General features: G+C 53.2%; 131 protein-coding genes, 1 tRNA gene and 1 pseudogene (1 of these 133 running past the window's edge). 72 read left to right on the top strand and 61 right to left on the bottom strand.

Annotation, left to right across the window (positions count from 1 at the left end; translation table 11 throughout):
• Positions 1–183: 183 nt before the first annotated feature.
• The gene (locus Q3V30_RS22820) at positions 184–549 is read left to right on the top strand and encodes a DUF2441 domain-containing protein (protein ID WP_487320592.1); all 366 of its coding nucleotides are present in this window, start codon (positions 184–186) and stop codon (positions 547–549) included.
• Here Q3V30_RS22820 and Q3V30_RS12800 read toward each other — a convergent pair.
• From Q3V30_RS12800 to Q3V30_RS12900, 21 genes and pseudogenes are all read right to left on the bottom strand, one after another.
• Complete coding sequence (locus tag Q3V30_RS12800) at positions 546–725, bottom strand: hypothetical protein (protein WP_306206204.1); 180 nt, start codon at positions 723–725, stop codon at positions 546–548. The genes Q3V30_RS22820 and Q3V30_RS12800 overlap by 4 nt on opposite strands.
• 72 nt (positions 726–797) lie before the next feature.
• Positions 798–1013, bottom strand: coding sequence for a helix-turn-helix domain-containing protein (locus Q3V30_RS12805; RefSeq protein ID WP_306206206.1), 216 nt, complete (start codon positions 1011–1013; stop codon positions 798–800).
• 542 nt (positions 1014–1555) lie between these two features.
• Positions 1556–1903, bottom strand: coding sequence for an Rz1-like lysis system protein LysC (lysC, locus tag Q3V30_RS12810; RefSeq protein WP_306206208.1), 348 nt, complete (start codon positions 1901–1903; stop codon positions 1556–1558).
• A gap of 282 nt (positions 1904–2185) precedes the next feature.
• A complete protein-coding gene (locus tag Q3V30_RS12815) occupies positions 2186–2818 on the bottom strand; it encodes a glycoside hydrolase family 19 protein (RefSeq protein ID WP_306206211.1) in 633 nt (210 codons plus the stop codon).
• Positions 2805–3167, bottom strand: a complete 363-nt coding sequence (locus Q3V30_RS12820; protein WP_306206214.1) for a phage holin family protein — start codon at positions 3165–3167, stop codon at positions 2805–2807. The genes Q3V30_RS12815 and Q3V30_RS12820 overlap by 14 nt, the downstream gene beginning before the upstream one ends.
• A 276-nt stretch (positions 3168–3443) precedes the next feature.
• Positions 3444–4067, bottom strand: coding sequence for a hypothetical protein (locus Q3V30_RS12825; protein ID WP_306206216.1), 624 nt, complete (start codon positions 4065–4067; stop codon positions 3444–3446).
• Positions 4064–4645, bottom strand: coding sequence for a recombination protein NinG (locus Q3V30_RS12830; protein ID WP_306206218.1), 582 nt, complete (start codon positions 4643–4645; stop codon positions 4064–4066). Before Q3V30_RS12830 ends, Q3V30_RS12825 begins: the two co-directional genes overlap by 4 nt.
• 112 nt (positions 4646–4757) lie before the next feature.
• A pseudogene (locus Q3V30_RS12835) lies at positions 4758–5279 on the bottom strand (hypothetical protein).
• On the bottom strand, positions 5276–5482 hold the full coding sequence (locus tag Q3V30_RS12840) for a hypothetical protein (RefSeq protein WP_306206220.1): 207 nt from the start codon (positions 5480–5482) through the stop codon (positions 5276–5278). Before Q3V30_RS12840 ends, Q3V30_RS12835 begins: the two are co-directional and overlap by 4 nt.
• On the bottom strand, positions 5475–5681 hold the full coding sequence (locus tag Q3V30_RS12845; protein ID WP_306206222.1) for a protein ninH: 207 nt from the start codon (positions 5679–5681) through the stop codon (positions 5475–5477). The genes Q3V30_RS12840 and Q3V30_RS12845 overlap by 8 nt, the downstream gene beginning before the upstream one ends.
• Positions 5678–6055: a hypothetical protein gene (locus tag Q3V30_RS12850; RefSeq protein WP_306206223.1), complete on the bottom strand. Its 378-nt coding sequence runs from the start codon at positions 6053–6055 to the stop codon at positions 5678–5680. Before Q3V30_RS12850 ends, Q3V30_RS12845 begins: the two co-directional genes overlap by 4 nt.
• Positions 6056–6505 carry a YbcN family protein gene (locus tag Q3V30_RS12855; RefSeq protein ID WP_306206225.1) on the bottom strand — a complete coding sequence of 150 codons (450 nt, stop codon included), beginning with the start codon at positions 6503–6505 and terminating at the stop codon, positions 6056–6058.
• Positions 6502–6678, bottom strand: a complete 177-nt coding sequence (locus tag Q3V30_RS12860) for a hypothetical protein (RefSeq protein ID WP_306206227.1) — start codon at positions 6676–6678, stop codon at positions 6502–6504. Before Q3V30_RS12860 ends, Q3V30_RS12855 begins: the two co-directional genes overlap by 4 nt.
• A 9-nt stretch (positions 6679–6687) precedes the next feature.
• Positions 6688–7443 carry a hypothetical protein gene (locus Q3V30_RS12865; RefSeq protein ID WP_306206229.1) on the bottom strand — a complete coding sequence of 252 codons (756 nt, stop codon included), beginning with the start codon at positions 7441–7443 and terminating at the stop codon, positions 6688–6690.
• Positions 7440–7907, bottom strand: a complete 468-nt coding sequence (locus tag Q3V30_RS12870) for a VUT family protein (RefSeq protein WP_306206231.1) — start codon at positions 7905–7907, stop codon at positions 7440–7442. The genes Q3V30_RS12865 and Q3V30_RS12870 overlap by 4 nt, the downstream gene beginning before the upstream one ends.
• 160 nt (positions 7908–8067) lie before the next feature.
• Positions 8068–8283: a hypothetical protein gene (locus tag Q3V30_RS12875; protein WP_306206233.1), complete on the bottom strand. Its 216-nt coding sequence runs from the start codon at positions 8281–8283 to the stop codon at positions 8068–8070.
• The gene (locus Q3V30_RS12880; RefSeq protein ID WP_306206235.1) at positions 8280–8972 is read right to left on the bottom strand and encodes a replication protein P; all 693 of its coding nucleotides are present in this window, start codon (positions 8970–8972) and stop codon (positions 8280–8282) included. Before Q3V30_RS12880 ends, Q3V30_RS12875 begins: the two co-directional genes overlap by 4 nt.
• A complete protein-coding gene (locus Q3V30_RS12885; protein WP_306206237.1) occupies positions 8969–9913 on the bottom strand; it encodes a Replication protein O in 945 nt (314 codons plus the stop codon). Before Q3V30_RS12885 ends, Q3V30_RS12880 begins: the two co-directional genes overlap by 4 nt.
• Positions 9910–10743, bottom strand: a complete 834-nt coding sequence (locus Q3V30_RS12890) for a ParB/RepB/Spo0J family partition protein (RefSeq protein ID WP_306206238.1) — start codon at positions 10741–10743, stop codon at positions 9910–9912. Before Q3V30_RS12890 ends, Q3V30_RS12885 begins: the two co-directional genes overlap by 4 nt.
• Positions 10744–10776: 33 nt before the next feature.
• On the bottom strand, positions 10777–11115 hold the full coding sequence (locus tag Q3V30_RS12895; protein ID WP_306206240.1) for a hypothetical protein: 339 nt from the start codon (positions 11113–11115) through the stop codon (positions 10777–10779).
• Between the two features lie 110 nt (positions 11116–11225).
• The gene (locus Q3V30_RS12900) at positions 11226–11411 is read right to left on the bottom strand and encodes a Cro/CI family transcriptional regulator (RefSeq protein WP_306206242.1); all 186 of its coding nucleotides are present in this window, start codon (positions 11409–11411) and stop codon (positions 11226–11228) included.
• Between the two features lie 81 nt (positions 11412–11492).
• Between Q3V30_RS12900 and Q3V30_RS12905 the strand changes: the two genes are divergently transcribed.
• From Q3V30_RS12905 to Q3V30_RS12915, 3 genes are all read left to right on the top strand, one after another.
• On the top strand, positions 11493–12155 hold the full coding sequence (locus Q3V30_RS12905) for a LexA family protein (RefSeq protein WP_306206244.1): 663 nt from the start codon (positions 11493–11495) through the stop codon (positions 12153–12155).
• Positions 12156–12285: 130 nt separating this feature from the next.
• Positions 12286–12537: a hypothetical protein gene (locus Q3V30_RS12910; protein ID WP_306206246.1), complete on the top strand. Its 252-nt coding sequence runs from the start codon at positions 12286–12288 to the stop codon at positions 12535–12537.
• Complete coding sequence (locus Q3V30_RS12915; RefSeq protein WP_306206248.1) at positions 12534–13049, top strand: hypothetical protein; 516 nt, start codon at positions 12534–12536, stop codon at positions 13047–13049. The genes Q3V30_RS12910 and Q3V30_RS12915 overlap by 4 nt, the downstream gene beginning before the upstream one ends.
• 499 nt (positions 13050–13548) lie before the next feature.
• On the opposite strand, the gene Q3V30_RS12920 is transcribed toward Q3V30_RS12915, so the two are convergent.
• Complete coding sequence (locus Q3V30_RS12920; RefSeq protein WP_306206250.1) at positions 13549–13755, bottom strand: DUF2767 family protein; 207 nt, start codon at positions 13753–13755, stop codon at positions 13549–13551.
• Between the two features lie 385 nt (positions 13756–14140).
• Between Q3V30_RS12920 and Q3V30_RS22825 the strand changes: the two genes are divergently transcribed.
• The 15 genes from Q3V30_RS22825 to Q3V30_RS12990 all read left to right on the top strand — a co-directional run bounded on the left by Q3V30_RS22825 (position 14141) and on the right by Q3V30_RS12990 (position 23026).
• Complete coding sequence (locus tag Q3V30_RS22825) at positions 14141–14374, top strand: transcriptional antitermination N peptide (protein WP_487320590.1); 234 nt, start codon at positions 14141–14143, stop codon at positions 14372–14374.
• On the top strand, positions 14325–15005 hold the full coding sequence (locus Q3V30_RS12925; protein ID WP_306206252.1) for an Nmad5 family putative nucleotide modification protein: 681 nt from the start codon (positions 14325–14327) through the stop codon (positions 15003–15005). The genes Q3V30_RS22825 and Q3V30_RS12925 overlap by 50 nt, the downstream gene beginning before the upstream one ends.
• Positions 15006–15216: 211 nt before the next feature.
• Entirely contained in the window at positions 15217–15357 is a 141-nt protein-coding gene (locus Q3V30_RS12930; protein ID WP_306206254.1) for a hypothetical protein, read from the top strand.
• A gap of 20 nt (positions 15358–15377) precedes the next feature.
• Positions 15378–15677 (top strand): hypothetical protein, encoded by a 300-nt coding sequence (locus Q3V30_RS12935; RefSeq protein ID WP_306206255.1) that lies wholly within the window; start codon positions 15378–15380, stop codon positions 15675–15677.
• Positions 15678–15825: 148 nt separating this feature from the next.
• Entirely contained in the window at positions 15826–16827 is a 1002-nt protein-coding gene (locus Q3V30_RS12940) for a hypothetical protein (RefSeq protein ID WP_306206257.1), read from the top strand.
• Positions 16828–16846: 19 nt separating this feature from the next.
• A complete protein-coding gene (locus Q3V30_RS12945; protein WP_306206258.1) occupies positions 16847–17023 on the top strand; it encodes a hypothetical protein in 177 nt (58 codons plus the stop codon).
• On the top strand, positions 17020–17310 hold the full coding sequence (locus tag Q3V30_RS12950) for a hypothetical protein (RefSeq protein ID WP_306206259.1): 291 nt from the start codon (positions 17020–17022) through the stop codon (positions 17308–17310). The genes Q3V30_RS12945 and Q3V30_RS12950 overlap by 4 nt, the downstream gene beginning before the upstream one ends.
• Positions 17310–18128 carry a PD-(D/E)XK nuclease-like domain-containing protein gene (locus tag Q3V30_RS12955; RefSeq protein ID WP_306206260.1) on the top strand — a complete coding sequence of 273 codons (819 nt, stop codon included), beginning with the start codon at positions 17310–17312 and terminating at the stop codon, positions 18126–18128. The genes Q3V30_RS12950 and Q3V30_RS12955 overlap by 1 nt, the downstream gene beginning before the upstream one ends.
• A complete protein-coding gene (locus Q3V30_RS12960) occupies positions 18125–19006 on the top strand; it encodes a RecT family recombinase (protein WP_306206263.1) in 882 nt (293 codons plus the stop codon). Before Q3V30_RS12955 ends, Q3V30_RS12960 begins: the two co-directional genes overlap by 4 nt.
• A 414-nt stretch (positions 19007–19420) precedes the next feature.
• Entirely contained in the window at positions 19421–19840 is a 420-nt protein-coding gene (locus Q3V30_RS12965) for a hypothetical protein (RefSeq protein ID WP_306206265.1), read from the top strand.
• Positions 19841–20110: 270 nt separating this feature from the next.
• Positions 20111–20392, top strand: coding sequence for a hypothetical protein (locus Q3V30_RS12970; RefSeq protein ID WP_306206267.1), 282 nt, complete (start codon positions 20111–20113; stop codon positions 20390–20392).
• A gap of 67 nt (positions 20393–20459) precedes the next feature.
• The gene (locus Q3V30_RS12975) at positions 20460–20672 is read left to right on the top strand and encodes a hypothetical protein (RefSeq protein WP_306206269.1); all 213 of its coding nucleotides are present in this window, start codon (positions 20460–20462) and stop codon (positions 20670–20672) included.
• 227 nt (positions 20673–20899) lie between these two features.
• Entirely contained in the window at positions 20900–21370 is a 471-nt protein-coding gene (locus tag Q3V30_RS12980) for a class I SAM-dependent methyltransferase (protein WP_306206271.1), read from the top strand.
• A gap of 83 nt (positions 21371–21453) precedes the next feature.
• A complete protein-coding gene (xisR, locus tag Q3V30_RS12985; protein WP_306206273.1) occupies positions 21454–21711 on the top strand; it encodes an excisionase family protein in 258 nt (85 codons plus the stop codon).
• A 31-nt stretch (positions 21712–21742) separates the two neighbouring features.
• The gene (locus Q3V30_RS12990; protein ID WP_306206274.1) at positions 21743–23026 is read left to right on the top strand and encodes a tyrosine-type recombinase/integrase; all 1284 of its coding nucleotides are present in this window, start codon (positions 21743–21745) and stop codon (positions 23024–23026) included.
• Between the two features lie 35 nt (positions 23027–23061).
• Here the strand turns inward: Q3V30_RS12990 and fliE are convergent, their stop codons facing one another.
• On the bottom strand, positions 23062–23373 hold the full coding sequence (gene fliE / locus Q3V30_RS12995; protein WP_306206276.1) for a flagellar hook-basal body complex protein FliE: 312 nt from the start codon (positions 23371–23373) through the stop codon (positions 23062–23064).
• Between the two features lie 239 nt (positions 23374–23612).
• Here fliE and fliF point away from each other — a divergent pair, with 239 nt between their 5' ends.
• The 15 genes from fliF to Q3V30_RS13070 all read left to right on the top strand — a co-directional run bounded on the left by fliF (position 23613) and on the right by Q3V30_RS13070 (position 37540).
• Positions 23613–25331, top strand: a complete 1719-nt coding sequence (gene fliF / locus Q3V30_RS13000) for a flagellar basal-body MS-ring/collar protein FliF (RefSeq protein WP_306206278.1) — start codon at positions 23613–23615, stop codon at positions 25329–25331.
• The gene (gene fliG, locus Q3V30_RS13005) at positions 25328–26320 is read left to right on the top strand and encodes a flagellar motor switch protein FliG (protein ID WP_306206280.1); all 993 of its coding nucleotides are present in this window, start codon (positions 25328–25330) and stop codon (positions 26318–26320) included. The genes fliF and fliG overlap by 4 nt, the downstream gene beginning before the upstream one ends.
• The gene (fliH, locus tag Q3V30_RS13010; protein ID WP_306206282.1) at positions 26313–27002 is read left to right on the top strand and encodes a flagellar assembly protein FliH; all 690 of its coding nucleotides are present in this window, start codon (positions 26313–26315) and stop codon (positions 27000–27002) included. The genes fliG and fliH overlap by 8 nt, the downstream gene beginning before the upstream one ends.
• Complete coding sequence (gene fliI / locus Q3V30_RS13015; protein ID WP_306206284.1) at positions 27002–28357, top strand: flagellar protein export ATPase FliI; 1356 nt, start codon at positions 27002–27004, stop codon at positions 28355–28357. The genes fliH and fliI overlap by 1 nt, the downstream gene beginning before the upstream one ends.
• A gap of 41 nt (positions 28358–28398) precedes the next feature.
• Positions 28399–28845: a flagellar export protein FliJ gene (fliJ, locus tag Q3V30_RS13020; protein WP_306206286.1), complete on the top strand. Its 447-nt coding sequence runs from the start codon at positions 28399–28401 to the stop codon at positions 28843–28845.
• A complete protein-coding gene (locus tag Q3V30_RS13025; protein ID WP_306206288.1) occupies positions 28842–30125 on the top strand; it encodes a flagellar hook-length control protein FliK in 1284 nt (427 codons plus the stop codon). Before fliJ ends, Q3V30_RS13025 begins: the two co-directional genes overlap by 4 nt.
• Before the next feature lie 150 nt (positions 30126–30275).
• The gene (fliL, locus tag Q3V30_RS13030) at positions 30276–30755 is read left to right on the top strand and encodes a flagellar basal body-associated protein FliL (RefSeq protein ID WP_306206290.1); all 480 of its coding nucleotides are present in this window, start codon (positions 30276–30278) and stop codon (positions 30753–30755) included.
• Between the two features lie 7 nt (positions 30756–30762).
• The gene (fliM, locus tag Q3V30_RS13035; RefSeq protein ID WP_306206292.1) at positions 30763–31770 is read left to right on the top strand and encodes a flagellar motor switch protein FliM; all 1008 of its coding nucleotides are present in this window, start codon (positions 30763–30765) and stop codon (positions 31768–31770) included.
• The gene (gene fliN, locus Q3V30_RS13040) at positions 31763–32161 is read left to right on the top strand and encodes a flagellar motor switch protein FliN (protein ID WP_306206294.1); all 399 of its coding nucleotides are present in this window, start codon (positions 31763–31765) and stop codon (positions 32159–32161) included. The genes fliM and fliN overlap by 8 nt, the downstream gene beginning before the upstream one ends.
• Entirely contained in the window at positions 32162–32557 is a 396-nt protein-coding gene (fliO, locus tag Q3V30_RS13045) for a flagellar biosynthetic protein FliO (protein ID WP_306206297.1), read from the top strand.
• Complete coding sequence (gene fliP / locus Q3V30_RS13050; RefSeq protein ID WP_306206299.1) at positions 32554–33288, top strand: flagellar type III secretion system pore protein FliP; 735 nt, start codon at positions 32554–32556, stop codon at positions 33286–33288. Before fliO ends, fliP begins: the two co-directional genes overlap by 4 nt.
• Positions 33289–33353: 65 nt before the next feature.
• The gene (gene fliQ / locus Q3V30_RS13055) at positions 33354–33623 is read left to right on the top strand and encodes a flagellar biosynthesis protein FliQ (RefSeq protein ID WP_306206301.1); all 270 of its coding nucleotides are present in this window, start codon (positions 33354–33356) and stop codon (positions 33621–33623) included.
• On the top strand, positions 33623–34408 hold the full coding sequence (gene fliR, locus Q3V30_RS13060) for a flagellar biosynthetic protein FliR (protein ID WP_306206303.1): 786 nt from the start codon (positions 33623–33625) through the stop codon (positions 34406–34408). Before fliQ ends, fliR begins: the two co-directional genes overlap by 1 nt.
• A 649-nt stretch (positions 34409–35057) precedes the next feature.
• The gene (rcsA, locus tag Q3V30_RS13065) at positions 35058–35693 is read left to right on the top strand and encodes a transcriptional regulator RcsA (RefSeq protein ID WP_306206306.1); all 636 of its coding nucleotides are present in this window, start codon (positions 35058–35060) and stop codon (positions 35691–35693) included.
• A 158-nt stretch (positions 35694–35851) separates the two neighbouring features.
• The gene (locus tag Q3V30_RS13070; protein ID WP_306206308.1) at positions 35852–37540 is read left to right on the top strand and encodes a methyl-accepting chemotaxis protein; all 1689 of its coding nucleotides are present in this window, start codon (positions 35852–35854) and stop codon (positions 37538–37540) included.
• Positions 37541–37626: 86 nt separating this feature from the next.
• Here Q3V30_RS13070 and dsrB read toward each other — a convergent pair whose 3' ends face one another.
• Complete coding sequence (gene dsrB, locus Q3V30_RS13075) at positions 37627–37821, bottom strand: protein DsrB (RefSeq protein WP_306206309.1); 195 nt, start codon at positions 37819–37821, stop codon at positions 37627–37629.
• A 64-nt stretch (positions 37822–37885) separates the two neighbouring features.
• Positions 37886–38044: a YqaE/Pmp3 family membrane protein gene (locus Q3V30_RS13080; protein ID WP_038381456.1), complete on the bottom strand. Its 159-nt coding sequence runs from the start codon at positions 38042–38044 to the stop codon at positions 37886–37888.
• Between the two features lie 329 nt (positions 38045–38373).
• Between Q3V30_RS13080 and yodD the strand changes: the two genes are divergently transcribed.
• The 3 genes from yodD (at position 38374) to Q3V30_RS13095 (ending at position 41045) form a co-directional block, all read left to right on the top strand.
• Entirely contained in the window at positions 38374–38607 is a 234-nt protein-coding gene (gene yodD / locus Q3V30_RS13085) for a YodD family peroxide/acid resistance protein (protein ID WP_306206312.1), read from the top strand.
• Between the two features lie 363 nt (positions 38608–38970).
• On the top strand, positions 38971–39813 hold the full coding sequence (locus Q3V30_RS13090; RefSeq protein ID WP_306206314.1) for a mannosyl-3-phosphoglycerate phosphatase-related protein: 843 nt from the start codon (positions 38971–38973) through the stop codon (positions 39811–39813).
• Positions 39814–39824: 11 nt separating this feature from the next.
• Entirely contained in the window at positions 39825–41045 is a 1221-nt protein-coding gene (locus tag Q3V30_RS13095; RefSeq protein ID WP_306206316.1) for a glycosyltransferase family protein, read from the top strand.
• Here Q3V30_RS13095 and dgcQ read toward each other — a convergent pair.
• The 5 genes from dgcQ to Q3V30_RS13120 form a co-directional block, all read right to left on the bottom strand.
• Complete coding sequence (dgcQ, locus tag Q3V30_RS13100; protein ID WP_306213202.1) at positions 41042–42688, bottom strand: cellulose biosynthesis regulator diguanylate cyclase DgcQ; 1647 nt, start codon at positions 42686–42688, stop codon at positions 41042–41044. The two genes, Q3V30_RS13095 and dgcQ, sit on opposite strands and share 4 nt — an antisense overlap.
• A gap of 138 nt (positions 42689–42826) precedes the next feature.
• The gene (locus tag Q3V30_RS13105; RefSeq protein ID WP_306206318.1) at positions 42827–43006 is read right to left on the bottom strand and encodes a YodC family protein; all 180 of its coding nucleotides are present in this window, start codon (positions 43004–43006) and stop codon (positions 42827–42829) included.
• Positions 43007–43194: 188 nt separating this feature from the next.
• Positions 43195–43326, bottom strand: a complete 132-nt coding sequence (locus Q3V30_RS13110; protein ID WP_306206320.1) for a hypothetical protein — start codon at positions 43324–43326, stop codon at positions 43195–43197.
• Between the two features lie 42 nt (positions 43327–43368).
• Positions 43369–44274: a DUF808 domain-containing protein gene (locus tag Q3V30_RS13115; protein WP_306206322.1), complete on the bottom strand. Its 906-nt coding sequence runs from the start codon at positions 44272–44274 to the stop codon at positions 43369–43371.
• A gap of 20 nt (positions 44275–44294) precedes the next feature.
• Complete coding sequence (locus Q3V30_RS13120; RefSeq protein WP_306206324.1) at positions 44295–44561, bottom strand: hypothetical protein; 267 nt, start codon at positions 44559–44561, stop codon at positions 44295–44297.
• A gap of 172 nt (positions 44562–44733) precedes the next feature.
• On the opposite strand from Q3V30_RS13120, the gene yedA reads away from it, so the two are divergent.
• Positions 44734–45651 (top strand): drug/metabolite exporter YedA, encoded by a 918-nt coding sequence (gene yedA / locus Q3V30_RS13125; protein WP_306206326.1) that lies wholly within the window; start codon positions 44734–44736, stop codon positions 45649–45651.
• Between the two features lie 94 nt (positions 45652–45745).
• Here the strand turns inward: yedA and Q3V30_RS13130 are convergent, their stop codons facing one another.
• Positions 45746–46243, bottom strand: coding sequence for a very short patch repair endonuclease (locus tag Q3V30_RS13130; protein ID WP_306206328.1), 498 nt, complete (start codon positions 46241–46243; stop codon positions 45746–45748).
• 117 nt (positions 46244–46360) lie between these two features.
• The gene (locus tag Q3V30_RS13135) at positions 46361–47785 is read right to left on the bottom strand and encodes a DNA cytosine methyltransferase (protein WP_306206330.1); all 1425 of its coding nucleotides are present in this window, start codon (positions 47783–47785) and stop codon (positions 46361–46363) included.
• Between the two features lie 313 nt (positions 47786–48098).
• Here Q3V30_RS13135 and Q3V30_RS13140 point away from each other — a divergent pair, with 313 nt between their 5' ends.
• Positions 48099–49691: a methyl-accepting chemotaxis protein gene (locus Q3V30_RS13140; protein ID WP_306206332.1), complete on the top strand. Its 1593-nt coding sequence runs from the start codon at positions 48099–48101 to the stop codon at positions 49689–49691.
• 2 nt (positions 49692–49693) lie between these two features.
• Positions 49694–49840 (top strand): hypothetical protein, encoded by a 147-nt coding sequence (locus Q3V30_RS13145; protein WP_306206334.1) that lies wholly within the window; start codon positions 49694–49696, stop codon positions 49838–49840.
• 96 nt (positions 49841–49936) lie between these two features.
• Here Q3V30_RS13145 and Q3V30_RS13150 read toward each other — a convergent pair whose 3' ends face one another.
• Together Q3V30_RS13150 and Q3V30_RS13155 are read right to left on the bottom strand one after the other, a co-directional pair.
• On the bottom strand, positions 49937–50185 hold the full coding sequence (locus tag Q3V30_RS13150; protein WP_306206336.1) for a hypothetical protein: 249 nt from the start codon (positions 50183–50185) through the stop codon (positions 49937–49939).
• An 82-nt stretch (positions 50186–50267) separates the two neighbouring features.
• Positions 50268–50963, bottom strand: a complete 696-nt coding sequence (locus Q3V30_RS13155) for a phosphohydrolase (protein ID WP_306206338.1) — start codon at positions 50961–50963, stop codon at positions 50268–50270.
• Between the two features lie 605 nt (positions 50964–51568).
• On the opposite strand from Q3V30_RS13155, the gene Q3V30_RS13160 reads away from it, so the two are divergent.
• The 3 genes from Q3V30_RS13160 (at position 51569) to Q3V30_RS13170 (ending at position 53384) form a co-directional block, all read left to right on the top strand.
• Positions 51569–52228 carry a hypothetical protein gene (locus tag Q3V30_RS13160; RefSeq protein ID WP_306206340.1) on the top strand — a complete coding sequence of 220 codons (660 nt, stop codon included), beginning with the start codon at positions 51569–51571 and terminating at the stop codon, positions 52226–52228.
• Between the two features lie 187 nt (positions 52229–52415).
• Positions 52416–53207 carry a DgsA anti-repressor MtfA gene (gene mtfA / locus Q3V30_RS13165; RefSeq protein ID WP_306213203.1) on the top strand — a complete coding sequence of 264 codons (792 nt, stop codon included), beginning with the start codon at positions 52416–52418 and terminating at the stop codon, positions 53205–53207.
• Positions 53208–53308: 101 nt separating this feature from the next.
• Positions 53309–53384, top strand: a tRNA-Asn gene (locus tag Q3V30_RS13170).
• A gap of 208 nt (positions 53385–53592) precedes the next feature.
• Here Q3V30_RS13170 and cspE read toward each other — a convergent pair.
• Both cspE and Q3V30_RS13180 read right to left on the bottom strand, forming a co-directional pair.
• Complete coding sequence (gene cspE / locus Q3V30_RS13175) at positions 53593–53805, bottom strand: transcription antiterminator/RNA stability regulator CspE (protein ID WP_306206342.1); 213 nt, start codon at positions 53803–53805, stop codon at positions 53593–53595.
• 1191 nt (positions 53806–54996) lie between these two features.
• A complete protein-coding gene (locus Q3V30_RS13180; RefSeq protein WP_428979208.1) occupies positions 54997–55251 on the bottom strand; it encodes a LysM peptidoglycan-binding domain-containing protein in 255 nt (84 codons plus the stop codon).
• Positions 55252–55396: 145 nt separating this feature from the next.
• Between Q3V30_RS13180 and Q3V30_RS13185 the strand changes: the two genes are divergently transcribed.
• Positions 55397–55657: a GlsB/YeaQ/YmgE family stress response membrane protein gene (locus Q3V30_RS13185; protein WP_306206345.1), complete on the top strand. Its 261-nt coding sequence runs from the start codon at positions 55397–55399 to the stop codon at positions 55655–55657.
• Positions 55658–55680: 23 nt separating this feature from the next.
• The gene (locus tag Q3V30_RS13190; RefSeq protein ID WP_306206347.1) at positions 55681–56061 is read left to right on the top strand and encodes a YidB family protein; all 381 of its coding nucleotides are present in this window, start codon (positions 55681–55683) and stop codon (positions 56059–56061) included.
• 229 nt (positions 56062–56290) lie between these two features.
• On the opposite strand, the gene Q3V30_RS13195 is transcribed toward Q3V30_RS13190, so the two are convergent.
• From Q3V30_RS13195 to Q3V30_RS13210, 4 genes are all read right to left on the bottom strand, one after another.
• Complete coding sequence (locus Q3V30_RS13195) at positions 56291–57277, bottom strand: isopenicillin N synthase family dioxygenase (RefSeq protein ID WP_306206349.1); 987 nt, start codon at positions 57275–57277, stop codon at positions 56291–56293.
• A 28-nt stretch (positions 57278–57305) separates the two neighbouring features.
• Positions 57306–58733, bottom strand: coding sequence for an amidohydrolase family protein (locus Q3V30_RS13200; RefSeq protein WP_306206351.1), 1428 nt, complete (start codon positions 58731–58733; stop codon positions 57306–57308).
• Positions 58734–58744: 11 nt separating this feature from the next.
• Complete coding sequence (locus tag Q3V30_RS13205; protein ID WP_428979209.1) at positions 58745–59734, bottom strand: ABC transporter substrate-binding protein; 990 nt, start codon at positions 59732–59734, stop codon at positions 58745–58747.
• Between the two features lie 271 nt (positions 59735–60005).
• On the bottom strand, positions 60006–60920 hold the full coding sequence (locus Q3V30_RS13210; protein WP_306206353.1) for a LysR family transcriptional regulator: 915 nt from the start codon (positions 60918–60920) through the stop codon (positions 60006–60008).
• Between the two features lie 130 nt (positions 60921–61050).
• On the opposite strand from Q3V30_RS13210, the gene Q3V30_RS13215 reads away from it, so the two are divergent.
• From Q3V30_RS13215 to Q3V30_RS13250, 8 genes are read left to right on the top strand one after another with little or no spacing between them, the layout of a single operon-like run.
• On the top strand, positions 61051–62019 hold the full coding sequence (locus tag Q3V30_RS13215; RefSeq protein ID WP_306206355.1) for a PDR/VanB family oxidoreductase: 969 nt from the start codon (positions 61051–61053) through the stop codon (positions 62017–62019).
• A gap of 20 nt (positions 62020–62039) precedes the next feature.
• Positions 62040–63320: an amidohydrolase family protein gene (locus Q3V30_RS13220; RefSeq protein ID WP_306206357.1), complete on the top strand. Its 1281-nt coding sequence runs from the start codon at positions 62040–62042 to the stop codon at positions 63318–63320.
• Positions 63310–63780, top strand: coding sequence for a RidA family protein (locus tag Q3V30_RS13225; RefSeq protein ID WP_306206358.1), 471 nt, complete (start codon positions 63310–63312; stop codon positions 63778–63780). The genes Q3V30_RS13220 and Q3V30_RS13225 overlap by 11 nt, the downstream gene beginning before the upstream one ends.
• 21 nt (positions 63781–63801) lie before the next feature.
• Complete coding sequence (locus Q3V30_RS13230; RefSeq protein WP_306206360.1) at positions 63802–64683, top strand: creatininase family protein; 882 nt, start codon at positions 63802–63804, stop codon at positions 64681–64683.
• A gap of 22 nt (positions 64684–64705) precedes the next feature.
• Positions 64706–65680: an ABC transporter substrate-binding protein gene (locus tag Q3V30_RS13235; RefSeq protein ID WP_428979264.1), complete on the top strand. Its 975-nt coding sequence runs from the start codon at positions 64706–64708 to the stop codon at positions 65678–65680.
• Positions 65677–66504, top strand: coding sequence for an ABC transporter ATP-binding protein (locus tag Q3V30_RS13240; RefSeq protein ID WP_306206364.1), 828 nt, complete (start codon positions 65677–65679; stop codon positions 66502–66504). The genes Q3V30_RS13235 and Q3V30_RS13240 overlap by 4 nt, the downstream gene beginning before the upstream one ends.
• A 4-nt stretch (positions 66505–66508) precedes the next feature.
• On the top strand, positions 66509–67324 hold the full coding sequence (locus Q3V30_RS13245) for an ABC transporter permease (RefSeq protein ID WP_306206366.1): 816 nt from the start codon (positions 66509–66511) through the stop codon (positions 67322–67324).
• 28 nt (positions 67325–67352) lie between these two features.
• Positions 67353–68756: an FAD-binding oxidoreductase gene (locus Q3V30_RS13250; RefSeq protein ID WP_306206368.1), complete on the top strand. Its 1404-nt coding sequence runs from the start codon at positions 67353–67355 to the stop codon at positions 68754–68756.
• A gap of 295 nt (positions 68757–69051) precedes the next feature.
• On the opposite strand, the gene Q3V30_RS13255 is transcribed toward Q3V30_RS13250, so the two are convergent.
• The 4 genes from Q3V30_RS13255 to Q3V30_RS13270 all read right to left on the bottom strand — a co-directional run bounded on the left by Q3V30_RS13255 (position 69052) and on the right by Q3V30_RS13270 (position 71754).
• Positions 69052–69804 carry an alpha/beta fold hydrolase gene (locus Q3V30_RS13255; protein WP_306206370.1) on the bottom strand — a complete coding sequence of 251 codons (753 nt, stop codon included), beginning with the start codon at positions 69802–69804 and terminating at the stop codon, positions 69052–69054.
• 8 nt (positions 69805–69812) lie between these two features.
• Positions 69813–70472, bottom strand: coding sequence for a hypothetical protein (locus Q3V30_RS13260; protein WP_306206372.1), 660 nt, complete (start codon positions 70470–70472; stop codon positions 69813–69815).
• 72 nt (positions 70473–70544) lie between these two features.
• Positions 70545–70877 (bottom strand): hypothetical protein, encoded by a 333-nt coding sequence (locus Q3V30_RS13265; protein ID WP_306206374.1) that lies wholly within the window; start codon positions 70875–70877, stop codon positions 70545–70547.
• Between the two features lie 19 nt (positions 70878–70896).
• Positions 70897–71754 (bottom strand): SDR family oxidoreductase, encoded by an 858-nt coding sequence (locus Q3V30_RS13270; RefSeq protein ID WP_306206376.1) that lies wholly within the window; start codon positions 71752–71754, stop codon positions 70897–70899.
• A gap of 421 nt (positions 71755–72175) precedes the next feature.
• On the opposite strand from Q3V30_RS13270, the gene Q3V30_RS13275 reads away from it, so the two are divergent.
• The 4 genes from Q3V30_RS13275 (at position 72176) to Q3V30_RS13290 (ending at position 76071) form a co-directional block, all read left to right on the top strand.
• Positions 72176–72937: a hypothetical protein gene (locus Q3V30_RS13275; RefSeq protein WP_306206378.1), complete on the top strand. Its 762-nt coding sequence runs from the start codon at positions 72176–72178 to the stop codon at positions 72935–72937.
• A 118-nt stretch (positions 72938–73055) separates the two neighbouring features.
• The gene (locus tag Q3V30_RS13280) at positions 73056–73691 is read left to right on the top strand and encodes a TetR/AcrR family transcriptional regulator (protein ID WP_306206380.1); all 636 of its coding nucleotides are present in this window, start codon (positions 73056–73058) and stop codon (positions 73689–73691) included.
• Positions 73692–73854: 163 nt separating this feature from the next.
• Positions 73855–75234 (top strand): D-arabinono-1,4-lactone oxidase, encoded by a 1380-nt coding sequence (locus tag Q3V30_RS13285; RefSeq protein WP_306206382.1) that lies wholly within the window; start codon positions 73855–73857, stop codon positions 75232–75234.
• An 18-nt stretch (positions 75235–75252) separates the two neighbouring features.
• Positions 75253–76071, top strand: coding sequence for a glycosyltransferase family 8 protein (locus Q3V30_RS13290; RefSeq protein WP_306206384.1), 819 nt, complete (start codon positions 75253–75255; stop codon positions 76069–76071).
• 83 nt (positions 76072–76154) lie between these two features.
• Here the strand turns inward: Q3V30_RS13290 and rluC are convergent, their stop codons facing one another.
• Complete coding sequence (rluC, locus tag Q3V30_RS13295; protein WP_306206386.1) at positions 76155–77117, bottom strand: 23S rRNA pseudouridine(955/2504/2580) synthase RluC; 963 nt, start codon at positions 77115–77117, stop codon at positions 76155–76157.
• Positions 77118–77688: 571 nt separating this feature from the next.
• Here rluC and rne point away from each other — a divergent pair.
• Positions 77689–81579, top strand: coding sequence for a ribonuclease E (rne, locus tag Q3V30_RS13300; RefSeq protein ID WP_306206388.1), 3891 nt, complete (start codon positions 77689–77691; stop codon positions 81577–81579).
• Positions 81580–82016: 437 nt separating this feature from the next.
• Here the strand turns inward: rne and flgL are convergent, their stop codons facing one another.
• From flgL to flgB, 11 genes are all read right to left on the bottom strand, one after another.
• Positions 82017–82982, bottom strand: coding sequence for a flagellar hook-associated protein FlgL (gene flgL / locus Q3V30_RS13305; protein WP_306206390.1), 966 nt, complete (start codon positions 82980–82982; stop codon positions 82017–82019).
• Between the two features lie 21 nt (positions 82983–83003).
• Positions 83004–84644, bottom strand: coding sequence for a flagellar hook-associated protein FlgK (gene flgK, locus Q3V30_RS13310; protein ID WP_306206392.1), 1641 nt, complete (start codon positions 84642–84644; stop codon positions 83004–83006).
• Between the two features lie 119 nt (positions 84645–84763).
• Complete coding sequence (gene flgJ / locus Q3V30_RS13315; protein WP_306206394.1) at positions 84764–85702, bottom strand: flagellar assembly peptidoglycan hydrolase FlgJ; 939 nt, start codon at positions 85700–85702, stop codon at positions 84764–84766.
• Positions 85702–86808 carry a flagellar basal body P-ring protein FlgI gene (locus tag Q3V30_RS13320; RefSeq protein WP_306206396.1) on the bottom strand — a complete coding sequence of 369 codons (1107 nt, stop codon included), beginning with the start codon at positions 86806–86808 and terminating at the stop codon, positions 85702–85704. The genes flgJ and Q3V30_RS13320 overlap by 1 nt, the downstream gene beginning before the upstream one ends.
• 9 nt (positions 86809–86817) lie before the next feature.
• Entirely contained in the window at positions 86818–87516 is a 699-nt protein-coding gene (locus Q3V30_RS13325; RefSeq protein WP_306206398.1) for a flagellar basal body L-ring protein FlgH, read from the bottom strand.
• 66 nt (positions 87517–87582) lie between these two features.
• Positions 87583–88365 carry a flagellar basal-body rod protein FlgG gene (flgG, locus tag Q3V30_RS13330; protein ID WP_306206400.1) on the bottom strand — a complete coding sequence of 261 codons (783 nt, stop codon included), beginning with the start codon at positions 88363–88365 and terminating at the stop codon, positions 87583–87585.
• A gap of 17 nt (positions 88366–88382) precedes the next feature.
• Positions 88383–89138, bottom strand: coding sequence for a flagellar basal body rod protein FlgF (locus Q3V30_RS13335; RefSeq protein WP_306206402.1), 756 nt, complete (start codon positions 89136–89138; stop codon positions 88383–88385).
• 21 nt (positions 89139–89159) lie between these two features.
• Positions 89160–90368 (bottom strand): flagellar hook protein FlgE, encoded by a 1209-nt coding sequence (gene flgE, locus Q3V30_RS13340; RefSeq protein ID WP_306206404.1) that lies wholly within the window; start codon positions 90366–90368, stop codon positions 89160–89162.
• A gap of 27 nt (positions 90369–90395) precedes the next feature.
• The gene (flgD, locus tag Q3V30_RS13345) at positions 90396–91064 is read right to left on the bottom strand and encodes a flagellar hook assembly protein FlgD (protein WP_306206406.1); all 669 of its coding nucleotides are present in this window, start codon (positions 91062–91064) and stop codon (positions 90396–90398) included.
• An 11-nt stretch (positions 91065–91075) separates the two neighbouring features.
• Positions 91076–91480: a flagellar basal body rod protein FlgC gene (gene flgC / locus Q3V30_RS13350; protein WP_306206408.1), complete on the bottom strand. Its 405-nt coding sequence runs from the start codon at positions 91478–91480 to the stop codon at positions 91076–91078.
• A gap of 3 nt (positions 91481–91483) precedes the next feature.
• On the bottom strand, positions 91484–91897 hold the full coding sequence (gene flgB / locus Q3V30_RS13355; protein WP_306206410.1) for a flagellar basal body rod protein FlgB: 414 nt from the start codon (positions 91895–91897) through the stop codon (positions 91484–91486).
• A gap of 156 nt (positions 91898–92053) precedes the next feature.
• On the opposite strand from flgB, the gene flgA reads away from it, so the two are divergent.
• The 3 genes from flgA (at position 92054) to flgN (ending at position 93554) form a co-directional block, all read left to right on the top strand.
• Positions 92054–92719, top strand: coding sequence for a flagellar basal body P-ring formation chaperone FlgA (gene flgA, locus Q3V30_RS13360; protein WP_306206412.1), 666 nt, complete (start codon positions 92054–92056; stop codon positions 92717–92719).
• A gap of 102 nt (positions 92720–92821) precedes the next feature.
• Entirely contained in the window at positions 92822–93118 is a 297-nt protein-coding gene (flgM, locus tag Q3V30_RS13365; RefSeq protein WP_306206415.1) for a flagellar biosynthesis anti-sigma factor FlgM, read from the top strand.
• 4 nt (positions 93119–93122) lie between these two features.
• Entirely contained in the window at positions 93123–93554 is a 432-nt protein-coding gene (gene flgN, locus Q3V30_RS13370) for a flagellar export chaperone FlgN (protein ID WP_306206417.1), read from the top strand.
• 68 nt (positions 93555–93622) lie between these two features.
• Here the strand turns inward: flgN and murJ are convergent, their stop codons facing one another.
• The 3 genes from murJ to rimJ form a co-directional block, all read right to left on the bottom strand.
• A complete protein-coding gene (murJ, locus tag Q3V30_RS13375; RefSeq protein ID WP_306206419.1) occupies positions 93623–95161 on the bottom strand; it encodes a murein biosynthesis integral membrane protein MurJ in 1539 nt (512 codons plus the stop codon).
• Positions 95162–95271: 110 nt separating this feature from the next.
• Positions 95272–96192, bottom strand: a complete 921-nt coding sequence (locus Q3V30_RS13380) for a Gfo/Idh/MocA family protein (protein ID WP_306206421.1) — start codon at positions 96190–96192, stop codon at positions 95272–95274.
• A 147-nt stretch (positions 96193–96339) separates the two neighbouring features.
• The gene (gene rimJ, locus Q3V30_RS13385) at positions 96340–96930 is read right to left on the bottom strand and encodes a ribosomal protein S5-alanine N-acetyltransferase (RefSeq protein WP_306206423.1); all 591 of its coding nucleotides are present in this window, start codon (positions 96928–96930) and stop codon (positions 96340–96342) included.
• A gap of 273 nt (positions 96931–97203) precedes the next feature.
• On the opposite strand from rimJ, the gene grxB reads away from it, so the two are divergent.
• The 7 genes from grxB to solA all read left to right on the top strand — a co-directional run bounded on the left by grxB (position 97204) and on the right by solA (position 102181).
• Positions 97204–97851 carry a glutaredoxin 2 gene (gene grxB / locus Q3V30_RS13390; RefSeq protein WP_306206425.1) on the top strand — a complete coding sequence of 216 codons (648 nt, stop codon included), beginning with the start codon at positions 97204–97206 and terminating at the stop codon, positions 97849–97851.
• Between the two features lie 143 nt (positions 97852–97994).
• On the top strand, positions 97995–98561 hold the full coding sequence (locus Q3V30_RS13395; RefSeq protein WP_306206427.1) for a lipoprotein: 567 nt from the start codon (positions 97995–97997) through the stop codon (positions 98559–98561).
• 152 nt (positions 98562–98713) lie between these two features.
• Positions 98714–99760 carry a dihydroorotase gene (gene pyrC, locus Q3V30_RS13400; protein WP_306206429.1) on the top strand — a complete coding sequence of 349 codons (1047 nt, stop codon included), beginning with the start codon at positions 98714–98716 and terminating at the stop codon, positions 99758–99760.
• An 81-nt stretch (positions 99761–99841) separates the two neighbouring features.
• The gene (gene dinI, locus Q3V30_RS13405) at positions 99842–100087 is read left to right on the top strand and encodes a DNA damage-inducible protein I (protein WP_306206432.1); all 246 of its coding nucleotides are present in this window, start codon (positions 99842–99844) and stop codon (positions 100085–100087) included.
• Between the two features lie 135 nt (positions 100088–100222).
• Positions 100223–100498 carry a hypothetical protein gene (locus Q3V30_RS13410; protein ID WP_306206434.1) on the top strand — a complete coding sequence of 92 codons (276 nt, stop codon included), beginning with the start codon at positions 100223–100225 and terminating at the stop codon, positions 100496–100498.
• 216 nt (positions 100499–100714) lie between these two features.
• Entirely contained in the window at positions 100715–100969 is a 255-nt protein-coding gene (gene bssS, locus Q3V30_RS13415; RefSeq protein WP_306206436.1) for a biofilm formation regulator BssS, read from the top strand.
• Between the two features lie 99 nt (positions 100970–101068).
• The gene (gene solA, locus Q3V30_RS13420) at positions 101069–102181 is read left to right on the top strand and encodes an N-methyl-L-tryptophan oxidase (protein ID WP_306206438.1); all 1113 of its coding nucleotides are present in this window, start codon (positions 101069–101071) and stop codon (positions 102179–102181) included.
• 55 nt (positions 102182–102236) lie between these two features.
• Here the strand turns inward: solA and proP are convergent, their stop codons facing one another.
• The gene (gene proP / locus Q3V30_RS13425) at positions 102237–103715 is read right to left on the bottom strand and encodes a glycine betaine/L-proline transporter ProP (protein ID WP_306206440.1); all 1479 of its coding nucleotides are present in this window, start codon (positions 103713–103715) and stop codon (positions 102237–102239) included.
• Positions 103716–104331: 616 nt separating this feature from the next.
• Here proP and Q3V30_RS13430 point away from each other — a divergent pair.
• Positions 104332–104886 (top strand): cytochrome b, encoded by a 555-nt coding sequence (locus Q3V30_RS13430; RefSeq protein WP_306206442.1) that lies wholly within the window; start codon positions 104332–104334, stop codon positions 104884–104886.
• Positions 104887–104908: 22 nt separating this feature from the next.
• Complete coding sequence (locus tag Q3V30_RS13435; RefSeq protein WP_306213205.1) at positions 104909–105481, top strand: YceI family protein; 573 nt, start codon at positions 104909–104911, stop codon at positions 105479–105481.
• Between the two features lie 55 nt (positions 105482–105536).
• Here the strand turns inward: Q3V30_RS13435 and trhO are convergent, their stop codons facing one another.
• Complete coding sequence (gene trhO, locus Q3V30_RS13440) at positions 105537–106586, bottom strand: oxygen-dependent tRNA uridine(34) hydroxylase TrhO (RefSeq protein WP_306206444.1); 1050 nt, start codon at positions 106584–106586, stop codon at positions 105537–105539.
• A 216-nt stretch (positions 106587–106802) separates the two neighbouring features.
• Here trhO and Q3V30_RS13445 point away from each other — a divergent pair, with 216 nt between their 5' ends.
• Together Q3V30_RS13445 and Q3V30_RS13450 are read left to right on the top strand one after the other, a co-directional pair.
• On the top strand, positions 106803–107897 hold the full coding sequence (locus Q3V30_RS13445; RefSeq protein WP_306206446.1) for an NADH:flavin oxidoreductase/NADH oxidase: 1095 nt from the start codon (positions 106803–106805) through the stop codon (positions 107895–107897).
• Between the two features lie 157 nt (positions 107898–108054).
• A protein-coding gene (locus tag Q3V30_RS13450) for a Kdo(2)-lipid IV(A) acyltransferase (RefSeq protein WP_306206448.1) crosses the window boundary here: on the top strand, positions 108055–108793 show its 5' portion. It continues 182 nt past the right edge of the window; only the first 739 of its 921 coding nucleotides appear in the window; the start codon lies at positions 108055–108057; the stop codon falls past the right edge of the window.

The following is a 108793-nucleotide window of genomic DNA, read 5'->3' on the forward strand; positions in this document are numbered from 1 at the left end:
GGAATTATGATTACGTTATATACCGTTGATAGAAGGGGGTACTTTGAGAGGGGAAATACTCCACATCTCATTGCGCATAGCGCGACCGGGCTGCCAGAGCTTGATCAATATATTCAGAAGCTTTTCCCTGGTGGGATGTCACCACATGGTAATCAGTACTTTTCCAACAGTAATTCTTCAGTCATGAAAACTGACTGCTCGACGGAACTTCATTTGGAAATGCACAGAAGGGCTTTCCATGCGCACAAGCCATCGCGTTTCACATCTATTTTTGCATGTCAGACACTTGAAGAGTGCCTAACTTTTCGTCACAGACACGGCTCAACTAGAAATCTAATCTACTCGTTTGAAATCAAGGAAAAAGATGTTCACATCGGAGATATGGAGCTATTGAAAGCTGCATGCTCTACGCTTGTATTCTCTCACCACCTTGATCTTTATTGGTCAGGTGAGGACTTTTGTAAATACATGCTTTCGCATGAACCTTTTTATGAAGTACTTGTCAATTTATCTTTATCATCTATTACAAATTGGAAACGTTGCGGCTAACTTTCAGGCACGTACTCCATCTTAAGCACGTCGTCCGGAGCCAGGTAAACCCATGAGCCGTCTTCTTTGGCTACACCGATAAAACCGTTAACCATCTCAGGTTGTGATCGATTCATCAGGCCTTCGTGGGTTTCACCTGACTTTGTGGTTACGGTTATACGGTAGGTGTCAGGCATATTAGCTCCAATAAAAAACCGCCCGGAGGCGGCTTAGTTCAAATCATTGTTTTTTAAGTTATATTCATTAACTCATACGCCAAAGAGAAGCTCATTAAGCGGCATTCGTAGGGCTACAGAAATCTTTCTGAGACCGAGAATGGATATGTTGCGCTTGCCGTTTTCAACTCCACTAAGATAGGTCCTGTCAATTCCAGAGATTTCACCCAGTTCCATCTGGCTCAGGCGAATATGGTTACGCCTGTCTCTTATCCTCAGCCCCAGGTCGATAAGAAATTTATCGCTCATATCTCATACCTTTTCGTTTGAGCAATATCGGCAGATATCGGGTGCGTTAAACGGGTGCATTCCTTAGCACTACTTCCGTCTGCACTATCCAATATTGCTGTCTCTATAACTGTCATGCTTGCAGCTTTTCAACACCACTTACTGCTGAGGATCCAATACAACAACCTCTATCAGCCGGTATTTATGATGTCTGCTATGGTGAGTTTACCGCTAAGCACTGACAGGCCAGCGGCTTTGAAATTTGGCATGGTGATCGGTAGTAATGCAGTTGGCCTGTAAAAACCGTGACCAAGATGCCAGAACCACACATGAGGTATCGAGATACCATTCCCGACCCAGTAGAAACCAGTTTCCATAATGGTTATCCGGTTGAAAATGAACATCCAACCTAACACGATTAAAGCCAAATTACTCACTCACACTTGCAAATCTGCGCCACACCTGCCCCAGTAATCATCAAAGGCGCTTTGTTTAGACAGAAGATAAAGCTCAGCTGATTTTTTTACCGCTTACGCTTGCAGTTAAAACAAAAGGTATTATTTTTATATATTCAGTGGATTCAAAGTACCACTGGCTCCTTTACTCGGCGCACGGGACGCGCCGCCTTTTTTCTCTTCAATCTTACTGATGCCCGCCCGGTCAATGTTGCACTGCCCCAGCAGGCCATACAGCTCAGCATTCAGCGACACGCTGTCTCCGAACGTCAGATCATCCGGCACTGGCGGCACATCAATCTGGCTGGTCAGTTCTGCCGGCAGGCTTAGCTGAGGCTGCTTTACTGCCCGGTACTCCACCTGCGGATTTTGCTGCGTCGCGCAACCTGTCAGCAGCATCAGCGGGAACAGGAGCAACAGCGCATTTGTCTGACGCGAGATAACGTTTAATTTCACTCTGGAGCTTCCTGTTTTGCTGTGCTGTAACTGCCCGTTGCTCAGTAATCTGAGACATGACGGCATTTTGTTGCTTAACTGCTGTGACCAGGTCGCTTACACTTGCCGCCAGGCCATCATTTTTACTTCGCAGATCGTTAATCTGGTCGTCTTTACTGTTCGTCAGCTTTTCGAGGCGTTCGTTTGTCGCAAGCAGCTGACTGTTCCGGGTGTTAAGCCCCCAGAGCGCCAGGATGAAGAGGCCTACAATTATCAGGCCGGTATTGTTTCGGATAATACTGATTACTTTGAGCACAGAACCCCCTTAGCTTTAGTGAGCCGGGTTTTCCTGTCTTCTATTCCGTTAATGCCGCCGTTAATAACGCGGGTGATGCGACTAACATCATCTGCGTCAGCTTTTTCATTCAGTCCGTGAACCTTCCACCATGCAGCTGCTGACTCCGCAGCCAGTTTGTAATCAGCCAGCAAGTCAGGCTTTGCAAGCACATCAACGCCCAGTGGTTGAACCAAATCTCTGTAATTCGACTTCCCTGTAATCTGGATAAGCCCTCGCCCGCGGTAACGATAACCGTCACCTGATTCCACATCACCATTACCCATTCGGTTGGCGTAGATGATATTGGCAATCATGGGCTGATTTGCCTGCTGGGGTGGGCGACGGCCATACTTCAGCGCCTGTTCTTTCGTAATGCGATTCCCGAACATCGCGATGAGCGCGCCCCAGAGATAATTCAGGTTTTCCTGCACGAAGCGAAAGCCGCCTGATTCATGCCCTACCTGGGCGAGGAAATGCGCCTGACGCAGTGGCGTGTTAATTCCATGCTTCTGCATCGCTGCCATTACCGGCTCATACCATGCGTCCCGCAATTCATCGCCAATACCCGTCGCGCGCTGGAATTGATTAACTGTCAGCATTTGAACCTCCGTTAACCCCTTCGAGGCCTACCCGCCTGCGAACAGACGAAAAGAGCGCATCAACGCCGATATATCCGACGAATGCTGAGAACGGCCAGCATAATTCCGGCGGAAAAGTCCAACCGAATATCGCGCATATTGCCGTTAGTGTTGGCTGAGCAAAAAAACAAAGAATTCCACACATCGCCGCGCCGGTGAGACGGTCACGCCATATGGTTTTCCTGTTCCGCGAGGTTGTGAGGATTGACATTACGAATGCCAGTATTGAGTAGCCGACCTCATTGCGGTGATTTGCCAGCCAGGCGATCATTGCCGCCAGGTTATCAGGTCTGTCCGGCATACGTTTCATCTCCCACCTCTCTTTCAGGCGGCTGCATGTGTTTTTGAAAGGATAAAGATCGCCCGCTACCACACAGGAATATTTAAGGGTCGAGTTAATTGGTAGGGGCGAAAAACGAAAAAAGGCCGCTCTGATGGCGACCTTCTGGAATTAAGGCAATAAAAAAGGCCCGACTCTTTAGAATCAGGCCTTTCTCGTATATTCGCGCGCTCAGTTCGCTTTGCTTCCCGAGCATGCATGAATATTGCCAGGTTATATGCCCGCCGTCTTTAGCTATTCGTGCTATCAGGCTGCTAATGCAGAATATTCTTTCTCCAATTCGCGTTTAACTGCGTAATACAATTCTCCCTCAAGTATGTCCTGTGACCACTCCATTCTATTTCGAGCCTCTTTCGGCGTGATGCCAGTGAAGTAAATTAACGACTGAGCGAGGTTTTGCGCGCTCTTGCATTTGCAGTATCGTAATCTGGCTACAGAGCGGATCGGGTTATCCCGTCCAAACGTTTTCACAATTACCGATTCCATGAAGGCAGCATCATCTGATTCTTTGGCGAGAGCGATGATGTTGCCGGTTGATGATTGTGGTACCAGGATGTCACGGGCTTTGCGGAGTAGCTCTTCCCCTCTGTAGCCTTCACAGTGAAGCTCTGTGACAACCTTCTCTATCTGCTTGGCTTTCTGCTCACTCCACTCGCATCGCATCATGAGCCTACCCAGAACGTTGATTTCACCTCGCTCGTACTCATCGCCGGAAAGGTGGTCACCCCATACAGTCAGCAGGTTTCGTATCCACGCCTGTTGTGATCGGTTGATGGTCTTCCAGCCGGTGCCGAATATCCTGCGCATGTCAGCTGCAGTCCGTACATCCACAAGGCGAACGATCTGCTGATAGTCGTGCTCTATTCTCATGCTGCTTCCTCCTGCTGTTTGATTAGCTCTCTCAATTTCGATCTGTAATGCGCCCTGAGGGTGTCTAACTCTTCACGGGTGTATCGGTGAGGGTTGTTATCAGATTCGAGCGCCTCGACGCGCTGAAGGCCGATTTTGGCTATGAGGTTGATGCGGTACGGACCAATTGCGCCAGAGTGATGCGTATTGCACGCTGAACACTGGCTGTGAACGTTGTCCTCGTTGAACCTGAGCTGAGATGCCGCTGCAGTTGTCCGGTAGTGCCCAGCGTGATAGCTGATTGCCGATGTGCTGCCGCAGCTGATACAAACTTCCCCATCCCGCGCCCTGATGAAGTCGTTGAATGCCCGTTGGGTCATGTTCATCCAGTGGCTTAACGGTTTCACATCGGCCTTGCGCTTATTCCATGCAGCACGCTGCTCCTTCTCCTGGCGCTTTTGTTTGCGTTCAGTGAGCTGGTTAGCGAGTTGGATTGCACATTTGGGAGAGCAGACGGTTTGTAGGCTGTTGCGGGGTGTGAACTTGGTGGGACAGCATTTGCACTTTTTAAGCTTCGGCGGCTTGATGACTGTTGCCATCTTCATCCTCCATCTTAAAATTGGGGTCACTCATTTCATAGAACGCAGCGCATTCATCGCAAAGTGGCACTCATCAGGTGAGAGAGGCATTCCACAGTTGGCGCAAAGTGCTTCAGGCGGCTGTTTCATTCAATGCCTCGCCTATGGTTGGTAGACCATCGTAAATTTCATCAAAGTGTCCACGGACGACCATGCGACGGAGTGCGCTGTACATGAAATCGCATTCAGCCTGTTTGTTCCCGGTAAATGGTTTTTTGCAGTGCCACCAAGAGTTTGGCGGCCACCCGTGAACCTTCTGTACTCAATTTCCTTTTACGTGAAGCAACTCCCATCCATCCGGCAGATCTGAAGGCTCGATTACCCCAGGCTCACACATGAAAAATCTCCAGTCACCCATGCCGGTCTCTGGCTTTATTCGAAAGTGTTTTTTCTTGTCTGCGTGGAAGTCTGAACGTGAGCACTTGACTTCAATAAGGCATGAAACACCGTTACGAAAGCCGATAGCGTCGGGAAGTTCACCGGTGCCAGAATATGCCCGGAATTTATCGTTGAACGCCACGCCGAAACCGTTGGAGCGCAGATAGCGGTCAGCTTTCATGCACAACTCATCGTGAGTCATTTTTTCAGAAGTCATACCCTGCTCCATATCGACTGCTCCCAGCGGCGGGATGGCTGCGGGATGTGGCTGAGTTCGGGCAACAATGCGCTGACCGTCCACGACTTGTAGTCGGCGGAAAGTTGCTTTTCGGTTTTGATGTTGCGGGCTTGATACTGGAGGATGAGGGTGTTGGCTTCATCGGTGGTGCAGTTGGAGTGGTGGAACCAGGTTTTAGCCATGATTATTCCTCTTGTGCTCACCGAGTTGGCCGCGATACACCATCAGAACACCGTTCACTATCGCGTGTTGAGTAGCCTGAAAGTCGCGGGCATATTTCCGGATAGTGGCCCGATTAGAATTCAGCTTTTTAGCAGCCTCTGTCTGATTGCCGCGGGTGATAATGAGTAATTCGGGTATCGTGTTGAGCTGTGCGTTCATGTTCTTACTCCGCGCAGTGGCTGGTCAATTAACTGGTACATGCGGCTGTATTTCCGGCAAAGGTCGAATATGGCGTTTTCACTTTTCGGCACTGGCTTCGACGGTACGCGTCCCATTACTCCGGCGAGGTACGTATGGTTTGCAGTCTGTCGTACAGATGCTGCTGTCGGTTTATTTTCAAGGTTCAGCTTCACATAGGTGTGAATGTGATACCCGTTGGTGATAACTTCCCCTCTTGCAACCATCTTTGATAGCGCTCCACATGAGCTAACGCGCTTGTAGCCCAAAGACTGGATGTGGTCATGGACAATGCTTGTTGAGACATAGCCATGCTTGCTGGTCAGAAACTCTTTGATTCGTTCACGTGCTGTCATCTAAGCCACCTGCTTTTGTCTTAGTTGGTTGTATTCGCTATCAGCCGGTATCGTCAGCCTGCAACCGACATTAAGCGCCCACCCCTCTACCTGAGTGAGGTAGTAGTGCATGTCGCCTGTGTCGAGGCATGAGGTATGCCGTAGCGTCTGTATCTGGGTTCGCTCACCTGTTACCACATCGACCATCTCGCGTGCCTCATAGCCCAGATAGGTGTGTTTCATCGCATCCTTCACCCATTCAGGAGACGCAAAGGGCTTTCCACGCTTGATAAGATAAGCGCTTAGCTCTGCGTACCACATGTGTTGAAGAGAGTTCTGAGGGATGCTGCGTTGGTCACGCCATTCTGTGATTTTGATGCGCCAGCGTTTGCCGGAAGAGACGAGTTCGAAAAGTTGTTTAGTGAATTGACCCATGGTGGATACATGCAAACAAAAGTCCTGCACGGTCACCTCCGGTTCATCTGCTCCTGCAGCTTTGTCAGGCTGTCTTCACCCTTCAGGATGACATCGTTGATGGTCATAAGGCTGTGTCCGCCCATAACGAGTACCTTAAGTAGGGTAAAAACATCTTTCACGTCCTGTGCGTGGTCGGGGCGCTTTAGTGGGACTACGTTGTCAGTCATGGTTTCTCCTCAAACAGCCAGTTGTAACTGCATATTGAACCTGTCCCTATGCTCACAATAATTAAGTGAGCCAGGGCTGTTATGTGACTCGATGCGCTCGACCATCAAGGCCGCTCGCGTCTCTTTTGAAGCCGGAGCGTAAGCCCCTGACCATGCTTTATCGATGCCAATATTTCTGGCAACGTTTGTGCTGTCAGCGCTGGCAAGAGGAAGTTTGGTGAAAATAAGCGGGTTTAGCATTCGGAGGCCGTGAAGCTTTGCTATTGGTTGACCGTATTCATCGGTGACATGCCGGATCAAATCTTTCATGCGTGTAACTGCAAGGTTTGGGCGTTTAACGTCATATTCTCCGCAACTCCCGATTGCTACCCGCGGATACTCGTTACATAACCGAATAAACCGATCGTCGCTTTCGTTCATGTGCCAAACAGGAACTCCGTAGAAATCACCGTGTGGCCATTCATCAAGCAATGCCTCATTCTCTGCTTCACCACCGTCTATCACGTCCGGGATGATTGCGAAATCAAAGCCAGGGTGATTCTTCCAGCGAGCCACGAACTCGTAGTAATCGTTCCAGTCGATTTTGTTGCGCCCGGCCGCTTTCCACGCAGTAAACGCGCCGTTATCCAAAGCGAATGTCTGGCAATATTCAGAAGCGAGATTGATTTGGCTGGCGTGTGCGAAGGAGATAAAAGCATGCCTTCCCTTCCATGCCTTGATAGCGCAGGTATCTGGCGTTATGGGCCCGCCGTGATAATGGATCATCTCTTTACTCCTTTAAGCATCCAACTCCACAGCGCTCCGCCCAAAGTTTTACAGATGAATTGAGCAGCAATTATCACTGGCATGAATGCGCCAAAAGCTATCAGCGGAAACAGCATCGAATCCACTGCAGCCGCCGCCACATTCCCGGCATTGGACTTTTTCAGCCACGGCTTATCGATTAGCCACTGATATACCAGTGCGTTAACCAGTGCGGCCGCAATGAAAGCCACTACTGATGCAATCGCGATGACCCCAGATGCCGGGTTGATGAAGTAACTTATCAAGCCAGCTACAACTGACAACAGGAGTGAACAGGCTATCCCGTAACGCTCGTGAAGAAAATCTCTCAGAACCATGTCCAACCCTACCAGGAAGAACGCATTGATTGGCGTCACCCAGGGACCCAACTTAGCCACCAGGAGATTCGCTGCACAGATTGCAGCAATGTAAATTATCGTTATCACTCTCCCTCCATTGCTCTGGTATTCCAAGCAACTGAACACAGCTCTTCAGTGTTTTTCATAGCGAACCGTTCTGGATGAATGCTGAACGAAATACACATGCTCCGCCTCCCCGGTCTCACGGTTCAGTTTGTAAGAGGTAAGCTGTGAAAATGTACTCATATCACCCTCTCCCCTGCGTCTTGTCCTGCTGCTCAAATTCTGCATCAACAATGTAATCGTGTGCCTCTCGCGCCAGCATTCCCATTGCGTGGATAGTTTCCTGAGCCTGCGCAAGCGTCAGGTTCTGCTTGTTGCTGAGGTTGACGATTGCCAGCGTCTGGTTTCGGGCAACCTTCAGCAGTGGCGGTTCAATTATCAGCTGCGTTACGTTACTCATGTGCTGCTCCTGCGAATTCCAAGCTTCCTGCGAATTTCCGCGATTTTGTCCAGGCCCTTTTCGTTACTCACTGGTATGTGCAGTTTGGGTATCTGCACCACTGGCGCAGGAATGGACTCTCCGGATTCAATACGCCGCGACATCGATTTCAACTCTTTGAGGCAGTGCTTTCGCAGCTCAGGCGTAGTGAGATTTTGTGATCGCATTTCGGAGTACAGCTTGGTGACCATCCAGTAAGCCGCATTACTCGACCATGGAAACGCCTCCGGGCTGGCGAAGAAGCCGCGACGTGCACTGTAGTCCATCACCATATCGTGAAGCTCATCAGCATCCGGCAGACCGTGGCGGACAGCGTCACCCTGACGGCACCAGGCGACAAACTGGCCTGGGGATGGCAGAAACGGTGTTTCCTGCTGACGGGCAATTTTCATCCCGGCGTTAACCTGGTCGATACTGGTAATCCCGTTCTCGGCAAATGCCAGGACCCACTGCCTGCGCAGCTCGTTAAGCTCGTCCTGAGTTTTAATATTTGCCATCAGCGCCGGAAATGCCGCTTTCAGCTGGCGGAACAGCTCGTTGAATATCTGGATGGCCTGCTCTGGCACATGCTGCTTTGGCTTCTCAGCCTGGTACATCTGCTGCAATGATTTACCATCACGGTTCTGTATGGCGGTAACAAGGTTTCTCATAGCTGTAACCCCTCTGCCCAGTCTGTATTGCTGAAGTCCAGCGTCTGTTTGCCGCCGGTACCGGATTTAGCCTTGTCGCGCTTAATCGCCAGCTGCGACCACTTCTCACGAAGCTTTGCTGGGCACAGAACATTGCCACACCAGAAACTGTCCTGACTGGCCCAGCGGAACAGGCTGCACATGTCGCGATGGTCTCGCCCGTCTTTCTCACGCATCAGCCTGATGTCGTTTGCCCATCCTGCGAAGGCGGGCTTTCTTGCTGAAGGCTCGATTAATTTCACGACATCGAACATCCACTCAGCCGCTTTGAGATCGTCAGCAGTCCCCCACTTATCACCCTTCGGTGACTGAATGGCTGCTTCAGGTCGTTGAGTTTTATCTTGCTGGACAGCAGGAGGGAAAATTCTCTGACTAGAATCTAATACGTTAGTATTAGATGTTATATTGTTTGTGGCACTTTGATGGCAATCTGTTGGCACAACCTCCCCGCCAGCCCTTGCTGTATGCGGGTTTGCGTTGGCACTTTGATGGCAATCTGTTGGCACAACTTTTTGCTGATAATCATCGTATTTTGTGACCAGAATCTTCGAAAATTTCTTGTTCGATTCCTTGCTGATCATCCCCAGTTTTTCGAACTTCAGCAGCAGGTATTTTATCCGGTTAGGGTCAATACCTGTTTCCTGCGCCAGGGTGTGACGCCCGGTAATAAACTCCCCTCTCCTGCACAGCAATTCCCCGAACTCAGTCGATACCGGGCCGGGTGCATGGTTGGCAGAAAGGATGAAGTGAATCCACAGATGAACAGCATCAGAATCCGTCCTGTAGAAAGGCAGTTCCATTATTTTTCTGTGCAGCAAGGCAAACCCCTTACCGGTTGCCTCCGGTCTGTCAGCGGCCTTGTCAGGCCGTAATGGTGTTACGTTTGAATAGGCAAGGTTCATGATTTCTCCCGGCCTGTGTTGTCGCCAATACCAGAGCGGTATTCAGCGAGGATGCGTTTAATTTCATCAACGGTGCCGTGCGATAGGATCAACTGGTGAAAGCCGCCATCCACATCAAACTCAGCATCAACCAGCAGCTCAGCCAGTCGACGTGCCTTATGAGCGCTGAACTGAGGCATTGCTGCTGATTTGGTCAACTTGGATTTTCCTGATGCTTTGGCCTTCTCAAGCTGTATCTCAGCGACCGCGGCGGCGTGAGTACCATGCTGACGGGAAAGAGCAACCGCTGTTGTTGGTGCCACCTCGCCAGCCTTAACCATTTCAATCAGGCTGTCGCCGCATTCCAGCAGCTGTAGGTGGTGATCCACATCAGCAATACTGCGTTTTACCTTCTTCGCTATCTCAGCGACTTCCCAGCCCTGGTTGCTCAGGCGCTGATATGCTGCTGCACGCTCCAATGGTGCAAGCGCCTTGCCCTGAGAACTGGTGACCATGAACGCAATGCGATCGGCTTCGGTGCCAACAAAGTCTTTGCACTCCAGGCGAGGAATTTCGGTGCCCGATTCAGTGGCCAGCCTTGCGCCGTAATAGCGGTGATGCCCGTCGATAACCTTGACGCCCTGCTCTGTAACCTGCACAGCCAGAGGCGGGACAAACTCACCGGCAATGAAGGCATCTCGAAATTCTTCAACGTGCGCCTGGTCGATATCACGAACGTTGTAACCGGGCTCCACGTAAATTTCAGAGAGTGGAACCAGAAACGTTTTACGTACCGTGGTTTCGGTGCCGTTCTGGTCTTTGTATTTGTACAACTGCGAAAGTGATGACATAATTACTCCTGTGAATTGATCCAGTTATTCGCACTAAGCCGAGAAAGAGTTACCGCTCATCTCGGCTTTTTCTTTTGTCATTTCCAGCTGTAGCCGGGAATACTCCAGCTGTATCCAGATTAAGTGCCGGTAGTGTTCCAGCGGCATCTTCCGTTCTCCGCGCATCACAAAATCCTCTACACCGCAGGCGGCGAGAGTTTCCATAATTTCGGGATATTTTTCGGTACGGCGAAGGATGGTTGAATCAGCCACTACAAGCAGCTTTGCAACTACTGACTGGCGCGTACTGGCCAGAGCCTGATGTGCAGACGCCAAGAGGTGACGTCCGATAAACGCAATACTTGCTGATTTGCGTGGGTTTGCCTGTTCCATTTCTTATAATTTCCATGTTGGTTAGTTAATTACGTAAGCAACCCGTGGGGTTGCCACTGTTTTTGTGCACCTGCATCGGTGCGGTTAAGTTGTGTAAAGAGCGGTGGTGCTTATGCTGCTACTCGGTATGAAGCTTCCTGGTACTTCAGGGCGCCAGCTGTGACGATTTCCAATCGGTAGGCGTCTTTCTCAGGGATAATTTCCTTCCACTGAGATACTGCTGCGTCACTAATGCCTAATGCACGTGCCACTGCTCGCTGGGTTCCGAAGTGGTCGATTACATGTTTCTTTTTCATGGACTCGCTCCGAAATTAAAGAACTCTTAAATTATCTAACTAAAGGAAACTTAAGTCAACACGATTTAAGATAACTTAATTATGAAAATCACATCGGTTGGCGAGCGCATACGTGCGCGAAGGAAGGAGCTGCGTCTTACGCAGAAGGATCTATCTGCAAAGGTAGGGGTTTCTCACGTGTCTATCTCTCAATGGGAGAAAGATGAAACAGCGCCCAGAGGCGAAAACCTTCTAGCTCTGGCAAATGCGCTGGGGGTAAGCGCTAATTTCTTATCCACCGGGGAAGAATCAGCTTCTAACGTGTCTCCATCTGATATGGGTACAAAAAGGATTCCAGTGCTTAGTTATGTGCAGGCGGGGATGTGGACGGAAAGCCAGGAAATCACAGGCTATGACGGTAGCACCAGCTACTTGCTAATGGATGATGACTGCTCAAAATCGGCTTTTGCTCTGGTGATTGAAGGTGAGTCAATGCTGCCAAAATTCACCCCGGGCGACCGGATAATCGTTGATCCTGAAGTTTTCCCCGTGCCTGGTGATTTCGTTGTGGCCAGAGATGAGCTGAAGAACGAGACGGTATTCAAAAAGTACCGTCCAACGGGATCTGACCAGCATGGCAATGACATATATGAACTGGTGCCACTGAACGATGATTTCCCAACATTGCGATCAGAGTCCGGCCGGCTAAATGTCATCGGAACTATGATTGAGCATCGTATCAGCAGGAAAAACCACAGGCGTTAAGCCCAGCGGCCGGAAGAGACATTCGGGCAAAGTTTGCAAACTAAAGTTTTTCCATCTTTAGCCGATAAAATAATAATGCTTAAAAAATAATAATTTAAGGCACTCCAGCGGTTTGCGATAGGAATTGCAAATGAATTTCTCGTTGTTCAGTGGTGACATAGATCTGACCGGTATGCCTGAAGGCATTAAAGAGCTAAGGCTTTGGTGGGAATTCCTGTATGATAAGTGCCCTGTCGTAGCAATTGCCTTGATAATGATGATACCCATCATTATTTTGTATGCGATCTATACTCTTGGAACTATCTTTAAGAAAGAGAGGTCTATAGATCAGGCGGTTTACAGTAATCACCGAAAAGCCAAGAAAAGGGGGAAGAAAAAATGATTATTAATCTAATAATGGCCCTGGCCCTTGCTCTAGCCGTTGTATCTTACTGGGTTCTTTGCCGCAGAAGGGCTCTGAAGTATCAAGCTATCGCAGCAGATATTCTTGAAAAATATTTTGCCGATCGCTCAGTAACTGATGCCGACAAAGATTCGATGCTTCTCAACTATAAGATTTCAAGGCGCTGGTATAGCTTACCTTTCTTTGCGCTTATAACTCCTTTCCTTTTGGCTTATATGATTGTAACTAAAGGGAAAATTGACTCAAAGCCTAAAGTTAAGTCTAATCAGAAGCTTTACGATGCTGGATTTGATCAGTGCTTGAAAATGGCAATTAGCAAAAATCCAATTTTATCCATACTTTCTATGGCTTTCATTGGTGTATGTTTTGCCATTGCGATTCCTGTAGGGCTTATTTTTAACAGATTGTCATCACTGCCTACACCCGCAGGGATTGCTAATCTGTTTAGTATCATTAGTTCTCACAAATCCAAAAGAATACACCTGCATTAATGATAAACAACCCGGCCACCGCGCCGGGTTTTTTGTGCCATAACCTGCCAGTTCACCCTGTAGACACCAGTCTCATCTTCCACACAAACCCCAATCAACCAGAGATTAATGCGAAGCTGATCGCATTACTCTTTCCTTACAGTACTGGTCAAATCACCATGGTAAAATTCCTAAACTACACATGGGATGGTTACCGTATGTAGTACGAGATTAGAATAGTTTTTATTCAACCGGCTTTGCTAGCCGGTTTTTTTTCGTCAGGCATACACTTCGTGCTTAAACCAGCATTTGCTGCATAAATCTGCTTTCTAAATAGACAGTTGCCTGTATGCTGAGCGCTCAGCACAATGCTGAAATTGGATTCCCCAATTTCCTTGAACGAATTTATGCCTGTGTAACGCAGGCCTTTTTGCGCCGACACCAAATTTATGAACATGCTGGATACTCCTACTATCCAGCAGGTGGAGAGAAGCCTGCTTTCGAGCGGGCTTTTTTTCGCCTATCGGTCCAGCACGCATATCGACGCTTCCATCGCCTTAACCAGCAATTCACTCCTGCCCTCCCCCTTATGCGCCAGCGCGGTTCTCAACGCATCGGCTATCACCATCTGCTTAGACTCCACGCCGAAATCATGTAGCGTGAATACCATGACGCCTACCACCCGGCACATTTCATCGTAAAGCTCGTCTGATTCCTTCGAATACATACCCCACCCCGCTCAAATTATGACCAGATCAGCTTATCACTACGCTTATACAGAGCAACTTGCGCATAATAATTTAAGTTTTCTTTAATTCATGCTTGACGATTAATTTAAGTTGTCTTAAATTAGTTCTCACAGCAGGACGCTGAAGCAGTAACAGGCAGGGAGTTGAGCCTGGCTCTTTAACAACATGACCGACGCCGATACAGGCGTACCAAACCAGAGATGATTTTGGGAAGGACGAATGCGCAGGCTGATGCGCAGTGGGACGTGGCTGACTCACGAGGATGGCTCAAGCGAATAAGCAAGCTCGACGCCGCCTAAAACGCGCCTTATGCCGGAGATCAGCACCGGCCATCCTTCACCAAAATCATCACAGGAGACAGCCATGAATTCACGTGAACGCCGTGCAGCTGCTTACAGAGCAAAGTGTGCAGCAGAGAACAAGCTGGGCAGGAAGATTGAAGCAACGCTGTCTGGCTGCTCTGACCGCGTACTCAAGGCAGTAAGCGCACCGGGTGTGAGAAGTAAGTGTGAAAGCACATCAATGTGCCTGCCTGAGGTGGCTATCTATGCCGCAGGCTATCGGAAACCAACTAAGAGCATTTATCCAGCGAGGTAATCACATGTCATCAGTTCGATTAACAAACGCCATTCGCGAGCAAATAGCCAAAAACGCCTTAGCCAAATCAGGTGTAACAGCAGAAATTGCCACCCTGCAAAAGCGTCGTCATGAAGTTGCTCGTGCAGCGAGAGTATTTGCCTTTGGCGGAGAGCAGAAAACCAAAGCCATGGATGCTGGCTATGCAAAGCTTGAAAAGCTGATTGATGAGGTGAAGTCCAGCGGTGCTGACGTTTACATATCATCCGGGAAATCTTCAAGCATCTATCTGGCTATTGGTGGTCGCAGATTGGGTTGGTGCGACTATGGATTTGATGATAAAGGGTTCCAGATATTATTGGTAACACCGAAGAGAGATTGCTGCCTTTTCGCAGCGGATCATGTAATCACGAAAGATTTCGATGTAATTTTCGCTGAAGAGGCGAAAGTCGAAAAGCGAAAAGAAGAAATTGAGAAGACAGTGTGGGCGGCTTTGAACTCCGTTCAGACAATTAAGCGGCTGATTGAAGTTTGGCCTGAAAGCCAAGAGCTTATACCAGAAAACGTTGAAAGTGTACGCGCTGCGCTTCCTGCCTTAAAGGTCGAAGACCTAAATAAAATGATTGGTTTGCCAACCTCTGAGGCTGCCTAGAGCAGCCTTTTTTATGCCCGGAGCACAACATGATTCAGGTAAATGGCGAGAGCCGTGTAGTTATCAGAATGGCCTGTGGCACACGATATCGCCATACGCCTGTAATCAAAGCCCTCCCCTGCGGTTATCAGCCGTACTCATGGGAAGGGGTGACATTGACGCGTGACCAGCTTATGAGGGTGGTCAGGAAGCATTATCTGGAGGGGAAATAATGAACGAGCGTTTTTCAAAATCAGTTAGTCGCGGAAAAGACGACCGTTACTGGCAAAGGAAAAGAATGGCGAAGGCATTTATGGCCGCAGGTCACAGCCGCCAAATGGCTCTGAAGAAAGCTAAGTCATTGGTTAAATAGCCACTGTAAGGAGGTAGAGGATGCAGCAACCTATCGAAGTAAATCAGCTTGATATTGCCTTTGGCGGCAAAGCAATGAAGATACTTCCTGCTTATTCAGCAATACCGGATGAGTTTAAGAAAGACTCCAACAAATGGAGTCAGCTAGTTAGCAAATGGTTCTTTGGAGGACTCAATAAGGATGAGTGGCCGAAGGCTAAGGATGGTGTGGATTGGAACCTGGCGATGCGTAACATCCAAGCATGCTTGATATGTTTCGAGCCAAAGCACGAACACAAAATAGCTGGCGCGGCCTACCTCGCATCGCAGTGGTTTGAGTGACACCGCAGAAGCGATTCAAGAGTCGCTTCGACGATGCACTCGCATCACAACGCGCTTTAGAGATGAAGTGGGTTGGATAAAGTGAAGTAACCGTTAATGTTCCGGTTGGCCTCTTCGGAGGCCTTTTTTATGCCCACAGGAGAGGAATATGAGCGAAACAACGGATATCGCAGTACTCGAAATTAAGCCAGACCAGGCGCCGGTGGTTTATGTGCCGAACGGTCTCGATCAATACATTGAGCAGATTAAGCAGGCTGTGAATGAAGTCCCTGACCTGACCACGGCAAAGGGACGCTCTCGCGTAGCTTCACTGGCAGCCCAGGTATCACGCAGCAAGACGGCAATTGAAAAGCCGGGCCGTGAGTATCTGAAGCGCCTTAAGGAAGCGGTAAAGCCTGCTGAAGCAGAAATTAAGCGGTTCGTTGATGCATGTGACGCACTGCGGGATGCCACTCGCCAGCCACTGACTGAGTGGGAAGCTGAGCAGGATAGGATTGCTGCTGAAAAGGCCGCTGAGGAAGAAAAGCAGCGCATCGCAGCTGAAGAGCTGGCCGCCGAAGAAGCGCTGAAGAAGCAGATCGAATCAGATCATGAAATTGCTCTGCTCCTAAACGACAAATTCGACCGGGACGCGGCTGAAGCGAAAGCAGAAGCCGAGCGCCAGCGCATTGCTCACGAAGAAGAGCTGAAGCGTCAGGCGGTGGAACTGGCCCGCATTGAGGCAGAAGCCACAGCGCAGCGTGAGCGTGATGCCGCAGCCAAGCGAGAAGCTGACCTTAAAGCAGCCAAAGAGAAAGCTGAGGCTGACGCCAGGGCAGCACAGGAACGTGCCGAGCGCGAGGCCAGAGAGACGCGTGAGAAAGCTGGAAGGGAAAAGCAGCAGGCCATCGAAGCTGAGCAATTGAAAGCCCGTCAAGAAGCCGATCGCATAAAGCGTGAAGCTGAGCAGAAAGAAGCTGCCCGCCTGGCTGAAGAGAAGCGTATTGCTGATGAAGCCGCCGCTCGAGCTGCTGATATTGAACACCGCAAGGCCGTAAACAACAACGCCCTGCTTTGCCTTGTTGCTGCCGGCTTAACCGAAGAAGCTGCAAAAATCGCGATAACCGCTATCGCTAAAGGCGAAGTCAACGCCATCCGCATCACCTATTAATCAATCAAAGGAATCACCCATGCAACAGTTAGCTATTGCAGGGGCTACCCGCGTGGGTGGCTCCAGTTTCGACGCATTTAAATCAATCCAGTTTCACCATTCAAACATCCTCACCAGCGCTTCATTCACCCCGCCGCCGCGTAAAAGCTGGCTGCAGAAGCTTTGGGAAACTCTCTGTGCCGAGGGTAGACCATGAATGCATATGTTTCTCAAGATCGCCTCAAAGACCAACATGATGCTGCTGAACAGCAGGAAGCGCAGCGCGTTTCCCGTGTTGACGTCATCGCGCTGGACTTAGCCAATAAATACCCAGAAGACATTACCGATTTTGCAGCAATGCTGAACCTTCCGGTTGAATTGCGTATGTTCCTGCGCGGGTCTCAGGCTCAAGACGAATATGCGGATTTCGTAGATCGACTGTCTCGCCTGCAAGCCGAAGAACACGATCAGCTCATTGAGATTGGCTTTATGGAGGAGCACTGATGGAGCCGGGCCTCTACCTCGATATCAGCAACGAGGACTACCACGCCGGGGCTGGTGTCAGTAAATCGCAACTGGATGATATTGCGACCAACCCGGCAATCTACAAATGGCGCAAAGAAGCACCTGTGGATACCGAAAAGCTTAAGGCACTTGATATGGGTACCGCCCTGCATTGCCTTTTGCTGGAGCCGCTGGAGTTCGACAGGCGGTTCATCGTAGCACCGGAATTCAACCGCCGCACAACGGCAGGAAAGGAAGAGGAGGCTCGCTTTCTCAAGGACTGTAAAAACTCAGGGATGACCGTCATGGATGCAGAACAAGGCAGGAAGTTGAAGTTGATGCGGGAAAGTGCGCTGGCGCACCCGGCGGCCAGATGGTTGCTTGAAGCAGAAGGACATTGCGAAGGTTCGATTTACTGGACGGATGACGAAACCAGCGAATTATGCCGCATCAGGCCGGATAAGTTCCTGACAGGCCAGCCGGTAATCGTTGACGTCAAAAAGGTCGCGGATATGGACCGCTTCCCGCGCCACCTGGCTGAGTTCCGGTATCACTTGCAGGATGCCATGTACCGCGAAGGATTTCTGCGCCACTTCGGTGAATACCCGATGTTCATTTTCCTGTGTGTAAGCGAAACCATCGACTGCGGCCGTTACCCGGTCCGCACCTTCCAGATTCAGCCTGATGACACCGCAGATGGCTACGAGCTTTTCCGCAGCAGCCTGAACACATATCACGAATGCCGTACCACGGATAACTGGGGCGGTATCGAAGAAATCACCCGCCCGGCTTGGGCGAAGAAAAAGGACAATGTATGAGCAACGAAATTATCCACGCCCCGGCTAATGAGGCAGACACCAAAGCGGCCATCTTCAGCCCTTCAGGCCTGCAGAAGCTTCAGGCGTTCGCTGAGGTCATGGCGCAGGGTAAAACCACCGTTCCGGCGCATCTGGCCGGAAAGCCTGCCGACTGCCTCGCTGTGGCACTTCAGGCTGCTCAGTGGGGAATGAACCCATTCGCCGTTGCTCAGAAAACGCATTTGGTTAACGGAACGCTGGGCTATGAAGCTCAACTGGTCAATGCGGTTATCACCAGTTCTACAGCCGTACAGGGTCGATTCAAATACGAATATGGCGGCAATTGGGACGCCTTCAGGCCCGGAGCGGCCAATGCAGCAAACGAGAAAGGGTTATGCATTAGGGTTGGTGCAGTGCTTCGCGGTGAAATTGATATCACCTGGGGCGAGTGGCTATACCTCGAGTTCATAACCACTCGCAATTCCCCCTTATGGAAAACAGCACCCAAGCAGCAGATGGCTTACCTGGCTGTTAAATATTGGGGGCGCATGTACTGCCCTGACGTCATTCTCGGAGTTTACACCCCGGATGAATTCGAGCAGAAAGAACGCGTCGAGCGCGATGTCACTCCGGCCCGCACCCGGCAGGATTTGAATAACCTGATCAACCAGAAGCCCGCCGAAAGCACGCAGGCAGAAACTCCGCAGACAATAACTCGCTCCGCTGATGACCTACTTAAAGACTTCACCGAAGCTGCTTCGAAAGCTTCTGGTGTTGATGAGTTGGATAAGTTTTATAAGTACGCCGCCAAGATGCTCGCCAATGATACAGAGAAGCTGGACATGGCCACTGACGTTTACCAGATTCGAAAATCCGAGCTGGACGAATCCGACGCCTGATACAGGGAGGCGATATGCCCGATGGTCACTACCAGCGGAGAGGCAATCAGTTAACCCTCGGGCGTCGCTGGACGCCTGAGGATAAAGCCACACTGAAAGAATTCGCAGCAACAATCCCGCCAAAGATCATAGCCCGAAAACTCGATCGCTCTTACGAATCAGTGCGTCAGATGGCGAGTCGCTGCCGGATTCTGTTCCTTGTCGAGCGAAGAGGTAAAGGCTGACGCTCAACTTAAGCTAAATTTATGACACAAAATCACTGTATATAAATCCAGTATTTAGCTGTTATTTTTCTTCATGAGAGCGTAATGTATCTCTGTGAGACAAGCACATAACCCACTGACCATTAATGATTTTAGTGGCCATGAGTTAATCAAAATCAATTAAGTAATTTCTTAAAAAAAGGAATCAAATATGGCTGACACAACTCAATTAGCACAACAGGCTATCGATAGCGTAAACCAGCTGAAGGAAATGGCTGATCAGGCGGTACAAAACCAGGCGGCGTTAGAGGAGCTGTATGAGGAGAATACTCGTCTCAATTCGCAGGTGGATTCGCTGCAAGAAAATCTCACTGCCCTGGACGAGGTTTTCCACCAGAGAGTCATCGAAGAAGACGATTACCTCAGTTACGCGCAGGATATGCTGAAAGATATCAGCAATATGATCGACAGCGGTGAGCTTGGTCCTTTTTCGATTGAAAAGGTGGAAACGCTACGTATTACTCTGCAGGTTGTTGCATCCATCCGAAGCAAAAATCACGGAGACCATCCACGTCGCCCTGGCGATGCTCCTAAGCAGACGCTGCGTCAGGTTGCAGGTTACGATGAGTAATCAAATTTAAAATTACAAGCCGCCCAATGAGGCGGCTTTTTTACGCAGCAAAAAGAGGGAGCAATCATGCTGACCGGCTTTGAACTGTTAATCACCTCCACCTTCCCTGTCGCTATACCAGTATCTGAGCGGATATTTGAAACCAGAGCAGCCTGTGAGCAGGTAAAGAGTCGCATCATTGAGCGCAGGCCATTTGTTCGGCTTGAGTGTGGCGAGGTAAGGAGGTAGAAAGTCTTAGGCTGGCAAACTAACTACTACATCGGAGGTCGCATGAAAGAAGATTACATTGTTATAGGCGCGGGGCATGATGGAGAGATATATCAGCTTGAGCCAGGCAAAAAGGAATTACCTATAATCCCATCTCCTGTAGTGAGGCAGCACAGGCATGGCCCTCGCTCTGAGATTGAAACGAAGAAAATGGAAATTCTTGCCGTTTCACTGGTAGAGCATGAAGGGCATTTTTATAATGTTGTTTCCGAATCAGATATTTCATCTGAGCAACTTGGTGAGGTTATAAAGAGAAAGTTTCTTTCCCCTCGCCCAGTCAAGTGAATTAACTGATGTTCACTCAACCTCGCCACGGCGGGGTTTTTTATTGCCAAAATTTCAGGAGTTACCCATGTGTGATATCGCAGATGAAGCCTTTGAACGTGAAGAGTGGGAGCGCACGTTAGCGCTGAAGAATCGCCAGCTGCCGGATCCGCCGTCGCCGGTTTGCCGCAACGGCGATTGCGGCGAGCCATCACAGCCCGGGGCCAGTTATTGCTGCCCGGAGTGCAGGAAAGATGATGAGCTTCACCAGTGGGCGGCTAAACAGCGCCGTGTAGCATAAGGATACGCTATGTTGCCAGCTCAGGAGAACGCGCTGCGGTCCGTAGCTCGAAAGTGTCGGACTGAAATACTCAGCGCAATAAAAGGCAAGCCCAAGTCAGAGCACGACCGCATTACCACTCTTATGTTAGAAAAATATTCCAACCAAATAGCCGCCCTACCTCCTGGTAAGTTCACCGCAAAAAGGTGGCTGACTTATTTCGTGCGCGTGGTGGATAAGGAGATGAGATGAGTGAAGCAACAATTTTAGATATGTGCTGTGGTTCGAGAATGTTCTGGCTGGATAAGCAGGACAGCAGAGCCATTTATTCAGACATTCGAAAAGAGGAGCATATTCTTTGTGATGGCCGATTACTGAATATCTCACCAGGTGTAATTGCCGACTTCCGATCACTACCATTTCCGGACAATACCTTTTCACAGGTAGTGTTCGACCCGCCACATCTGGAGCGTGCCGGTGAGAATGGCTGGATGCGTAAAAAGTATGGATCACTTAAAGAAGGTTGGCGCGATGACATTGGGGCGGGCTTCTCAGAAGCCTTCAGGGTGTTGCGGCCACAAGGCACTTTGATATTCAAATGGAATGAAACTCAGGTTCCTGTCAGCCAGGTTATCGCACTGACTGAACAGAAGCCTACGATTTGGCAGCGCACCGGAAAAGGCGATAAGACCCACTGGATACTCTTTCTCAAACCGTGATCACCCTTCCCCGCCTTCTCACCGCATTCGCATTCGTCATCGCCGTATGGGCGATATTTAAAACTCTCTGAACGAGGTCAACTATGGAAAACGTTATTCAGCTGATGCCAAGCAAATGGGTGTCTGAGTCTGTTCTGATGCAGATTACTGGCCTGCGTCCGGGAACCATTAAACGAGCCAGAGAGAAAGCGTGGCTCCAGGGGCGTGAGTATCTGCTGTTCTCCCCTGAAGGAGACCCAAAGCCTAACAGCGAAGCCATGTATAACAGGGAAGCTATAGACCAGTGGATTGCAGGTCAGGCAAAAAAACAGCCTGGTGCGGCCGAAAGGAAAAAGGCTTAACCTGATCGCCCTTTCACACAGGAGCAGTACTATGACAAAAGTAATATATCCGAAAGGCGTAGAGAACCATGGAGGGTTCCTTCGCATCCACTTTCAGTATCAGGGGGTCAGAATCAGGGAGGCGCTTGGGATACCTGATACTGCCAAAAACAGGAAAATCTCGGGTGAGATTCGGGCAAATGTTGTGTATGAAATCAAAACGGGATCGTTCGTTTACCAGCGCACTTTCCCAACCTCTGTTCACCTTTCTAAGTTTGGAGATGCCCGGGAAGAACTTTCGGTTAAGCAAATGGCAGAACGTTGGCTGACGGTAAAGGAAACGGAGATAAGCCGGAACACGTTAGCCAGCTACAGGACAAGGCTGACAACTTGTCTGGGAATTTTGGGGGAGAGTAAGCTCATAAGGGGCGTCAAAACTGAAGACATTCAGAAAATGCGCCTTATGCTTTTGAAGGGGGATTATGTTTACGGAAGAAATCGCAACATGACGGGCAGCGGCCGGTCAGTTGCATATGTTAATACCTGCATGTCTGACTTTTATTCTCTTTTTAAATTTGCTCACGAAAATGGATACGCAGACAGGAATGTCGTTTCCTCTCTGTCACCGCTGAAAAAAGATAAGCCGAAGCCCGACCCGCTCACACGTGAGGAGTTTCACCGTTTCTCAGAGGCATGCAAGTCCAGGCAGATTAGAAATCTCTGGTCGCTTGCTGTGTACACTGGCCTTCGACATGGTGAGCTTTGCGCTCTGGCGTGGGAGGATGTCGATTTGCAGGCTGGTTCAATTACTGTCAGGCGTAACCTGACTGTTCTCGGAGATTTTACCCCACCAAAAACCGACGCCGGTGAGCGGAAGGTTTATCTAATCAGAGCCGCAGTCGATATTCTTCGCGATCAGATGGAGCTGACCAGAATGCATCCTGCAAAGGAAGTCACCGTTCTCTCACGTGAATATGGGAAGTCGGAAAATGAAGAGCTGACTTTTATCTTCAACCCAAAGATTAATGCCATCAACTCTAAAAGCGACAGCTATTACACCGTGGCCTCTCTTCCTCAGACATGGAGAGCAGCGATTAAAAAAGCCGGCATCAAATACAGGAAACCATACCAGTCCAGGCACACCTATGCGTGCTGGTCACTTTCCGCAGGTGCAAACCCCAACTTTATAGCCAGTCAGATGGGCCATGCTAATGCGCAAATGGTGTATCAGGTTTACGGCTCCTGGATGAGCGAAAATGACGAAGCACAAATGAACCTGTTAAACGAAAAGCTCAACGATTTTGTCCCATCACTGTCCCACAGTAAAGCCGTCTAGTCACTATTTCTTTTCCTGCCAATAGGTTACCTAACCTAAACCTGCATATTCATGATGTCGGTGTAAGCGCTGACCAGCTTGTTACGCACCTGGATGCCCATCTGCATTGATACAGAAGATTTCTGCAGATCGACCATCACATCATTCAGGTTAATGCCTGGCTTACCCAGTTCAAAGTCCTGCGCCTGCGCACGCGCTTCGTTCTGCGTATCGCTGATCTTGTTCAGCGCGGCCTTCAGCTCACCGGCAAAATCGGCGTGGCTTGAAGCATCACTGCTTCTGCCGCTGGCCTGAATTGCTGCGGTTTGCAGCTGTTGCATCACACTCTCAATACCCTGAATTGCCATCTTTTGCCCCGGAAGTTTAACGGTAGAAATTTTGTTGTGAGAAAACTTACCACAATGTCAATGAGACAAAGCCGCTAAATAAGAGCAAAAATCATGGCTTATCCAGCCATCGAATTTCCTGTTTAAGAAAATAATGGCAGCCATTAGAAGTAAAAATTTATAGCTAGCCGCATCAGGGAGTCAGTTTTGTTACGACACTACACGAAACAGTCCGGTCAACTGTCAGGCAGGAAAGAGTCATGAATGCAACTGTCACGCAGGATCAACCAGAGAAGAAAGGTCTGAACGACCTCTTCGCTCGCTTACGCGCTAATCCTCGCATCCCCATTATTATTGCGGCGGCGGCGGCTATCGCCATCGTTATAGCTATGGTGCTCTGGGCTAAACAGCCAGAATATCGTGTGCTCTATAACAACCTGAGCGATGAAGATGGCGGCGCCATCGTTACGCAGCTTACCCAAATGAACATCCCTTATCAGTTTGATGATAAGGGTGGTGCATTAATGGTACCGGCGGCGAAAGTGCATGAGCTGCGTCTGCGTCTTGCTCAGCAGGGTCTGCCTAAAGGCGGCGCCGTGGGCTTTGAACTGCTGGACCAGGAGAAGTTCGGTATCAGTCAGTTCAGCGAACAGGTTAACTACCAGCGCGCGCTGGAGGGTGAACTCTCCCGGACCATCGAAACGCTGGGCCCGGTTAAAAATGTTCGCGTGCACCTGGCGATGCCAAAACCTTCGCTGTTTGTGCGTGAGCAGAAATCGCCAACGGCCTCCGTCACCTTAAATCTGCAGCCTGGCCGTGCGCTGGACCAGGGACAGATTAGCGCTATCGTGCATATGGTCTCCAGCAGCGTGGCTGGCCTGCCGCCGGGTAACGTGACCGTGGTTGACCAGGCGGGCCACCTGCTGACCCAGTCTGATAACGCTGGCCGCGATCTGAATGATGCTCAGCTCAAATACGCCACCGATGTCGAAAACCGTTTCCAGCAGCGTATCGAAGCGATCCTGAACCCGATTGTCGGTAACGGCAACGTGCATGCGCAGGTTACCGCGCAGATCGACTTTAATGCTCGTGAACAAACTGACGAGAAATATCAGCCGAACAGCAATCCGGCAAACCAGGCCATTCGCTCGCGCCAGACCAGCGACAGCGAACAGCTTGGCGGCCAGAATCAGGGCGGCGTACCGGGTGCGCTCTCTAATCAGCCTGCTCCGGCTAATACCGCACCGATTACCAATCCGCCAGCTAATCAGAATGGCCAGAACGGTAATGCGGCTAACAATGCGGCGGCCAATCAGGGTTCCACCACCAGCACGGCCAGCAAGTCAGGTCCTTCCAGCACGCGGAATGACAACACCACCAACTACGAAGTGGATCGCACCATCCTGCATACCAAAATGAATGTGGGTGAAGTACAGCGTCTCTCTGTGGCGGTCGTGGTCAACTATAAAGCAGACGCAGCCGGCAAACCGATTGCCCTGACGGATGCTCAACTGAAACAGATTGAAAACCTGACCCGTGAAGCGATGGGCTATTCGGACAAACGCGGTGACAGCCTGAACGTTGTTAACTCACCGTTTACCGAAGCAGCCGACAACAGTGGCGACCTGCCATTCTGGCAGCAGCAGTCCTTCATCGACCAGATGTTTGAACTGGGACGCTGGTTACTGGTGCTGATTGTGGCCTTCATCCTCTACCGCAAGCTGGTTCGTCCACAGCTTATGCGTAAAGCAGAGCAGGAGAAGGCTGCCGTTGAAGCCGCGGCAGTCGCTAAGCAGGCAGCAGAGTCAGAAGATGATGCGGTCTCGGTGAGCCTGTCGAAAGACGAACTGGATCAGGAACGTAAGTCGCAGCACCGCATGGGTGCAGAGGTTATGAGTCAGCGTATTCGCGAGATGTCAGAAAATGACCCGCGTGTGGTGGCTCTGGTTATTCGCCAGTGGATGAAGGACGAGCTATGAGTCTCACCGGTACAGAAAAAAGCGCCATCCTGATGATGACGATTGGCGAAGACCGTGCGGCCGAGGTGTTCAAACACCTCGACACCCGCGAGGTTCAGCACCTGAGTGCGGCAATTTCCAATATGCGTCAGGTTTCACATAAGCAACTCACCGAAGTGCTGCGTGAGTTTGAGGTGGATGCCGAGCAGTATGCAGCCCTGAGCCTGAACTCTAACGATTACCTGCGCTCCGTGCTGGTGAAAGCGTTGGGCGAAGAGCGCGCCTCTACCCTGCTGGAAGACATTCTGGAAACACGCGAAACCACCAGCGGAATGGATACCCTCAACTTTATGGAGCCGATGGCGGCTGCCGATCTGATCCGCGACGAACACCCGCAGATTATCGCCACCATCCTTGTACACCTCAAACGTGCGCAGGCTGCCGACATTGTTGCTCAGTTCGACGAGCGTCTGCGCCACGACGTTATGCTGCGTATCGCTACCTTTGGTGGCGTCCAGCCGGCCGCGCTGGCAGAGCTGACCGAAGTGCTGAATGGCCTGCTCGATGGTCAGAACCTCAAGCGTGCGAAGATGGGCGGCGTGAGAACCGCAGCGGAGATCATCAACCTGATGAAAACGCAGCAGGAAGAAGCCGTTATCGAAGCGGTTCGCGAGTTCGACGGCGAGCTGGCACAGAAAATCATCGACGAGATGTTCCTGTTCGAAAACCTGGTGGAAGTGGACGACCGCAGTATCCAGCGCCTGTTGCAGGAAGTGGAGTCCGAGTCCCTGCTGATCGCTCTGAAAGGTTCCGAGCAGCCGCTGCGCGAGAAGTTCCTCAAGAACATGTCCTCCCGTGCGGCCGATATTCTGCGCGACGATCTGGCAAACCGTGGCCCAATGCGCATGTCTGCAGTGGAGAGCGAGCAGAAAGCGATCCTGCTTATCGTCCGTCGCCTGGCAGAATCTGGCGAGATGGTGATTGGCGGCGGCGAGGAGCAGTATGTCTGATAAATCTTCTCTGCCCTGGCAGCGCTGGCAGCCCAACGATCTTGGTCAGCTGAATAAACCGCTGGTCGAAGAGTTGGTGCAGCCTGAGCAGCCGGAAGATCCGTTCAATCAGCAGCAGTTCGAACTTGAACAGTTGCAGCATCAGGTGCGCAATGAAGCCCAGGGTCTGGGCTATGCCGAAGGGCAGCAGAGAGGTTTTGCCGAAGGCCAGAAAGCGGGTTATGACGCCGGTTTTCAGCAAGGTCTGGCGGAAGCGCAGCAGCAGCAGGCGCCTTTACAGGCGCGCATGCAGCAGCTGGTTTCAGAATTTCACCACACGCTGGAAGCGCTGGACAGCGTGATTGCCGCCCGCCTGATGCAGCTGGCACTGGAAGCGGCCCGTCAGGTTATTGGCCAGGCGCCGCACGTGGACGGTACCGCCCTGCTGCGTCAGATTCAGGGCATGATCCAGCAGGAACCGATGTTCAGCGGCAAACCTACGCTGCGGGTTCACCCCGACGATCTGCAGCGTGTTGAGCAGACGTTAGGCGCAACCTTAAGCCTGCACGGCTGGCGCCTGATGGCTGACAGCACCATCCATCCAGGCGGCTGCAAAGTCAGCGCGGAAGATGGCGACCTGGATGCCAGCATCGCTACGCGCTGGCATGAACTCTGCCGTCTTGCCGCACCTGGAGAACTTTAATGACCACTCGTCTTTCACGCTGGTTAGGCTCGCTTGATGCCTTCGAGCAGCGTTTATCGCAGCTGCCGGAAGTGCGACGTTATGGCCGTTTAACGCGGGCGACGGGCCTGGTGCTTGAAGCCACCGGCCTGCAGTTACCGCTGGGTGCAACCTGCGTGATCGAACGTTCCGACGGCAAAACCGTTTCGGAAGTGGAAAGTGAAGTGGTCGGCTTTAACGGCCAGAAACTCTTTTTAATGCCGCTGGAAGAGGTCGAAGGCATTCTGCCTGGCGCGCGCGTTTATGCCCGCCGCAACGGCGAGCACAGCGGCAAACAGCTGATGCTGGGGCCGGAACTGCTGGGCCGCGTGCTGGACGGCAGCGGTCGTCCGCTGGATGGTCTGCCCTCACCAGAGACCGGCTATCGCGCCCCGCTGATCACGCCGCCGTTCAACCCCCTACAGCGCACGCCAATTACTGAAGTGCTGGATACCGGCGTACGCGCCATCAACGCCCTGCTTACCGTAGGACGCGGACAACGTATGGGCCTGTTTGCCGGTTCCGGCGTGGGTAAAAGCGTGCTGCTGGGGATGATGGCACGCTACACCAAAGCGGACGTGATTGTGGTCGGGCTGATTGGTGAGCGTGGCCGTGAAGTAAAAGACTTTATTGAAAACATTCTTGGTACCGAAGGGCGTGCACGTGCGGTAGTTATCGCCGCGCCGGCAGATGTCTCTCCTCTATTACGTATGCAGGGTGCCGCTTACGCCACGCGTATTGCTGAAGATTTCCGCGACCGTGGTCAGCACGTGCTGCTGATTATGGACTCCCTGACCCGCTACGCGATGGCGCAGCGTGAGATCGCGCTGGCGATCGGGGAACCACCGGCAACCAAAGGCTATCCACCTTCCGTGTTTGCCAAGCTCCCGGCGCTGGTTGAGCGTGCGGGTAACGGCATTGATGGCGGCGGCTCGATTACCGCCTTCTATACCGTACTGACCGAAGGCGACGATCAGCAGGATCCGATTGCCGACTCGGCGCGTGCGATCCTCGATGGTCACATCGTACTTTCGCGTCGTCTGGCGGAGTCTGGCCACTACCCGGCTATTGATGTTGAAGCCTCAATCAGCCGCGTGATGGCACATCTGATAGACGATACGCACTACGCCCGCGTTCGTCAGTTCAAGCAGTTGCTCTCCAGCTACCAGCGCAACCGCGATCTGGTCAGCGTTGGCGCTTACGCGGCGGGCAGCGATCCAATGCTGGATAAAGCGATCAAACTCTATCCGGAGCTGGAAGCCTTCCTGCAGCAGGGCATGTTTGAACGCAGCACCTTTGACGATGCCTGCCTGCATTTGCAGGCCATCTTTGGTTAACGGTTCTCAAAGCGACGTAGTCCGACCCTGGCGGAGGCAGTATGGCAAAACAAGCATCACCGATAGAAACCTTGTGCGGCCTGGCACAGAAAGATCTCGATAAGGCGGCCATTCAGTTAGGCGACGTCCGGCGCGCCCAGAAGCAGGCCGACGAGCAGTTAGCCATGCTGCTGAACTATCAGGACGACTACCGTAAAACGCTGAATGACACCATGGCCAGCGGCATAGCCAGCACCCGCTGGCATAACTATCACCAGTTTATTGAAACCCTGGAAAGAGCCATCGATCAGCATCGTCAGCAGCTCAACCACTGGAATGGCCGTCTGGATACCGCACTTAGACTCTGGCGGGAGAAACAGCAGCGGCTGCATGCTTACGAAACGCTACAGGCCCGCGCCGTGGCGAACGAATTATTACAGGAAAACCGTCTCGATCAGAAACGGATGGATGAATTTGCCCAACGGGCATCATTGAGGAAAGGCGAATGATCACTTTGCCACTTGCGACGAACGGGACCGGGGTTAGCGCCACCAGCGCCAAAGCGACATCAGCTTCTGCTGATGTGGGTATGGAAACCACCACAGCGGCGGGCGAACTGCCGGCCAAAGGCGAAGGCGGCAACCAGGGCTTCCTTACGCTGCTGGGAAACAAGCTTCTGTCGCTGGCGCAACAAAACGAAACGGGGCAGGCTTCTACGGCGGCCACGACTGCGGCGACCGACGATGCCGCTGCCGCTCAGTCGCCTAAAGCGAAACTGAGTGCGCTGATGGCGGCTTTAGACAAGCCGGAAACCCTCAGCGCCCTGCTGCAGCCGGTTAAAAACGATAAAGCAGTGAAGACGGAAGAGACCTCTGGTGAAGAGAACCAGACAGCCGCCCCTACACTGAATGCCAGCGATATGCAGACGCTGCAGGCGCTGTTTGCCATGCTGCCGCCCGCTGCCCAGCAGCCTGCTGCCACGGCAAAAAATGGTGAATTACTGACGGATGATCCAGCGATCAAGGGCGCGAAGCAGTCCACTCTCTCTTCCCTGCTCTCTGCGACTAATAGTGCCGAAGGTGACAGCGATAAAGCGAGCGCTAAACCAGAGAGCCTGACTGCCGCAGTAGGTAAAGAGTCGCCAAAAGCGACGGCGGAAGCGCCAACCTTAACCGCCGCGTTCCAGCAGGCGCTTAACCACAGCGGTAAGAGTTCCGACAAAGAAAATTCAAGTTCTGCCCCTGCAGCGACGATAACCAATAATGTTATCAGCGCCGCCTCTTCCCTTGTCACGCCGACCACCACTTCCCTGGTGACGGCACCGGCAAGCGCGCAGCTCAGCTCTCAGTTGGGCAGCCAGGAGTGGCAGCAGGCGTTAGGTCAACAGATCCTGATGTTCAGCAAAAATGGTCAGCAAACTGCGGAACTGCATTTGCACCCTCAGGATTTGGGCAGCATTCAGATCAGTCTGAAGCTGGACAATGACCAGGCGCAGCTGAGTATGGTGTCGAACCACAGTCAGGTTCGTGCGGCGTTAGAAGCCGCGCTGCCGCAGCTGCGTACTGCACTGGCGGAAAACGGCATCAGCCTTGGTCAGAGTAACGTCAGTAGCGATGCTTTCCAGCAGGGTCAGAGTTTCAGCGGTCAGCAGGAGCAGCAACGTAATAACCACAGTGGCAACACATTTAATCTTGCATCGGAAAATGACAGCGATGTAACCCCAATTGCCGTTCCTGCCGCGCTGCAGGCGCGTGCAGCCGGTTCCAGTGCTGTTGATATTTTCGCCTGACGGTGACAAACGCATAAGCTAGTGGCAAAACCCGCGTCTTTTCTCCCTATTGTTTAGCGCAAGACGCGGGATAATCTGCCCATATCACCGTGGGATAGCGGATTAAGTGGTACCGCACCTCGAAAATAATCACAGGAAGTTATAGCTCATATGACTGATAAGAAAGCCAAAAGCGGCAAACGTAAGCTCCTGATACCCTTGTTACTGCTGGTAACACTGGTTGCTTGCAGCGTGGCGGGCTATACAGTCTGGCGCATGATGAAGTCTCCCGCTGACACTGCCCATGCTGAAAAGCCTGCAGAGCCTGTCGCGCCAGTCTTTTTCGCGCTGGATACCTTTACCGTAAACCTGATTAATCCGGATAACGATCCCGATCGCGTGCTCTACGTTGGCTTTACGCTGCGTCTGCCTGATGAGGATACCCGTCGCCGGATGACCGATTACCTGCCGGAAGTGCGTAGCCGCTTACTGCTGCTGCTCTCCCGCCAGAACGCCTCTTCTCTGAATAATGAGCAGGGCAAGCAGGAACTGGTCAATCAAATTAAAACCGTACTGGCTCCACCGCTGGTACAAGGTCAACCTCAGCAGGTCGTGAGCGATGTTCTGTTCACTGCCTTTATCCTGAGGTAGAGCAGACATGGGCGACAGCATCCTCTCACAAGCAGAAATTGACGCGCTGCTCAACGGCGACAGCGACAGCGCGGCAGTAGAAACATCCAGCGTTGCAGGCGAAAGCGATATTCGTCCTTATGATCCCAATACCCAGCGGCGTATGGTTCGCGAACGTCTGCAGGCGCTGGAGATCATTAATGAACGTTTTGCCCGCTCTTACCGTATGGCGCTGTTTAACCTGCTGCGCCGCAGCCCGGATATCACGGTAGGGGCGATTAAAATTCAGCCTTACCATGAGTTTGCGCGCAACTTGCCGGTGCCGACGAACCTGAACCTGATTCATCTGAAACCGTTACGCGGCACCGCGCTGGTGGTCTTCTCGCCGAGCCTGGTATTTATCGCCGTCGATAACCTGTTTGGCGGTGATGGTCGTTTTCCGACCAAGGTTGAGGGGCGTGAGTTTACCGCGACCGAGCAGCGCGTGATCCGCCGCATGCTGAAACTGGCACTGGAAGGGTACAGCGAAGCGTGGAAGCCGATTTATCCGCTGGACGTAGAGTATGTTCGCTCTGAAATGCAGGTCAAATTTACCAACATCACGACTTCACCTAACGACATCGTGATCACCACGCCGTTCCAGGTAGAGATTGGCAACCTGGTAGGCGAGTTCAATATCTGCATCCCGTTCAGCATGATTGAGCCGCTGCGCGAAACGCTGGTGAACCCGCCGCTGGAGAACTCCCGTCAGGAGGACCAGAACTGGCGCGACACGCTGGTGAAACAGGTGCAGCACTCCGAACTGGAGCTGATCGCCAACTTCGGCGAAGTGTCGATGCGTATTTCGCGTCTGCTGGCCCTGAAGCCGGGTGACGTATTACCGATTGAAAAACCGGACCGCATTATCGCCCATGTCGATGGCGTGCCGGTATTAACCAGCCAGTACGGCACCCTGAACGGGCAGTATGCGCTGCGAGTGGAACATCTGATTAACCCGATTTTGAATTCGATGAACGAGGAACAGCCCGATGAGTGACACCAAGAAGCCGTCCGAAGACGACATCTCCGCGGACGACCTGTGGGCTGACGCGATGAACGAACAGACCACTGCCTCATCCGAAGGGGTGTTTAAGGCGCTGGAGAGCAATGATATCGCCGGGTCGCTGCAGGATATCGACCTGATTATGGATATCCCGGTTAAGCTGACCGTTGAGCTGGGCCGTACCAAGATGACCATCAAAGAGCTGCTGCGGCTGACGCAGGGTTCCGTGGTGGCGCTGGAAGGGCTGGCCGGCGAGCCGCTGGATATTCTGATCAACGGCTATCTGATTGCCCAGGGCGAAGTGGTGGTTGTGGCTGATAAATATGGCGTGCGTATCACCGATATCATCACTCCATCCGAACGTATGCGTCGTCTGAGTCGCTAAATGAAGACAGCCCAGGTACAGACACAGCCGGTGGGTCAGCCCGCTGTTTCAACGGGATCGATGCTGACCCAGGTCAGCAGCGTGTTAGCCGTTATCATTTTACTTATTCTGGCCTGTGCCTGGCTGGCAAAACGTCTTGGCTTTACGCCAAAGCGGGGCGTGCGTGGCAGCGATCTCACCGTCAGCGCCAGTTGCCAGGTTGGGCAACGCGAACGCGTGGTGATTGTTGATGTGGAGGATGCCCGCCTGGTGCTGGGTGTGACCGGACAGCAGATCACCCATTTGCATACCTTGCCGCCTAAACCGCAGCAGGATAATCCGGAACCTCCGGCTGCGGCGGCAGATTTCCGTCAGGTGCTGCAAACCTTACTCAAACGCCCCGGTAAGCCAAAATGAAACGCTCTCTTCCTTTACTGGCGCTGTTTCTGCTGATTGCGCCTGATGTCCATGCTCAGCTTCCCGGCCTGATGAGTCATCCGACCGCCAATGGCGGCCAGAGCTGGTCGCTGCCGGTACAGACTTTAGTCTTTCTGACTTCGCTCACCTTCCTGCCAGCAATCCTGCTGATGATGACCAGCTTCACCCGGATCATCATTGTGTTTGGATTGCTGCGAAATGCGCTGGGCACCCCTTCCGCGCCGCCGAACCAGGTCCTGTTAGGCCTGGCGCTGTTCCTGACCTTCTTTATTATGGGGCCGGTGTTCGACAAAATTTATCAGGATGCCTATCTGCCGTTCAGTCAGGACAAGATCAGCATGCAGGAGGCGATTGATAAAGGCGCCCAGCCGCTGCGCGAGTTTATGCTGCGCCAGACGCGTGAAGCTGACCTGGCGCTGTTCGCCCGGCTTTCCAACTCCCCGCCTTTGCAGGGACCAGAAGCGGTGCCGATGCGTATTTTATTACCGGCCTACGTCACCAGCGAGCTGAAAACGGCGTTCCAGATCGGCTTTACCGTGTTTATCCCGTTTTTGATTATTGACCTGGTGGTAGCCAGCGTACTGATGGCGCTGGGGATGATGATGGTGCCGCCGGCGACTATCTCCCTTCCCTTTAAGCTGATGCTGTTTGTGCTGGTTGATGGCTGGCAGCTGCTGGTGAGTTCTCTGGCGCAAAGTTTCTATACCTAGATCCGAGGGCGAACCCTATTCGCCCCGAAATAATAACGTCTCTTCTCTTTTTCTCCGGAGTCACTATGACACCTGAATCGGTTATGGTTATCGGGCACGACGCTATGCAGGTCGCCCTGGCAGTTGCTGCCCCACTGTTGCTTGCAGCGCTGGCCAGCGGACTAGTTATCAGCCTGCTGCAGGCGGCTACCCAGATCAACGAACAAACGCTCTCCTTTATACCCAAAATCCTCGCCGTGGTCGCCACTATGGTTATCGCCGGTCCGTGGATGCTGAATCTGGTACTCGACTATATGCGTACCCTGTTCACTAACCTGCCTTACATGATCGGTTAATGATTAACGTCGACAGCAGTCAACTGGTGTTCTGGATCAGCCAACTTTTCTGGCCGCTGGCGCGCGTGCTGGCGCTGATCATGACTGCGCCTTTGTTAAGCGAAAAGGCAATCAGTAAAAAAGTCAAAATCGGCCTGGGCGTGATGATCACCTATGCGCTGGTGCCCTCTTTGCCGCCAACAAATGTGACTTTGTTCTCGGTTGGCGGCTTCTGGCTGCTGATTCAGCAAATTCTGATAGGCATCGCTATAGGTTTTACGATGCAATTCGCTTTCGCTGCGGTAAGAACGGCGGGGGAAGTGATTGGCCTGCAGATGGGACTCTCTTTTGCTACCTTCTTTGATCCAGCGAGCCGACTGAACATGCCGGTACTGGCCAGATTTTTAGATATGCTGGCTATGTTACTGTTTCTCTCCTTTAACGGTCACCTCTGGTTAATTTCGATGGTGGCGGACAGTTTTCATACATTGCCTATTGGTGGCGATCCGGTAAACGGCAACGCCTTCCTGGCACTGACTAAAGCCGCCAGTCTGATTTTCCTTAATGGTCTGCGATTAGCGCTACCATTGATAACTCTGCTGCTCACCCTTAATTTGGCCCTGGGTTTGTTAAACCGTGTTTCACCTCAGCTCTCCGTTTTTGCCATCGGCTTCCCCGTCACCTTATCGATAGGGATCATCTTCATAAGCCTGATGATGCCCCTGCTAGCCCCTTTCTGTGAGCATTTGTTTAGCGAAGTATTTGATTTACTCGCCAGCGTGCTCAGTGAAATGCCCGCCAGATAATCTTAAGTATTGGCTGGGTATAAATCAGCCACTGTTAAGAAGACGAAATGTGTCTGTGCATTTTTCGAACCAAATTTATCAGAATTTCATTAAGGAAATTCTGATAAATGCGACGACACAATGAAAATTATTCTTATTAAATCCCACTTAGCGTATTTTGATTCCTGAAACAGCCGAATTGTTGCGAGAACGTTAATGTTCACAAAACAAACAAATGACTGTTTTTAATGGAATTTTTATTTTTTCTGGTTTATCTTGTGCTCCATCGCGTTTTACGGCATTGTCAACACGCCGCACAGAGTCACACATTCGTGAGATGAATGTTTTTTAGGAATCGTCCTATCAGACTTTTCTGTGTTTTGCGCGATAGTGGCGTAGCTCACAAAAAATACGCTGTAAGCTATGCTAAGACAATTTACCAGTGAGTTACGCTGACAGACCATTTTTGGCGTTTCTTTACCGGTCATTATATCGACCAAACTCAAATAACCCTTAGGGCATGGATAAGTTTGACCGGGCATCTCCCGTTCTTGCAGATTTAATGCTGGGTAATAATAAGACACTTATAAGACTACTTTACTCTCGTACTACACAAACGCGTAATTCGTCGTTGATTTAAACGGATAACAATTTGGTGAGGGTCGCTACAATGCCAACGATTATTATGGATTCATGCAGCTATACACGGCTTGGGCTTACAGATTATATGACAGTGAAGGGTGTTAAAAAGAAAAACATTACTTCCGTTACCGATATCGATCAATTACAAGCAAAATGCCAACAGTATCAGCCAGGCGTGGTTTTTATTAACGAAGACTGTTTTATTCATGAAGCAGATGCAAGTCAGCGCATAAGAACCATTATTATGCAGCACCCTGATACGCTCTTCTTCATCTTTATGGCCATCTCTAACATCCATTTTGAGGAATATCTCTACGTTCGTAAGAACCTGATTATTACATCAAAATCGATTAAACCGGCCACGCTTGATAACTTGCTCGTTTCTTATTTTCAAAAGAAACTCAATGTTGCTCCGCGGTATTCCGCAGGTTTCGACGTTCACCCATTGACGTTGAGCCAAACAGAATCAAACATGTTAAAGATGTGGATGTCTGGCCACGATACGATTCAGATATCGGATAAAATGCAAATTAAGGCCAAAACCGTTTCCTCTCATAAAGGAAACATTAAACGTAAAATTAAAACACACAACAAACAAGTTATTTATCATGTGGTTCGTCTGACGGACAATGTCACCAGTGGCATTTACGTTAACGTGAGATAAGCTCACTACCATACTAAAGAAGCCGGCCTTGCCGGCTTTTTTAGTTAAAAGCGTTAAGCAGATCTCACTTTCCCATTAAGCCTTTCCTTTTTGTTGCCGATGTTCTGTAGACAGACCGAAGCTCCCCGCTTCTTTTACCCTACAGAGAGCAAAAGGACATGAAATCATCACACCTCAATGCCGATCGGATTAGCTTTTGGCAGCATTTACGCCTGGTGCCCCTCTTCTCCGTTATCCTCGGTGGCATTCTGCTGCTGTTTGCCCTTTGTATTGGCATGGCCAGCTTCTTTTTAATTCAGAGTAACCAGTCGCTGAAGGATGTTACGGAAGAAATTCAGGTCCGTATGGCTATCTCCAACAGCTCAAACCATTTACGTACCGCCCGCCTGAACATCATTCATGCCGGGGCCTCTGCCCGTATTGGTGAGATGGATGCATTTAACGATAACCTGAAGCAGACTGAAAAACGTATTAAGCAGGCTACAGCCAGCTTTAACGACTACCTTAATCGTCGGATAAAAACGCCGGCGGATGTCGCTCTGGACACTGAACTCAAAAGCCGTTTTGATGCTTATGTGACTCAGGGAGTGCTGCCCATGGTGAAGAGCGCCAAAGATGGCAGCTTTGAAGGGGTGATTGCTCAGGAAACGGATTATACCCGTAAGCTTGATGATGCTTATAATGCCGTTCTGCTAAAAGCTATTGCGATACGTACTCAGCGCGCTGATGCCATTAATAAAGAGGCGGCAGCACAAACCCGCCTCGGCTTTATTATGATGGCCTGCGCCTTTGCTGCTGCCCTGCTGCTGACGCTCGCCACCTTTATCTTCCTGCGCCGGGTAGTTATCACGCCTCTGCGCCAGGCAGTAGAGAGAATTGAACATATTTCCCGTGGCGATCTTACCGCGCCGCTGCAAAGCTGGGGCCGCAGTGAGATCGGCACGCTGGGCAGTAATCTGCAAACTATGCAGCAGTCGCTGGTAAAAACGGTGGGAACCGTTCGTGAAGGCGCCGTGGCGATTTACCAGGGTTCCAGCGAAATCTCAGCGGGCAACACCGATCTTTCTTCCCGCACCGAGCAGCAGGCCGCCGCGCTGGAGGAGACCGCTGCCAGTATGGAACAGCTGACCGCAACCGTGAAACAGAACGCCGAAAACGCCCATCATGCCAGCCAGCTCGCTTCCGATGCTTCCGGTAAAGCCCGTCAGGGTGGCGATATCGTCAGTGGCGTAATCAACACCATGAATAATATTTCCACCAGCTCGAAAAAGATTGCGGAGATTACGACCGTGATCAACAGCATTGCTTTCCAGACCAACATCCTGGCACTGAACGCGGCGGTGGAAGCAGCCCGGGCGGGAGAACAGGGTCGTGGCTTTGCGGTGGTCGCCAGCGAAGTGCGCAATCTGGCGCAGCGCAGCGCCGGTGCGGCGAAAGAGATTGAAGGGTTGATCGCCGAATCTGTCAATCTGATAGGCCAGGGTTCATCTCAGGTCAGCCATGCAGGCGATACCATGACCGGTATTGTGGATGCCGTGCGGCGCGTAACGGATATTATGGCTGAAATTGCCGCCGCATCTGACGAGCAGAGCCGCGGTATTCAGCAGGTAAGCCTGGCGGTAACCGAGATGGATAACGTGACTCAGCAGAACGCCTCGTTGGTTGAGGAAGCCTCTGCGGCCGCCTCATCGCTTGAGGAGCAGGCTTCTCGCCTGACGCAGGCCGTTGCGGCCTTCCATTTGAGTGACAGCACGCCACGCCGTGTGGCGGCACCACCTGTTCAGGCTAAAGCGCCAGCATTACGCCCTGCCCTTGCTAACACCAGTGAAAACTGGGAAACCTTCTGATCGGCAAAAAGGGGCGAATTTCGCCCCTTTATTTTTTCTGCTACTCGCGCTGCATCTGCTTACGGATAAGGTAAAACGAGATCAATTCAGGAGGCGGGATGGGGCTCGACAAAAATGCCATCATCATGTCCCTGTTCATTAAAGAACCAGATCCCCATCGGGTAATCCTCTAAAGCAACCAGATACATGGTACCTTCGCTGAACTCCTCCACCGCCAGTACCGTGCCGGGACGGCGTGGTCCCCCATCGGTTTTGACCGTGACCCGTTCATTGACTTTCATGACGCTTCTCCCAGGCTGAATAGTGCGCTAAGTCTACCTTAAAATCCTGTAGAAGGCAGAACGCCTAGCGGCGGGCAATTACCCAGACAGCATGTACGATACCCGGAATATAACCGCAAAGGGTCAGCAAGATATTCAGCCAGAATGCGCCGCCGAAGCCTACCTGCATAAACACGCCTACTGGCGGTAAAATAATAGCAATAATGATGCGTAATAAGTCCATGTCGCCTCCATAGCGTGGAATAGTGCTTTTAATGTAATCAGTTGATAATTATAGCACTAAAGCACAGTGACCTCGCTTTACTCAGTGTAAAACATCGTAATCTTCCGCCTGAGCGTGGATTTTCGTTTTCTTAACGTTTCGCGGCGAGACTTCTGACATCAGGCCCGCTTACACTCTCCTCACTGCACCAACCCCAAAGGCGCAGTTAACCTAAAAAGTAACAAGGATTTTTGCCCGCGCAGCGCGGGCTTTTTTTTGCCCTTCTCCCGCCTGCCAACCTGTTCTCCGCCATCTATACTTAGTTCATTTAGCGAGCTGGGGAATAAGTTATGGCGACGGCAAAAGAGTACAGCGACACCGTTCAGCGTGAGGTCAGCATCGATATCGAAGCCTTACTGGAAGCTATTCACGATCGGTCAGGGGGCGAAGTAAAAACTTTTATAGATGAGAAACAGGCGCCTAAGGTCCGGGTAGATGGGCGTGAATACCACTCCTATAGCGAACTGGCGGATGCTTTTGAACTGGATATCCGGGATTTTACGGTAATGGAAGTGAATCGCTAAAAAAAATCCCGGCGGTTAGGCCGGGAATCAAATTTGATTAATGAAATTCGTTACACAGGAAATTCTCTGACCTGCTAATAGTACCCTAAGTTACTGCCAGGAAAAATCCGAACCTTGTCCCAAAGCTGTACATCGTTTATGAAACTGTACAGGTCGAATTGCCGGAAGCCGCGCCGGCTCTGATATGAGACGGTCATCTTCTTTTGTACGCTCCCCCTGCCTCTTCTGTTCTTTTTAAGACTATTCCTGGTCATCCGGGGCCGGTTCCGTCCTGTTTAAGCATACTGATCCCGTCAGAGTCGCAGGGCTTCGTTATACTCTATGATTATACTGATCTTTCAGGCAGTACGAGGAGAAAGAGTAATGCCTACACTACAAGATCCGCTGATGATAGTGACGGATTTAGACGGTTCTCTGCTCGATCATCATACCTACAGTTGGGAGCCGGCTCAGCCCTGGCTCGACCGTCTGAATGAACAGGGCATTCCGGTTGTGATCTGCTCCAGCAAAACGGCGGCGGAGATCCTGCCGCTGCAGCGCCTGTTAAAGATTACCGGCTCGCCCTATATTGCTGAAAATGGCGCTATCGTGCACTGGGAAGGGTTTAACGGGTCAGTCGATCAGGCCGCTAACAAGGGCTATACGGAGATCTGTCAGACATTGCAAAAGCTGCGCGACGGCATGGGCTTTAAGTTTACCGGCTTTGCGGATGTCTCGGAGAAAGAGGTGGCTGAATGGACCGGGCTGACGCCGCACAATGCCGCTTTAGCCAAAATGCGGGAGGGTTCTGAAAGTCTTATCTGGCGCGATTCCGCGGCCCGGTTCGACGACTTCAGCGAGGCGCTGGCTGCAGAACAGCTGACGTTGGTTCAGGGCGGCCGTTTCTGGAGCGTGATGAATCAGGGGGCTGGAAAAGGAGCCGCGCTGGATCTTCTTCTCCACCATTTTCTCCATCCTTTAGGCGATAAATGGCTGACAATTGGTCTGGGAGATGGTCCCAATGATGGCCCGATGCTGGATAAAGTAGAGTATGCAGTCATTATTAAAGGCTACAGCAAAACGCCCGTTACCCTGCAACGCGAGGAACGGGACGCTGAACAAACGGTGTTTCGCACCACGCATTTTGGCCCTGCAGGCTGGAGTGAAGGGTTGTCGCATTTCATCACCCAGGATCAGGTTGGAGCGTGCCCAGAAGGCACCAGTTAAAGGGGAAGGTAATGAGTGATTTTTTCCAGAACGGCGTGATTACCACTTTTCATAACCTCACGGCTCGTCCGGTAGAGGATCTCGAGAAGGATCTGGTGAGATTCTCCGAGAAACGTAAGATGGCATTAATTCTGCCGTCGCTTTTTTCCGAACTGGAAGGACCCGCTCTCAGCAACATTGTCGATGAGCTGGCAAAAGTGCCCTATCTTGAGGAAATTGTGATTGGCCTCGACAAGGCTGACCGCGACCAGTTCCTCTATGCCCGCGAGTTTTTTTCACGTCTGCCGCAGCGCCACCGGATCTTGTGGAACGATGGCCCCCGTCTGAAAGCGTTGGACGCTGAGCTGGATAAAGAGGGCCTTTCCCCTGCTCAGCCGGGCAAAGGGCGTAACGTCTGGTTCTGCACCGGCTATACGCTCGCGTCGGATAAATCTTCCTGCGTGGCGCTGCATGACTGCGATATCGTGACCTACGAACGCGGCATGCTGGCCCGGCTGCTCTACCCGCTGGCCAATCCCTCATTCCAGTATGAGTTCTGCAAAGGTTTCTATGCACGCGTAGCGGATAACAAGCTCAACGGTCGCGTTGGCCGACTGCTGGTTGGGCCTCTGCTTCGCTCGCTGCAGAAAGTCTACGGTCATTCGGAGTATCTCGATTACCTTACCGGCTTCCGCTATCCGTTATCGGGAGAGTTCGCTATGCGCACGCACGTTCTGAACGGGATAAAAATCCCGGGGGACTGGGGGCTGGAAATTGGTGTGCTTTCAGAGATCTACCGTAATTATACTACGCGGCAGAGCTGCCAGGTGGAAATAGCCCACAACTACGACCACAAGCATCAGCCCCTTTCGGAAGAGGATGGAACTGGCGGACTGCGCAGGATGAGTAATGATATCGTGCAGTCGCTGCTGCGTAAGATGGCGACAATGGGAGTGAACCTGACCAGCGACTCTTTCCGCGTATTGAAGGCCACCTACTACCGTAACGCGCTCGATATGATGGAAGTTTACAGCCATGAGGCAGCGCTGAATGGACTGAAGTTTGACCAGCATGCGGAGGAGGCAGCGGTAGAGATGTTTACCCAGGCCATTCTGGAGGCGGGTGCATCGTTTATTGAGCGACCAAATGAGAAGCCGTTTATTCCCAGCTGGAGTCGTGTTCAGTCCGCTTTCCCTGATATTCTGCACCGTATTCATGAAGCGGTAGAGGAAGATAACAAAGGAAACGTTTAATCTTCTCCGCATACCTGATTACGTCCGGCTGTTTTTGCCTGATAAAGCCTGCTGTCGGCCACCGATTGCAGGCTTTCAAACTGACAGAGCTGCTGCTCCTCGCTGGAAGCCACGCCCAGTGAAGCGGTGATGGTCAGCGTCAGCGTACTCTCAATCAGTACCTCTTTACTGGCCAGCTTTTGCCTGACCCGTCCGGCAACTTCCATCGCCTCTTTCAGTCCCGTTTCAGGCAGCACGAGGCAAAACTCCTCTCCCCCGACCCGACCCGCCACATCTTTAGTGCGAATAACCGACTGGATAGTTGCCACCGCATGACTGAGCACCCGATCGCCAGCCTGATGGCCCCAGGTGTCGTTGACAGATTTAAAGCGGTCCAGATCCATCTGGATCACCGAGAAGGGACGCTGCGCTTGCCTGCATTGCTGAGCAAGCTGTTCAGCCTTTTCAAAAAAAGCTCCGCGGTTCAGTAACCGGGTCAGGCTGTCATAATTGGCGCGCCAGCTTAACCTCTCCTGTAACAGCATCATGCGGTCAAACAGGCGGATAATCAGCCGGTGGGATAAAATCAGCGCTGCACCAAACAGCAGCCACATTACGATCAGCACCATCGCCGCCCGCCCGGACTCCTCAGCGATGCCCTCCTTCAGGGTCTGGATATTTACCAGAACCCAGTGGAAATGGTGACTTCGGGTCCAGGTAACAAAACGCGAGCCAAAGCGTAGCGTGCCCTGCTCCCGGTCAGCCACCGCGGAGATCATTCTCCTGTGCTCATCCGGCGATAATGAGTGGCCAGCGAGCGGCTGTGGGTCACTCTCTACCACCAGCTCCATTTTTCTGTTAAAAATTATCACATTGCCGCTTATTCCCGGCGGCAGAGCCTGCTGCAAACAGGCTTTCAGCCGCGTCAGCGAAAAATCCATGGCCAGCACACCATACCAGTAGCCATTCTGATCGAGAGGAATGCTGGTGGTGATAACTTTTCCCTGATTATTGAGCCCGTCATACACCCCGGTCCAGAGCATCTTTCGCGTAGGATTCGCCTCCGGCGTCATGCGGGTGAAATAGGGGCGCGACACCATGCGGGCGTAGCTCTCAAGCGTACCGACTCCCGTAGGTGATGAACTCAGAAAAAAGCCTGCACGTGAGATGTACCACATGCGTGAGTGGAAATTCCTGCTGGGATCCTGTATCTGCAGCAGCATACTGATACCCAGCGTTGCGGTCAGCTCATTATGGAGCCGTGACGCATCGTCGCGGTTCAGTAAATCATGCTGTTTCACCCATCCATCGGCCACCCCCTCCACTGAAATTGCCTGTGGATGGCCAGGGCTAAGATGCCAGACCCCATGATGACGCTGCTGCTCAAACTGAGCCAGTAGCTGAGTTATCCCGCTGTTCTTTACCGGGTTATAAAGCGCCTGCACCATCAGATTTCGGTAAAAAATCATCTCATCCGTGCTGTGCTGACCTAAGCGTTCGAGGGTGTTCGAGGTCGTTTTGAGCTGGTCCCGCTGCGTGATCTCATAATCTTCTTTTAAGATCACCGCTTCCCGCCACGTCAACAGAGTTAAGAGGAGAAAGGCCAGCAGGAAACAGCCATGTACCACCCTTCTGGGGGTTGCAGACAAGGCGTGCGATAGCATCAAGCAGAGCTCTCCGGAGGAAAATCACTAATTCAGAGAGTGTAGAGAGGAGAAAAAACTCCTGCCATAAACAGGATCAAGAGTTGTGAAAGCAGCTAAAGAGCAGGACAGCTTTTTATTCTGTCCTGCTCCTGCTCATTAACCGGCAAGTTGCGTCTCCCCGGTGAGCAGAGGCGCAAGCTCTTCTTCTCTGAACGCTTCACGCCGGACGCTGTAGCCGTCATACCAGCGGCATTCAACCATGCCACTTGCATAACCCGTCACCACCATCGCCGGCCCCCCGTTTTTAAGCTGAACTTCATCACTGACCATGATCATGACACACCTCACCATTTAGGTTAACGGACCCTCTACAGGGAACTTCAGGTATAGCAGGCCAGGCCGCGCAATTCTGTTAACAGGTGGTAAAAGTTATGTTAAATAATGATAAGTGATTAAAATTCAGGAAAAAAAAAGCGAGTGAAGTTTTTCACTCGCTTTTAATCAGGAAAACTGGCGCTCTGGCGTCAGATTTTACAACCTTCACAATCCGCTTCGTCGCCTAAATCGGCAGGCACTTCATTGGCCTTTTTTTCCGCATTGGCTTCTGCCTGTTCCAGTTGAGCATCAATATCAAATTCAAAAATGTCGTCTTTCATTATCACTCCAGAGTGCATAGCGTTAACAAGCTGCCTTTATACTTATTTACCGCGCATTTTGGCAATCAAATTTACCCCCAACAGCACAATTGCCCCCACGATCAGTCCCAGCACCAGGTTAGCCAGATTGCTCATCAGCGAGGCCATCAGGCCAGAAAAGTCCGCAGTGTAATGGGAAATAAAGTGATGAATAGCGGGTACACCATGCACAATAATGCCGCCGCCCACCAGGAACATCGCAATGGTGCCAACTACGGTCAGGATCTTCATCATCCAGGGCGCCATTGCCAGCAGCGCGCCGCCAATACCTTTCGCCACCGATGAAGATTTTTCCTGTAGCCACATCCCGAGGTCATCAATTTTAACGATACAGGCGACGATGCCGTAAACGCCAACGGTGACCAGAATGGCGATGCCAGCGAGGATCAATACCTGATTCATCAGCGGCGCTTCAGAGACGATCCCTAGCGTAATCGCCACAATTTCTGCAGAAAGAATAAAGTCGGTGCGTATCGCCCCTTTGATCTTTTTCTTCTCAAATTCAGCGGCATTTTGCTGTGCCAGGCTTTTTATGCGCTTCTCTCTGGCCTCAGGGCTTTGCTCCGCTTTGTCTTTATGCAGACTGTGCAGCACTTTCTCGAAGCCCTCATAGCAGAGGTAGGCGCCGCCGACCATCAACAACGGGGTGATCGCCCAGGGCGCCCAGGTGCTAATCACCAGCGCCAGCGGGACCAGGATCAGCTTATTAAGAAATGATCCTTTCGCCACGCCCCAGACTACCGGCAGCTCCCGATTCGCTTTTACGCCGCTCACCTGCTGAGCATTTAACGACAGGTCATCGCCTAATACACCTGCGGTCTTTTTTGCCGCAACTTTGCCCATGACGGAAATATCGTCCAGCAATGTGGCAATGTCATCTAACAGTGTCAGTAAACTCGTTCCCGCCAAAATTCCGTTCCTTATAGTTGTTAATCGTGCTGGCAACAGGGACAAATCTGCACGTCGGTCACGGCCATATCGGCAATGCCGTCGCAATCCCACTCCACGCGAACCGTCTGCCCTTCTGCCTCGTGATGATGCAGATATTTACTTACCGGACTTTCGGTCAGGCCAGCTATCTCTTCAGTGGCAATCAGCGTTTCCCCAACATAAATACGTGCGGTAGCCTGGGTGTTTACCATGCGCTCGCCGCTGATCTTGTAGAGCCGTTTAACTGTGAGTTTGATACTGGCCATGATTTGCCCTGCGCAAAGATGTTAAAGAGTGTGATCTCACCAATTATGAACGAGGAGAGCAAATTGTGTGACCACAATCGTCCTTTTGTGAAAAAAAAAGCGTACTTTCATCTGGTTGAAACTTTTTTTTAGCGTTAACTTAACCCAACTTTTACAGGCTGCGAGAATAAACATGTTACGCCGTGCCCCTGCCCTGCTACCCCTGCTGTCAGCGCTTTTTGCCCTCTATTTTATCTGGGGTTCGACCTACTTCGTTATCAAGCTTGGCGTAGAAAGCTGGCCGCCAATGATGCTGGCCGGCCTGCGTTTTCTGCTTGCCGGCACGGTGCTGATGGTCTTTCTGTTACTGCGCGGCGAGCGGCTTCCCGGCTGGCGACCCGCGCTTAATGCGGCTCTGGTGGGCGTTATGCTGCTGGCCGTAGGCAACGGCGCCGTCACCGTAGCTGAACATCAGAACGTGCCTTCGGGCATTGCCGCTGTGATGGTCGCTACCGTACCGCTTTTTGCTATGTGCTTCAGCAGGCTGTTTGGCATTCAGACGCGCTGGATTGAGTGGCTCGGTATCGCGGTCGGGCTGGTGGGAATTATTATGCTCAACAGCGGCGGGCATCTGGGCGGCAACCCCTGGGGAGCAGTGATGATCCTGGTAGGGTCAATCAGCTGGGCATTTGGCTCGGTGTGGGGTTCAAGGATCACTCTGCCGCACGGCATGATGGCGGGCGCCATTGAGATGCTGACAGCGGGTGTGGTGCTGTTGATCGCCAGCACGCTGAGCGGCGAACACCTCACCTCCCGACCTGGCTTACAGGGTTTGCTGGCGCTGGCTTATCTGAGCCTGTTTGGCTCAGTAATCGCTATCAATGCTTACATGTATCTGATCCGCAACGTGACGCCAGCCATTGCCACCAGCTACGCCTATATTAATCCGGTAGTGGCGGTGTTGCTGGGCATCAGTTTTGGCGGGGAAAGCCTGACTTCCAGAGAGTGGCTGGCGCTGGCGGTGATTATTCTGGCGGTGGTGCTGGTAACGTTAGGGAAATATTTGTTCCCGGCAAAGCCTTCGGTAAAACCCTGCACGTTGGATGAGTAACAGATCTGCAGAGCATATGAGTTGCCTGACGCGCTTATCGCCATGGTAAGCCGGTAAAGGCAGGCTGGAGAGGAGCCGGGCGGAAGCGAGTACCTTAAGGATCCTCTTCAGTTGAGTCCGGCGCGCCAGCTTGCCTGATCCCCTGATAATCAATCTCTGCATTCCCCGTGGAGGCACAAATCCACTCTTCCAGCCGGCTGGTCAGGGCTTCCTCTTCCAGCCGTGTTTTACCCCGCAGCGCGCATTCCCATACCAGCAGAACTTTCCAGCCCGCCGCGGTAAGTTCGGCGATATAGCGCTTATCACGGGCGACATTACTCTCAATTTTCCCCAGCCAGAAGGCGGTGCGGGTGGCCGGTACTTTAAACAGGTGGCAATGGTGCTTATGCCAGAAACAACCGTGGACGAAAATAATCGCCTTATACTGTTCCAGAATAAAGTCAGGTCGGCCAGGCAGCGTTTTATCCTGCACGCGATAGCCAAGCCCCAGCTCCGTCAGCAGTTCAGCCAGCCGGGTTTCAATAGCAGTATCACGCGTGCGGATAGCGCGCATGTTTTTACTGCGGATTTCAGAAGAGTGGACGTCAGCCATCGTTATCATCCTTTATGCTTTGGCTAAGTATAGACAACGCTGCTGTGGGCTGGCTCTGTTTTCGTCAATAAGAGCGCTCTGCGGGCGGGTTCTTCTCCCTGAGAACTCGCCCGGCTATCAGGCGTCCGGTTCGCTGCGCGCTTTAACCGCTTGTGCAATCCACGGCTGAAGAAGTTTAGCCACTGCAGCAAAAGCGGGTACCACCACCGAGTTGCCAAACTGTCTGTAAGACTGGGTGTCCGAGACGGGAATGCGGAAGCTATACTCGCCGGGGGCTTCGAACCCCATCAGTCTGGCGCACTCTCTTGGCGTCAGGCGGCGTGGCCGTCGCTGCTGATTTTCCGCATGATCAAAATCAGCCTCGCCCAGCTGGCGATCCCATCCACGGTCGATCAGGATCTCCGATCCATCTTTGTAATAGCGCGCCGAAAGGGTGCGCACTACCCCCTTTTCCACCTCGGGATCGACCAGCCCGTAACCAAAACCATTGCCTTTCGCCTGGTGCTTCTTGGCATAGTTATAGAGGTACTTCCAGAGCGTGGGGGTAAGAATATATTTGGCGTCAACCTGCGGTTCCAGCAGCGCTTTCAGAGGGATACGCTGCGGCGGGTAGAGGCTTGCCAGAGATTTAAGGCTGAAAGCTGGCAGCTGCAGATCCCGGCGAAAACCGACCAGAACAATCCGCTCTCTGTGCTGCGGCAGGAAATATTTACCATCAATAATCTTTGGATCCGTCGCACCGCTGGCGTCAGCATCCGCCACGTCATACCCCAGTTCATCCAGCGTATCCATGATGATGCGGAACGTTTTCCCCTTGTCATGGCTTTTAAGGTTTTTGACGTTTTCCAGCACAAAGATCGCCGGTTTTTTGGCGGTGATAATGCGCGCGACGTCAAAAAACAGCGTCCCCTGCGCTTCGCACTCAAAGCCGTGCGCCCGGCCCAGCGCATTCTTTTTCGACACGCCCGCCAGCGAGAAGGGCTGACAGGGGAAGCCTGCCAGCAGCACATCATGATCCGGGACCTGGCGATCGATATGCTGATAGGCCTGCTCTTCACTAACTGCCGGATTACCGCTCAGCGTGACATCTCGGATATCCTGATTGAAAGTATGCCTGTCGGGGTCGCAGTACCAGTTGGCTTTATAGGTTCGTACCGAATACTTATTCCATTCGCTGGTGAAAACGCACTCTCCGCCTGTCGCCTCAAAACCGCTACGAATGCCGCCAATACCGGCAAACAGATCGATAAAACGAAAAGCATAATGGGGATGATGAGCGGGCGGCTCTGGCAGCATCTTACGCAATGCCTGCTGTTCCGCTTCGGTCAGGGGCGTTGCGCGACCAACGCCTTTCAGCCAGCGGTTAAGGGCTTCCCGCGTCCAGGAGGAGTCACCCACCTCCTGTAGCCTGGCCAGGACGCTTTTATGGTCATAGACTTCCAGTATCTTGTTCAGCAGTTGGCGCTCATCGCCGTGCTTCTGCGCTGCCTGCTCGCCCGCCCGGACCGCCGTCGACAAAGCCATGCTCTCTAACTCGCTCATAATCACCCGACATCAAAAAGGAAACGCGGGCAGTTTATCACTTCGCGCTCACCATGCCAGGCCGGATCCAGCGGTAAAGCATGTAATAACCCGGTTTTCATCCACCTTCTGCTCTCTTAATAACTTAAAGCCCGGCCCCTTCCCGAATGCACCAGCCGCTGTGTGACCTCCTCAGTAAGAGGGGAAAATTACCTGTTTTGCCTCGCTATTTGTCTTAATAACGGATCTAAAACCATTTACTGCTTTGCGGACGGTTTTGTAACACCACTGAAATAATCCAGGCGAATACTCTCCTTTTTTTTAAGGGTCGTTTATGTCGCTGCTCACTATTTTGCCTCTGCGTTGGTTTCATCGTCGTCCCCGCTTTTTTGCCTTGCCAGCGTGGCTGCACAGCCTGCGTGGCGCCTTTTCACTCTTCCTGGTGCTGTTCTGTTTACTGCAATGCGCCAGCGCGCTGCTGTTAACCCGTCTGGTTGATAAGACGCAGCAGAATGTGACCCTCTCCCATCAGCTTGCGGAACGGCAGTCGCTGTTAGATAAAGCCCGGATGGAGCTGCTCACTGCCAGCGATAACAGCCAGGGAGGCGGTATTTATCTGATGCAGGATATCCAGACAGGCTCCGTAGATAGCTGGAAAAGTCTGGCGGAGAGCGCCCAGGCGTCGCTTAACAACGCGCAAAAACTTTTCGCCCGCTATCAGGCAGAAGCCAACAGTCCACTCGCACAAAATTTCGCTATGCTGGCAGAGGGGCTGAAAGAGCAGCTGAAGGGATTAAACGCACGGGATATTGACGCTTTCTTTATGGTGCCCATGCAGGCTTTTCAGCAGCAGTTTAATGACGCTTATTACCAGACGCTTAATCAGGCCAACGCCAATTCTGCTCAGGCAAATCAGTCCACGCTGGGTTCACTGACCACCAGCCGCAACGTATCGCTCGGCATCTCTGCGCTGCTGCTTTTACTGCTGCTGGCCGGAGGATGGATGCTGCTGCGGGGCGTGATCCTGCCGCTGAGCAGCGTCTCCCGCCAGCTGTCGCGCATTGCTACTGGCGATCTCACACAGCAACCTTCCGCCGGAAACTGGCATGCCAGTGAAATCCGCCAGCTAAACGGTAGCATTAGCGGCATGCAGCATGGGCTTCAGCATATGGTTGGCGAAATCAATGCTATTTCCCATGCGGTGATGCAGAGCGCCGATCGGATGGCTGAGCAGAACCAGGAGTACAGCGCCTATAATCAGCAGCAGACCGACACCTTCGCCCACCTCAGCCAGCGGCTGACCCGGGTAGCGGAGGAGGTGGAACACAGCGTGGAGTTTGCCAGCCATGCCACGCACCAGGTACAGGCAGCAGACAGGCTGACCCAGCGCTGTGGCGTGATGGTGGCGGATGTGGAAGCGCAAATGCGCGATATTGTCGGGGCGTCGGGTGAAATCGCCGGCATCGTCACGCTGCTGGAGAGCCTCTCTTTGCAAACCAAACTGCTGGCGCTTAACGCCGCCATTGAGTCCGCGCATGCTGGCGTCTATGGCCGCAGTTTCTCTATCGTCGCCAGGGAGATCGGCCTGCTCTCTGAAAAAAGTGGCGCCTCTACCCGCAATATCGACACCCTTATCACCACTACGCATCAGCATATTGATCATGGCTTCAGTAAGGTACAGGCGCTGGATACCCTTTATGCGGAGATCGCCAGCGCGGTTACGGGTGTGGTGACTGTCCTGCATGAGTTACAGCAAAATGCGAGCACACAGAGCAAAAGGGTGAATACCATTGCCGGAGAAATTGCTCGCATGCATGAACAGGTCAGAAACAGTGAAGCATTAACGCAGCGCGGCGCCAGCGCTTCGGAGAATCTGGTCTCTCATGCACAGCGGTTGTCCCAGAGCGTAAGCCAGTTTGTACTGTAGCTATGTTGGCTGCGGTTGCGGTTGCGGTTGCGGTTGCGGTTGCGGTTGCGGTTGCGGTTGCGGTTGCGGTTGCGGTTGCGGTTGCGGTTGCGGTTGCGGTTGCGGTTGCGGTTGCGGTTGTAGAGAGTGTTGCGGTCGCAACAGTGTGAAACCAGATACGAAGTAGCGGTTTAAGCTGAATTTGCACAGTTGATTTTTTTGGGTGGTCAGCCCCTCACCCTGGATGAAGGGCTGACCACGGCCGTTTATTTCTTCTTTTTAGACTTTTTCAACAAAGCCCGGATCTGTTTCAGCTCGCTGGCATTCAACTGCCCTTCCACTTCCTCCTCCGTACTCTGATTATCCAAAGCAGAGGGCTGAGGCGCGGTCAGACTCTCCTGCAAACGCTGGCAAACTTCCTGGCTTAAAGAAATTTGATTTTCAAGGGCCAGCGATTTCAGCGTTTCCTTTAAGGTGGGATCGATCTTGATCGTAAGGCTTACGTTGTCGGTCATACCTGATTCTCCTGAGAAATGTCCCTGACAAGCTAGCCTGTTTAGTACGATTTAACTATCCATTCATAAAAATTTAATATTTCTATGAAACGGGGCTGAACTCTCGCAGCACCTCTTCATCAAGCGCGCAGAAATCCCCTTTTAATTCAGCGCAGAGCTTGGCCATATAGGTCACCAGGAAGCGGGCATTATGTTCCGCCAGACGCTTGCCCTCCGCGGTTTGCATGGTGGCAGGCAGCGTAAGCAGTTTTTTCTGAAAATGGTCCAGCGCCCATTCGGTGTCATTAAGCTGACGTTCGCGCGCCAGCGGATCGGCACTGTCAAACAGCGACCGGCCCAGCGCACCGGAAACATAAAACACGCGCGCCAGCCCAATGGCGCCCAGCGATTCAAGCCGATCGGCATCCTGCACGATTTTTGCTTCAGGCGTTTCCGCCGTCACACCTGCACTAAAACTGTGGGCATGGACGGCATGAGCGACGGCTGCCCGCTTTTCGCCAGGGAAATCGGGGAAGACCTCCTGCAGGATGCGCTGCGTCTCCACAGCCGCTTTTGCGGAAGCGAGATGACGTTCCGGATGGTTTTTTGGCAGATTAACAATATCGTGGAAATAGCAGCCAGTCAGCACAACCAGCTCATCAGCCTCACTTCCTTTCATTATCCTTTGAGCTGTCTGCCAGACGCGCCGCAAATGGGCAACATCATGCGCTTTATCATCCTGCGGCCAGGTTTCATGCAGCCAGCTTTCAAAACGCATTTGCCAGTTAATAAGCGACATAGACTTCTCCTTATTGTTTGGACTTATCGGGATGTCAGTGGGTTCGGGAGGGTCCACTGGGGTGCAATCCGGGTAGACCCTTTGGTCAAAATGCGATCCCCATCATGTTTATAACTTTAATTTTAACGAAATCACAACATTTTTCCCTTTTTCAGCCTTTTGCTATAGAAAAATTTGTGATTAATTTTCAGCCAAATGGTTAAACAGACATAATGAACGCTGTGAAATTAACTTTCAGCTTTTTTGGCCGGAGTAAGATAGAATTACCGATACCCGGTAATCGCTTACTTTGGCGCTTTTTAGCCTGCTTAACAGAGCTGGCTTCAGCCCTGCCAGCGTAAGAGATTGTAAAGGCAACATATGTCAAATTTGTTAACCCGCTACGATTCAGGGTATATTTATCGGGCAGGACCGGAAAGGTCCCCCCACTATTCTGGCCGTAAAAACGGGCCTTGTCGGGCAGCAAGATCTACAAGCACAGCTTATGATTAACTAAAATTTTGACGCACAACTTTTTTTTCAGATTAATGTTCAGATTAATCTGTATTGTCTTTTTAGTGTTGCTGTGATTAGCAGTTCCACATGTAAGTAACAGAGGTCAAACCATGAAAGAACGCCCGATTTTGTTTAGCGATCAACGGGTGCGAGCGCTGCTCTCAGGCCAACAGAGCCAAACTCGGCGCATTATGAAGTCACAACTCTTTGGTCCCGGACAGGACAACCATGAGGGGTGCTATGGTATTGATGTGTTGAATAATCACCTGCAGGGTAACCGCGTGGTGGGGATGGAAAACTTAAGTTACCATTGCCCTTACGGTCAGCCTGGCGACAAACTGTGGGTGAGAGAGACCTGGCGCGGTCCCGTTATCGCTCAGGATCAGATGGCTGAGTACCAGCGCTCACCCGCACAATTTAAAACGGCTCAGTTCTGCCAGTATCGTGCTGATACCAGCCAGTTTTCTACCGTAGAGGATGAAAACGAGCAGTTTGGCTGGCAGGCCGGTATCCATATGCCGCGTTGGGCAAGCCGCATCGATCTGCTGGTGAAGGGGATCAGGGTGGAGAAAATTCAGGATATCAGCGACGACGATGTGATTGCAGAAGGCGTGCAGACTGACTCCCACTTTCTGAATAACTTCTTTACCATGCACAGTGAAGCCGTCTCCTCCAAGGATGCTTACCGTAAGCAGTGGGCGCTTCAGTATGGCGGCACCAGCTGGGAAGTGAATCCCTGGGTCTGGGTCATCGAATTTGAACGCATCTGAAGTTTGCCGGGCACTTTATGTGCCCGGTCACAGACAGAGGCAGCATTAACTGATTGAATACGCGTCTTAAAGCTGGCGCGCCTACCCCTTCATCTCTTCCGCTTGCGCACTGTTGCCAAAAGCAGCAGTTGCGCAATGCTGCGCGCTACGGCATGGTAAAGTTCTCTTCAGCGAACAGGGTTGCATGATGATCAAATGGCCATGGAAAACCGAAGAAGATGCCCGGGAAAGCTTTCCGTGGCAGCAGGCAATGACCATTCCTCTGCTTGGCGCGCTTTCAGAAGCGGAGCAGCACTCCCTGATCCACCTTGCAACCCGTTTTCTGCAGCAGAAACGGCTGGTCCCGCTACAGGATTTTGAGCTGGATGAGCTGAAGCGCTGTCGGCTGGCGTTGATTTTCTGCCTGCCGGTCCTGAATCTTGGCTATGAGTGGCTTGATGGTTTTCATGAAGTGCTGATCTACCCAGGTCCCTTTATGGTAGACGATGAGTGGCAGGATGAGTTTGGTCTGGTACACCATGAACGGATGGTGCATTCCGGACAGAGCTGGCTGCAGGGCCCTGTGGTACTGAACTGGCTGGACGTCCAGGACTCCTTTGATCTCTCGGGCTATAACCTGATCGTGCATGAAGTGGCGCACAAACTCGACAGCCGGGGCAGCGGCCACGCTAACGGCATTCCTGCTGTTCCGTTGCGGGATGTGGCGGGCTGGGAACAGGATCTGCTGATGGCGATGCAGGATATCCAGGATGAGATAGATACCGTGGGTGAGAATGCCGCGAGCATTGATGCCTATGCCGCCAGCGATGCCGCCGAATGTTTTGCGGTACTTTCAGAATATTTTTTCACGGCCCCGCAGCTCCTTCTGGAACGCTTCCCTGCCCTGTACGCCCGGTTTGTGCAGTTTTATCGTCAGGATCCTGCCCGGCGGGAGGCCAGTGCGCAAAACCGGCTCTCAGGCGGCGGGATCGTTCACTAAAACAACGGGTTGATTCAAACGTAGCCAGTTGAAAGCTAGCGTGTTTTTTGCTGTTGACAGCACCCGGCAGCATCGCTATTATGCGCCCCATCGAAACCGATTCCTCTGTAGTTCAGTCGGTAGAACGGCGGACTGTTAATCCGTATGTCACTGGTTCGAGTCCAGTCAGAGGAGCCATATTAAAGAAGCCCGCTTAAGGAAACTTAAGCGGGCTTTTTGCTTTTATCATATTGCGTGCTTCGGTAAAGAGTCCCGGCCTGGCTCAGGGACTTATCATGCCGGAAACGTAAAAAACCCGCTCAAGGCGGGTTTTTTATCACGTTCACTTATCTGCTCAGGCTGATGCCATCATCGCTATCGTAAGTGTTCATGTCATTATCAGCTATTACTGCGTGATAACGTTAGCAGCTGCCGGACCTTTGGCACCATTCTCAATTGAGAACTCAACCTTCTGCCCTTCGTCCAGCGTTTTGTAATCGTTGCTCTGGATAGCAGAAAAATGTACGAATACATCCTTGCTACCATCTGCTGGCGTAATAAAGCCGAAGCCTTTTTCAGGGTTAAACCATTTTACTAAACCAGTCATTTTATCAGACATAGATATTTCCTTAAATTTTCTTGAGCCACACGTGGTGGCAAACATGGCCTGCTTGCAGATGGGGACTTATTGGGCACTTAGGAGGAGGCTCATGCAGAAGAGTATCTAAGGATAACGCTTGAAATGAGGACTGCTTTACTAAAACTGCTTTCATAAGGTCTGTATGCCAAACCGATGAGGCATGGTGAACTCTTATGGAACAATAATCAAGGTTAGTTTTGTCAATGATTTGTTGGGGAAACTTACAATTCAAAGCGGGCAGTAATCTTAAAAGCCCTGACCATTGCAGCCAGGGCTTTTAAGGTACTACAGACTTCAGATTTAACATTAATTGACTTAATAAAGTGATACTGCTATTTATACTGCTTTAAAATGTACCCGTTAATTCCAGATAATCCAGGGAATTAATACTAAAAGCCCTCCCTCCGTTTATCTCGTTATACACTTGTCTGCGCTTTTAAAATCTAAGCGTGACAACTTCAACAAGCACATCCCCCATCGCGACATATACTCTTTGATGCATTGCCTTTTGCTGGCATGGTGACAATAAATAAACAAAATCGCCAGCATCAACTCAAAAAACAAGACTTTACATCGTCGCGCTAACACTACCATTTTGCGAACCAGCACAAAACTACGAGGCCTGAAAACAAACTACATCCCAAACAACAAACTTCGTGGCCTGTAAAGCAAAATGGCTTTCCCAGTACTTCTTACTATTCACTAACTTACTAACCACTTTCATTGTGCTGCTAAGTGCTAATTTACTCATTTAAGAGTAGAGGTCAATACTGTTTTTTAAAACATGTTTTTATTTACAGCGATAATGACTGTGCTGCATCCCGCTACTCATTGTACCGACCCACTGACAACGTCCGCTATTGGCACTGAGCAGACTGTTATAGCTCTTTGGAGACAATCTCGCTTAGAGGCGACTTTTTGTTGCTCGTTCTGGCTACCCTTCTTCTACAGAGAACATCGTAGAACGATCGCCACTAACTTTCCTGAAACGCCCTGCTTACCCCATTTCACTATGGTTAAAGCTGCTGCAATCGGTTCTGTTTTTTATCCGGCGTAATGGGACCCTCTCCGCTACGACAGCTACGTTATAACGGTACCAAATGTGCTTAGATCCTGAACAACTGCCAGCTGGAAAAAATTTTCCAACTGGCAGAAGGCACTAGCGAATAATTACTCAGGAATGCGTAAGACCTGACCGGAAACTATTTTATCCGGGCTGCTCAAGGTCTCTTTATTGGCCTCAAAAATCTTCATATATTTAGCGGGATCATTATAAAATTGTTTAGCTATTGCGCTTAATGTATCACCAGACTTAACGATATAAGTTCGTTCACCGGCAGACTCCGTTTTTTTATCTTCAACATTATTACCCCCAGAATGTAACAACTCGTCACCAATATTTTTAATGCTATCCAAAATGCTCATATTTAACCCCTTGTTGTTTTTGTTACGTTTACTTAGCTTAATTGCCAGACAGGTACTGCGTGGCGTACGATACACCTGCTTTTAATCTGAGAATTAAATAAACGCTAAACATTTTCATTATAAAAAAGAGAGAAGGAAAGAACTGATGGGTATATTGTCATGGGTCATATTTGGTTTACTTGCTGGCGTTATTGCCAGATGTATTATGCCCGGTAAGGAACATATGGGGATTATCATGACCATCGTTCTTGGCGTCATCGGCGCTCTGATTGGTGGTGTCGTCAGTACCTCTCTGGGTTTTGGCAACATAAATGGTTTCAATCTTTACAGCATTGCCATTGCTACAGCGGGGTCAATTGTTGTCCTGTTTGTGATTCATAAAATCAGAGCCTGTAAACAGTCCTGAAGAGTAATAAAAAAGGTAATAACATGAGTTTACTGGAAAAAGTATTGGGGATGTGCGGTCTTAACGTTAGAACTACTCAGGAGGTTAAAGGCGTGCTTGAGTGGGTTGAGCAGCAAGGGGGCCTGCATGCTATCGTGGATCATCTTCAGCGTGGTGAGTTCAGTGAAGTTGTTAACTCCTGGCTGGGTGATGAAAACAATGTTGCTCTCAGTAGCGATATTGTGGGGAAAATGTTTAATTCAGAGGCGATAGAACAATTGGCCAGTAAGATGGGCATTAGCACCGGTAATGCGCAGGATCTTCTGGCGAAATATCTACCTCAGCTGATTGATAAAGCCTCCTCTGCTGGCGCAGTGGATAAAAAAGCAGACCTCACTTCAATTATGGGTCAGCTAACCTCCTGAGAATGAAGTAATCAAAAGATAAAACTCCGGCAGATTTATATAAGGCTTATATCTTTTATAATTCACTGGGTGAAGTGAGAATATGTTGCGCAGATTTGAGGCTTAAAACTTGCCGCATTCTCTCATTGCCCCTGCCACTACTTCTGATATCTTTTAAGAAGCCCGCTTTTACATACTAAAGCGGGCTTATGGCTTTTTAAACGAGAGCTAAAGAGAGAGCAAATTAAACTTACCCTTTGGCAAAGTTCGCCTGAATACGCTGTTGCAGATAATCTTCGGCGCTGATGGCGGGATACTTCGCCTGCGGGCCGAGAATTTCAACATCTTTGTTAGCCTGACAGAAGAAGGCCAGGCTGTAGCGCTCCCCCTGATACTCGCCGGGCAACGGGCTTCTCACCCGATGGAAATTTGACGGCAGTTGATCGTCACTCCAGCGCATCAGCATGTCGCCAATATTACAGGTAATCACCTCTTCACGCGGCTCGATGCTGGTCCACTGCTGGCTTTCACGCTCCCTGCCCGGGCAAACCTGTAATCCTCCCTGCCCCGGGCGCTGGAAAAGCAGCGTCAGGCAGTCAAAATCGGTATGCGCACCCGCACGCCACATTCCCTGTGCCGACTGTTCGGCGGCATAGTAATGCAGCAAGCGCAGCGTACTCTGGTAGGTTTTCTCATCCGGGTTGTGCGCCTGCCCGAAAAAGTGCTCCGGGAAGCCGAGCTTAAGCGCAAAGCAGGATAACAGCTTCATCCCCAGCGCCCAGCACTGAGACTCAAAAGTCAGCATCGTCTCTTTAAAGCCAGGCAACGCCCGATCGTCAGGCCAGAGCCCTTCCATTAACGGACGGGTGATCTGATAAGATTCCTTCTGATCGGGCGTTCTGGTTGACGGGCGCACCTGAGACTTATTTTCCCATCCTGCGTTTCTCGCCAGCGGGTATTGTGCTTTCACCTCCTCAGGCAGCGAGAAGAACGCTTCGGTGGAGCGGAAAGCATGACGAATATCGTTCAGTTCAATGCCATGATTGCTGACCTGAAAGAAGCCAATTTCAACCGCAGCCTGCCAGAGCTGGTCGGCAATCTCGCTTTTGCGCCGATCGAAATCGGAGAGGTCAATACAGCGAACTTCACGGGCAAAGGTCTCTTCGCCCATGGCGCCCATCACCGCCTCTTTTTCCAGTTCCTGCAGGCCGTACTGAGTCTGGTTTAGCTGTGACATGTTTTTTACCCTTCTTTTTGCAATAGAGTTAGCCAGCGGCACGCTGTTGTAAGAGACGCACCGCGGAGATCGCCTGAAGGCGCAGCTTTTCAAGGTCGAGACCTGGCACCACGTCATCTTCGACGATCACCCTGCCGTTAATCATCAACGCCTTGAGCGAGGCGCGCCCCCCGCAAGCAACCGGGCCAATCGCCATATCATGCAGGCCGAAATAGCGCGGATCGTCGAGCCGGTAAATTGCGATATCCGCCAGCATGCCCACCTGCAGGGTGCCGCTTTTTTGCAGGCCGAGTATTTGTGCGCCGCCTGCCGTGCCCCAACGCACCACATCTTCAATGGTCGCCGCGTCTCCTCCCCCTTCAAAGGTGCCGCCCTCATAGCGAGGCCTGGCCGCCATCCCTTTACGCGCACGCTGTAACAGCCATGCCGCATGGGTTTCACTCTGCATATCGGCTGCCTCATTCGAGGCTGCGCCGTCAACGCCCAGAGAAACCGGCACGCCAGCCCTCTCCAGCGCTAACAGATCGGCAATTCCGCTGCCCAGCCGCCCGTTGCTCTGTGGGCAATGGGCAATCCCGGTGCCGCTCTGCCCCAGCATCGCGATCTCTTCCGGCAGCAGTTTCACCAGATGCGCAAACCAGACGTCGTCACCCAGCCAGTCATGTTCGGCACAGAACTGCACCGGGGTCATGCCGAACTTCTCACGCGCCACATCCAGATAATCCACGGTTTCCGACAGGTGACTGTGTAGCCGGATGCCTGAGCTGCGAGCCAGTTTTGCCATTTCCCGCAGCTGCGAACCCGGCGCCGAGTGCAGAAGCGTCGTCGGCGCCATTACCACGCGGCGCAAAGATCCCGGGCTTGGGTCGTGATAACGTCCCACCAGGCGTTCCATATCTGCCATATAAGCGTCGAAGTTTTCCGGGCGTAGCGCCTGCGGCAGATCTTTCTCAATCGACCGTCCCTGAGTTGCGCCACCGCGACAAAGCACGATGCGCATGCCCAATGCTTCTCCCTCACTGAACAGAATGTCGGAGGGATCGAAGGGCATATCCGGCCAGTAGAGATAGTTGTGATCGGCGACGGTCGCGCAGCCGGAACGCAATAATTCGATCAGCCCGATGCGCACCGCCAGCCGGAATGTCTGTTCGTCGAAGGTGGCGCGAAAACGGTAAGGGGTAGCGCTTAGCCAGCCGGTGAGGCTTTTGTTCAGCCCCTGCGGCTCGCCTTTCAGCAACGACTGAAACAGGTGGTGGTGTGTATTCACCCACGCCGGATAGATGACGCAGTCGCGGGCATCGATCAGTCGCTCTTCAGGCTCTGCCGTCAGCATACCCATAGCCTCAATCACGCCGTTGCGTACCCGAATATCTGGCCCGCTGTGACGGGCAGCCACGCCGGGCAACCCCGTGAGAATGCTGCAGGCGTTTTTAATCAGTAATGAGTCAGAAACCATCGCCATGCTCCTCAGGGTTTGACGTGCATATGTTCAGTAAAGCTGGTGGTGTAAGCCTGCTTCCAGTCAGTGTCCGCTTTCAGCAAGTCGGCCTTTACCATAAAATCCCGGGTTTTCTGCCAGCGGGCTTCGGTCATGGTGCCCCAGCCCTGCGTGGCGGCGTCGCCGCCATCAATCAGGTGATGCTGACTAATCTGCTGAACACCCCAGGCCAGCAGGTCGTCGGTCATTTTAGGGTTCTCTTTTTTGATCAGCGCATTGCCCGGCGCGGGGTTTTGCAGGTAGCTAACCCAGCCTTCCATCGAGGCCTGGACAAACTTAGCCATCGCCTCTTTACGGCTGCTAATCAGATCGGGGCGCGTGATCAAAATCCCGCCATAAGGGGGATAGCCATGCTCAGAGAACAGGAAGAAATTCGATTTCACCCCCGCTTTTTGCGCCTGAAAAACTTCAGAGCTGACATAGGCCTGCTGCGCAACGTTATCGTCAGCAACAAAGGGCTGGATGTTGAAGGTATAGGGACGGGCCTGGGAATCGTCGAGCTGATAGCGCGCCTTCAGCCATGGCCACCAGGTGGACTGCCCCGAGCTGGAGACCAGAATGGTTTTTCCTTTAAGGCCCCCCAGGGAGGTGACCGAAGCGTGCGTCAGCAGCCCCTGCGGGTCGAACTGGAAGGGTGCGGCGATAGCTTTGGCCTGAAAGCCACGCTGCACCGCCTCGAGAAGCTGGAGGTCATAGCCGATGATAACGTCAGCGCGCTTTGATAATAGCAGCTGCATGCCGTTGATCTGCGGGCCGCCGGACTCAATAGTGACATCCAGCCCGTAACGCTTGTAAATGCCGTTCGCCAGCGCCTGATAATAGCCGCCCTGCTCCGCCTGCGCGTACCAGGAGGTCAACAGCACCAGTTTCTCACCGGCCTGGGCAGCGTGGGAAAATGTGCCGAACATCAGCGTGCTCAGCACGCAGTAAGACAGGGAAATGCGGGATATTAACTTCATTGCTCCTCTCCTGATCATTGCCGGAGAGAGAGTAAGCAGATGCGGCTCAGCCTCCCAATCCGGCCCGAAATGAACCGCGAAATGGTTGCTGAGCAATGTCCCGCGCACTACGCTGCGCTGACCGCTTCTACTCACTTTAAGCTATACAAAAACGATGCCAACTTCACCGCGCCAGGTTTACCGGCGTTTGTTGATGCGGAAAGACGGAATGCATCTGCAACATTTGATTCATGGAGGGGCACTGCGCACCAAAAATGTGCAACAGGGCCGATCAGTGGCCCGATGCATCTATCTCGCTGAACAACCCTTCCAGCTGTTTCAGCATCATTGATGCCGCCAGCGAAAGCTGCCTGGCGGGGGCAACGCAGAGTGATAACGTGAAGGTTTTTAACTGCGGGTCAGTCAGCGGAATAAACACCAGCTGCTGGTCATAGACTTCATCCATGATGTCGAGCCAGCAGAGGATACCAATACCAATTTTCTCTTTGATCAGCGAGCGGATCATATGGATATTATTGGAGACCGCCACCTCATTAACGATGCCGCCGTTGTTGTTAAGCAGTGCCTCCACCGGCCCGGAGAGCATCAGCGGTGCTGAGGGAATAATAAAAGAGTATTCAAGGCATTGGCTAAACCGCACGCCCTTTCTCCCCTCCAGCGGATGCCCCTTCGGCACCACAATCCCCAGATTGATTTCCGCGAAAGCCTGTACCTGAAGCTCTTTTGAGCTTTGTGGATTGAGCATAATGCCAAAGTCCGCATCCCCGGCGATTAGCGCCTGCTGAATATCGATATTATTCATGGTGGTCAGCGTAAAGGAGATGTTGGGGTAATCCTGATGCACTTTCTTCAGCATCGACGAGAAAAAGTGGCGGTTTATAGCATCAATAGTGGCAATCCGCACGTGGCCCCGCCTTAGCCCGCGCAGGTCATCAAGCTGTTCACGGACACGTGAGAAATCCTTTTTCCAGTTATTAGCGGCGTGCAGCAGCAGCTCGCCAGCCGCCGTCAGCCGCAGCCCGGTGGGGTGGCGCTCAAACAGCGGCATCGCCAGCTCTTTTTCCACCCGCAAAATCTGCCGGTCAATAGAGGAAGCGGCGACGTGCAACGTATCGGAAGCCTTGCGAAAGGAGCCCTGGCGGGCAACTTCGGTGAAATAGAGCAGGAACTTTGAAAAAGCAAACATAGGCTGGGTGCTCTCTTTTATGCAACGGGATGTGCGAATCAAAGCTCTGGACGCAACGCTGTTATAGCAATAACGTAGCTTTCATTGCAACGGGAACAAACGTTTCATCGCTTAAATATGGTAAAAGAGAATGAAAGAGGCTGAAGTCATTCCTGTCACAATTAAAACGATCGCTGAAAATGGTTCAGGGAATCTGTTATTAGAACTTATTCCGCAGGCGGGTTATTTATTACCGCACTATTTACCTGGCGCTCATATTGATATTTTTATTCCTGACGTCGGCCCTCGCCAGTATTCTCTTTGTGGCGAAAAGAATAATGGGGATAGCTACGAAGTCTGCGTCAAACTTGCTGAGACCTCTTCCGGCGGCTCCCACTTTATTCATCATAAATATAAACCCGGCGACAGCCTGACGATATCGGCTCCCCGCAATCATTTTCCGTTGCCGGAGGCCGGGCGCTATCTGTTGCTGGCAGGCGGCATCGGTATTACGCCACTGCTGGCAATGGCGGATGAGATCGCCCGGCGCGGCAACGAATTCGAACTGCATTATTATGTGTCGACCCGCCAGCAGATGGCTTTTGCTGAACGTCTGAGCGCGCAAAAACTGGCTCCTTCTGTTTTTCTTCATTACAGCGACGCAAACGATTCCCTGCGCCACCAACCGCCGGCCAGCCTCACTCAGCCCACTGCTCAGACGAAAGTGATAGCCTGCGGTCCTGACGGCTTTATTGAGCGCCTGCAGGCTATTATGCAGCAGCACAACTGGCGGCCAGATCAATTACATTTCGAGCGTTTCAGCAACGCTGAATTAACGCAGCAGAGCGATAATACCGCCTTCCATATTGAGCTGAGCTCAACCGGCCAGCGTTATCTGGTCAGTCCCAACCAGACTATTGCGCAGGTATTACTGAGCGCCAGAGTCGATATTATGCTCTCGTGCGAACAAGGTATTTGTGGCTCTTGTATTACCGATGTTATCGACGGTATTCCCGATCACCGGGACTGCGTGCTGACTGAGGAAGAAAAAGCGGAGAACACGCAAATCACACTCTGCTGCTCCCGCTCCAAGAGTCCCCTGCTGGTGCTGGACCTGTGATGCCAATGCGGAGCCTGAAAATGAACCCGACCCAACCCGCTTCGCCGTTGAAGGGCATTGCCAATGTCCGCCTTCCTGCGTGGCTGCTCCCCAACGAATGGCCGCATGAACAGGGTGAACCCGTCACGGCAGATCTGCACTTTGCAGCAGGCAAGATCTCGTTGTTGCAGCCCCATCACCCTTCTTCGGGTGAGCTGTGGGATGTTCAGGGCGCATTAGCTCTGCCAGGGCTGATTGAGCCCCATGCGCATCTGGATAAAACATTCACTATTCGCCGCAGCCGTCCCGCCAGACCGGGTTTATTAGCTGCTATTGAGACTATGCATGCGGATCGCCAGCACTGGAGTGCTGAGGATCTCTATCAGAGAGCTGCGCAAGGGCTGGCGTGGGCTGCCGCCAACGGCGTGACCCAGCTCCGCACGCATATCGACTGGTTTGAGCTGACTCCGCCGCTGGCCTGGTCTGAAATGGCGCGCATTGCACCACCTGGCGTCACGCTGCAACGCGTTGCCCTGGCGCCGTTAGGCTTTTTTGCTGATGCGGCAGCGGCAGAGAGCATTGCGCGCGCGGTGGCAGAAAGCGGTGAACACTGCCTGTTGGGCGGATTTATTCACTCATCCAACTGGGATCCCGTGGCGATGGCCAACCTGATGAGCAGCGCCTCACGCTGGCATCTCGATCTCGATTTACATATCGACGAGGAGCTGAGTGACAAAGCTAACGGCTTAGTCTGGCTGGCCCACTATCTCACTGAGAATGCTTTCAGCGGCCACATCTGCTGCAGCCACGGCTGCGCACTGGCTTCCGGCAGTGAACAACAGGCGCAGGAAGTGCTTGAAGTGCTGGCAGCGCACAGCGTCACCCTCATTGCTCTGCCCATGACAAATTTACTGTTGCAGGACGCGGTCGTCGGGCAAACGCCGCGCCAGCGGGGGATCACCTTACTGAAAGAAGCGCAGGCGGCAGGCGTCCCGGTGATGCTGGGCTGTGACAACGTGCAGGATGCCTTTTGTCCGGCTGGCAGCTATGACCCGCTGGATACGCTGAGCTGCGCGCTGTTTTCGCTGCAGCTGGAGACTGTTTTTGATCGGCAGTCACGGTTGATCTGCGATCCCGCTGCGCTGACTGGTGGGATGTCGGCTGAGTTACCGCTGGCAGCGGGAAGCGACGCCACGCTGATACTTTTCCCCGGTAGCGACAGCGTTACCTGGCCTTTAAACAGCGCGGCTCGCGTGGTGATCCACCAGGGCAGGCTGACCTTTCAACGTACGTGGGACCCGGAGTTTTGCCATGAGTCTTGAAGCTGGAGCGGGCAAACCGCTCGCAAAATATGCGGCCTGGCGCCGGGCGGGAGAGTTCATTTTTCTCTCCGGCATTATTCCTGTCAATCCGCAGACCGCGACCCTGGTGCGGGGTTTTCAGGATATCCCTGCCGAAGCACGGCTCCTGCTTGGCGAAACCGGGGAATTTTCCACCGACGCCAAACAAGGCCCCATTCTTGCACAAAGCTGGTATGTGCTGGAAAGCATCCGCCACACCATTGAAGAGGCGGGCGGCGAGATGAGCGACGTGATCAAACTGGTGCAGTACTTCCGCAACCTCGATCACTTCCCCTATTACAGCCGGGTCAGAAAACTGTTTTATCCGGGGCAACCGCCGGTCTCTACCGTGGTGCAGGTCAGTGAGATGCTGCCGAGCGCCGAGGTGCTGATTGAAGTTGAGGCTACAGCCTGGCTGCCGCAATCCCGCTCGACCAAATAATGTCTGACAACGAGGCGCAAAATGATTAATGGTTATATTCCCGCAGCCCGCTTCCTGCCTTTTCTGAGCTGGACGGCGATTGCTGCCCTGCCGGACAAAGCCAATACCGTCATCGTATTGCCCACCGGCGCTATCGAGCAGCATGGCCCGCATCTTCCCTGCTCGGTTGATAGCGTCATCTCATCCGGTGTGGCTGGCCATGCGCTGGCACGTTTGCCCAAAGAGATCCCGGCCTATGCCATTCCGCCTGTGACTTATGGCAAGTCGGATGAGCATCTCAATTTTCCCGGTACGCTGACGCTGACCGGCGACACGCTGTTGCAGACAATTCTGGAGATCGCCGAATCGGTCTACCGTGCCGGCTTCCGCAAACTGCTGATGATAAATGGCCACGGTGGCCAGCCGCAGGTGTTGCAGATGGCTTCACGCGAGATGCGTCTGCGCCACGGCGACATGATCATGATCCCCCATGACGTGTTCCGCGTGCCGAACGTGGAAAACCAGTTTCTCAGCGCACAAGAGCAAAAAATGGCGATGCATGCCGGTCACAGCGAAACCGCAGTGATGCTGGCGCTGGCACCAGAGTGCGTCCATATGGAGCATGCGGTAGCCAACTACCCGCCAGAATTCCCCTGCCCGACGCTCTCCAGCAGCCGTCCGGCCGCCGCCTGGGCTTCCTATGATTTTGGCCCCAGCGGCGTGATTGGCGACCCGACGCAGGCCACCGTTGAGCAGGGCCATGCGATCCTCGACTCGCTGGCGGCGAGCTGGGCGCAGGCTATTACGGAAATTCACCAGATGGTATGGAAAGCCCGCAGCGAGCCCACCTGGGGCAAACATCACTGGAACGGCTTTGTGCAGAGCTCTTTTACGCCCCCTTCCTCTTCTTTTGCCTCTGAATAAAGGAATACTGTTGATGAATAGCATGCGCAAACCCACTTACTCCCTGATTGCCCTGCTGCTGGCCGGATCTTCCTTCCCCAGCATGGCAGCAGAAAAATTCACTTTCCTGACCAACTGGTACGCTCAGGCGGAGCACGGCGGCTTTTATGAAGCGCAGGCCAAAGGGTTGTACAAAAATGCGGGACTGGAGGTCGCCATTAAAATGGGTGGCCCGCAGGTAAACGTGATGCAGTTGATGGCCGCGGGTCAGGCTGACTGTACGTTAGGCGACAACGGTCAGGCGCTTGAGACCTGGCAGGCTGGCGTCCACGCGGTAACGGTGGCGACGGTGTTTCAGCATTCGCCAACGGTATTTATCAGCCATGACAAGGTTGATAAACCTCAGGAGCTGAAAGAGAAAACCTTCCTGCTGGCTACCGAGGCCTACACCTCCTTCTGGCCCTGGGCTAAAAGCGAACTGGGTCTGGCTAATGCTAAAGTTCGCCCTTATACCTTCAGCGTTCAGCCTTTCCTGGCCGACAATAATCTGGTGCAGCAGGGTTACGTCACCTCCGAACCTTTCTCGGTGGGAAAAGGCGGCAAGCCTTTCTACGTCTATCCGCTCAGCGACTGGGGTTACCCGCCCTACGGCAACTCAATCATCTGCATGGCTGATACCGTTAAAAACCATCCAACCGCAGTGGCGGCTTTTGTGAAAGCCACCATGCAGGGCTGGAAAGCGTATCTGCAGGATCCTGCCGCTGGCAACGCGCTGATTAAAAAGGATAACCCACGCATGAGCGATGACCAGATTGCTTTCGGCATTGCCCAGATGAAGAAGTATCAGCTGGTGACGGGCGGCGATGCGCAAACTGGCGGTATTGGCATCATCACGCAACCTCGTCTGAAAGAGACCTGGGAGATGCTGGTCAAAAACAAGCTGATCTCTGCCGACAAAGTGCCGTTTGATCAGACCTATACCCTTGAGATGATCAAAGACGCGAAGGTTATGCCATGAGTTCAGCCCCCAAACTCACGGTGATGAGCGACCTGCGCTCAACCAGCCTCCCTCCTCAGCCAGCCATTGAGGTGCTCTCTGCCGAGAAGATTTACGCCAACGGCACGCGCGCGCTGTTGCCGGTCAATCTCACGATTAATCAGGGGGATTTTGTCACGCTGCTTGGCCCGTCGGGCTGCGGCAAAAGTACGCTGCTGAAAATGGTGGCCGGACTGATCGAGCCAACCGACGGTAAGCTGATGTTATGGCGCCGCGACAGCCGTGAAAAGGCGCAGGTGCCGCTCTCATTCGTTTTTCAGGAAGCGACGCTGATGCCGTGGTGCAACGTACACAGCAACGTGCGTCTGCCGTTAGATCTGGCAGGCGTGCCGCGGGCGGAAGCCAACACCCGCGTCAGCGAAGCGCTCGAGCTGGTCGGGCTGGGCAAGTTTGCCAGCGTTCTGCCGCGTGAGCTGTCGGGCGGTATGCAGATGCGTGTTTCGATTGCGCGCGGGCTGGTAACGCGACCGAAACTGCTGCTGATGGATGAACCTTTCGGCGCCCTCGACGAGATTACGCGTAACAAACTCGACAGCGATCTGCTGCGTCTGTGGCGTGAGCAGGGCCTGACAGTGGTTTTCGTCACCCACTCTATTCACGAAGCGGTATTTCTGTCGCAGCGGGTGATCATGATGGCTGCCCGGCCGGGGCGCGTGGTGGAGGAGATAGCGATCGCAGAGCCTTTCCCACGCAATGAAGATTTTCGCGTCAGCCCGGCATTTTCAGTTTATGCCAGGCGGTTGCAGGAGAGTCTCCTGCAGGCCAGTCAGTCAGGTAAGGAGTAACGTTATGCAGACACAAAAAATGTCGCCGTGGGCCAGCAACCCTACGTTCCGTAAGATCCTCTATCCCGCGCTGGTTGCCGTCGTGGTGGTTTTGCTGTGGCAGGGGTGGGTCAGCTATTTCAAAGTCCCGCAGTTTCTGGTGCCTTCACCAGTGGTGATGGTGCAGAGCCTGTGGACCAACTTAGGATCGCTGATGATGTCGCTGCTGTTCACGCTGAAAATCACGCTGATCTCCTTTGTGCTGTCGATCATTATCGGCGCAGCGGTAGCCTTTGTGCTGGTGCAGAACCGGTTTGTTGAAACGGCTCTTTTCCCCTACATCGTCTTTCTGCAGGTCACGCCGATTGTGGCTATAGCGCCGCTGATCATCATCTGGGTCAAGGACACCACGCTCTCTCTGGTGGTCTGCTCAACGCTGATGGCGGTATTCCCGATTATTTCCAATACCACTCAGGGGCTGCGCAGCGTCTCTCCCGGCCTGCTGAGCTACTTCCAGTTAAGCCACGCCAGCCGTTTGCAGGTGCTGCTCCGCCTGCGCATTCCCTCCGCCCTGCCTTACTTTTTCGGCGCGCTGCGCATTTCCAGCGGACTCTCGCTGATCGGCGCGGTGGTAGCAGAGTTTGTGGCGGGAACCGGCGGCAACAATACCGGGCTGGCCTATCAGATATTACAGGCGGGCTATCAGCTGGACATTCCGCTGATGTTTGCCGCTCTGCTGCTGATTTCGCTGACCGGCATCGCCCTGTTTGGCGCGATGTCGTGGATTTCCCGCCGGGCACTCAGCGCCTGGCATGAGAGCGAAGCCGTGCAGTCCCGCTAACTCAACCCTCATTTTGCAAAGAGGCAATATGGACAGTGAACAACGTAAGCGCGCGCTTGAGCAGATCCTGCTGGCGCTTCCCGACGCAGAGTGGACTTTGCAGGCACCAAAGGTTAAACGCCTGTCGCGCGATTTTCACTGGTTCAGCCCGGTGCTGAAACAGCAGCTGGAAAATAAGCAGGCCGATGCGGTAGTGCGGCCACGCGATGAACAAGAGCTGAGCCTGCTGGTTCGGGCTTGTGTGCAGCATAACCTGCCGCTGATATTGCGCGGCGGCGCGACCGGCAACTACGGCCAGCTGGTGCCGCTCCAGGGCGGTATTCTGGTCGATATGACCGCGTTTAATCAGGTTTGTGAAGTGGGTGAAGGTTGGGTGCGCGCGCAGGCTGGCATCCGCCTGGCAGAGATCGAAACGGTAACCCGCCCGGCTGGCTGGGAGCTGCGCTGCATGCCTTCCACTTACCGGCTTGCCACGCTGGGTGGGCTTTATGGCGGCGGATTTGGCGGTATTGGCTCGATTAACTACGGCCCGCTTGGCGCTCCGGGGAATGTACTCAGCGTTAAGGTGATGACCATGGAAGCAGAGCCACGCATTCTGACCGTGCCCGCTCCTCAGGCGCTGCTGCTGCACCACGCTTATGGCAGCAACGGGATTGTGCTGGAAGTGGAGCTGGCGCTGGCACCGGCGCAGCAGTGGATTGAGCGGCTGGAGGTGTTCGATGACTTCACCGACGCCCTGGATTATGCCAATGCCTTTGCCCGCTCACCGGGTCTGGTTAAACGGCAGCTCGCCCTGTTTGCTGCCCCGATCCCGCACTATTTCAGCCATATAAACGGCAATTACCGTGCCGATCAGCATGCTGTTATCAGCGTCATCGCCCGGCAAAGTGAAGGTTTGTGCGCCACGCTGCTGACCAGACACCGTGGGCAAAATGCCCTGCGTCAGACGGCGGAAGCGGCTCGTGAAGCCAATGCCTCACTGATGGAATATTGCTGGAATCACACCACGCTGCATGCGCTCAAGGTGGATCCTTCCCTGACCTACTTGCAGACGGCGTTTAATGACAGAAATTATCGTCAGCAGATTATCGAGATGGCAGAACTTTTTGGTGATGAGGTTCTTTCGCATATTGAGTTCCTGCGCGACAATGATGGCAATATTACTGCCAGCGGATTGCAATTAGTCCGTTATTCTGACGAGGCGAGACTCAACGAAATAATGCAGATATTTCGCGATCGGGATGTGAAAATAAATAATCCGCACGTTTTTAAAATTGAAGAGGGGAAACAAGGGGAAATTAAAGCTGAAGTGGTGTCTGTTAAAATGAATCTGGATCCTGGCGGCTTACTTAATCCGGGCAAACTGCAGGGCTGGGAAGTCCGCGACACGCTTATTCTGGACAGCGATCCACTTCTATTAAAATCATTATAATTTATCTCGTTTTCGTCAAATAAACGCAGAACCCCTCTGAATAATTCAGGTTGCAGATATCAACTCTGCAGCCTGAAACATCATGGATACATCCCGGGAAATTATTTACGGCAATTCTGCTGGTGACAATTACATTTCATTTTTTGCAGGTGTGCAAACCACCTCGACTTCAGACAAAACTTTCCGGCAGAACCGTCTGGCGTTACAGTAGGATTTTTAAACATAAAAAGCCCGATCAGGGGAACCTGAGCGGGCTTTTTATGTAGGGGCTTGCCGGAGGAAAACGCTTTCCGGGTTAAAATGAATGGCGGGCAAACGCCAGCATTCTTTCCGCCAGCACCTGCGGCGTCTGCATCGGCATCAAATGCCCGGCATCCTCAATTATCGCTATCTCACCCTGCGGCAGATGCGTCTGCATAATCTGCCGCTGCGCTTCAACGCCCGGCACGTTGCCATCTTCACTCCCCAGCACCATCAGGGCTGGCAGCTCCAACCGACCCATGCGCTCGCGCCAATCCTCAAGACTGCCGTGCAGCGGCCACGCCTGCCATGCTGCGAGGCTGGCCCTTTGCGCATCGGCAATTGCCACCTCGCGCAGCGCATCCGGCAAGCGGGCGGAACAGGAGCCGTCCACAAAGGCTTCAGCCTCATCACGCGTTCCCTGATAAGCGGCCTGCGCCTGGCGATCCTGCTCACTCATCGGCTGTGGGCCTGGCGGCGAAGGGGCCACCAGCACCAGTCGTTGCAGGTAATCAGGCTGGCTGGCAGCCAGCGCCAGCGCCACTTTTCCGCTCATAGAGTGGCCGACCAGAATCACCTGCTTCAGCGCGAGGTGGCGGATAACTTCATCCACCTGGCGCGCCATTGATGCGATATCGTACTCGTTGTTCTCCACGGCATCGCCAAAACCCGGCATATCAAGCGCCACGCAGCGAAAATCGCGCTCAAGCAAGGGCAGCACGGGAGACCAGGTACGGTGCGAACCGCCCAGATAATGCATCAGCACAAATGTTGTTTCACCCTGCCCGTGCATACTGTATGGCAGCATAACTCCTCCTAACGCAGTGTTCCATCAAGGTCGCCCAGGCGGGCGATGGCCGCCTGGTCATAACCAGCCTGACGCAGCGGTGCGATAATTTCACGTTCCAGATCCGGGATATAACCGAGCAGCAGCTCACCGGCATCGCGTAGCGTCACCTCTTCCAGTGCGGCGGGCAGCAACAGGGATTCGCTGCGCCCCAGGCTGACGCTGACGCCGTTCGCTTCCACCTCCAGCGGCTCGCCGAGGTTAGAAAGTATGCGCGCGCTGTGAAAGCTGAACCGCTGCGGCTGGGTAAAGCGCCAACGCTCCAGCGCAAAATAGGGACCTGCGCAGCAGATCAGCCGCGTCAGACCGTTCTCTTTCAGTTCCAGCCCACGCTGGGGTGTGCAGCGTAGCTCAGGTCGCAACTCCCTGAGCAACGCATCAATGTTCTTCTCCCACTCTGCTGCTGAGAGCCTGGAGCCATCCTCCATCTTCCACGGCATTGCATGCTGCTGGATATTGGAGGTCTGCTCAATTTCATAAATCAGCGTATCGGGACCGAAGCTGTGCAGCATGCCGCCGGGCACGTAAAAAGTGTCGCCCGATTTAACCGGTACCCGATGCATCACCGCATCGTAATCCTCGGCCAGCAGTGCCGCCTTGAGCCGTGCGTTATCTACGCCTTCACGCACACCCAGCAGACAGGTCGCCTCCGGCGCCGCCCAGAGAATATGCCAGGCTTCCGTTTTGCCGTTTGGCTGCTGTTACAGCTGCTGCGCCAGCGCATCATTGGCATGCAGATGAACCGGCAGCATGCCGGTTCCGTCAATAAATTTGCTGAGCAGCGGAAAGTGCGGGCCGCGCCAGCCAGGCGCGACCATCTCATCAGGATAGTTCCTGGTTAACTCGCGCAGCGTGCTCCCCGCCAGCTCGCCGTTGGTCACGGAGGCGATCATCCCCTCCACGTCGCTGACTTCCCAGGTTTCAGCAATCCGCGAATCGGGAAGGCCCGCTTTGCCCAGTTGCTGCCGGATGCGCTGGCCGCCGAAAATATGCGTCGCCAACGGCGTGGTCAGTTTCACAGGATAAGCTTTCATCTTCCCTCCTCTGGCCAGCTTAAATCACCGCGACGCCGCCTGTAACAGCGACCGTTGCGCCTGAGATATAGCTTGCTTCATCACTGGCCAGCATGACGTAGGCAGGTGCCACTTCGGCTGGTTGACCCATGCGCTGCAGCGGGACCTCTGCGCCAAAGCTTTCCACCTTTTTCGGCGGCATGGTTGACGGGATCAGCGGGGTCCAGATGGGGCCGGGAGCAACGGCGTTGGCGCGGATCCCTTTTTCAGCCAACAGCGCTGCCAGGCTGCCGGAGAAGTTAACAATCGCCGCTTTGGTTGCCGAATAGGCGATCAGCAAGGGCTTAGGCTGATCAGCGTTCACCGAGGCGGTATTGATAATCGAGCCGCCAGAAGGCATATGCGGCACCGCGGCCTTGCAGATATGGAACATGGCGTAGAGGTTGGTTTTCATGGTGCGATCGAACTCATCATCGCTAATCTCATCCAGCGAATTGCGCGTCATCTGATACGCCGCGTTATTCACCACGATATCGATTTTGCCAAAATGTTCGGCCGTCTGCGCCACAATGCTGCGGCAGTGGTCAGCGTCAGTTATGTCGCCTGCAATCAGCAGCGCCTTCTGACCCGCCTCTTCAACCAGCTTCGCGGTATCTTTTGCGTCATCATGCTCATCCAGATAGGAGATCACCACGTCCGCCCCTTCACGGGCATAAGCGATGGCGACGGCGCGGCCAATCCCCGAATCGCCGCCGGTAATCAGTGCGGTTTTACCTTGCAGGCGACCCGAGCCTTGATAGCTGGTTTCACCATGATCGGGTTTCGGCTGCATTTGCAGAAAACTGCCGGGCCAGGTTTGCTGTTGAGCCTGCTGCGGATGTTGTGGACGGTCTGTCATACGCTGTCTCCTTTATACAATGCTGTCACGCCGGACTAAATCAGGCGTTCTGACTGGGAAAAGAGCTGAATCGTTATCAGCTGCGTGGAAATAAGTGTAGCAGCCGTCACAAAAGCGCAAGGAAAATTGCCCCGGGAAACTATTTTTCAGGCGGGAGTTTTAGCCTGTGCATGTTCAGGACGTTCACTCTTTATTCCCTGAAAACGCCGAAAAATGGATAAATCAGCGCAACAGAGAAGCCGGGTAAACCCCGGCAGAAAGTGTATCCATAATGCCATTTTAACCTGCTGATTACGCTGATATTACTGGCATTATCCTGAAAATGGCACCCGCCTGATTTTCCGCAGGTAAACTTATGCCATACTCATTCCTTCTGTACAGGTTCAACGCACCCTGTCTCCCTCCGATAACGAGAATTCCCATGAGCAATTTCCTCAGCCCTGCCGCAGCTTACCTGAACCGACGCAACGAACTGCTGGCGGAGCGCTCTGTGGTGCAATCACCAGCGGTCATCCAGACCATCAACAAAGCGCTGTTAGCCAGCGAGATCGCCATGGCAACGTTTCACGATCTGGAAGCGCTTAAAACATTGCAGCAGCGCAAAGCGCGGCTGATTGAGTGGCATGAACCGGAAAGCCTGCAGGAGCTGCAATCCTTTGAGCTGGCGAGTAACAAGCTGGCGTTTGCTGACGAAACCGATGAACAGGTTTATCTGCACTACCACCAGGAGTTTACCCGGCTTGCAGCCTCTTTTTCCTGGCAACATGCCAGCCTGGAGATGGTGCAAAACGATCTCTTCTCCACCACCTTTAATCTCTGGCTGGAGACGTTAGAAGAGCTGTTCTCGACACCCGGCAGAAAACAGTTGTTTATTCGTATCGAAAAAATCCTCGCCTTCTCGATCGGCAAGATCCCGCTGCTGGGTGACGCTATCGACGTCTACCGGATGTTAGCTTCGGTAATGACCTCCTGTCAGGAGAAAGCCAGAAGCAGCGATGACTATTTTCAGACGCTGGAGAGCTATACCGAAGCGGCTAACCTCTGTAGCAAAGCTATTTTGATTTTCTGCTTCACCACCGAAGCCATTCTTCGGGGACGCGAGTTGCCGGGAGAGGCGTTACTGAGTGAAAAAATCAAAGGTCATTACAGCAGTGTGATTGATGGCACCCATCCCTACTTCTGATCTCCTGTTTCTGGCAACCCGATCCGTCGCTTTCCGCCGAAGCCGCAGATTTTCTGTGGTAATATGGTGGATGTTAGCCCTGTAAAGGGTTCCTGAGACGATGGATTAATCAATTGCTATGCCCGCTACTGCCAAAAGAAAAAACGACCCGGAAGGGTTGAAAAAACGCATCCTTGCCGGTGCGCTTGCGGTATTTGCTGAGTTTGGCCTGCAGGGTGCGCGCATGGAGCAGATTGCTGACCATGCGCAAACCACTAAACGCATGGTGGTCTATCACTTCAGCAATAAAGAAAATCTCTATGTTGAGGTGCTGGAACAGGTTTATCAGGCCATCCGTCAGCATGAAACCGGGCTGAATCTGGCAGAGATGCCGCCGGTCATTGCGATGGCGCGTCTGGCGGAAGCCAGCTTTGACTATCACATCTCCCATCCCGACTTTATGCGCCTGGTCTGCAGCGAAAACCTGATGCGTGGCCGCTATATCAGTCAGTCAACCCGGATCAAAACGTTGAACCAAAGTGCGCTCGATGTGCTGGAGGATATTCTTCGCCGCGGCAAAGCATCGGGGGTGTTTGACAGTAAAGCGGAGACGGTAGACGTACACCGCCTGATCAGCAGCATCTGCACGCACAATGTCGCCAATCGCTATACCTTTCATACGCTGTTTGGCGGTAACGAAAGCGAGCAGCAAAGTCTCGCCCGTAATCGCCAGCTGGTTGTAGACGCTACGCTACGTTATCTGCGTCCGGTCTGACGGGTTAATTTGTACACGCCATTAACACCTTGTACAACTTTTTACGCCCCGGAGGCTGTTGTTCTGGGGTGATTCATCTATGCTTAGCGCTAACTACAGAAGCTCAACTCTGCGCTTTCCCCCCTTTTTTGAATTGTTATTGTCCTTTTGGAAGGAGTCATCGATGACGCGTGATAATACCGGATACCCCCTTCGTGAACCTCAGCCTGGTGCCGATGACAAAGTGTGGAACTGGGCGCAAAATGCCACCCTGGGGGAGAAGAATGCGGTGAGCACGCCGGAAACAGAAGCCGAGCTACAGGCTCTGGTGGCCTCCTGCCAGGGTAAAATCCGCATAATGGGCAGTAAAATGTCCCCGGGCCGGATGATTGAACTGGTTGAACAGGGCGATACGCTGCTGGATTTGCGCCATCTTCGTGGGCTGCTGGCGATAACCGATGAGAGCGCCACTTTCGGCGGCGGCACGCCGCTGCATGAGGTGTATGAAATTCTCTCGGGCGTCGGCAGAATGCTGCCAGCCTCGCCCGGGGTTATCGCCTCGCAGTCGCTGGCAGGTGCGCTGGCGACCGGTACTCACGGTCAGGGTTTACAGCAAAGTTCGATTGCCGATGAGGCATTAAGTATCCGCATGGTGCTGGCAGATGGCAGCATTAAAGAGTTCGATCGTGACCACCGCTGGTTTGCCGCAGTGCAGCTGGGTCTGGGATCGCTGGGCGTGGTCACGCAGGTCACTCTGCGTACGCAACCCTCGCTGGTCTATACCTGCTTCAAAAATGCTGTCACCGCCGATACGCTTGCAGAGGATCTTATTGAGTGGAACAAAAACTATGTGCTGAGTAAGGCCTGGTGGTTCCCCAATGAGAATCAGGTTCATGTCTGGGCGGCGCGGGAAGCGACCGCTGAAGAAGAGCAGCGCTACCACGATAACAATGACGAGCTGGTTAAGCAGGAAGAGACCAGCGACGCGATGAACCAGACCATTGAACAAACCCTGGAGCATATGCGCAGCGACACCAAAATCGTGGACGATGAGGGAAAACCTTTCCGTACCGTCACGCGTTTTAAAGACTTTTCAGATGTTACCGGCGATGTGTATCAGGTCTTCTGCCGCGGTATCGCCACGCCGCAAATTAATGTTGAAATTGGTATCCCTCTGGCACGTGTCGGTGAGGTGATTGCTAAAATTAAGGCCTGGCATGCCGATACTCAACCACACATGCACTATCCCATTATCCTGCGCTGTACCGGGGCCTCTCGCAGCTGGCTTAGCCCCTCCTATGGCCAGGAAACCTGTTACTTTGGTTTTGTTGTCTACTATGCCGAAGACGGTACGCTCTCTGAAGAGGGTGTCAGCTTCCTGCGCGCGGTGGAAGAGGTGCTGGTGGCTGAAGGCGGCAGACCGCACTGGGGAAAATATTTTGAAGCGCCGCTCTATGACTGGGCAGCGCTCTATCCTCACTGGGCCGATTTTGCTGAAGTGCGGGCGGCGCTCGATCCCCACCATAAATTTGACAATGCGTTCACGGCCGCATTATTTGACTGATTATAAAGGAGATTGCCAATGAAGGCATGGGCCACCCTGCTGACGCAGCCGAACTATTTGCCAGGCGTACTGACACTAAAAAAATCCTTAACCCGGGTGGGCAGCGACTGGCCGCTGGTGGTGATGGTCACGGAAAATATCGATCGCGCCTGCCGCCAGACGCTGGAAGCGGAAGGCTGTCTGCTGCGCGACGTGCAGCCGATCGGCCCGGACAGCAGCCTGGCGCATAACTACGCCAACGCCCGCTTCTCAGAAGTCTGGACCAAACTGGCCGTCTGGAAGCTGACCGAATATGAGCGCGTGGTGTTTCTTGATGCCGATATGCTGGTGACGCAGAACATGGATGAGCTGTTTGAACTGACGCTGGAAGAGGATGAAATTGCCGCCTGCCATGCCTGCCGCTGTAATCCCAATAAGATCCCGAGCTACCCAAAAAGCTGGCGGCCGGAAAACTGTTTTTACAGTTATTGCCGCGGTGTGGAACACACGCAGGAGCTGGAGGAGGTGGATAACTATCTCAACGGCGGCTTTTTGGTGCTGAGACCGGACCAGGCTCTGTTTACAGAGATGGTAGAGCAGCTGGCTGAACTGGACGATCTGTCACGCTATCTGTTTGCCGAACAGGACTTCCTGAACGACTTTTTCCATCAGCGCTGGAAACCGCTGCCCTACATCTACAATGCGCTGAAAACACTGCCTTTCCAGCATGCTGCCATGTGGGATAGTGAGGAGGTGAAGAACATTCATTTCATCATTGATAAGCCCTGGGAGAAGGCGCTGGATAAGAACGACAGATATTATGCGCTGAACAAATTGTGGTGGGATATTGCGGAATAATGGCCAGGGTCCTCTTGTATGAGGACCCTGACGCCCTGTCACTCTCTTCACGACACAGGCGCTGTTTTACATCCTGCAGCGCGTTACTTTGCCGGTGCTGTTTTGCGCAGCACTTCAAGACAGTGCTTTAACTCTTTATCCAGCGGCGCTTCAACCCGCATCACTTCGCCGGTTGCGGGATGCGTGAACTTCAGGGCAGCGGCATGCAGAAACAGTCTTTTCAGACCGGTGCCTGAAAGTTGCGCATCAAAATCGCGCTCGCCGTAACGATCGTCAAACGCAATCGGATGGCCCGCATGCAGCGTGTGAACACGTATCTGGTGCGTGCGCCCGGTAATCGGGCTGGCTTTAACCAGCGTGGCGTGAGCGTAGCGCTCTTCCACTTTAAAACGCGTTTCTGAAGGCTTCCCTTCGCTGTTAACCCGCACAATTCGCTCACCGCTCTGCAGAATGTTCTTCAGTAAAGGCGCCTGAACCGCTTTGATATGTGAGGGCCACTGCCCACGCACCAGCGCCAGGTAGTCCTTCTGCATCCCCTTCTCTCTCAGCTGCTCATGCAACGAGCGCAGAGCTGAACGCTTTTTCGCCACCAGCAGAATGCCGGAGGTATCGCGGTCAAGGCGGTGAACAAGCTCAAGGAAGCGCGCTTCCGGACGAAGTGCACGCAGCCCTTCAATCACGCCGAAGCTCAACCCGCTGCCGCCATGCACGGCGGTGCCGGAGGGCTTGTTCATCACCAGAATATGGTCATCTTCAAACAGTATGGCATGGGCCAGCGCCGCCACTTTATCAAGCTTGGGTGACACCGCCTCATCATCACGTTCCGCCACGCGAACCGGCGGGATACGCACTTCATCGCCGGGTTCCAGCTTGTATTCCGGCTTGATGCGGCCTTTATTAACGCGCACTTCACCCTTACGCAAAATGCGATAAATCATGCTTTTCGGCACCCCTTTCAACTGGGTGCGTAAAAAGTTATCGATGCGCTGTCCTGCCTCATCGGCAGAAATCGTCACCATTCGGACTGCAGGAGTATTGGTTTTCATGGTTCGCGATTCTAAATAGAGCGCCAGGATAGCGCCACCTCTTTTTCTGTGCTTAACTGACAGTGACTCGATTGCGTGATGATTAATGTCCAGTTTTTGGGCAATTTGAAGAAATGCGATGCAAATCGCCTTAAAAGCGGCAATAAACTTCACAGAGCAACCAAAGTCACCTTGCTATCACAAGGTTAGCAATGGAATAATGAAACTGTTTTTCCACGCTTAACACTTGTGAAACAGGGATAAAGCGTAATAAGAAATTTTGCCGGATCGCCCATACACGCAGCAATGGCGTAAGACGTATTGTGAAATCAGGCATTTAGCGGGCTGCGGGTTGCAGCCTGGACGACAAGACGGGATTGGTTCACTCAGGTTCACACTGGCGGTTCCCCCTTTTTTAAAAGCGCTGTTTTTCCAAATGAAAAACAGGCTACCGAGATTTTGCGCCCCTTAGCAGGCCACAACCGTGAGGTTGACGTCTTTGCGATGAGACTCGGGGCCATCGGTTATTCGCGTCCAGCGTTACTATTGCCCGTAGCTTTGTCACTAATGTAAGAATAATGAGTAAGTTACGATGAAAAGAATGTTGATAAACGCGACTCAGCAGGAGGAGTTGCGTGTCGCCCTTGTGGATGGACAGCGCCTGTACGACCTGGATATTGAAAGCCCGGGACACGAACAGAAAAAAGCCAACATTTACAAAGGTAAGATCACCCGCATTGAACCCAGTCTTGAAGCAGCCTTTGTGGATTATGGCGCTGAAAGACATGGCTTCCTCCCCCTGAAAGAAATCTCCCGCGAATACTTTCCCAGCAACTATTCCAATCACGGTCGCCCGAATATCAAGGACGTACTGCGTGAAGGACAGGAAGTTATCGTTCAGATTGATAAAGAAGAGCGTGGCAATAAAGGCGCAGCCTTAACCACCTTTATCAGCCTGGCGGGCAGCTACCTGGTGCTGATGCCGAACAATCCCCGTGCCGGAGGTATCTCCCGCCGTATCGAAGGTGATGACCGTACCGAGCTGAAAGAAGCGCTCTCCGCACTTGAGTTGCCGGAAGGTATGGGTCTGATCGTACGTACCGCAGGCGTGGGCAAATCTGCCGAAGCGCTGCAGTGGGATCTGAGCTTCCGTATGAAGCACTGGGAAGCGATTAAGAAAGCTGCCGACAGCCGCCCTGCGCCGTTCCTGATCCATCAGGAGAGCAACGTCATTGTCCGCGCCTTCCGCGACTATCTGCGTCAGGATATCGGTGAGATCCTTATCGATAACCCGAAAGTTCTGGAGCTGGCGCGTCAGCACATCGCTGCGCTGGGTCGTCCCGATTTCAGCAGTAAAATCAAGCTTTACACCGGCGAAATCCCGCTTTTCAGCCATTATCAAATCGAATCGCAGATTGAATCCGCTTTCCAGCGTGAAGTTCGTCTGCCTTCCGGCGGCTCAATTGTTATTGACTCCACCGAAGCGCTGACCGCGATTGATATCAACTCCGCACGGGCAACGCGTGGTGGGGATATCGAAGAGACCGCCTTCAACACCAACCTTGAAGCGGCCGATGAAATTGCCCGTCAGCTGCGCCTGCGCGACCTCGGCGGCCTGATTGTTATCGACTTTATCGATATGACGCCGGTACGCCACCAGCGCGCGGTAGAAAATCGTCTGCGTGAAGCGGTTCGTCAGGATCGTGCACGTATTCAGATCAGCCATATCTCCCGTTTTGGTCTGCTGGAGATGTCCCGTCAGCGCCTGAGCCCTTCTCTTGGCGAGTCCAGCCATCACGTCTGCCCACGCTGTAGCGGTACCGGCACCATCCGTGATAACGAGTCGCTCGCCCTCTCTATTTTGCGTCTGATTGAAGAAGAAGCGCTGAAAGAGAACACCAAAGAAGTGCACGCTATCGTTCCGGTGCAGGTCGCCTCTTACCTGCTGAATGAGAAGCGTGAAGCGGTAAGCGCAATTGAAAAACGCCAGGGCGGCGTGCGGGCCATCATCGTGCCAAACGATCAGATGCAGACCCCGCACTACTCGGTGCTGCGCGTGCGCAGCGGCGAAGAGACACAGACGCTAAGCTACCATCTGCCGAAGCTGCATGAAGCGGAAATGGCGCTGCCTTCTGAAGAAGAGCACGCCGAGCGCAAACGCCCTGAGCAACCCGCTCTGGCCGCGTTTGTGATGCCTGATGCACCGCCAGCGCCGCAGGAAACTGCCGCTGTTGCCGCTCCTGCTGAAGCTGCTGCGCCTACAACTGCTGCTCCTGCACAGGCGCCGGCTGCTACAGAATCTGGCCTGATGGGCCGCTTCCTGCGTGGTCTGAAGAAAATGTTTGCCGGTGAAGAGAAGCCAGCAGAACAGCCTCAGCCTGCGGTAGTGGAAGAAAAAGCGCCGGAAGAAGCGGCTGCACCTCGTGGCGAGCGTCGCAATAACCGTCGTCAGAATAACCGTCGCGACCGTAACAACGGCGAACGTGGCGAACGCTATGGCGATCGCAGCGAGCGTAGTGACCGTAACGGCGAACGCAACGACCGTAACGGCGAGCGTAATGAGCGTAACGGTGAACGCAACGAGCGTAACGGTGAACGTAATGACCGTAACGGCGAACGCAACGACCGCGGCGCGGAACGTGGCGATCGTCAGGAGCGCGGCGAGCGCAATGACCGTAACCCGCGTAACGATCGCAACGCAAACCGTAATGAGCGCATGACTCGCGACCGCGATCCTGCTGCGGAAAGCCGTGAAGAAAACCGTCGTAATAAGCGTGCTAACCCTGCTACCCCTGAAGCACAGGATGAGCTGCAGCCCGTTGCTGAAGAGATCCAGCAGCAGCCGCGTCGTGAGCGTCAGCCACGTCGTCGTCAGGATGAAAAGCGCCAGCCTGCTCAGGATGAAAACGTTGTTGATATCGCGCCAGCTGTTGTTGAAGAAGCGATGGAGAGCGATGAGCATGTGCAGGTGATGCCGCGTCGTAAGCCACGCCAGCTCAACCAGAAAGTGCGTATCGAGACGGCTGAGCAAACGGCTGCCCGCTCTTTCGCGCCGGAAGAAGAGACCGCGCCGGTTCAGCAACACGCTGTTGAATTGCCGACCGCCGATAGCCACAGCGAAGCAGATGAAAGCGAAGATCGTGACAGCAACAGCATGCCACGCCGCTCACGTCGTTCACCACGCCATCTGCGCGTTAGCGGACAACGCCGTCGTCGCTACCGTGATGAGCGCTACCCTAACCAGTCGCCGATGCCGCTGACCTTTGCGGCTGCCTCGCCGGAAATGGCCTCAGGTAAAGTGTGGATCACTTATCCGGTTGCCCAGGCAACGGATGAACATGAGCATGAGCAATCTGTAGTGCCTGAGTATGGTCATCAGGATACGGCTGATGCGGTTGCCGTTGCGGCGGCTGCCTCCTCTGCCGAGGTTGCGGATGAAGCCCAACCGGTTCACCACGCCGAACCACAGCCGGAAAACAGCCCGGAAGTGACGGTGGTCAATACCGATGAGACGGCTGCCATCGAGACGCCGGTCAATGAAGAGCCTGCTGTGGTCTCTGCTGCCGATGAGCCTGTCGCCGATGCGGTTGCTCAGCAAGCGGTGCCAGCGAAAGAGACTCAGCCTGCTGTAGAAGCGGTTAATGAAGTTGAAGAGATCGTGGCGCAAGCTAAACAGGCAGACGACAAGCGCATGGCAGAAGAGGCGAGCCATCAGGCTGCTGAAGCTGCTGCTGACGTCAGCCCCTCAACGGAACAGCAGGTAGAAGAAGTTCTCTCTGCACCCGTTGCGGTAGCCGAACCTGTGGTGACTTCCGAGCCGCATGCACCCGTTCCAGCACGTGATGAGCCTGTGATAGCGCCAGCACCCGCTGCTCAGCCTGCTGCAACGGAAGCTACACCAGCGCCTGCTGCCACTGAAGCTGCATCAGCTCCGGCTGTTCAGCCTGCTGCCACTGAAGCTGCACCAGCCCCGGTTGCTCAGCTTGCTGCCACTGAAGCTGCACCAGCTCCGGTTGCTCAGCCTGCTGTCACTGAAGCTGCGCCAGCACCTGTTGCTCAGCCTGCTGCAACGGAAGCTGCACCTGCACCGGTTACTCAGCCTGCTGTAACTGAAGCTGCGCCAGCGCCGGTTGCTCAGCCTGCTGTAACTGAAGCTACGCCTGCACCGGTTGCTCAGCCTGCTGTCACTGAAGCTGCGCCAGCGCCTGTTGCTCAGCCTGCTGTCACTGAAGCTGCGCCAACGCCTGTTGCTCAACAGCCTGCTGCACCGGAAGCTGCACCTGCTGCCGCTTCTCACGCTGAGCCGCTCTATAAGCATCACGCCACGGCCCCAATGACCAAAGCGCCTGCACCGGCTTACCAGCCAGAACCAGCACGCCACAGTGATTGGGTACGTCCTGCCTTCAACTTTGAAGGTCAGGGCTCCGCAGGCGGTCACGCTGCTACCCATCAGGCAACTGCTCCGGCTACCCGCCCGGAGTAAGTCAAGCCTGACTGAAAAAGCCCTGGTCTTATGACCGGGGCTTTTTTTTAAGCAAATCCGGTGCTTTGCCATAACTGGTTTAGTAGCTTATTGTTCTCTTTGAATGGTTTCTTTCTGCCTTAACCTTACTGTTATCTTTACTCTCTTTCCGGTTATTCCTTTCTCTCTGTATCCGATGATCCCCTTTCCCTTTATCTGAAAGTGTTTACTCTGGGCGGGTTTAAGCCGGGTGAAGAGCTGCGGTCTGAGGATCTCGTTCAGTCTGAGCAGAGGTGTTCCTTCTACATCCAGAGTGCAGAGGAGAGAGTTAAAGAGGGTATTCCGGAGAAAAGCAGCATGGCGCGAGGGCAAAAAAAAACCCGCTATCAGAAGGTTAACGCTGACAGCGGGAGAAACTGAACGCACCCGGTTTAAGCGCGTCCAAAAGTGGTAAAGCTTTAAGAATTCATTTTGAACAGGGACATGCCGGACATATCGCTGAAGACCTGATAAGAAGCCTGAAGCGCTGCCTGCTGCATGGTGTAGGTGGAAATGGCGCTGGTGTAGTCCACATCCACCAGGTTGCTCATCTGCGTAGCCTGGTTCAGCTTGGTGTCGTCCCCTTTCGAGTCGAGGTTATCCAGCTCGTTGAGCTGAGTTCCCAGCTCAGAACGCACTTTCGATACGTTGTTCAGCGAGTTTTTCAGGCCACGGATGGTTTTATCCAGCGCAGCAGACTGTACATCTTTCGCCGCATCATCCGCATCTGCAACCGGCGTATTCAGTGCATTAATAGCGGTGTTGAGCGTCGTGAAGATATTGCCTTCACTGGCGCTGCCATCCGGCTCGGCTACAGGGTTGCTGGTCAGGGACATAAAGACCTGGCTGCCGGTGTGGTTGGTCGTCATGGTACGGTTGGCATCCACCTTCTGCGAGATTGGCGTATCGCCGCCAACATAACTCACGTCGCCGTTGGCATCCTGAACAAAGGGTGCCGTATCCGTCTTATAACCAGCAAACATATAGCGACCGTTGCCGTCGGTGGTGTTAGCCAGATTCAGCAGCTGGTCACGAATACCAGTTAACTGCTCCGCATAAGAGGAACGGTCATCATCAGATAATGTGCCGTTAGAAGCGGCAACAAGAATAGTTTGTGCGCTAATAACAACATTGGTCACCTGCTTCAGGTTGGTCTCTTCCTGCGAGATATTATTGGTGGCAAAACCTCGTGCCGATGCGTACTGGCTGGTTTGAGCCTGAGCCTGAGAAAGCACCACCGCCTGCGCTGCCGCGACAGGATCGTCAGACGGTTTAACCACGCGCTTGCCGGAAGAGAGTTGCTCACCAGCATTCAGCCAGGTTGCCTGGGAATTTGAGATCCCACGCATCTGCTGATCGTAAATTTGAGCGGTACTGAGACGCATTGTGGACTCCTTATTCTGTTATCAGCTAACGGCGCTGATCAGCGCGTTAAAAATGGTGCTCGCGGTCTGGATAACCTGAGCATTCGCCGTGTAATACTGCTGATAACGCGTCAGGTTGCCATACTCTTCATCCAGGTTGACCCCGGAGATGGACTGCTGCTGGTTGGTCAGCTGTGTCACCACGTTATTCTGGGTGGTACTGGTAGTTTTCAGATTGGTGGTCTTGTTACCAATATTGGCTACCATGCTGGCGTAGCCTTCCGTCAGCGAGCTGGATCCGTTAATCACCTTTTTGGTCTGCAAATCCAGCAGCGACTGGGCGTTGGTATTATCACTTACACCATCATCGGCACCGGCGGCGGCAACTTTAGCCTCATCGCTGATATTCACATCCATATTGATGATGGCATCAGAGACCGGTTTGACCAGGAAGCTGTCATTGGTATTCGGCGTGTTGCTTACCGTTACCTTCAGGCCATCAAAGCTCAACGAGCCGTCGGCGGCTGGAGTGACCGTGCTTTTGGCATTATCTGAAAGACGCGTGACGTCCCAGCTGGTGCCGTTAAAGGTCATTTTATAGTCGGAAGCCTGCACTTTGGTGGTGTCATCCCACACTGCCGTCATGGAAGCGTCGCCGGTATTTTTGGCGTTAGAGATAGTTGCAGGGCTGCCAAGCGCAAAGAAGGCTTCACCGGCATCACCGTTACTGTCATAACCGGCTTCGTGCTGCGCGTTAAAGCTGCTGCCCAGCGCCATCGCCATCTGACCCAGCTGATTACGGGTATTGTCCAGGTCGCTGCGGAAAGCAATTAATCCGCCCAGCGAGCCGGTGGTCAGCAGTTTTTCATTAATTTCAGAGGTGGCGCCGGTGGTGGCATTCACCGTTGCAACGGTGGTTCTGCGCGGATCGCTGCTGGAAGGGATCGTGGCGAGCTGGCTGTAGCTGCTGCCCTGCACCAGAGAGATGCCGTTGCCCATACTGATGTTATAGCTGCCGCCATCCTGCTGACTCACGGTCACGCCAACCAGTTTGTTCAGGTCGCTGACCAGCTGATCGCGCTGGTCCATTAAATCGTTTGGCTCAGTCCCGCCGCTTGCGCCTTTCAGCTTGGCGATCTGCTGGTTGACGTTAGCAATCTGCTTGGCATAACCATTGATTTGATCAACGGTGGAAGTAATAGAGGTATTGAGGCCGCTGTCCAGGTTGCGCAGATAGGTATCTGTCACCTGGAACTGGTTAACCAGGCCGTCAGCCTTACCTAACACAGCCTGACGAGCGGAAGCGTCGTCGGCGTTGCTGACCAGCGTCTGGATAGAAGAGAAGAAATCCTGAATGTTGGTCGACAAGGTGTTGGTAGTGCTGGAAAACATGTCATCGATGTTCGACAACTGATTGTACTGCGTGGTCAGCCCGCTGGACTGCGTGCTGGCTGCGCGAAGCTGGTTGGTAATAAAGGCGTCATACTCGCGGTTGACGCTGGCGACCGATACGCCGTTACCATAATAATTGGTGCCGCTAAGCGTGCTGTTGGCCTGAGCAAGTACGGTAGTCTGACGGTTATAGCCAGTAACGCTGTAGTTGCTGATGTTGTTACCGGTAGTATTCAACGCCGCCGAAGCCGCATTTATTCCGCTTAACGCGGTATTGATTAAGTTAGACATGTCGGTTCCTTGTTTACCCTGACACAGCACGGGCCGGCATTAAGAGTCTGCCGGCGTGCTTTAACACAAATCCGGCCTGAATAGGTTATCGGTAAAAACGGGCTAAACTTGAGTAAAAATCAGAACAAATCGCCAATATCCTGGGTGTAGGCTTTCACCACTTTTTCACCCATATTTTTAAATTGCTGAATCATCCCCACCAGCTTCTGCGCATACTTGGGATCCGTTGCGTATCCCGCTTCCTGTAACGCTTTGGCACCCTGCTCCGGCGTTGTGGCTGTGGTCACCGCGCTGTAGCGAGGGTTATTACTGAGGAGTTTTACGTAGTCGTTCAGGGCGTCGAAATAGGAGTCGTAGACGCGGAACTTAGCCACCACTTTTTTGGCGTGACCGTTCTCATACTCGGTAGTCAGCACCTCGGTGGTTTTACCCTGCCAGCTGCCGGTAGCTTTAATCCCGAAAACGTTATAGCTGGGCTTACCCTGCGAGGTGAGGATCTGCCGCTGACCCCAGCCTGATTCCAGCGCGGCCTGCGCCAGGATCAGGTGATGAGGAATGCCGCTTTCCGCACTGGCCAGTTTGGCAGGCTGGGAAAGCTGGGCGATAAAGTCGCTGCTGTCGCCGCTTAATGGCGTATCGGATGAAGGCAGGCGCGGGACCGCCTTGCGGATAATCTGCTCCATTGCCAGCGGCGGCAGCGTATTGATAAAGTTTTTGTCCAACATCATCGGCACGGTGCCCGCTTTTTCATCCAGCGGGGCCGCCTGCTCCATCTGCTTGACCATCATATCCGCCAGCCCCAGCCCTTTTGAGGCGATCTGCTGCCCAATCTGCTGATCGTACATTGAGGTATAAAGCCGCGTCTGTTCCGTGCTCAGCAGACCATCCTGCGGCAGCGCCTGGCGCATGCTTTTCAACATCATCTGTACAAACATCCCTTCTACCTGCTTTGCCACTTCCCGCGCATGCGCTTTCGGGTCGCCGCTGGCCTGGCGTTTCAGGTTGTTCAGCGAGCGGCTGTCGTAAGCCGCTCCCATCAGAGATTGGGAATCGCTCATCAGATAATTTCCAGTTTGGCGTGCAGACAGCCCGCACTCTGCATTGACTGCAGGATGGACATCAGGTCAATCGGCGTGGCGCCCAGCGCATTCAGGGCACGTACCACGCTGTTAAGGTTGGCACTGGCATTCACGCTCTGCAGCGCACCGCCGCTCTGGCGCAGGTCGATTTGCGTCTGTGGTGTCACCACAGTGTTCCCGCCACCAAACGGCGTGTTCGGCTGGCTGACGTTCTGCGACTGATTAACCGTAACCGAGAGGTTGCCCTGCGCGATGGCACAGCTGCTGAGCTGAACTTCACGGTTCATCACCACCGAGCCGGTACGCGAGTTGATAATCACTTTGGCGTCCATAATCGGTACGGAGACGTCAATGTTCTGAATGTCTGCCAGCAGGCGAACCTGCGAAGTTCCGTTGGCGGAAACCTGTACCTGCACGGTACGGCCATCCAGCGCCTGGGCAGAGCCGTAGCCGCTGCGGGCGTTGATCGCGTCGGTGATCCGCTGCGCCATGCTGAAGTCTTCTTCGTTCAGGAACAGATTGATTACGTTTGAGGTCCCGAAATTGTTCGGCAATTCACGCTCAATCGTCGCCCCGCCGGTGATACGCCCCCCGTTAACCTGGTTGACCGTCACGCTGCTGCCGCCCGCCGAAGCGCCCGCGCCGCCTACCAGGATGTTTCCCTGTGCCAGCGCATAAACCTGGTTATCCACGCCTTTCAGCGGCGTCATCAGCAGCGTGCCGCCACGCAGACTTTTGGCGTTACCCATTGAAGAGACCACCACGTCGATGACCTGTCCCTGGCGACCAAATGCCGGAAGCTTACCGGTAACCATGACCGCCGCCACGTTCTTCAGCTGCATGTTGGTGCCCGCAGGCACCGTAATCCCTAACTGAGATAACATGTTATTCAGACTTTGCGTGGTGAACGGTGTCTGGGTGGTCTGGTCACCGGAGCCATCCAGCCCCACCACCAGGCCATAGCCGATCAGCTGGTTTTCACGCACGCCACCCACGGTGGTTAAATCGCGAATACGGTCAGCGTGGGCGAAGGCGCTAAGGCCAGCCAGCAGCAGCAGGGTGAAACGAACAATCATCTTACGCATTGGAACCTCTTAATACGGTGACAGGTTCAGGAAGAACCTTTGCAGCCAGCCCATGGTCTGCGCCTCATTGATATAGCCGTTACCGACATATTCAATGCGCGCATCCGCCACCTGCGTCGAGACAACACTGTTGCTGCCGCTGATGGTGCGAGGGTTAACCACGCCCGAGAAGCGAATAAATTCCGTTCCCTGGTTGATCTCAATCTGTTTCTCACCCACGACTTTCAGGTTGCCGTTCGGCAGAACCTGATTCACCGTCACGGTGATGGTGCCGGTAAAGGTGTTGTTGGCCGTTGCGCCGCCTTTGCCAGCAAAATCGGTCTTGCCGCTGGCATCGATATTGGTTTTGTCGCCGCCCAGCAGACCGGTAAGCGAACTTGGTACGCTCAGACCGAGCGTGGTGCTGCCGTCGCGTCCTGCGGAGGCCGTCGAGCTTTTGCTCGCACTGACGTTTTCCTGCAGGGTAATGGTCAGCGTATCGCCGATATTACGTGGACGTCGATCCTCAAACAGCGGCTGATAGCCGTAGTTCATCGGCATCACGCCCTGAAAAATGGAGCCGTTAACAACCGGCGGCGAAGCAGGCAGCGGCTGGGCCGTTGTCGAACCTTCAACCAGTGGCGTACGGGGAACTAAAGCACAACCGTTAAGTGTCAGGAGCAGCGTGGCTACCAACAAACGTCCAGGCATTGGGATTTGCTTCGCCATGGAATCACTACCTTTAATAATGAAAGTTTTTTTATTCAGGGTCGGGCAAGCCCGACCGCTGTGGCATTACAACTGCGTCAGTTTGGCCAGCATCTGATCGGAGGTGCTGATAGCTTTACTGTTGATCTCGTAGGCGCGCTGGGTCTGGATCATGCTGACCAGCTCTTCAGCCACGTTAACGTTCGAGGTCTCGACATAGCCCTGATAGAGCAAACCGGCGCCGTTGTTACCTGGCGTACTGTCGGTTGGCGCACCGGAAGCCTGCGTTTCCTGATAAAGGTTTTCACCTTTGCTCTCCAGGCCCGCATCGTTAATAAAGGTGCTAAGCGTCAGCTGTCCGACCTGAACCGGCTGGGTCTGGCCCTGCTGGGTCACGCTCACCACGCCGTCACGACCGATGGTCATGCTCAGGGCGTTGGCTGGAACAGTGATGGCTGGCTGCACCGGGAAACCGCCGTTGGTGACTAACTGGCCATTCTGATCGGTCTGGAACGAGCCGTCACGGGTGTACGCCAGGGTGCCGTCTGGCATCTGCACCTGGAAGAAGCCCTGGCCGCTGATGGCCACATCTTTCGAGGAGTCGGTTTTGTTCAGGTTGCCCTGAGTATGCAGACGCTCGGTTGCTACCGGGCGCGTACCTGTACCCAACTGCATGCCTGAAGGCAGCGTGGTCTGCTCGGAAGACTGCGCGCCTGGCTGGCGAATAGTCTGGTACATCAGGTCTTCGAACACCGCGCGCTGACGCTTAAAGCCGTTAGTGCTTACGTTGGCAAGGTTGTTCGAGATGACGTCCATATTAGTTTGCTGGGCGTCAAGACCGGTTTTGGCAATCCAGAGAGAGCGGATCATTATAGTTTCCTCTGCACTTAGCTCATTGACAGCAGCTGGTTAGCGCGTTGTTCATTCTCATCGACGCTGGAGATGACTTTCATCTGCATCTCGAAGCGGCGTGCGTTGGCGATCATATCGACCATGGTTTCGACCGGCTTAACGTTGCTGCCTTCCAGCACGCCAGGCATCACCTGAATGGTCGGATCGTTCTGCAAAACGGCACCGCGCTGCGCCTGAGCAGTGGCGTTCAGACGGAACAAGCCGTCATCTCCGCGCACTACTTCTGAGCCGATGGCTTTCACCAGCTTCAGTCGGCCCAGCTGGACAGTGGCATTCGGCGGATCGCCTGGGTTCAGCGCGGTAATAGAGCCATCAGCGGCGATGGTGACTTCCGAACCCTGCGGCACGGCGATTGGTCCACCGTCGCCCATCACCAGGTTCCCCTGGATGGTGAGCTGCCCGGCAGGATCGAGTTCCATATTCCCGTTACGGGTGTAGGCCTCGGTACCATCAGGCGCACGCACGGCCAGCCAGCCGTTTTCACGCACCGCTACGTCCAGCGGGCGCTCGGTATAATCCAGCGTCCCCTGCGACATATCTGCGCCAGGCGTTGACGCTGTTACCAGCGTACGGGTAGGCAGTGAAAGACCTTCCACCGGAACGGCGCGCAGCGCATTAAGCTGCGCACGGAAGCCCGGCGTGGAGGCGTTGGCGAGGTTGCTCGCCGTCACTGCCTGCTGATCGAGGGTCTGACTGGCAGCCCCCATTGCGGTATATATCGCGTGATCCATAAGACGATCCTGTTAGCCGAATTAACGCAGGTTGACCAGGGTGTTGAGGATCTGGTCCTGAGTTTTAATGGTCTGGGCGTTAGACTGGTAGTTACGCTGTGCCACAATCATGTTCACCAGCTCTTTACTCAGATCCACGTTGGAAGACTCCAGTGCGCCTGCGGTCAGGGTACCGAGGTTACCAGTGCCTGCCAGTCCCACCAGCGCCTGGCCGGATGAGCCGGTTGCTGACCAGACGTTGTTACCTTCAGACTTCAGCCCTTCCGGGTTAGCAAAGTTTGCCAGGGCGATCTGCCCCAGAACCTGAGTTTTCTCGTTGGAGTAGTTGCCAACTAAGGTACCGTCGTTATTGATCTGATAGCTGGTCAGTTCACCAGGCTTATAACCATCCTGCGTCGGGTTACCGAAGGTGCTGGTCCCGGTATTCTGCTGCTGGCTGTTCAGCATGCTGATATTGAAGGTGGTAGGCGCAGAACCGTTAAGGGAAGTCAGCGTAACTGACTGGTCAGCGGTCGAGGTCATCTGGCCATTCTGGTCAAAGGTCATGGTGAAGTTGCCGACGTCAGCGGTAGGATCGGCCGCGCTGCCATCTTTAACGTTCACATTCCAGGTACCGTCTGCTGTTTTACTGAAATAGAGGTTCAGGTTGTGTTCGTTGCCCAATGAGTCGTAAGTGGTCATTGAAGCCTTGCTGCTGTAGGTATCGGTATCGTTGATATCCAGCGGCGTTTTAGTGATAACAGCATCCGTTGAGTTCAGGTTCGCCACAATGGCCGCTGCACTGGTCGCCTTGGCAGACATCGCAGTAGTAGGAACGCTCAGGCCAACCGGGTTAGCACCGGTCTGTACGGTTGGCGGCGTGCCGGTTGCCGGATAGCCGGTCAGCTGCAGGCCGTTGGCGTTAACGATGTTACGGTTTGCGTCCAGGGTGAACTGGCCGTTACGGCTGTAGTAAACGGCGCCGCTGGTATCCGCCATGCGGAAGAAGCCAGACTGGCTGATCGCCACGTCCAGTCCACGGCTGGTAGAGGTGGTGGTACCGTCGTTGAAGTCCTGAGTAACCGCAGCCACTTTAACACCCAGGCCCACTTTAGAACCTGCAAACATATCAGCGAAAGAGACGGTGGCAGACTTGAAGCCTACCGTCGCGGAGTTGGCGATGTTGTTGCCGATTACATCAAGGTTGCTGGACGCGGCGTTTAAGCCACTGACTGCCTGTGAAAATGCCATGTGTTTACTCCTGAAAAAAGTTAGGTGTTAAATAATCTGACGAACATTTGCGAGGGTGGTAGAACCCATCGTGCCGAGGTCTAAAACGGCACCGCTCGTGTCGTTAGTCACCCCATTAACCAGCGCATAATTCAGCGGCTGCGTAACCAGTTGTCCGGTTGCGTTGCTGGCGCTCAGAGAAACGCTGTATTTACCGTCTGCAGCGGTGGTGCCGTCGGTGGTGCTGCCATCCCAGGAGAAGGTATGCACGCCGGCGCTCAGTCCGCCAAGATTGATGGTCTGCACCACCTTGCCGGTTGAATCAGTGATTGTTGCGGTAGTCGCGGTAGAGGCCTGCTCCAAGCTGACGCCGAACGGCGTGGTCTGTCCGCTGCCTACCAGAACCTGTGAGCCATCCACCATCACGCCGTGACCAATCAGCGTGGTCGCCTGCAAAGACTGTCCGCTGTTGATCTGGCCGGAAATCGATCCCAGCGTGGTGTTGAGTTTCTCAATACCGCTCAGGGTATTGATCTGCGCCAGCTGGGTGGTGAGCTGGCTGTTATCCATTGGGTTGGTCGGGTCCTGGTTTTGTAACTGCGTGACTAACAGCGTCAGGAAGTTATTCTGCAGGTCCGCAGCTGAAGTATCTGTTGTCGACGAAGTCGCAATGGATGAGTTATTTAGTGATTCATTAACGCCTACTGCAATGCCCATCAGCCTGCTCCTTATTGACCCATCGTCAGGGTTTTCATCATCATCTGTTTCACGGTGTTCAACACTTCCACGTTGGCCTGATAGCTGCGCGACGCGGACATGGTGTTGACCGTCTCCCCTACGACATCCACGTTAGGCATTTTCACGTAGCCTTTGGCATCGGCCATGGGATTGCCCGGTTCGTAGACCAGTTTGGCTGGCGTAGGGTCGTCAACGACCTGCGCCACCCGCACGCCGCCGGTAGGTGAACCCGGCAGAGCATTGGTCTGGAACACTACCTGCTTGGCGACGTAAGGCTGACCATCTGGCCCGGTTACGCTGTCGGCGTTGGCCAGGTTACTGGCACTGACGTTCAGACGCTGAGACTGGGCGTTCATTGCCGATCCGGCGATATCAAAAATATTCAGTAAAGCCATAAATTATTGCCCCTGTAGCACGGACATCATGCCCTTGATCTGACTGCTGATAAGCGTCAGATCGGTCTGGTATTTCAGGCTGTTGTCCGCAAATTGCGTACGTTCACGGTCCATATCGACCGTGTTACCGTCCATCGCTGGCTGATCCGGGATCCGGTACATCAGGTCGATGGACGCTGGCTGCAGCGTTTCCGCGGGAATATGGCGTGCTGACGTCACCGCCAGCGACAGTCCCGATCCTTCCGCCCGCCCCTGCTCCATCACCTTATTCAGCTGACTGGCGAAATCGATATCGCGAGCCTGGTAGCCTGGCGTATCAGCATTGGCGATATTGGATGCCAGGATCTCCTGCCGCTGGGCACGCAGGTTTAAAGCTTCGGTGTTAAACCGTAGTGCCGCGTCCAGTTTGTCGAGCATGCTTCCTCCGCAAAATGAAAATTCAGAGCTGACAGCATAATCGGGGTGCGCAATAGTCATCGTCTGAATAGCGCTAAATTTTGTTGCTATTTTGCGCCTTGACCTGAACGAGCCAGGAGTAGAATCAGGACCAGTTTGATTTATGGGAGAATCCCGATGCGGCACATTGTTGTTTTAGCCAGCCTGCTGGTCCTGATGAGTCTCTCAGCCAGCGCGGCGGATCTCACGGCTCAGCTCAATCAGTTTTTCAAAGCCCGCTATGGAGAAACCGGCCAGAGCGCCGATACTCTCTCCGTGGTGGTGAAAACCCCGCAGTCGCAGTGGCCCGAGTGTGAGGCGCCGCAATTCTCGCTGCCCGGCAACAGCCGGATCTGGGGAAACATGAGCGTGGCGGCCAACTGCGATCAGAACCGTCGCTACATCCAGGTTCAGGTGCAGGTGACCGGCGATTACATCGTGGCGGCCCGTCCGGTGACGCGCGGCGGCACGATAACGGCAGAGGATATAAAAATTCAGCACGGCAGGCTTGATACCCTGCCGGCGAGAACGGTGATGTCGGCAGAGCAAATTGCCGATGCGGTGACGCTGCGGGATATCGTTCCCGGTCAACCGCTTACGTTGATGATGGTCAGGCAGCCCTGGCGGGTAAAAGCGGGACAGAACGTCACCGTCACCGCCAGCGGCGGCGGATTCAGCGTCAGCAGCGAAGGCCGGGCGATGAACAATGCCACGGCGGCACAACTGGTTCGGGTGAGGATGAGTTCTGGTCAGATTGTCAGTGGAAAAGTCGGGGCGGATGGGATAATTCTTATAACGCTATAAAACACTAAAGAAGGGTTCAGTTCTGCCGATAGTGTTAATAACAGACATAGTACACTTAGCTTATCAGGCCTTAAAAACGCCCGATCATACAGGAGCCAGATTATGAGCATTGACCGAACTCAACCGCTGAACCCGGCCAGCACCGTGCAGACTCGCGACACCAACGAAACCGTTGCCCCTAAAGCGCGTCCGGCAGAAAGCAAAACCACGCAGGCCGGTACCCAGGTAGTGCTGAGTGGCGCGCAGTCGCAGCTGACCAAAGCCAGCTCACAGGATATCAACACCGCTCGTGTTGAAGAGTTAAAAACAGCCATTCGTAATGGCGAGCTGAAAATGGATACCGGCAAAATCGCCGATGCCCTGATCCAGCAGGCCAAAGATTCCTTAGAAGGTAACTAAGTAAATGCAAAAGCTGCTGACCTCGCTTGATATGATGTTGGAAGTGCTGAACAGTCTGGCCGACGTGATGACGGCGGAGCAACAACAGCTCTCAGGCGGTCAGATTAACAGCAGCTTACTGCAACGCATTACCGAAGATAAAAGTTCGCTGCTGGCCACGCTCAATTTTATTGAGCAGATGCGCCGCGATGCAGAAAAAGAGGCGGGGCTGCATGCGCCCTACAGCCTCAACCCTGATATGGCTCGCCGCTGGGCTGCCATTCAGGAGCAGACCGTGAAGCTGCGCGATACCAATTTACATAATGGATTGTTGCTGAATCACCAAATCGGCTTTACCGAACAGGCGCTGGAAGTGTTGAAGCCGCATCAGACGCAGAAGTTTTATGGCCCGGATGGCCAGGCAACCACCAGCAGTTTTATCAGCCGGAAAGCATAAGCCCCGATCGCTACAGAAATCAGGCTTAATCAGCCCCAGCGCGCTCTGCGCACTGGGGCTTTGCCCGATCACGCCAACGTTTTGCGGGCGAAATCTTTCACCCGGAAGCCCAGCGCTGCCAGCACCACGAAGAATACTCCGCCACCTACTGCACAAACAGCCGCCAGACGCAGCAGACGCCAGGCCATATTGCCTGTCGCCCAGTCAGGCATCACCTGCAGCATCCCCACCAGCGCAGCGGCCATTACCGCCACGGCGATAAAGAGCCGCACCAGAAATTTGCGCCAGCCCGGCTGCGGATGGAAAATCTGCTGTTTACGCAGCTGCCAGTAGAGCAGTGCGGCATTCAGACAGGCACCAAGACCGATCGACAGCGACAGCCCGGCATGTTTCAGCGGCCCAATAAAGGCCAGGTTCATCAGCTGCGTCATCACCAGCGTGACGATAGCGATCCTGACCGGCGTTTTGATGTCCTGACGGGAGTAGAATCCTGGCGCCAGCACTTTCACCACGATGATGCCCATCAGCCCCACGGAGTAAGCCACCAGCGCGCGCTGGGTCATCGCCGCGTCAAACGCATTGAACTTCCCGTACTGGAACAGCGCCACGGTCAGCGGTTTAGCCAGGATCCCCAGCGCGACGGCGCACGGCAGCGCCAGCAGAAAGCAGAGTCGCAGGCCCCAGTCCATCAGGCGGGAATACTCATCATGGTTGCCGCTGGAAAAGCTTTTTGCCAGCGACGGCAGCAGGATAGTCCCTAACGCCACGCCCAGCACGCCGGAGGGGAACTCCATCAGGCGGTCAGCATAATACATCCAGGAAACCGAGCCGGAGACCAGAAAGGAGGCGAAAATGGTATTGATAATCAGTGAAATCTGGCTGACCGAAACGCCGAGGATCGCTGGTCCCATTTGACGCATAACCCGCCAGACGCCTGCATCTTTCAGGTTCAGTCTTGGCAGCACCAGCATGCCAATTTTTTTCAGATGCGGCAGCTGATAGCCGAGTTGCAGTACGCCACCCGCCACTACCGCCCACGCCAGCGCCATTACCGGCGGATGAAAATGAGGCGCGGCAAACAGCGCGAAGCCAATCATACTGACGTTAAGCAGCGTGGGCGCAAATGCCGGAACGGAGAAGCGGTTCCAGGTATTGAGAATGGCCCCTGCCAGCGAGGCGAGCGAGATCAGGAAAATATAGGGGAACGTCACCCGCAACAGCGCAGAAGTAAGGGCAAATTTATCGGCGGTATCGGCAAAGCCGGGCGCGGTTATCATGATCACCCAGGGCGCAGCCAGCATCCCCAGAATGGTAATAATTGCCAGCGCCAGCGTCAGCAGGCCGGAAACGTATGCCACGAATACTTTTGTCGCCTCTTCGCCCTGCTTGCTTTTATATTCGGCGAGGATCGGCACGAAAGCCTGAGAAAATGCCCCTTCAGCAAAGATACGGCGCAGCAAATTAGGCAGTTTGAAAGCGACAAAGAAGGCGTCTGTGGCCATCCCGGCCCCAAAAACTCTTGCCACAATGGCGTCGCGGGCAAATCCCAGCACGCGCGAAAACAGGGTCATAGAGCTGACCGCTGCCAACGATTTCAACAGGTTCATTTTCTTCCTGACTGTTCTGGCGGTAAGTGGCGGCACCGGAGGAGGCCCGCCAGGGTGGGCATAGTCTACTGATATGGAATGAAATAACCAGATTCGTTTGTTACAGCCGATTATTCCCGCTCAATATCGCGCCAGAGCTTCTCCACGACGCGCTGCGCCAGCAGCGCCTGCTCCCCGGAGGTTTGCGGCATTGTCTGATTCTGCACACAGGCAATAAAGTGGTGGGCGGCGCCGACAAAGCCTCGCTGTTCCAGCGTGGTTTGCCAGCCGGGAATCGGATCGACAATCAGCTTACCGGCAGATTCCTGTTGGTAGTCGCGCATATCATTCACCTGCAAAAGACGGCCATCGGTCACGGCACAGACCGATTCCCGCTGGCTGCCCGCACGGCGGTGCATGCTGGTGGTAATCTGGATTTCGCCCCGTGAGAAATGGTGTTCAGCGTAGAGCATCTCCCCCGACTCATTGGTCAGCAGCGTGCCGCTTTGCAGGCTCTCATAACCGCCGCTCAGCCATAAAGCCGTGTCCACCACATGCAGATAATCATCCAGCAGCGTAAAGAAGAGATCGTGCGGCCCGACGCTGTCACTGCGGTGCTTATCCATGCGCAGGGAGGCGAGCCGTCCGAGATCCGCTTTTAACTGAAGATAGCGCGGAGCAAAGCGCCGGTTAAAGGCCACCATCAGCTTGCGGCCTCGCTTGTGCGCCAGTTCCACCAGCTGTTCAGCCTCGCTCAGGCGGGCAGCCAGCGGTTTATCCACGCACACATCCACACCGGCCAGAAGCAACTCTTTCACAATAGTGAAGTGGCTGGCGGTAGAGGTGTGAACAAAGACCGCATCGCTCGCGGCGGCCAGCTCCGCTACGCTCGAAAAGAGCGGAATGCGGTAGCTGTCGCAAATGACCCGCGCTTTTTGCTGATTGGGAGAGAACGCACCAGCTATCTGCCAGCCCTCCGTTCGGGTGACCACGGGCAGCCATGCTTTCTGCGCGATGCCGCCCAGCCCAACGATACCAATTCGTAATACCATTTCAGATGCTCCCGCTCAGCTGGGCCAGTTGTTGTTTGATTTGTGCCATTTCGCGTTCCCGTTCAGCCACGCGCGCCGGTCAGCTGCTCTTCCAACAGGCAGCCAACAGTGGGGGCCTTAAGGGCCGGAAGAGTAGTTTTCATCAGCTTATCCGCGACGCTCCGGTATCCATTCTTTAGCGGTAAGCGCCGTCAGGACATGATCCTGCCAGCGCCCATCAATCAGTAAATACTCTTTGGCATAGCCCTCTTTTTCAAACCCCAGGCGCGCCAGTAAATTGCCGCTGCGTTGGTTATGCGGCATGTAGTTAGCCATGATGCGATGGATGCGCTGCTGGCGCTGCATATAACGAATAGCTGACTGCAGCGCTTCAAACATCATGCCCTGCCCCTGCCACTTTTCACCCAGCGAGTAGCCCAGATAGCAGGCATGAAACGATCCGCGCACCACGTTACTGAAATTCGCTACCCCACGGATCTCATTTTCATCAGGATCCATCACCGCGAAATAGAAGGCGTTACCCTGTTTATGCATCTCGGCAATCAGCCCCAGACGCGCCTGCCAGCCAGAGGGATAGCAGTGGCTCTCATCGCGGATCGGCTCCCAGGGTTTAAGAAAAAGGCGATTTTCGCCGTAGTATTCAGCCAGGCGCCAGGCATCGCGTTCATGGACCAGGCGAACCACCAGCCTGTCAGTAGTCAGGCGGACTTTCGGGACAGCGGAGCGGTAGCCAAACATCTTCTCTCCTGTGTTGGCCGACAAAGAGTAAAACGGATGCGCACTGACCTCGGTTAACGGAGCGACTCCGGTTACTGTTCGTCAACTTTTGCGCTTATAAGCCACTATAACCGCCTCTACCCCGAAGGGTAAAACAGTGCGTTTAAAAATATCTTAAGCACCCGCGATTTCCCGCTGCGGTTGCCCTGTTGGCCGATCTCTTCCATACTTCTCAATGCATTCAAAAAGATTGAGCGTGACACCGTTCACGCTCAGCGCTTTAAGGAGGCGTTCTTGAAACTCTATATCTACGATCACTGTCCGTTCTGCGTTAAAGCCCGTATGATCTTCGGCTTGAAAAATCTGCCAGTCGAGCTGGTGGTGATGCTGAATGATGATGAAGCGACCCCCAAAAAATTAATCGGCCAGAAAATAGCGCCCATTCTGATGAAGGAAGATGGCAGCTGTATGCCTGAGAGCCTGGAGATCGTGAACTATATCGATAAATCAGATCGCGAGCCGCTGCTGACCGGCAAAACTAACCCGGCCATCTCTGACTGGCTGCGTCATATCAACGGTTATCTTAATAAGCTGCTGCTTCCCCGCATCGCTCAGGCCTCGTTTGCTGAGTTCGCCACGCCGGAAGCCCGACGCTACTTTAAAGATAAAAAAGAGGCCAACATCGGCAGTTTCGACGAGCTCAGGCTGCATGCTGAAGGTTACATCAAGAACGTGAATGATGACCTGCGTAAGCTGGATAAGCTCATCGTCAAACCCAATGCCGTTAATGGTGAACTGTCGCTGGATGATATCCATCTCTTCCCGGTGCTGCGCTCCCTGACGCTGATTTCCGGCATCGACTATCCCAGCCGCGTGGCAGATTACCGCGACAATATGGCCAAACAGACGCAAATCAACTTATTGTCCTCGATTGCCGTCTGATCCCGTCCGGGCCGTTGCGGCCCGGCTTTATTTCATCCCGCCAATCCCTTTCCCGCTTATCCTGGTGACTCTCAGCGCAGAGTCGTGCACTCTATTGCCTGCCGTCAGAAGGGTTACTGACGGAAGATGATAAGAGGATCACCATGAACAGACTACTTTCCGGGCTCTGCGCCCTTCTGCTGGCGGGCTTGCTCTCCGGCTGTAATCAGTTAACGCAGTACACCATCAGCGAACAGGAAGTGAATCAGGCGCTGGCAAAACACAACAATTATGAAAAGCAGATTGGCGTTGCAGGCCTGGTGGATGCGCACATTGTTCTGACCGACCTCAGCAGCAAAATTGGTCGTGAAGAGCCGAACAAAGTGACGCTTTCCGGGAATGCGAAGGTCAATATCAGCTCTCTCTTTGGTCCTCAGCAGGCGGATATGAAGCTGACGATGAAGGCCCAGCCGGTATTTGATAAAGAGAAAGGCGCTATTTTCCTCAGAGAGATGGAGCTGACTGATGTCCAGGTGCAGCCTGAAAAAATGCAGGGGCTGTTAAAAAGCCTGACGCCTTATCTTAATCAGTCACTGAGGGACTATTTTAATCAGAAACCAGCTTACCTGTTGAGCAGCGACCGCAGCAAAGCTGAATCGTTGGCTAAGCGGTTTGCCAAAGGGCTGGAAGTCAAACCGGGTGAACTGGTGATCCCCTTTACCAATCCTTAATTCTTAACGCTTTCACAGGCGTTCTCTGTTGTGCGGAGAGCGCCTGCAATTTCCCGCCAGGTTAACAAACCAGGTGCATTCCCGCCGCTTTATCCCTATGCTTAGTACCCGGCTAAATCCCTTAGCGATTTCACTTCTGCCGGAGCACTCAGATGACAGCACAACCTCAGGAACTTCTCATTCGCCGCCCAGACGACTGGCATATCCATCTTCGTGATGATGAGATGCTGAAAACCGTGCTGCCCTTCACCAGTGAGGTTAACGGCCGCGCGATTGTGATGCCCAATCTGGTTCCCCCGGTGAGCAGCGTGGCGGCAGCCATCGCCTATCGTGACCGCATTCTGGCCGCGATCCCTGCCGGTCATAATTTTACCCCGCTGATGACCTGCTATCTCACCGACTCCCTGGCGGCGGATGAAGTGGAAAAGGGATTTACCGCAGGCGTGTTTACGGCCGCAAAACTCTACCCGGCGCATGCCACCACTAACTCCAGTCACGGCGTCACCAATATTGCCAGCATCGCCAGCGTGCTTGAGCGCATGGAGAAAATCGGCATGCCGCTGCTTATCCACGGTGAAGTGACTTCAGCAGAGATTGATATCTTTGACCGGGAAGCGCGTTTTATTGAAACCGTGATGGACCCGCTACGTAAGCGCTATCCGGAGCTGAAAGTGGTCTTTGAACATATCACCACCAAAGAGGCGGCAGCCTACGTGGAAGAGGGTAACCGTTTCCTGGCGGCCACCGTGACGCCCCAGCATCTGATGTTTAACCGCAACCATATGCTGGCAGGCGGTATCCGTCCCCATCTCTACTGCCTGCCGATCCTTAAGCGCAATGTGCATCAGGAGGCGCTGCGCAAAGCGGTGGCTTCCGGCAACGATCGCTTCTTCCTGGGAACGGATACTGCGCCCCACCTGCGGCACTTAAAAGAAGCGAGCTGCGGCTGTGCCGGTGTGTTCAACGCCCCCTCTTCACTGCCCGCCTACGCCACAGTTTTCGAAGAGATGAATGCGCTACAGCATTTTGAAGCCTTCTGTTCTGAAAATGGTCCGCGCTTTTATGGTCTGCCGCTGAACGAGGGCAAGATCAAACTGGTCCGCAAACCGTGGAAAGTCGCTGAAAGCATCCCGCTGGGTGAGCATGCCCTGACGCCCTTCCTTGCGGGAGAGACGCTGAACTGGTCCGTATCGCTCTGAATCCAGCAGGAAAATAAAATAAACTGATTGCCTTCGGATCTGACACTGTATATATTCACAGTATCTTATCCGGAGGCTTTTATGCGTATTGAAGTCACTGTAGCAAAAACCACATCCCTGCCCGCTGGCGCTATCGATGCGCTGTCGTCAGAACTCATTAAACGTATTGACCAGCACTTCCCTGAAGTCACGAACAGCGTCTCTGTTCGCTATGCGGCTGCCAATAACCTCACCGTGATGGGGGGCGGCAAAGAAGCTAAAGATCGTATTACAGAGATCCTGCAGGAAACCTGGGAGAGCGCCGACGACTGGTTTATCACCGACTAGCCCAGCGGGTTTACACTTTTTGCCGTTGTTTGCCGGGTTTCGCCACCCGGCTTTTTTGTTTTTGTCGCCAGGACTCGCCGATTTCGCGCTGAGGTTGTAGACTGATTGACTTCAGCTACAGGCGAGGAGAGCACCATGAACAGTGAAAATCCTGAAGAAGCGATGACATTTGGGGAGCTGCTGGCGCTGATTGCCGATCAGCAACGTCGCCTGAGCGTCCTGGAAAGCGCCTTTGCCAGCCTCTCTTTCTGTCTGGATGAAAAAGCGGCTTCGTTGCTGATCCAGAGCCTGCGGCTGGAAGCGCAAAATCAGGCGCGCGATGAAAATATGCAGCAACATTTTTCCCATTTAGCCGAGGCGCTGGAAAAACGGCACGGGGTGATTAATATTCAGCCAGACGTTGAGCGCTGACGGAACTTTTCCCTTATTCCACACCCATTATTTTTTTCACGGCTTACGCTTATTTAAAATCTTTAATCAAACTCTCTTCTCCTGGCCCGCTAAAATTTCGTTCTGCTGTGGGCTAAAATGCTGTTATAATTACTTTGCTCTATGAAAAAAAGGCCGCATTGAACCTCGATAAATCACTTCGTTATCAATATTAATACGAGTAATAAGGGGGTTATAATGGACAGAAACAAAGATGTAATCCAGACACATCCCCTCATCGGGTGGGATATCAGTACTGTAGATACCTATGATGCCATGATGATCCGCCTTCACTCGCTTACGTCTAACGAACAGCAATCTGACGAAGCAGAAGTGGGACAGACCTACTGGTTAACCACTGATGTTGCCAGACAGTTCATCTCGATTCTGGAAGCTGGCATAGCCAAGATAGAAGCCACAGGTTATCTGGACAGAGATTACCAGAAGCACTAAGTTCTCAGGTTTGAAGGCACCCTTGCGGTGCCTTTTTCATTGCCGCAACATTTTGTTATTCTGCACTCTTAACCTGATCAACAAAGGAGCCAGGTGCAGATGGTTTATGACTTAATTGTGGTAGGAAGTGGTTCAGTAGGCGCCGCAGCCGGTTGGTACGCCACGCAGGCTGGCCTGAACGTTCTGATGATTGACGGTGCCCATCCGCCACATACACAAGGCAGCCATCACGGGGAAACCCGCCTGATCCGCCATGCCTATGGTGAAGGGGCGCGCTATGTCCCGCTGGTGCTTCGGGCACAGGCTTTGTGGGACGAACTGGAAAAGCAGTGCGGCGAGCGAATTATGCACCGCTGCGGTGTGATTAACCTGGCTCCGGCAACCTCTGAATTTATCCGCAACGTAGAGCAAAGCGCAGAGACCTATGCGCTCCCCGTAGAGAAGCTGAGCGGTGCTGAAGCGAAAGCTCGCTGGCCTCAACTCAGCGTCCCTGATGACTATACCGGCATCTTTGAGCCACAATCTGGCTACCTGAAATCGGAAGTGGCTATCCGCCACTACATCCGTCTGGCTGAAGAAGCGGGATGCGCGCAGCTGTTTAATTGTGCGGTCAGTGCGATTGAAGAGCTGGAGGGGCTGCAGCTGGTCCACACGCCGGAAGGCACCTTTAAAGCCCGCAAGCTTCTCCTTAGCGCCGGAACTTGGGTGAAAACGTTACTGCCTGACCTGCCCGTTACGCCGGTGCGCAAAGTCTTCGCCTGGCATCAGGCGGATGGGCGCTACAGCGAAAATAATAAATTCCCCGCTTTTACCGTAGAAATGGCTGACGGAACGCATTTTTATGGTTTTCCGGCTGATAACAACGCCATTAAAATCGGACGGCATGATGGCGGGCAACCCATTACCTCTCCCGGGCAGCGTAAACCCTTTGGGAGTGTGGCTGAAGATGGCAGCGAGCTTTTTTCTTTCCTGCGGCAGGTATTGCCGGGCGTGGGCGTTTGCCTGCGTGGAGAAGCCTGTACTTATGATAATACCAGCGATGAGGATTTTATTATCGATACGCTGCCAGGCTCGCCAGACCGGCTTATTATTACCGGCCTTAGTGGTCACGGTTTTAAATTTGCCAGCGTGCTGGGAGAAATTGCCGCCGCTTTTGCGCAGAACAAAGCGGCTGACTTTGATTTATCCCCGTTCTCATTATCACGGTTTTAATTATTAAGGGCGGAAATAAAAAACCGGGCTCAGCCCGGTTTTTTATTATGGAGATTTATTCAGGCGTATTTAACGCGGCGGCATCTTTCTTCTGCTGGCGGAGCCGCAGCTTTTTCACCAGCTTGTGCGCTTCCGCCTCATTCGCCACGGCGGGTGCAGAACCGGTCAGCGGCTTACGCGCCGTTTCACGCAGCGTGAAGACGGTAATCACCCCAATCACCCCGGCGCCCATCAGATAGTAAGCAGGCATCATCAGGTTATGCGTCGTCGCTACCAGCCAGGTGGTGATCAGCGGCGTGGTGCCGCCAAACAGCGAGACCGACAGGTTAAAGCCAATCGCCAGCGCGCTGTAGCGAATATCCGTAGCGAATAAAGCTGGCAGCGTGGCAGGCATCGATCCGCTGAAGCAGGTGTGTATTATCCCCAGTACGATCAGGCCCAGGAACACCAGCCACATATTACCGGAGCCAATCATCATCATGCAGGGAACAGCCAGCACAATCAGGCCAATTGCTCCCGCCCAAATCACCGGACGACGTCCCAGACGGTCGTTCCAGTGGCCCCAGAACAGGGTCAGCGGCATCATCACAAACATCACCACCAGGATCAGCAGCAGGCTGCTCATCTCGCTGAGGCCGAGGATCCCGGTCAGGTAGCTTGGCATATAGGAGGTCAGCATATAGTTAGAGACGTTAAACAGCAGAACCAGCCCGATACATTTCAGCATCTGCGCACGGTATTTGCTCAACATCTGGAACAGCGTCAGACGGGGTTTGCTGTGCTCCAGCGCCTCCTGCTTTTCCATATGCTTCTGAAACGCAGGGGTCTCTTCCAGCTTGAGACGTACATAGAGTCCGAACAGGCCTAACGGTGCGGCGATAAAGAACGGAATACGCCAGCCCCAGCTAAGCAGTGTCTCTTGAGACATCACCGCCGTCAGAATGGTGACCAGGCCGGCACCCAGCAGATAGCCTCCCAGCGTACCAAACTCCAGGAAGCTGCCCATAAAACCACGACGATTATCGGTGGAATACTCAGCGATAAAGGTGGCAGCGCCGCCATACTCACCGCCGGTAGAGAAGCCCTGTACCAGACGGGCCACCAGCAGCAGCACCGGAGCAAATATCCCAATGCTGTCATAGCCGGGAATGATGCCTATACAGAATGTCCCTATCGACATCATGATCATGGTGATCGCCAGCACTTTCTGTCGGCCGATCCTGTCGCCTAACGGGCCAAAGACCAGACCGCCCACCGGACGAACCAGAAACGCCGCCGCAAAAGCGCCGAAAGTAGCCAGTAACTGTGCGGCAGCATTGCCGCCCGGGAAAAAGACTTTCCCCAGCGTCACGGCCAGGTAGCTGTAAACGCCGAAGTCGAACCACTCCATGGCGTTGCCTAACGCAGCCGCACCCACGGCGCGTTTCAACATATCAGCATCCACAATGGTGATATCGTCGACGGTGAGTTCTTTCTGTTTTTTACGCCAGAAGTGCTTCTTTGGCTGTTGGCTGAAAGGGGAATTAGTGCTCATACTCTCTCCGTGGTGCCTGATGATAGTGAGCAGCGTCATAGCTTTCGTTGCCAGCGAGAGAAGTGTAAAGAAGGGAAAGAAAGCTATAAAGCAGCAAAATAAGCCGGGAATTTACACGTTAATGACATCTCTTTACGCTTACTGACTCTATACGACACGCTGTTAATGATCAAGTTTGTGACAGTTATCGCTTTTATTGCGCGTAATATTTATTGCGCTCACTCCTTATATCGCTCTATCTGGCGTAATCCTCTTTTAGCGCATCGACCAGAGCTTCTCTCTGCCCTGCAATTTATTCTTCTCGCCCCTTTGATGAGCTTAATTAAACATTTCAGTCGGTCAGCGCTGACACAAGATGACAATTCGCTGACAAAAAACCATATTTACATCAAATTTACAGACATATAAGATTTATAAAAATTAAACTTAACGAGCTGTTTAAAGGCGCATAAATAAGATAAAAATGTTTAAATTGACAATATTTGTGTTGATTACTGCATTAATCAATCAATTATTTTGAATTAAAATAACTATTTGCTTACATCGTGTAATAAGTGATTGCTTTTATGTATTAGCCCGGTCAGTCTTGCAAAAAATAACCGGGCAGAGAATAGCTATGCTGTTGAAAAATACCCCCACTCGTTTTGGCACGATCAGCGTGCTGCTGCACTGGCTGGTAGCGCTTGCCGTTTACGGCATGTTTGCACTGGGCCTGTGGATGGTTACGCTGGGCTATTACGATAGCTGGTATCACCCTGCTCCGGAGCTGCATAAAAGCATCGGCATCACGCTTTTTGTTGTGATGATCCTTAGGGTCATCTGGCGTTTTCTCTCTCCGCCGCCTCACCCCCTTAGCAGCTACTCCTCCCTTACCCGTGTCAGCGCCCTGGCAGTCCATCTGCTGCTGTATGGCATTCTGTTCGCCATTTTTATCAGCGGCTATTTGATCTCTACCGCCGACGGTAAACCTGTTGACGTTTTTGGCCTGCTATCTGTGCCTGCCACGCTGGAGGGATTTGGCGAGCAGGCCGATCTGGCGGGTGATATTCATCTCTGGCTCGCCTGGAGCGTGGTGATCCTCTCCCTGCTGCACGGGTTAGCTGCGCTGAAACACCATTTTATTGACGGCGACAGCACGCTTAAGCGAATGCTGGGTAGCCGTGTTGATTAATCTCTGAAAGGAACACACTATGTTGAAGAAAAGCCTCACAGGTTTGACCGCCGCTGTTTTATTGCTGAGCGCCGGCGCGGCTTCCGCCGCCGAGTACAAAATTGATAAACAGGGGCAGCACGCTTTTGTGCAGTTCCGCATTCAGCACCTGGGTTACAGCTGGCTCTACGGCACCTTTAAAGATTTTGATGGCAGCTTCACTTTTGACGAGGCCGATTCCTCTAAAGACAAGGTGAATGTGACGCTTAATACCAACAGCGTGGATACCAATCACGCCGAGCGTGATAAACATCTCCGCAGTGCCGATTTCCTTAATGTGGCAAAATTCCCGCAGGCGACCTTTGTCTCAACCGGCGTGAAAAAGGATGGAGATGAGCTGGATATTACCGGCAATCTTACGCTGAATGGCGTAACTAAACCCGTGACGCTGGAAGCGAAAAAACTGGGTGAAGGCAAAGATCCGTGGGGAGGCTATCGTGCAGGGTTTGAAGCAGAAACGAAAATTGCCCTGAAGGATTTCAATATCACTACCGATTTGGGGCCAGCTTCTCAGGAGGTAGAGCTGACGATCTCCGTGGAGGGGGTTCGTCAGTAGCAGCTATATATGGCAGGACTTTCGGGCCGGTTGCAGATAACCGGCCCGACCGGTTTTATTCCCCGGAAGGAATTTTCAGCGTCATGCTGAGCTTGCCGCGGGACTTATTAAAAATCTTATTGCCATTTTCACGGCCCGCGCGGCGTGCGCGCTGCTCTTCCGGCGATAAGACCAGCTCTTCCATACAGATTGGGCTGCAGCAGGCCTGATACTTCTCTGCGCAGCTGTCACACTGAATAAACAGCAGATGGCAGCCATCATTCTTGCAGTTGACGTGGGTATCGCACGGGGTGCCACACTGATGGCAGTGTGCAATAACATCGTCTGAAATACGTTCGCCCATCCGCTCATCAAAGACAAAGTTTTTACCCCTGAAGCGTACAGGTAAGCCCTGCTCACGAGCGCGGCGTGCGTACTCAATAATACCGCCTTCGATGTGGTAGACGTTTTCAAAGCCGTTATGACGCATCCACGCGCTGGCCTTTTCACAACGGATACCGCCCGTGCAGTACATCACGATTTTCTTATTTTTATCCTCTTTCAGCATCTCAACCGCCATCGGCAGCTGATCGCGGAAAGTATCGGCAGGGATCTCCATCGCGTTGTCAAAGTGCCCCACTTCATATTCATAGTGGTTGCGCATATCCACGAACACCGCATCCGGGTCATCCAGCATGGCATTAACGTCACCTGCCTTCAGATAGCCGCCGACATCGCTGGCGTCAAAGGTTTCATCCGTAATGCCATCCGCCACGATGCGCTCGCGCACTTTAAGGCGCAGCACCCAGAACGACTTTCCATCATCATCCAGCGCAATGTTCATGCGGAGGTTATTCAGCGCCGGGTGGAAAGCGTAAAGCATCGCTTTCATCGCTTCATACTGGCTGGCTGGCACGCTGATTTGGGCGTTGATGCCTTCAGAGGCGACATAGACGCGACCAAAAACCTTTAATTTGGTCAACGCCACATAGAGCGCATCACGAAAAGCTTTAGGATCGTCGAGGGTAAAATACTTGTAGAAAGAGACTGTGGTGCGCGGTTCGGCTTCAGCCAACATGCGCGCCTTCAGCTCTTCATTGGAAACAAGGTTATGTAACACTGGCATGGTGTACGTTCCTGCGTTCAAGAGAGAAATTTTGCGGGCGCTATCATACCTGATTAGGGCAGGATTCAAACCGAAAACTTCATGCGGCAACTACCAGCGCTGCGGGCAAAAAACCGTCAGTTAGCCTGGTAAAAGCATACCCGGTTTAACATCACAAAAAATTTTACCTATAGTTAGCCTTTACCGTCAGTTTGATAAACCCACCGGAGAAATTGCATGAGCCAACTTTTTACGCCCATTACGTTGGGGAAGTTAACGCTTGAAAACCGTATCACCATTGCCCCTATGTGCCAGTATTCTGCAGACGCGGGTAAAGCTACGGCCTGGCATCGTATCCATTTGGGGAATCTTGCGCTCTCGGGAGCCGGTTTACTGATTATTGAAGCCGCTGCCGTTGAGGCCGCGGGGCGGATTACGCCACACGATTTAGGTATCTGGAATGATGAGACTGAACAGGCTCTGGGCGACGTGCTGAAAGATGTGCGCCACTATTCCCCGATGCCAATTGGTATTCAGCTGGCCCATGCTGGCCGTAAAGCCTCGACGGATGTCCCTTGGCGCGGCGGCGGCTTCCTGCAGCCGGAACAGGGCGGCTGGCAGACTTCCGCTCCCTCTGCGCTGCCTTATAATGACGAAGATGGCAAGCCAGCGGCGCTGACCAAAGCGCGTATTGAAGAGATCAAACAGTCGTTTGTGGACAGCGCCGTACGCGCCGATCGTCTTGGTCTGGATTTAGTAGAAGTCCATGCTGCGCACGGCTACCTGCTGCATCAGTTCCTTTCTCCTCTCTCTAATCAACGCGAAGATGAGTATGGCGGCACGCTTGAAAACAGAATGCGTCTGACGCTGGAAGTTTTCCGCGAAGTTCGCCGTGTATTCCCGGCAGATAAACCGGTCGGCGTCAGAATTTCTGCCACAGACTGGGTTGAAGGCGGCTGGGATCTGCAACAATCCATTGAGCTGAGCAAAGCCCTGGCTGCGGAAGGCTGTGCCTATATCCATGTTTCCAGCGGTGGCCTGTCGCCTGAACAGCAAATCTCGGTAGGGCCAAATTATCAGGTGCCGTTTGCCGAAGCGATCAAAGAGGTGGTGGATATTCCGGTCATTGCGGTTGGATTAATCACCGAGCCGGAACAGGCTGAAGCGCTGCTGACTAACAAGCAATCAGATATGGTCGCTCTGGCTCGCGGAATGTTGTATGACCCGCGCTGGCCATGGCATGCGGCAGCGAAACTGGGTGCGAAAGTTCACGCCCCTGAACAGTACTGGCGCTGTGAACCGCATGAAGTCAAAGGGCTGTTTAACCAGTAGGCCAGGTCGCCGCTTGCCCGATTGTGGCGGGCGGCGTCACCGAGTGGCTCTCGCCTTGCGGGTTATTTCAGTTCGCGGCCAAAAAATGGCACAATAGGCCATAAATAAAAAATCACGGGCAGCATAATGATGCCCCTTTTTTTCGAACTGGAAACTCATGACTCAGTTGCCTCAATTTACGCGTGCGTTGTTGCATCCTCGTTATTGGTTTACCTGGTTAGGTATAGGTTTCCTCTACCTGCTGGTTCTGCTGCCCTACCCCGTGCTCTATTATCTTGGCTGCGGTATTGGCCGTCTCTCCATGCGTTTCATCACCCGCCGTGTGGAGGTCGCACGCCGTAACCTGGAGCTCTGTTTCCCCACTATGCCGGAAGCGGAACGTGAAGCGTTGGTGGTGCGTAATTTTGAATCGGTCGGCATGGGCCTGATTGAAACCGGCATGGCCTGGTTCTGGCCTGACTGGCGCATCAGCAAATGGTTTCATGTCAGCGGCCTGGAGCACATTGATAAGGCGCATCAGGAGGGCAAAGGCGTGCTGCTGATTGGCATGCACTTCCTGACCCTGGAGCTGGGGGCACGCATTTTTGGTATCCATAATCCCGGCATTGGCGTTTATCGCCCCAATGACAATGCGCTTCTCGACTGGCTGCAGACCTGGGGCCGGATGCGCTCCAATAAAAGTATGCTGGATCGCAAAGATCTCAAGGGCATGATCCGCGCCTTAAAAAATGGCGACATCATCTGGTATGCGCCCGATCACGATTACGGCCCAAAGAGCAGCGTTTTCGTTCCCTTCTTTGGCGTGGAAAAAGCGGCGTCAACTAAAGGCAGCTATCTGCTTATCCGTAGCGGTCAGCCTGCCGTTATCCCCTTTGTGCCGCGCCGTCTGCCGCACG

It is taken from the genome of Erwinia pyri, assembly GCF_030758455.1.
Classification (GTDB): domain Bacteria; phylum Pseudomonadota; class Gammaproteobacteria; order Enterobacterales; family Enterobacteriaceae; genus Erwinia; species Erwinia pyri.

Excerpts from the sequence above, each read along its gene's own strand:
- Q3V30_RS12820 (WP_306206214.1), bottom strand. The coding sequence starts at position 3,167 with ATGAAACGTATGCCGGACAGACCTGATAACCTGGCGGCAATGATCGCC.
- Q3V30_RS12905 (WP_306206244.1), top strand. The coding sequence starts at position 11,493 with ATGAAAATCACATCGGTTGGCGAGCGCATACGTGCGCGAAGGAAGGAG.
- Q3V30_RS12945 (WP_306206258.1), top strand. The coding sequence starts at position 16,847 with ATGCAACAGTTAGCTATTGCAGGGGCTACCCGCGTGGGTGGCTCCAGT.
- Q3V30_RS13445 (WP_306206446.1), top strand. The coding sequence starts at position 106,803 with ATGAGCCAACTTTTTACGCCCATTACGTTGGGGAAGTTAACGCTTGAA.
- Q3V30_RS13235 (WP_428979264.1), top strand. The coding sequence starts at position 64,706 with ATGCGCAAACCCACTTACTCCCTGATTGCCCTGCTGCTGGCCGGATCT.
- Q3V30_RS12830 (WP_306206218.1), bottom strand. The coding sequence starts at position 4,645 with ATGGCAACAGTCATCAAGCCGCCGAAGCTTAAAAAGTGCAAATGCTGT.
- flgL (WP_306206390.1), bottom strand. The coding sequence starts at position 82,982 with ATGCGTCTCAGTACCGCTCAAATTTACGATCAGCAGATGCGTGGGATC.
- Q3V30_RS13200 (WP_306206351.1), bottom strand. The coding sequence starts at position 58,733 with ATGGTTTCTGACTCATTACTGATTAAAAACGCCTGCAGCATTCTCACG.
- Q3V30_RS13070 (WP_306206308.1), top strand. The coding sequence starts at position 35,852 with ATGAAATCATCACACCTCAATGCCGATCGGATTAGCTTTTGGCAGCAT.
- Q3V30_RS13205 (WP_428979209.1), bottom strand. The coding sequence starts at position 59,734 with ATGAAGTTAATATCCCGCATTTCCCTGTCTTACTGCGTGCTGAGCACG.
- Q3V30_RS13285 (WP_306206382.1), top strand. The coding sequence starts at position 73,855 with ATGACGCGTGATAATACCGGATACCCCCTTCGTGAACCTCAGCCTGGT.
- Q3V30_RS13215 (WP_306206355.1), top strand. The coding sequence starts at position 61,051 with ATGAAAGAGGCTGAAGTCATTCCTGTCACAATTAAAACGATCGCTGAA.
- Q3V30_RS13185 (WP_306206345.1), top strand. The coding sequence starts at position 55,397 with ATGGGTATATTGTCATGGGTCATATTTGGTTTACTTGCTGGCGTTATT.
- Q3V30_RS12935 (WP_306206255.1), top strand. The coding sequence starts at position 15,378 with ATGCAGCAACCTATCGAAGTAAATCAGCTTGATATTGCCTTTGGCGGC.
- rcsA (WP_306206306.1), top strand. The coding sequence starts at position 35,058 with ATGCCAACGATTATTATGGATTCATGCAGCTATACACGGCTTGGGCTT.
- murJ (WP_306206419.1), bottom strand. The coding sequence starts at position 95,161 with ATGAACCTGTTGAAATCGTTGGCAGCGGTCAGCTCTATGACCCTGTTT.
- rne (WP_306206388.1), top strand. The coding sequence starts at position 77,689 with ATGAAAAGAATGTTGATAAACGCGACTCAGCAGGAGGAGTTGCGTGTC.
- flgG (WP_306206400.1), bottom strand. The coding sequence starts at position 88,365 with ATGATCCGCTCTCTCTGGATTGCCAAAACCGGTCTTGACGCCCAGCAA.
- Q3V30_RS12925 (WP_306206252.1), top strand. The coding sequence starts at position 14,325 with ATGCCGCAGGCTATCGGAAACCAACTAAGAGCATTTATCCAGCGAGGT.
- Q3V30_RS12915 (WP_306206248.1), top strand. The coding sequence starts at position 12,534 with ATGATTATTAATCTAATAATGGCCCTGGCCCTTGCTCTAGCCGTTGTA.
- flgE (WP_306206404.1), bottom strand. The coding sequence starts at position 90,368 with ATGGCATTTTCACAGGCAGTCAGTGGCTTAAACGCCGCGTCCAGCAAC.
- Q3V30_RS13230 (WP_306206360.1), top strand. The coding sequence starts at position 63,802 with ATGATTAATGGTTATATTCCCGCAGCCCGCTTCCTGCCTTTTCTGAGC.
- fliF (WP_306206278.1), top strand. The coding sequence starts at position 23,613 with ATGAATGCAACTGTCACGCAGGATCAACCAGAGAAGAAAGGTCTGAAC.
- Q3V30_RS13265 (WP_306206374.1), bottom strand. The coding sequence starts at position 70,877 with ATGAAAGCTTATCCTGTGAAACTGACCACGCCGTTGGCGACGCATATT.
- fliQ (WP_306206301.1), top strand. The coding sequence starts at position 33,354 with ATGACACCTGAATCGGTTATGGTTATCGGGCACGACGCTATGCAGGTC.
- fliI (WP_306206284.1), top strand. The coding sequence starts at position 27,002 with ATGACCACTCGTCTTTCACGCTGGTTAGGCTCGCTTGATGCCTTCGAG.
- Q3V30_RS12805 (WP_306206206.1), bottom strand. The coding sequence starts at position 1,013 with ATGAGCGATAAATTTCTTATCGACCTGGGGCTGAGGATAAGAGACAGG.
- Q3V30_RS12860 (WP_306206227.1), bottom strand. The coding sequence starts at position 6,678 with ATGACTGACAACGTAGTCCCACTAAAGCGCCCCGACCACGCACAGGAC.
- Q3V30_RS12885 (WP_306206237.1), bottom strand. The coding sequence starts at position 9,913 with ATGAACCTTGCCTATTCAAACGTAACACCATTACGGCCTGACAAGGCC.
- Q3V30_RS13150 (WP_306206336.1), bottom strand. The coding sequence starts at position 50,185 with ATGACCGACAACGTAAGCCTTACGATCAAGATCGATCCCACCTTAAAG.
- yedA (WP_306206326.1), top strand. The coding sequence starts at position 44,734 with ATGTTACGCCGTGCCCCTGCCCTGCTACCCCTGCTGTCAGCGCTTTTT.
- mtfA (WP_306213203.1), top strand. The coding sequence starts at position 52,416 with ATGATCAAATGGCCATGGAAAACCGAAGAAGATGCCCGGGAAAGCTTT.
- Q3V30_RS13255 (WP_306206370.1), bottom strand. The coding sequence starts at position 69,804 with ATGCTGCCATACAGTATGCACGGGCAGGGTGAAACAACATTTGTGCTG.
- Q3V30_RS13220 (WP_306206357.1), top strand. The coding sequence starts at position 62,040 with ATGAACCCGACCCAACCCGCTTCGCCGTTGAAGGGCATTGCCAATGTC.
- dsrB (WP_306206309.1), bottom strand. The coding sequence starts at position 37,821 with ATGAAAGTCAATGAACGGGTCACGGTCAAAACCGATGGGGGACCACGC.
- Q3V30_RS12895 (WP_306206240.1), bottom strand. The coding sequence starts at position 11,115 with ATGGAACAGGCAAACCCACGCAAATCAGCAAGTATTGCGTTTATCGGA.
- Q3V30_RS22825 (WP_487320590.1), top strand. The coding sequence starts at position 14,141 with ATGAATTCACGTGAACGCCGTGCAGCTGCTTACAGAGCAAAGTGTGCA.
- trhO (WP_306206444.1), bottom strand. The coding sequence starts at position 106,586 with ATGCCAGTGTTACATAACCTTGTTTCCAATGAAGAGCTGAAGGCGCGC.
- Q3V30_RS13095 (WP_306206316.1), top strand. The coding sequence starts at position 39,825 with ATGAGTGATTTTTTCCAGAACGGCGTGATTACCACTTTTCATAACCTC.
- Q3V30_RS13325 (WP_306206398.1), bottom strand. The coding sequence starts at position 87,516 with ATGGCGAAGCAAATCCCAATGCCTGGACGTTTGTTGGTAGCCACGCTG.
- Q3V30_RS13395 (WP_306206427.1), top strand. The coding sequence starts at position 97,995 with ATGAACAGACTACTTTCCGGGCTCTGCGCCCTTCTGCTGGCGGGCTTG.
- proP (WP_306206440.1), bottom strand. The coding sequence starts at position 103,715 with ATGAGCACTAATTCCCCTTTCAGCCAACAGCCAAAGAAGCACTTCTGG.
- Q3V30_RS13025 (WP_306206288.1), top strand. The coding sequence starts at position 28,842 with ATGATCACTTTGCCACTTGCGACGAACGGGACCGGGGTTAGCGCCACC.
- fliJ (WP_306206286.1), top strand. The coding sequence starts at position 28,399 with ATGGCAAAACAAGCATCACCGATAGAAACCTTGTGCGGCCTGGCACAG.
- Q3V30_RS12880 (WP_306206235.1), bottom strand. The coding sequence starts at position 8,972 with ATGAGAAACCTTGTTACCGCCATACAGAACCGTGATGGTAAATCATTG.
- solA (WP_306206438.1), top strand. The coding sequence starts at position 101,069 with ATGGTTTATGACTTAATTGTGGTAGGAAGTGGTTCAGTAGGCGCCGCA.
- Q3V30_RS12875 (WP_306206233.1), bottom strand. The coding sequence starts at position 8,283 with ATGAGTAACGTAACGCAGCTGATAATTGAACCGCCACTGCTGAAGGTT.
- Q3V30_RS12865 (WP_306206229.1), bottom strand. The coding sequence starts at position 7,443 with ATGATCCATTATCACGGCGGGCCCATAACGCCAGATACCTGCGCTATC.
- flgM (WP_306206415.1), top strand. The coding sequence starts at position 92,822 with ATGAGCATTGACCGAACTCAACCGCTGAACCCGGCCAGCACCGTGCAG.
- Q3V30_RS12815 (WP_306206211.1), bottom strand. The coding sequence starts at position 2,818 with ATGCTGACAGTTAATCAATTCCAGCGCGCGACGGGTATTGGCGATGAA.
- Q3V30_RS12955 (WP_306206260.1), top strand. The coding sequence starts at position 17,310 with ATGGAGCCGGGCCTCTACCTCGATATCAGCAACGAGGACTACCACGCC.
- Q3V30_RS13090 (WP_306206314.1), top strand. The coding sequence starts at position 38,971 with ATGCCTACACTACAAGATCCGCTGATGATAGTGACGGATTTAGACGGT.
- Q3V30_RS12890 (WP_306206238.1), bottom strand. The coding sequence starts at position 10,743 with ATGTCATCACTTTCGCAGTTGTACAAATACAAAGACCAGAACGGCACC.
- fliP (WP_306206299.1), top strand. The coding sequence starts at position 32,554 with ATGAAACGCTCTCTTCCTTTACTGGCGCTGTTTCTGCTGATTGCGCCT.
- Q3V30_RS13135 (WP_306206330.1), bottom strand. The coding sequence starts at position 47,785 with ATGAGCGAGTTAGAGAGCATGGCTTTGTCGACGGCGGTCCGGGCGGGC.
- yodD (WP_306206312.1), top strand. The coding sequence starts at position 38,374 with ATGGCGACGGCAAAAGAGTACAGCGACACCGTTCAGCGTGAGGTCAGC.
- flgK (WP_306206392.1), bottom strand. The coding sequence starts at position 84,644 with ATGTCTAACTTAATCAATACCGCGTTAAGCGGAATAAATGCGGCTTCG.
- Q3V30_RS13180 (WP_428979208.1), bottom strand. The coding sequence starts at position 55,251 with ATGAGCATTTTGGATAGCATTAAAAATATTGGTGACGAGTTGTTACAT.
- Q3V30_RS12970 (WP_306206267.1), top strand. The coding sequence starts at position 20,111 with ATGAAAGAAGATTACATTGTTATAGGCGCGGGGCATGATGGAGAGATA.
- flgB (WP_306206410.1), bottom strand. The coding sequence starts at position 91,897 with ATGCTCGACAAACTGGACGCGGCACTACGGTTTAACACCGAAGCTTTA.
- pyrC (WP_306206429.1), top strand. The coding sequence starts at position 98,714 with ATGACAGCACAACCTCAGGAACTTCTCATTCGCCGCCCAGACGACTGG.
- fliM (WP_306206292.1), top strand. The coding sequence starts at position 30,763 with ATGGGCGACAGCATCCTCTCACAAGCAGAAATTGACGCGCTGCTCAAC.
- flgA (WP_306206412.1), top strand. The coding sequence starts at position 92,054 with ATGCGGCACATTGTTGTTTTAGCCAGCCTGCTGGTCCTGATGAGTCTC.
- rimJ (WP_306206423.1), bottom strand. The coding sequence starts at position 96,930 with ATGTTTGGCTACCGCTCCGCTGTCCCGAAAGTCCGCCTGACTACTGAC.
- Q3V30_RS12980 (WP_306206271.1), top strand. The coding sequence starts at position 20,900 with ATGAGTGAAGCAACAATTTTAGATATGTGCTGTGGTTCGAGAATGTTC.
- Q3V30_RS13210 (WP_306206353.1), bottom strand. The coding sequence starts at position 60,920 with ATGTTTGCTTTTTCAAAGTTCCTGCTCTATTTCACCGAAGTTGCCCGC.
- fliR (WP_306206303.1), top strand. The coding sequence starts at position 33,623 with ATGATTAACGTCGACAGCAGTCAACTGGTGTTCTGGATCAGCCAACTT.
- Q3V30_RS13410 (WP_306206434.1), top strand. The coding sequence starts at position 100,223 with ATGAACAGTGAAAATCCTGAAGAAGCGATGACATTTGGGGAGCTGCTG.
- Q3V30_RS12975 (WP_306206269.1), top strand. The coding sequence starts at position 20,460 with ATGTGTGATATCGCAGATGAAGCCTTTGAACGTGAAGAGTGGGAGCGC.
- Q3V30_RS13430 (WP_306206442.1), top strand. The coding sequence starts at position 104,332 with ATGCTGTTGAAAAATACCCCCACTCGTTTTGGCACGATCAGCGTGCTG.
- dinI (WP_306206432.1), top strand. The coding sequence starts at position 99,842 with ATGCGTATTGAAGTCACTGTAGCAAAAACCACATCCCTGCCCGCTGGC.
- flgN (WP_306206417.1), top strand. The coding sequence starts at position 93,123 with ATGCAAAAGCTGCTGACCTCGCTTGATATGATGTTGGAAGTGCTGAAC.
- flgC (WP_306206408.1), bottom strand. The coding sequence starts at position 91,480 with ATGGCTTTACTGAATATTTTTGATATCGCCGGATCGGCAATGAACGCC.
- Q3V30_RS12990 (WP_306206274.1), top strand. The coding sequence starts at position 21,743 with ATGACAAAAGTAATATATCCGAAAGGCGTAGAGAACCATGGAGGGTTC.
- Q3V30_RS13250 (WP_306206368.1), top strand. The coding sequence starts at position 67,353 with ATGGACAGTGAACAACGTAAGCGCGCGCTTGAGCAGATCCTGCTGGCG.
- Q3V30_RS12960 (WP_306206263.1), top strand. The coding sequence starts at position 18,125 with ATGAGCAACGAAATTATCCACGCCCCGGCTAATGAGGCAGACACCAAA.
- Q3V30_RS13145 (WP_306206334.1), top strand. The coding sequence starts at position 49,694 with ATGTTGGCTGCGGTTGCGGTTGCGGTTGCGGTTGCGGTTGCGGTTGCG.
- Q3V30_RS12920 (WP_306206250.1), bottom strand. The coding sequence starts at position 13,755 with ATGTATTCGAAGGAATCAGACGAGCTTTACGATGAAATGTGCCGGGTG.
- Q3V30_RS13110 (WP_306206320.1), bottom strand. The coding sequence starts at position 43,326 with ATGAAAGACGACATTTTTGAATTTGATATTGATGCTCAACTGGAACAG.
- Q3V30_RS13195 (WP_306206349.1), bottom strand. The coding sequence starts at position 57,277 with ATGTCACAGCTAAACCAGACTCAGTACGGCCTGCAGGAACTGGAAAAA.
- Q3V30_RS13380 (WP_306206421.1), bottom strand. The coding sequence starts at position 96,192 with ATGGTATTACGAATTGGTATCGTTGGGCTGGGCGGCATCGCGCAGAAA.
- Q3V30_RS12965 (WP_306206265.1), top strand. The coding sequence starts at position 19,421 with ATGGCTGACACAACTCAATTAGCACAACAGGCTATCGATAGCGTAAAC.
- Q3V30_RS13080 (WP_038381456.1), bottom strand. The coding sequence starts at position 38,044 with ATGGACTTATTACGCATCATTATTGCTATTATTTTACCGCCAGTAGGC.
- Q3V30_RS12950 (WP_306206259.1), top strand. The coding sequence starts at position 17,020 with ATGAATGCATATGTTTCTCAAGATCGCCTCAAAGACCAACATGATGCT.
- fliL (WP_306206290.1), top strand. The coding sequence starts at position 30,276 with ATGACTGATAAGAAAGCCAAAAGCGGCAAACGTAAGCTCCTGATACCC.
- Q3V30_RS13270 (WP_306206376.1), bottom strand. The coding sequence starts at position 71,754 with ATGACAGACCGTCCACAACATCCGCAGCAGGCTCAACAGCAAACCTGG.
- fliN (WP_306206294.1), top strand. The coding sequence starts at position 31,763 with ATGAGTGACACCAAGAAGCCGTCCGAAGACGACATCTCCGCGGACGAC.
- Q3V30_RS12840 (WP_306206220.1), bottom strand. The coding sequence starts at position 5,482 with ATGGCTAAAACCTGGTTCCACCACTCCAACTGCACCACCGATGAAGCC.
- Q3V30_RS12900 (WP_306206242.1), bottom strand. The coding sequence starts at position 11,411 with ATGAAAAAGAAACATGTAATCGACCACTTCGGAACCCAGCGAGCAGTG.
- Q3V30_RS13105 (WP_306206318.1), bottom strand. The coding sequence starts at position 43,006 with ATGATCATGGTCAGTGATGAAGTTCAGCTTAAAAACGGGGGGCCGGCG.
- Q3V30_RS13320 (WP_306206396.1), bottom strand. The coding sequence starts at position 86,808 with ATGCGTAAGATGATTGTTCGTTTCACCCTGCTGCTGCTGGCTGGCCTT.
- rluC (WP_306206386.1), bottom strand. The coding sequence starts at position 77,117 with ATGAAAACCAATACTCCTGCAGTCCGAATGGTGACGATTTCTGCCGAT.
- Q3V30_RS13190 (WP_306206347.1), top strand. The coding sequence starts at position 55,681 with ATGAGTTTACTGGAAAAAGTATTGGGGATGTGCGGTCTTAACGTTAGA.
- fliH (WP_306206282.1), top strand. The coding sequence starts at position 26,313 with ATGTCTGATAAATCTTCTCTGCCCTGGCAGCGCTGGCAGCCCAACGAT.
- fliO (WP_306206297.1), top strand. The coding sequence starts at position 32,162 with ATGAAGACAGCCCAGGTACAGACACAGCCGGTGGGTCAGCCCGCTGTT.
- Q3V30_RS13245 (WP_306206366.1), top strand. The coding sequence starts at position 66,509 with ATGCAGACACAAAAAATGTCGCCGTGGGCCAGCAACCCTACGTTCCGT.
- Q3V30_RS13280 (WP_306206380.1), top strand. The coding sequence starts at position 73,056 with ATGCCCGCTACTGCCAAAAGAAAAAACGACCCGGAAGGGTTGAAAAAA.
- Q3V30_RS12910 (WP_306206246.1), top strand. The coding sequence starts at position 12,286 with ATGAATTTCTCGTTGTTCAGTGGTGACATAGATCTGACCGGTATGCCT.
- flgD (WP_306206406.1), bottom strand. The coding sequence starts at position 91,064 with ATGGGCATTGCAGTAGGCGTTAATGAATCACTAAATAACTCATCCATT.
- Q3V30_RS22820 (WP_487320592.1), top strand. The coding sequence starts at position 184 with ATGAAAACTGACTGCTCGACGGAACTTCATTTGGAAATGCACAGAAGG.
- Q3V30_RS13240 (WP_306206364.1), top strand. The coding sequence starts at position 65,677 with ATGAGTTCAGCCCCCAAACTCACGGTGATGAGCGACCTGCGCTCAACC.
- Q3V30_RS13335 (WP_306206402.1), bottom strand. The coding sequence starts at position 89,138 with ATGGATCACGCGATATATACCGCAATGGGGGCTGCCAGTCAGACCCTC.
- Q3V30_RS12930 (WP_306206254.1), top strand. The coding sequence starts at position 15,217 with ATGAACGAGCGTTTTTCAAAATCAGTTAGTCGCGGAAAAGACGACCGT.
- bssS (WP_306206436.1), top strand. The coding sequence starts at position 100,715 with ATGGACAGAAACAAAGATGTAATCCAGACACATCCCCTCATCGGGTGG.
- Q3V30_RS13140 (WP_306206332.1), top strand. The coding sequence starts at position 48,099 with ATGTCGCTGCTCACTATTTTGCCTCTGCGTTGGTTTCATCGTCGTCCC.
- flgJ (WP_306206394.1), bottom strand. The coding sequence starts at position 85,702 with ATGAGCGATTCCCAATCTCTGATGGGAGCGGCTTACGACAGCCGCTCG.
- Q3V30_RS12940 (WP_306206257.1), top strand. The coding sequence starts at position 15,826 with ATGAGCGAAACAACGGATATCGCAGTACTCGAAATTAAGCCAGACCAG.
- fliE (WP_306206276.1), bottom strand. The coding sequence starts at position 23,373 with ATGGCAATTCAGGGTATTGAGAGTGTGATGCAACAGCTGCAAACCGCA.
- fliG (WP_306206280.1), top strand. The coding sequence starts at position 25,328 with ATGAGTCTCACCGGTACAGAAAAAAGCGCCATCCTGATGATGACGATT.
- Q3V30_RS12825 (WP_306206216.1), bottom strand. The coding sequence starts at position 4,067 with ATGAGAATAGAGCACGACTATCAGCAGATCGTTCGCCTTGTGGATGTA.
- Q3V30_RS13160 (WP_306206340.1), top strand. The coding sequence starts at position 51,569 with ATGAAAGAACGCCCGATTTTGTTTAGCGATCAACGGGTGCGAGCGCTG.
- cspE (WP_306206342.1), bottom strand. The coding sequence starts at position 53,805 with ATGTCTGATAAAATGACTGGTTTAGTAAAATGGTTTAACCCTGAAAAA.
- Q3V30_RS13155 (WP_306206338.1), bottom strand. The coding sequence starts at position 50,963 with ATGTCGCTTATTAACTGGCAAATGCGTTTTGAAAGCTGGCTGCATGAA.
- dgcQ (WP_306213202.1), bottom strand. The coding sequence starts at position 42,688 with ATGCTATCGCACGCCTTGTCTGCAACCCCCAGAAGGGTGGTACATGGC.
- xisR (WP_306206273.1), top strand. The coding sequence starts at position 21,454 with ATGGAAAACGTTATTCAGCTGATGCCAAGCAAATGGGTGTCTGAGTCT.
- Q3V30_RS12845 (WP_306206222.1), bottom strand. The coding sequence starts at position 5,681 with ATGAACGCACAGCTCAACACGATACCCGAATTACTCATTATCACCCGC.
- Q3V30_RS13275 (WP_306206378.1), top strand. The coding sequence starts at position 72,176 with ATGAGCAATTTCCTCAGCCCTGCCGCAGCTTACCTGAACCGACGCAAC.
- Q3V30_RS12800 (WP_306206204.1), bottom strand. The coding sequence starts at position 725 with ATGCCTGACACCTACCGTATAACCGTAACCACAAAGTCAGGTGAAACC.
- Q3V30_RS13130 (WP_306206328.1), bottom strand. The coding sequence starts at position 46,243 with ATGGCTGACGTCCACTCTTCTGAAATCCGCAGTAAAAACATGCGCGCT.
- Q3V30_RS12850 (WP_306206223.1), bottom strand. The coding sequence starts at position 6,055 with ATGACAGCACGTGAACGAATCAAAGAGTTTCTGACCAGCAAGCATGGC.
- Q3V30_RS13225 (WP_306206358.1), top strand. The coding sequence starts at position 63,310 with ATGAGTCTTGAAGCTGGAGCGGGCAAACCGCTCGCAAAATATGCGGCC.
- Q3V30_RS13120 (WP_306206324.1), bottom strand. The coding sequence starts at position 44,561 with ATGGCCAGTATCAAACTCACAGTTAAACGGCTCTACAAGATCAGCGGC.
- Q3V30_RS13290 (WP_306206384.1), top strand. The coding sequence starts at position 75,253 with ATGAAGGCATGGGCCACCCTGCTGACGCAGCCGAACTATTTGCCAGGC.